Genomic DNA, 115,343 nt, shown 5'->3' with positions numbered 1-115,343 from the left:
ATCTCCTAGAGCATCAGTGAAAACTGGTGCTCTTCCCTTTTCCTTTTATAAAAAATCCTTGCAGCTTGTACCTGCAAGGATTTTTTAATGTGCTTTGGTCTTTAAGAAACCACTGATTTTTTCAACAGCAAAAGGCAGTGCCTCTTCCTTTGGACTCATTTTGGGATGATGCAGGGCATAAGGCGTATCAACGCCCAGCCAGAACATGACCCCGGGAATTTTATTGAGCAAATAGCCGAAGTCTTCCCCCGTCATAGCCGGCGGGCAGTCAATCAAATGGACACCGTCTGCTTGCTCGAAATAAGCCATCAGCTGCTCAGCCAGCTCCGGATTATTCTCAACCGGCAGATAGCCGCCCTGTTTTAAGCTGACATCTACTTCTAAGCCAAAAGAAGCTGCGAGGCCTTCTGCCATTTCACGCACGCGCTTTTGAATCAGCAAACTCATATCCTGTGTCAGGGTACGGATAGTCCCGTGCAGGGTCGCTGTCTCAGCAATGACATTGTTGGTTGTACCGGCATGCATAGAACCAAAAGTGACAACACCGCCTTCAATAGGGTCAACATTGCGGCTGACAATGGTCTGTACCTGCGTCACAAAGTAAGAAGCCGCCACTAAAGCATCATTAGCCTCATGCGGAAAGGCCGCATGTCCGCCTTTGCCCTTGAAAGTGATAAAAACCTCGCATGTTCCGGCAAACAAAGTTCCCCTATTGGTCGCAATATCGCCGACCTTAAAGTCAGGACGAACATGCAAGCCGTAAAATTCATCAGGCTCCCAAGTACCAAAAGCATGGTCTTCATACATAAGCATACCACCGGCCTCATTTTCTTCTGCCGGCTGGAAGAGAAAGAGAAGGTTATTTTTCGGCTGAACTTGCACCATTTCATCTAGTAAGCCAAGAGCAACTGTCATATGCATATCATGACCGCAGGCATGCATACGCCCTTGATGCCGGCTGGCAAACTCAAGCCCCGTTTCTTCCGTTACAGGCAGAGCATCAATGTCAGTCCGCCAGCCAATGGTTTTCTCAGGTGCCGTGCCCTTTAAAAAGACCAAAATTCCAGTTCGCCAGGTGCGCTGTTCTGCAAAATCTTTCCCAGCAGTTATCTCACCAATCCGCTCAAGGAGATAGGCCTGCGTTTTTACTTCTTCCAAGCCAATTTCCGGAATTTGATGCAGTTCACGGCGAATTTTAATAAGGTCAAGTATCATCTTTAGTCCTTTCAAGAAAAGCCTGTGGCAAACACAAGCTTTATTTTTATATAAAAAACCTCTTTGATCAATAAGCAGAAATACCAACACCAAATGAGCAGCAGCATCTTCATTTCATGAAAGATAAACGCTGCATAACTGTCCTTAGACCAATCACAATTGCTGGCAAATCAAGCAGCTAGAATCTTTAGAGGTTGCGAAGAGCGTCTTCAAGCGCTGTTTTTTGCTGCGTCTGTGCATCAATTTCTTTGATGACCCGTGCAGGAACACCGGCAACCACAACGTTTTCAGGGACATCCTGTGTGACGATAGCGCCGGCTGCTACAACTGAACCGCGGCCAACCTGCACACCTTCAATAATAACCGCATTGGCACCAACCAAAACATTGTCTCCGATGCGAACAGGATCCGCTGAAGCAGGTTCAATGACACCGGCAAGAACTGCGCCGGCACCGATATGGCTGTTTTTCCCGACAGTTGCACGTCCGCCAAGAATAGCTCCCATGTCAATCATCGTGCCTTCACCGATTTCAGCACCGATATTGATAACAGCTCCCATCATAACAACGGCATTATCCTCAATAGTAACCTGGTCACGAATGATTGCGCCCGGTTCAATACGGGCATTGATATGACGCTTATCAAGCAAAGGAACTGCTGAATTGCGGCCGTCTTGCTCAACGACATAGTCCTTATTTTCAGTCAGTTTTGCCAGCAAAGGCTCAATATCTTTCCAGTCACCAAAAAGAACATTTCCCAATTTAACAACAGAATCGGGCACAGCTCCAGCCAGCTCTCCCTCAAACGTTACCTTTACGTTGGTCTTTTTCTCAGCATTTCCAATAAACGCAATAATTTCTTGCGCTGACATTTTTTGTGCAGTCATGATTTCACTTCTCCCATTCAAAAGTAGTTAGTTATTATTATAGCAGAATCTTTTGAAATTTCTAGAGACAAATAATAAAATGACCTATAGCGGCTGCGCAAGGTCATGATATATCCTATAATTTTTATTGATTGACTGCAGTAAAAATTAATTTGACTGTGTCACCAGAAACATCATACTGAGTGTTATCAAAGTTAGTCGTAATGATTTCACCTTCTTTAAGCTTTACAACAACATCTGTGTTGCCTGGGTTATAATTTTGTTCTTTAGAATTATCTGCATCTATATTATATATGGAAATGTCCCACCCTAAATTTTCAAATTCAGGATCCATCGTTACATTAGTATCCAATTTATAGGTTCCCGGTTTAATATCACGTCCAACTACGTAGTTGCCAATTCCTAATTCATTACTCATTTTAACAGTATTTGAAACAGCCGTAAATTTTACTTTTGAAATGTCAGTAAATTCTAAAGTGTCACCTTCAAAAAGAATAACTCTAATTGTTGATGGGTATTCAATGTTACTGCCATCAAGGGCAGAGCCTAACCAATTAATATATAGGCCAGAAAAAGTTGATGAACGTTCTCCTGTTATATTTCCACTGCCTCCTGTAATTTGCAAATCATAGATTCCAGGCACGACATCGCTATCTTCCCCAACTTTAATTTTATCAGTAACATAAAGTTCATCTGTAGATTTTGATCCATCAGCTAAGATATTTAAAGCTTCGAGATTTGTAAGTTTTGTCTTTTTAGAATTACTAGAACTACTCGCCTTGATAGTAGAGTCTTTATAAGGCTTGCTAGCATCATTTAAAACAGCACTATAAGTGGATTGAGTTACAAGAACTATAACAAAAGAGATGACTGCAGTTGCTACTGAAATCAATGTTAACATTTTTTTATTTTTTCGATTTACAATTAAAGCAACAATACTTAAAAAGAAAGCAACAAGTGCTAATACTCCTGAAGCATTATTAACGAAAGGCATCCAAGACGTAGCTAGTGCTATCCCCCCAAAAACCAAAGCTAAAATTGGTAAAACTTTTCTTTCTTCTTTTTTCATTCGTTTTCTCCTATTTTGAAAATATTTACAGAACTATTATATATATATATATATATAATGTCAATGCTGTAACAAAACTTTTACACACAAAATAAAAAACCTCCTAAAGAGGTCTTTTATAACGCTTGGTCTTGTCTTTTAGATTTCCAAAACTAGGTCAGATTGTTTTGAAGAAACTTGTCTTTAACTGAACAGCCGGATGACTGATCCTGATCCCAGAGTCACGGGTTCGCTTGCCTGAACATGGAGGGTTCCCGGGAGTGAACCTTCACTTGAGCCATCAAAAGAGATGGTAATATGGCCCAGGTTTTTTAAATTCTTTTCAACGACATCGCCAACTGCGGTAATCGGAAATTCCTGAGTATCGATCACCAGCCGGCCGCCTGCTGCTATCGATCCTGATAAGTCTTTATTGTCAATTTTGTAGCAGTATTCTGCCAAATCTTCAGGGGCTTCTTCGCCGAAAAGGATCAGCATATTGGCATCTTTAATCATACCGGCTGCTTCCGGACCAACTTTAAGAACCTTGGCTTCAAAAATTTTAGTCATTTTCTTTCACTTCCTTTTTAATCTTATTATACTCTTTTATTGATATAAACCAAAGCTTGCCAGCCATGCCACAATAACTCTTGGCACACCGTTTAAGAAACGTGAATAAAGCACAGATGGTACGCCAACTTCTACTGTTTCAGCATCGGCTTCTGATAACCCTAGGGCAACAGGGATGAAATCACAGCCATTCTGCGTATTGATGGCAAACAGAGCCGGAAGAGCCATTTGCGGCGGAATGCTTCCTTTGCCGATTTCAACACCGATAAGGGTTCCGATGATTTGTGAAATAACAGCACCAGGACCAAGCAGCGGTGATAAGAAAGGCAGTGAACAGATAAAACCAATAAGTATCAGTCCCCAGACATTGCCGGCCAGCGGAATCATCAGTTTAGCAATCCAATTGCCGATACCGGAGCCTTGAATAACACCGATTAACAGGGATACAAAGGCCATGAACGGTAAAATGGTGTTCAGCATGGTTTGAATGGCATCACGCGCTGCCTGATTGAAGACGGCAACCACTTTACCGGCTCCCATGCCAATACGGGCAACAAAACTGCTTTCAGCGCGCTGCTCCGTAATTTTCTTACTGGTATCGTAACTTTCTGTCTTAGTTTCTGCTGCTGGCTGCTGAGGCTGTGCCTGAACGGCTGCCCCTTGAGAATCTTCGGCAGCACTGATTTGTTCAGGACCTACGGCTGATACATAAATATCTTCGGTAATGTATTGTGCCAGAGGACCGCTTTTCCCAGTCGCTACAATATTAATGGTCGGTATGCCCTTTTTAGGATAAATACCGCAGCGAAGGGTGCCGCCGCAATCTACAATAGCAAGGGCTATTTCTTCATCCGGAATAGAAGTTTTAAAGCCGTTAACAGCTTCCATTCCTGTCAATTCAACAATTTTATCAACGATTTCCGGCTTTTCACCGCCGCCTGTGATGTAAATAAACTTGTGTTTTTCTTCTGTTGGTGTGATGGTCAGCGGTCCGCCAAAACCGCCGCTTCCTTTTACAACTTTAATGCTTCTGTATGTCATAAGGCTTCTCTCTTTCAATTCATTACATTTGACCGGCTTCTGCGAAATTTGTTAACATCGCCGCGCAGTTTCAATTACATTTGTCTAAATCCAAAGTTTTCTGTCCCAAGCATCAATCAAGCGTCTTGCTTAGAGTCACTCCCTGCTGCCTGCAGACCCATGCGGTGGTAAGGTCGGTTACCCAGCCGCCGATAAAGTTCATAATCAAACCAACCAGCAAATAACGGATAGCCAGATCCATTTGACTGAGACCCAATGTCTTTATTCCTGAGGCGATTCCCATCCAGACAAACAATTCACCCGGGTTAATGTGAGGAAATACCCCGTTTGAGGTATGGCAGAACTGCATTTGTGAGGCTATGTAGCTTGGTTTATAATATTCCGGCATGAAGCGTCCCATACTGATTGCCATTGGATTTCCCAGCATAAAAGCTGAAATAAAAGGCAAAATCATGTAACGGCTGACCGGATTTTTAGCAGAAATCTGAGCCAATTTGTTGACGCGTTCTTCACCCATTAAGGCAATGAGAGCATTCATGGCTACCAAAAGCATCAAGACTACAGGAACAATTCCCGTCATCCAGCTGATAAAATTATCACCGCCGGCTTGGAAGAGCTTCATGAAACCCTCAGCAAATTTTGTAATATACTTCATAACAAACTCCTTTTATTAAGATACTAAGCCGTTAAGCGACTCAAAGGAAAATAGGAAAGTTGACGAAGATGCTGTGTGCATCTAGGAAACTTTTTCTTTTTCCACAGAGTCGTAGGCGTGTTCAGTTACATAAGATACTAAGGGCGTAAAGAAATCCGTATAAAAATAGGAAACGGACGCTGTGTTGCTAAGACACAAGGACGCTTATCTTTTTTACTAGGATTTTAGCCCGTGTTCAATTATTAAGATACTAAGCCGTTAAGCGACACAAAGCAAAATAGGAAAGCTGACGAGATGTCTAGCATCTAAAGCCTTTATCTTTTTGCACAGTGTCGCAGCCGTGTTCAATTATGATTTTTTAAATTGCAACTTAAGACGAGCCAAGAGCAGCTTGGCTTGGAGACCGACATCAACCAGAGGAGCAGCCTTAGGTACATCTTTGTAAACACCGGCTTCTGTTCTTAGAAACACTTCTCTGGCATCTTCAATCGCAATCTGCAGCAGCTTATTTTCCTGACGCACCAAGGGATTATAGCTGTCAAAATAATGGATGTCCTCTCCGATATAAGCCGGCATTTCTTTAAAACGGGCAGCTACGGTCACGCCCTGCATCTTTCGTGCATCTAAGACGCGGCCTTTTTTATCAAGAGCAAACATGACAATCGTTCCTGATTTCACCTTACCGGCTCTGCGGCCTATGGCTACACGGCCCTGACGCCGCAAGGCGGCATAAACCTGGTTGAAATGCTTAATCTGTCTCAAGCCAAACATGATCTGCAAGGCATAGGCAGCAAGCACTACACTTCCGAACACAATCATAGCATTCATTAGAAAATTCCTTTCTGTCTGGTTAAAGCAATAAAATCTGCTTCAGTCCTTACTTTTCTCAAATCATCTTTTAGATCATCATCACCGGCAATTCTGAAAATATCATCATAGAGTTCCAGCAGTTCGCTTTCCATTTGAGGCTCGACTGCTTGAGGAATAGCTACCAGAAAGATGAATTCCACCGTCTCTTTGCCGACAGTAAAGCTATCTTCCAAAAGCCCCAGCATCAAAACGGTCTTTCCTTCTGACTGATTCACCGTGTGGGGAAAGGCAATGCCGTTGCCAAAGACTGTTGATTGTTTTTCTTCCCGCTCTAAAATCCGTCGGCCAAAATCGCTGTCCACTAATTGTCTGTCTTCTAAAAGCCCTGCCATCTGCTTCAAATAGTCTTGATAGCTTGCAGCTTTTGACAGTCTGACAAACTGTAGGTTAATTGTTTTCAGATTTTTTTGATGATAGTGTTTGACCCGCTGCCACTCTTCGCGCAGCCACTGGTCATCGAATAAATTGGTAATGTGGATGACAGGCGATTTCAGATGGCTGAATTTCAGCGGAACTGTCGTAAAAACAGCAAAATAATCATCATCTGCTCTGGGATTAAACCCCTCTTCCGAATATTGAACAATTTCGATGTCGCGTCCAAGCACCCGCATCAGCTGCCGATAAATCATGTTTGCTGTCCCCCTGCCTGTCGTGCAGACAACAGCAATTCTTCGCTTCCTGCCATCAGAAACCGGCTCATTTTCGTGCAAAATCATCTCAAAATAAAGGGCCAGATAGCTCATCTCTGACTGTTCCAGCTCATGGCCGAATTGCCTTTGCAGTTCTTCGCCGGCGACCTTAGCCATTTCAAAAGCTAAAGGATACTTCTGCCGGATTTCCCCGTGGAAAATATCATTGATCTGGACCCGGAAAATCAGCCGATTAATCAGAAACTTTAAATGCGTATGAATTTCAACAAACAAGCGGTCTTCATCAAAGGTCAAAAGCAGCGTTTCTTTGATGCGCCTGACCAGACGCTGGTAGAGCACCTGTAAATCTGTGAGCTGTGTCTGTGTGTAGGTTAAGCCGTCAATAAACTGTGTGTTCAGCGGAAATACCAGAAAATCTTGTTCATACTGGCTCAGTGAAATCTGGTAAGCCATTTCAATATGATAAATCAGTGTTTCTACAAAGGACGACTGTTTAACGTCGTTTGTATAATACTTGATAAAATCTTCCAGCGGCTTTCCCCGTTTGATACGCGCTACTGTAATGGAGATCACCTTGGTCAGCAGCTCCTGCGTTTTTCTGGGGATTTTAAAGTCAGTATATAAGTTTTCCAAAAAATCTAGCGTCTCATCTGTCAGCGTATCTGAATCAAAATAAGAATAAACATGATGGATATAAAAGAGCCGCAGGTTTAACTCCTCACCGGCAATCTCCAAACCGTGGTTGGGCTTGCCTGCAATATGAATGTGATAGCTGCCGGCTAAATTTTTGACCTGTTTCAAATCCTTATTGATTGTCGTACGGCTGACACCGATTGATTCTGCCAAATCATCAATAAGAAGGGGCGAGGTGCTTCTTATCAGCTGTTTTATCAGGTAAGAGCAGCGCTTGCTGGCAGAATTAAAGTCGCTTTCTTTTCTGAGACTTCCTGCCATAATATCCTCAAGCCTGGCATAATCATACACTTCAAGAAAGAGCCGGTTGCCTTTCTGTCTAATTTGAATGTCAGCATCCAGCAGATCATTGAGCTGCTCAATACTCTTTTGCAAGGTGTGCATGCTGACGTTAAGATCCGCCCGCAGATCTTCTAAAGTGACGCTGTGCTGTGCTATTAAGGTATCTAAGATACGATACCAACGATTAACTAATGCCACCTTTCACCATCCTATAATTTTTTATCCGCGTGTCTTACCTCCGGCCACATTGATGGTCACGCCAGTAATATAGCTGGAGCGCTTAGAAAGAAGATAAGCCACAAGATCTGCAACTTCACTCAGCTTACCGCTGCGTCCCAATGGGGTTGTACTTGTCGACGCATATCCTGCACGAATATCTTCAACCGTTTTACCTCTAGTATACCCGAGTGCTTCTTCATAAGCAAGCGTTCTCAAACCGGTTGCTTCCATAATGCCCGGCGCTACTCCGACGACACGGACATTGTGCTTGCCCAGTTCTTTGGCCCATGAGCGGGTATAGCTGTAAACAGCTGCTTTGGTTGCTGCATAAGCACTCTGACCTTCAGAACCTTCAAGTCCTGCTTCTGATGCCATATTGATAATAACGCCCTCTTTCTTATCAACAAGCACTCGGCCAACTGCCTGACTGACCAGATAAAGACCTTTTTGATTGATACTGGTAATCTTATCAAAAACAGCATCATCCAGTTCGTACTTGCCATGAGGATCTTTAGGATCAATCAGCAGCCGCGGAATATTGATGCCTGCATTGTTGACGACTGCATCAATGGTTCCAAATTTTTCAATCGTTGCTGCTACAGCAGCTTCTACCTGTTCACGGGAAGTGACATCCACCTTTTGAAACAAAAGGTTGTCATGATTAAGGTCGTTGTCTGCAATATCAAAATTTGCAACATTGACGTCTAAGGCAAGCAGTTCCTCGACAACTGCCCGGCCAATCCCGGATGAGGCTCCTGTGACAACAACGGTTTTACCTGTGATATTTAGCCAATCTGTCATTTTTGTGACTCCTTTACTGTCTTAATTATTTTTTGTACCTTCATTATAAAACGCTTACAAAGAATAATTAAGACAGTCTTTTTCTATGACTGGCAAAATTTAGTGTACTAATTAAAAATGCTCAGGCTTACGCAATATCTAAGGGCAGATAGTTTTCGTCAAATAAAAAAAGAGAACCACTGTGAGTGATTCTCTGATGTATATTCTTATTTGATTAAAGACGTTCGTTCAGCTCGGCACCAAGGTCTTCAAATCCCGGTTTGCCAAGAAGGGCAAACATGTTTTTCTTGTAAGCTTCCACTCCCGGCTGGTCAAATGGATTGACACCATTGAGGTAGCCTGAAAGGGCAATAGCAAGTTCAAAGAAATAGATTGTGTAGCCAAGTGTGAACTCATCTTGTTCAGGAATGGTCAGATAAGTATTTGGCACACCGCCGTCGGTATGAGCAAGAAGCACACCGTCAGTCGCTTTTTTGTTAACAAAGTCAACGTCCTTGCCTTGAAGATAGCCAAGGCCGTCCAGATCTTCTGCAGCTTCCGGCACCAGAATATTTTTACGCGGTTTATCCACACGGATAACTGTTTCAAATAAGTTGCGGTAGCCTTCTTGGATAAATTGACCGAGCGAGTGCAGGTCTGTTGAGAAGTTAGCTGATGTCGGATAGATTCCTTTTTGGTCTTTTCCTTCTGATTCACCGGCTAATTGTTTCCACCATTCGCTGAAATATTGCAGTGTTGGTTCATAGTTAGCCAGAACTTCTGTCACATAGCCTTTTCTGTAAAGAATATTGCGGATTGCAGCATACTGGTAAGCTTCATTTTCAGCAATCTTGTCTGAAGAATAATCTTTGCGCGCAGCATTGGCACCTTCCATCAATTTGGTAATATCTGCACCGCTTGCTGCAATTGGAAGCAGGCCAACCGGCGTCAAAACAGTAAACCGTCCGCCGACACTGTCAGGAACAACGAAGGTTTCCCAGCCGCTGGCATCTGCTTCAACCTTAACAGCTCCTTTAGCTTTGTCAGTTGTCGCATAGATACGCTTGTTGGCTTCATCCTGACCGTATTTTTTGATCAAAAGGTCTTTGAAAACACGGAATGCAATAGCCGGTTCTGTTGTTGTACCAGATTTTGAAATAACATTGACTGAAAAATCTTTGTCAGCCACATAATCCACCAGATCAGCAAGGTAGTTTGAAGAAATAGAATTTCCGGCATACAGAATTTGCGGTGCCTTGCGGTCTTTAGAAGACTGCAGGTTGACAAATGAACTGTTCAAGAAATCAATGGCTGCACGCGCTCCTAAGTAAGAACCGCCAATACCAATGACAATGAGAACGTCGCTGTCAGTTTGAATTTTAGCAGCCGCTTTTTGAATGCGGGCAAATTCTTCCTTGTCATAATCTTCCGGCAGATTGAGCCAGCCGGTCATTTCTGCACCCGGTCCGCTGCCTTCGCGGAGAGCTGCATCCGCAGCTGTCACATGCATTTGCAGGTAGTCCAGCTCGTGCGGTGCTACGAATTGATCCAATACTTTAGAATAATCAAATTTAATATGTGTCATGTCCATACTCCCTTGTAAATTTCAGTTTCTTTACTATCATACTCTTTTGTAAGGGTTTTTTCAATGATTTTGAGTACGATTTCACAAAAAAGAGATAATCATTTCCTTTCTGAAAATCTCTTGAAATTCCCTCCTGCTTTATGAAAGTGACTTGATGATTTCCACCCTTGTGATGACGCCGTCTTTCATGCTGTCAACCCGCAGGGCAACATCATTCAGATAAACAGCTGCACCAATGGTAACATGTTTTTCCTCAGCCTCCAAATGCCGTACGACAAAGTCCCTGAGCAATTCACCGTTTTTACCTTCCAGATTGACACGCGCTAAAACATTGGCAATCTTAACTTTTTGACTTCCTCGGACAATAATATTGGTAGAATCATCAAAATTAGTAAAAAGATATTTACGCGTCGCAAACAGAGCCGCGATGGCCAAGATACTCCACAGAGAATTCAGGCTGTTGCTCTGATCGATAACAACATGTCTGGCAATGGCAAAGAGCAGCACCTCAATGATAGTAGCTGAGGTATGCTTGCTCAGCATTTTTATCAACTCCACGCCAATGGCAATACTCATGGCCTGATTGAGAAAATTCTGCAGATAGCCTTCAATAGACCTTTGAGAAGTAAAAATTCCCAAAACATCCGCAGCTAAAAAAGCTGTTGAAATGACAAGCACAATCATCAAAATCAGAGAAATTAAAATTTCAACATAAAATGACATTTCATAAAAACTTACCTGTAAAAACTTCCGCATAAAACCTCCTTTAATTAAGATACAAAGGGCGTTAAGAAAGCGAGAAGAAAATAGGAGCCTAACGCCATGCGCTTTGCGCATAAGGCAGGCTGTCTTTTTCTCGACGCTTTTAGCCCGTGTTCAATTACATAAGATACAAAGAGCGTGAAGAAATCCGTATAAAAATAGGAAACGGACGCCGTGTCGTTAAGACACAAGGACGTTTATCTTTTTTACTAGGATTTTAGCTCGTGTTCAGTTACATAAGATACGAAGGCGTAAGCGACACACAGCAAAATAGGAAAGCTGACGAAGAGGCCTAGCATCTAGGAAGTCTTTCTCTTTTTGCACAGTGTCGTAGCCGTGTTCGATGAAACGCTTTAGCTTTACTTTATTATAACTGATATCGAGCGGAAAAGATAGGGTGACAAAGCAAAAGAAAAGCACCGGATCAATCAGCACTTTTAAATTTTATTAAAACTTAATTGTCAGCGTCTTATTAATTTACTTTTTTACACAATGGTATAGCCGTAATCTAAGATGAGATTATGCCCTCTAATTGACTTGCTCTGCTCACTTAATAAAAATTGGATGGAATGGCTGACGTCTTCTAAATCAACAAATTTTTGATAAGGAATCCTAGTTCGCAAACGCTGTCCGAAATAAGAGTCTAATAAATCACTGTTGGCAGCCGTTTTTATATAGAAGGGCGATATAGTATTGACTCTAATATCTTTATCCTCTACCAAAGAATAATCTACAGATAAATTTTTAGCCAAATGAATCAAGGCACTTTTAGAAGGCCCATGATCTGCTCGCATGCTGTTAGCAACAATGCCCTCTTGTGAAGCAATAAAAACGACTGCAGCTTTTTCTGATAAATAATCGTAAACAGCTTTCATTGAAAATAGAGCTGCCTTGACATTGACATTAAATGTTGCATCCCAATCTTTAGATGTCACGCTAAAAACATTGTTCATATAATTAATGCCTGACGCAAAAATAATATGCGAAAAGTTTAAACTCAGTTTTTTCAAAAAAGATTCGATTTTTTCAAATGAATTATCTTCGCGAAAATCAACCGATAAATAATTTTTCACACGCTCAGATGTTTTAGGAAAATCAATTCCTGCAATAACATTGTATCGATGACCGTATCGGTCCAGAAAATCTTGACAAACATAACTTTCTGATCCAATTAATAATAAATTTTTAGTTGCCATTGACTAGTCCTCTCTTTATTTCTATAGATATTCGCTATTATAAAATCAATATATTTGATAACAATCAATTTAGATCTTGCAGGTAACGCTGATATAAGGCACTTCTCTTCGTCAAATCTGAATGTTTCCCGATATCACTGATGCTGCTATTCTCATCTAAGACCATAATAGCATCAGCATTCTTTATCGTTTTCAATCTGTGAGCAATTGTCAAGATGGTTTTATGTTTCCCTAATTTTTGAATAGCCTTAACAACATAAGATTCCGTTTCAACATCCAGATTGGCGGTCACTTCATCCAGTAAATAGATACTGCTGTCAGACATGAAACCTCTGGCTATATTTAACCGCTGCTTCTGTCCTTCAGATAAGCCAGCTCCTGTCTCAGTAATTGGGGTGTCTAATCCTTTTGATAAGTTAACGACCATATCAGTCAGCTTTAAATCTGATAATATACGACCCATTCTAAAATGAGCAGTCTTTTTATTTTTACCATACATCAAATTATCTAAAATGGTGCCTTGAAGCATCGTATTCTCTTGGGACACGTAACTGCAGTTTTTTCTTACTTCATAATGACTGAGTTCTTTTAATTCTCTTCCGCCGATTTTGATAGATCCCCGATAATCGGAATAAAATTTCATTAACAGTGAAAAGACAGTGCTCTTCCCAGAACCACTGGGACCTACAATCGCTATATGCTGCCGGGAATCAATTTGAAAGCTTACCTTGTCCAAAGCTTTTTTGGATTTATCATACGAAAAAGAAACGTTATCAAAAACAATGCTGCCTTCTAAATCACTATCGTCAGACAGTGTTTTCTCTTTTTCTAAATGTAAAATTTCCATAATTCTATGCGAGATTCCGCGTATTTCGGCTAGTTCTGAAAACAGATCTGATAAATCTGAGACTGGCTCTATCATTTGTGTAATATATAAAATAAAAGCCGTCAAAGCTGCAACACTCATACTGCCTCTTGAAACTCCGACACCTGCCACAAGCAGACAGACCACAATAATAAATAAAATCAGACTGCTTATCAAAGAAGATTCAACAGCGATAACAATCAGCACTTTATTGAAGTTTAGCATGAAATCATTCAGCAGCCTGCTGATTCCTTTCTTTTCATCTTCTTCAGCAAGCATAGCTTTTACTAGGCGGATATGATTTAACTTATGATTGACTTCGCCAGAAATTTTCCCTAAATATTCCTGATGCTTTTGATAATAATATTCTAATTTTTTATTAAGAGGCCATAGTACAAAGACTATCAAAGGAACCAATGACAAACTAACCAGCGTTAACTGCACGTTAATTCTTAACAGAAAGACAACTCCTCCTATAATGGATAGTATGTTAAGAAATAATTGAGGAAAAACAACAGTCGCAATTCTAACCAAACCAGATATATCAGAGGTGATTCTGCTTGATAAATCGCCTGATTGGAAGCTATCCAAAGCAGTAACCGGTAGATTTAAAATATGGTTAAAAAAGTATCGCTGCAGTTTGACCATAGCTCTATTCCCGCTCAGACCTACTAAATAACTGGATAAACCTCTTAGAATATAGACTCCGATAAAAAATGCCAGCATCGCCACTAATAGTAATTTATGCGATAAAATCTTTTCTAGGATTTTCCTATTTAGCAGCTGGCTAATCATTTGGGGTAGCCATAAAGCAGCGATTGTACTGATAACACTTAAAACAACACCAATTACAAAATAAGCTTTAGGCATTTTTTTATAAATTAAATACCATAATTCTCTATATGCCATAATTCCCCTAAAATTCTAAGTTTTTAAATTTATGCAGGCTGCAAAAATAGATAAATGCGCTGTATAAAAATGTCAGCCCTGTAATTGCCAGCAAGCCTATCCCCAGACCATTTGCTTCTGCAAAATCGGCATAACCTACAGGAAACAGCCAATGAAGCCCAGCAATAATACCAGACAAACTCATAAAGATATTGAAAATCAAAATCAGGGTAATGACTATTCCGTTGCTCAGATATAAAGAGGCCAGACTGGACAGCATGACTACAAGGACATAAGCCAAAACAACACCAAGACTTGAAATAATGGAATAAGTGAAATCATCACTCCAAAACTGAAGACTGCCATAAGAAAGATGGGCTACGCGTGTATAATAGGTAAACAGAGCTGCTAAGAAGTAAATTCCGCAATACAGTAATACGACAGTCATCAGACTGAGAATTTTTGATAGAAATATTTTTCCTTTGTCAATATCCTTGTATAAAAAAAGAATATGCGCAGAGATCTCTGTCCGAAACACACTGATTGCCAGAAAAGCCAGCGCCAATGATGAAATAATAGAATTAAACTGCAGATTAAACTGACCGTAAAAGAAATCAAAAAAGGCAATTTTACTGCCGGCAGGCCCGGAAAAAGAAAACAATTTCGTTTTTAAAAATGTTGAAAGGAAATAAAGAAGAGGGGTCAGACTAAGTGCCAAAAACACCTTCACTTCTTTGCGCTTAAGGACTGAACGTAAAATAGGGTAGAAAACAGACATGATTATCCCTCACTTCCGAAAAAATCGCTCAGATGGTTTTCTTTGACAGCTATTCCTTCAATAGCCTCCTTGCTGGATAAAAGGAACCCTATCTGATTCAGTGTTTTAGCATCCAAATCTGTTGGAATTTCTACTGTGAGATCGTCTCTGACCTCTACAGAAGACGGTAGATCAAGATCTTTAGCTGCCGCTGTTACATTGACAATTACACTTGGAGCTTGCTGCTTTTCAAATTCTTCAGCGAGGCGGCCATTCTCAATAAAAATATAACGGTTGCACAAGGCTTCCAACTCTCCCAATTGATGGCTGGAAATAATCATTGAAATATTCCGTTCTTCTGACCATTTTTTCAGAATATCAATCAGCTGCCGCACACCGATTGGATCTAAACCGACAAACGGCTCATCCAGCAAAAGAAACTCCGGTTCTGCGACCAAGGCAATGGCCAAGGCAGTGCGCTGTTTCATTCCAAAAGAAAATCCTTTGGGCTTGCGATGGCGTACTTTCCATAGATCAACTAACTTTAAAATAGTTTCGATATTTTCATAGTATTCTTTTTTCCCATGAAGATCCAAATAGAATTTTAAATTGTCAGCTACAGTCATTTCTGGATAAAAAACAGGATCGATCATTACACCAAAATCTTCCAGAGCGTTTGACCGTTGACTAATATCCTTTCCCAGATACATTATCCGTCCGCTGCTGGGTTTGATCGATTTAGCAATTAATTTGAGAAGGGTAGATTTCCCAGCACCGTTCTTTCCGATTAAACCAACAATATCTCCTCGATTGACCGTTAAACTCACATCTTGAAGTGAGTAAAAATCGTTTCCCTTAAATTGTTTGGATAAATTTTCGATCTTGAGCATTCTTGTTTTTTCCTCTCTTTTTATTTTGAATGAGATAATTGAGCCCTGAAAGACTGAAGTACAGCAGAGTCACAAATATAATTTGCGACATATCCAATAAATTGCCGCTGATTTCTACAGAAAAATCATGTGCTTGAACACTGTTACGCTCCACAAAATTTTCCCAAGCTGACCCTGATAAAACCAATTTTGAAAATAGCGTATAGGATAATAGAGATAAGGTTGGAAAAATTAAGGTAAGCGGGAGCAGCCGCTTTTTCTTCTTAAAAGAAGCTAAATTGACAGAAATAGCATTTACAACCAGCGGTAATAAATAAAAGAGTCCGATAAATAACAAGGTTGAAATATTTCCTAAAAAAGATGCTGTTAAGAATGCTAATAAAGTATAAAAAATAATACCTAAAATCGTAATAATAATCATATGTCCTCCTTAAAACAATCTGCCAACAGCCATGTTGTAAAGCCAATGGAAAGAAATGGAATACTGTAAACCAAACCTAACAGCAAGCTGTGACAGAATAATTCCTGCAGGTATTTTAGTAAAAATATTTACTAATAAATTCCCATTAAGATGCAGCAGCACCCCGAATAAAACTGCAGTAATAATAATCGCTTGATTTTTATTAAATGTTCTTACTAAAATACCATAAAGTAAATAGCGGAAAAGATACTCTTCACATGTTGCTACAATCAATGCCGTATATAGTTCATGTGATCTCAAAATTAAGAAATTAAATAGAAGAACTAAGAGCAGCAGTACAATTGCTGATTTTTTATTTAATTTAACAGGTATATTCTTGACATCTAAATCGATCTTTTTAGCAATCCATGTTGGAATAACAATAAACCCTAAAGTCATTGATAGAAATTTGACCACTGTCATTCCCAGCTCTTGCTGTAATTCAGGGATCAAAATCATGACTATATTGCCTAAATTATAAATTAAACCAGCTAACAAGATGAGTGCCAAGGTTAAAATAAGATGTTCAATTCTATTTTTTGCTAGCATATTCGTCATCCTAAAATTCAATTTGTTCAAATTTTTTAAGTCCTAAACTATAAGTTGATATTATATAAATCGAGCTGATCAGACACATCAAAATGAGCGAAAGAAGAAAAGACATTCCTGTTCCAGCATACCCTGTTGGAAAGAGATACCTTCCCAGCGGCAGCTGCGGTGCTACATTTGCTAATAACATAAAAAACAAACCTGCTAAAACCGAGATGGAATTATTATAGTGACTGGATAAAGCTGATACCAGCAAGATAACAATCACATAGATAATCATTCGTGACAAAACAGTCAGTAAACTCATCTGAACAATAGACCAATTTCCAGGAAAAAGATGCCCTGATATGTAACTTTGATAAAGCATCAGAGTGTAATAAGACAAAAGCGATGCCAAAAAAGTCAGTACCGTAAAAATGCCTAAGATTTTGATGAGACTCAGGATTTTTGCTTTAAAAATCACCTTTTTTTCTAGATCTTTATATAAAAATAAAATACCAGAATGGATTTCAGTATAAAAAACAGTCGTAACAGCATAGGCTAACAATAAAATTGGTATGGCTAACTGCCACTGTGTTTGAACATTAATAGACCAATACTCCAAAAAGCTCAGTTTTCTCCCATGAGCCATACTTTTTAATCCTGTCTGAAACAGACTGACTGCCGAAGCCAGCAGCGGATAGAGAGAACAAAACAAGAAAGCTGCTATCTCCCTGCGCTTTAGTATTGATTTGTAAATCGGTGTAAAGACTTGTTTCATTTTTTCCTCTTTTTAATTGTATTTTTCCAAAATTTAATTGAGTTATAGATAAGCGAACTTTGCCGCTTATCTCTTCTCAATTAATTTATTTTACCAATGATATTTTTTACCTTTGTAGCCAAAACGGGCAACACCAATGTTAACTTCATTACGCTTAAAGAATTTCTTTAAAATGTTAAACATCTGTTTTCTCCTTTCTTTTTAATTAAGAATCGAAAGTTTTACCTTTCACCTTAGTGCTACTGCACTACATTACCAATGGTATCGTTTGCCCTTGTAACCAAAGCGGGCAACACCAATGTTAACTTCGTTACGCTTAAAGAGTTTCTTTAAAATGTTAAACATCTGTTTTCTCCTTTCTTTTTAATTAAGAACCGAAAGTTTTACCTTTCATTTTAGTGCTACTGCACTACATTACCAATGGTATCGTTTACCCTTGTAACCAAAACGGGCAACACCAATGTTAACTTCGTTACGCTTAAAGAATTTTTTTAAAATGTTAAACATCTGTTTTTTCCTTTCTATTTGTGATTAGAACGTCAAACCTGATTATTTTAAGCAGGATGACGTTCATAGATATTTCTTAAAAATCTAATCATTTTCTTCTCCCTTCCTTAATAGTTTGTTTCATTTAAAATAATATTTAATTTTACTTGGTATTTTTTAACGTCCACCAACCATTAACCAAGTTGTTACAGCAGTCATCAAAAATCTTAACAGTTTCAGTTTCATTTCTATTTTTCCTTTTCAAATTTTATAATATTATTATATATATAGTGATACTTGTTGACCATGACATTTATGTCACTGCTAATCAGCAACTATATTTTTAGGCCAAAGCACCAATTAAGTTAAACTTAACCTGTTGCTTCAAACTTTACGCTCTTATTATAAAAAAAGCTAAATAATAAGACCATGACATTTATGTCATGGCCTTATTTTTCTATACCTGATCTTTTTTTCTTTCAGCTTTAAGTTTTGTCTCTAAAATATCATCACCAAAATTCTGAGCCAGCAAAGCAGCTAAATCATAGCATTCTTTTGCTTTCTCCTTATTTTGTTCACTATAGAGATAGTATTTAGCCTCATAAATTAATACTATAGGCTTAGCACTGTACTGCTGTGTCTCTGCAATCACTTCATGCATTCTGTCTGCTAAGTTTTTCAATTTAGAATACTCAGCATGATCCAGATAAACGCCTGCTATAGCTGTCAATGCCCCTAAAAGTTCAATATTATAATATTCATCACCTGAGACTTCCTGCTTCAAAATAGCTTTTTCCAATGTTTTTAACGTTTTTTTATTATAATTTTTATCTTGGTATTGAACAGCATAACACGATATCAATAATAAATCATTGAATGTATGCCTTTCTTTTAATAACAACTGCTTAAAAAAATCTTCAAAAATAACTTCAGCCGCTGCTGTTTTACCTGTCGAAATATAATCTAGAGCATTATCTAATAGTTCCAAAGTAAAAAGCTCATCTTCTGGCAAAATTTCAAAATACTTTTCATAGATGCTTTCAATCATTTGCGTTTTCTGTTCCAGACGCTTAGGATCCCCATAAGTGGGAAATTTGAAAAGCTGATACTTCATGGTGAAATACTCATCCGGTATCGTAATATTTTCACCCGCAAGTAAGGTTCCTAAATCAGTTTCCAACACTTTTGCAATATATTCCAATTTTACAATAGAAGGTAACGACTGTCCCAGTTCAATACGTACCAGCTGACGAACTGTCAGCTCCTCTTCACTGTTACACAGTTGTTCACGCGATAATCCCTTTTTCTCACGCTCTTCTCGAATCTTTTTCCCAATTGTTTCTTTTATACTCATACTTTTCCACTGAATTTATAAAATGACTCTGGCTAGTTATGGTCTCTTCTTACATTAAAAAATAGAGCACACACCTGACATCGCTTAGGGCTGCTGGATTCCTCCCCTGACCCGCTTCACGCGCAGATGTTGCTCCAAAAGTATTATAACATAGATTGAGCAAACTGCCAACTTAAGACTTTCGTCTTTGCCTAAAAAAGTCCTGCATAATTCTGGCACAGTCTTCTTCGAGGATTCCTGTTTCCACTTGTACCCGATGGTTGAGCCGCTCATCTGTCAGAATGTCATAGAGACTGCCGGCACCGCCAAATTTTTGATTGGCTGCTCCGTAGATGACCTGCGGAATACGGGCAAGGCCAATCGCACCGCTGCACATGACGCAGGGTTCAATTGTCACAAAAAGGGTCGTATCCAGCAGACGCCAGCTGTTTTCATGCTTATTGGCCTCTGTGATGGCCATGATTTCGGCATGCATAATGGCCTGACTCAGCTCCTCACGCGCATTGTGTCCGCGGCCGATGATATGCCCGTCCTTAACAATGACACAGCCGATAGGAATCTCTTCTTTAGCCAATGATTTTTGGGCTTCTTTCAGGGCCTCTGCCATGAAAAATTCTTTTTCTTCCTGAGTGAAGTCGGTCATCAGCATTCACCGATTTCCCATGATTTATGAGGCTCTGCCAATTCTACAGGAATACCCTTTGAGTAAGTCTCAGTCTGGCTTCTGAGGACTTCCAAATGATTGTCTGGGTCAATCCCTGCTGGCGGCAGCGGCGGCATGTGGGTCAGCACTAATTTTTTGACCCCTGCTTGGGCGGCAATCTGTCCTGCTTCCTTGGACGTTAGGTGGGCAGGGTGGTTTTCATTGCCTTCGTAAAGATAGACATCCGCAAGGAACACATCAGCATCCTTGGCAAAATCAGCCAGTCCGTCAAAATAACCGCTGTCCCCTGTAAAAACAAGAACCTGACCGCTCTCACGCTCGACAATGCGCATGGCATAGCAAACGACAGGGTGCACTGTCCTGACAAAAGTAATGTCAAAGGGACCAATTTTCTCAGTGCCCTTAACATCATAAGCAATCCCATTAGAAACACCGTCAAGGGTCAGTTTGCTAAACTCATAACTGTCCTCATCGTGGCCATAGATAGGCAAGACTTTGGGCTCCCACAAGTGCTTAGGATAAAGCTGAAAATAGTGACGCAGAACCCCCAAATCAGCAACATGATCCGGATGGTAGTGACTGATAATAACAGCATCTAAATCAAGGGGTGAGATTTCTTTTTCCAGTTCATTAACAGCACGGCTGCCGCAGTCTATCAAGAGCTGAAAGCCATCGCGTCCTGTTAAAAGATAAGAGGTCGTGCCGCCGTCTTTGTAAGGATAGGCTCCCCAGCAGCCAATGGTTGTTAGTTTCATAAAAACACCTTCTTTATTTCCTGTTAGCTTTATTATAGCAAATTTCCTGCGACAACTAAATAAGGGCCTGCCTCAAAGAACTTCTCTGAAACAAACCCTTTAAGTGTTTTATTTCAAACAGCTAATTATAAAAAGTCCTATAAAGACTGCATAAATAGCAATAAAGACCCACTTGAGACGGACAACAATCGCCGCAAATTCCCGGATAAAAGCACTGGGAATATAGTAGGCAGCTGTTGAGCAGCCTAAACCGTCCCCGGACATATGGAGCCCGTGTGCATAGACACTGGTTCGAAAAACATGGTAGGCATTGGTGACAAAGAGAAACCGCGGATGGCTCATTTCTTTTTCAGCCAGCTCTTTTGAAAACAACAGATTTTGATAGGTTGAGCGTGACTTCTCTTCCAAAAGAACTTTATTGCTGGGAATATCCCCTTGCTGTCTGATGTAAGCAGCAATGGCCCTGGCTTCTGAAATCTTTTCGTCAGGTCCCTGACCGCCGCTTGCAATCAGCTTGGCTTGGGGATTGCTGGCTTTTCGAAAAACCTCAAGTGCCTTATCAATTCGCTTTTGCAGTAAAGGCGTTACCTCTTTTCCCTTTCTAAGCCCTGCACCGTGAATGATAATGAAGTCATAGTGCTTATTTTTAGGAATAATCAGATACAAAATGGAATAGAGCATAAAAGCAACAAAGGACATTCCAAACAGCAAAAACGTAAATAGCAAAAGAAAGTAGATAAAATAAATCAAGCTGTTTTGTGAAAGATTTTTCAAAAAAGATGAGCCCAAATACACGAAAAGAAAGAAGCCTAGGATGGCGATTCCCAGAAAAAGGGATAAGAAATTAGTCTTTGAGCGCCCCTCTCTTTTCAAAAGGACAAAACCGTTATAAATGAGAAACAGGCCGCTAAAAAAGAGAAAAGCAGGAACCAGTAGAAATCCCAGTACGAAAATCAAGTAAGCCATTGTGTAGCCCTGCCGGTAGAAAAAACTAGCAGCCGTGATATAGGCAAAAAACAAAAAGATGATTAACAGAACCGGATTGATCAAACTGCGGGCATCGTGATATATAGAAAGGGCAAGCATCATAAACACTATCAGCGTAATGACTTCTAACATTGCTTCTCCTTATAAATCTCCTAAGCAAAAATCACATGCAGTACCAGCAAATGATTAAGGTAAGCAGGATTAAATCACAGAGCATAAAAATCAAAATAAAGTATCTTAAACGATCGGCTTTTGTCATCAGTTGATCCTCCTTCGCTACAAATCTGCTGCCAAACCAGCGGCAGCCATTTTCTACCTTTATTTTACTGGAAAAATCATAAACCAAACTTACACTTTTGTAAGCTGAAAAACAGGACTGAGCTGCAAATAAGAAAATCAAGACTGATAGCAAAAATACTGTTTAAAGAGCTTTTTGAGCCTTTTTCTGATAAGAAAAAAGACCGGAAGAGCTTTCCAAATGGAAATTTGCTCCGGTCAATACAGAATCTGTTTGCAGCAACCATACTTTGGGCGATATGTTAGAAATTACGATTGGATTTATTGTAGCCGTAGCGTTCGATAAAATCTTCACGGAATTCAAGCAAATTGTCATCCATAATAGCCTGACGGACCTTTCGCATGAGATTAAGCAGGAAATAGAGATTGTGATAGCTGGTCAAGCGCAGGCCGAAAGTCTCATCAGCTTTGAGCAAATGGCGCAGATAAGCGCGCGTGTAATTTTTGCAGGTATAACAGTCACAGTCATGATCAAGCGGCGTGAAATCTTCTGCATACTGAGCGTTTTTGACAACCAAACGTCCTTCACTGGTCATGCAGGTTCCATTTCTGGCAATTCGGGTGGGCAGGACACAGTCAAACATGTCAACACCGCGGATAACGCCATCAATCAGGCTGTCAGGCGCTCCTACGCCCATCAGATAACGCGGCTTGTTTTCCGGCAGGAGAGGAGTTGTGAAATCCAGCACAGCATTCATTTCTTCATGCGATTCACCAACGGCCAAACCGCCAATAGAATAGCCCGGAAAATCCATAGCAACTAAATCGGCGGCAGACTGGCGTCTGAGATCTTCAAAGCCGGCTCCCTGAACAATCCCAAAGAGGCCTTGTTCCTGCGGGCGCTGATGAGCCTTGAGACCGCGTTCTGCCCAACGGCTGGTCCGTTCAATCGAATTTTTAACATAATCGTAGGGCTGGTAGAATTGAGGACATTCATCAAAAGACATCATGATGTCTGAACCCAGATTGTTTTGGATAGAGATAGCCTTTTCCGGTGACAGAAACATTTTAGCACCGTTGAGATGGTTTTTAAAGGTCACGCCTTCTTCTGTGATATTGCGGCTGTCAGCCAGCGAATAAACCTGAAAACCGCCGCTGTCAGTCAAAATAGGCTGATCCCAGTTCATAAACTGATGCAGCCCGCCGGCCCGCGCAATCAGGTCATCACCGGGGCGCAGCCACAAGTGATACGTATTAGCCAGAATAACTCCTGAACCCATTTCTTTTAACTCTTCGGGCGACTGTGTTTTAACGGTTGCCTGAGTTCCCACCGGCATAAACATGGGGGTCGGAAAGGTTCCATGAGGCGTGATGAGCTCTCCCAGACGGGCTCCCGTGTGTTTTTCTTTTTTAATTAAACGATATTGAATCGGCGAATCTGTCATTTTTACTCCTTGTTTCCAATTATTTGGACATAACCTTATAAATTTTATCAAAAATAGCTGAGCTTGTCACAAGATGAAATCCACTCATTTTTTATGGAAGGCTTCTAGCTGTAAATGATGTATAACAAACGGCCGGAACACTTCTGTCCCGGCCTTCTGACTTTGTGCTATTCATTAAAATCTTGCAGTTTTTGGAAAAGGCAGTTATCTGCCCATGTTCACACCATTTCCTACTTATTGATTAGCCAATTTTCGATACTCAATCTTAATGCAGCGGTTCATGACAATATCATTGCGTCCTGCCTCACGCAGGACTTTTTCGGCCTCTTCACTTTCCAGACCCAGCTGTGCCCAAAAAACATGGGCATCTGTTTCGATAAAATCACGGGCCACGTCTGCTAAAAATTCGCTGCGGCGAAAAACGTCAACAATATCAACCGGCTCAGGAATATCCTGCAAGCGGGCATAGACTTTTTCACCTAAAATCGTGCTGCCCGCAGCTCTCGGATTGACAGGAATAATCTTATAACCGGCCCTTTGTATCACCTGAGAAACCTCATAGGCAGCTGTTTCTTCTCGGGCAGACAGCCCCACGACGGCAATAGTCTTAGCCTCTTTTAAATAATCAAAAATGACTTCCTGACTGGGATTTTGAAATTGATAGGTCATGAGTAACCTCCTTCATCTATTTTTGACAGCATAATTATTTAGCTTCATACCAAGTCTGACCAGCATTTTCATCGGCAACAAGCGGTACGGATAATTCAATAGCAGACTCCATCGTCTCCTTGACCAGCTGTTTAACAGCTGCCAGCTCTTTATTGGGAACCTCAAGGACAATTTCGTCATGCACCTGCAGCAGCATGCGCGCTTGGTAATTTCCTTGCGTCAGCGCCTTGTCCAGATTAATCATAGCTACTTTGAGAATGTCAGCTGCACTTCCCTGAATAGGGGAATTGATGGCTGTACGCTCGGCAAAGGAACGAATATTGAAATTGCGCGAGTTGATATCCGGCAGCTCACGCCGTCTGTGGAAGAGCGTCTCCACATAGCCTTTGTCACGCGCTTCTCTGACAACTCTGTCCATGTAGTTTTTAATACCCGGATAGCGTTCAAAGTAAGTGTCAATATAATTTTTGGCGGCCTTGCGGCTGATGCCCAAATTATTAGCCAGACCAAAGTCTGAAATGCCGTAAACCACGCCGAAATTAACAGCCTTGGCATTGCGGCGGTCGTTTGGTGTCACATTTTCCGGCTTGTCAATACCAAAGACACGCATAGCTGTGGAAGTATGAATATCAGCTCCTTCTTTAAAGGCCGCAATCAAGTGCTCATCTCCTGAAATGTGAGCCAGCACCCGCAGCTCAATCTGTGAATAGTCCGAACTGAGCAAGACACTGTCCGGCCATTCCGGAACAAAGGCCTTGCGAATCAAGCGGCCCTGCTCCAAGCGAACAGGTATATTTTGCAGATTGGGGTCAACACTGGACAGGCGTCCGGTCTGTGTCAAATCCTGCAAATAGCGGGTGTGAATCTTACCATCAAAAGAAATCGCTTCTTGCAGCCCGATAATATAGGTCGACTGAAGTTTGGCAATCTGACGGTATTCCAAAATTTTAGCTACGATGGGTGAGCGATGAGCCAAGCGTTCTAAAACATCAACAGCTGTCGAATAGCCGGTCTTTGTCTTTTTGGTCGCCGATAAGGGCAGGCCTAATTTTTCAAAGAGAATAACCCCCAGCTGTTTAGGCGAATTAATATTGAACTCTTCTCCTGCCAAAGCATAGATTTCCTGCGTTAGGGTTTCCAGTTCAATCTCATTGGCCCGCTCCATGTCTTTGAGCGTTTCTTCCTTGATGGAAATGCCGGCGATTTCCATTTTAGCAAGGACATTGGCCAGCGGCAGCTCCATTTCAAAGAGCAGACTTAACTGGTCATTGTCAGAGAGTTTGCTGCGCATGAGCTCTTCACTGGCAATCAGGACACTGACTTTATTGGCTAAATGGCTGAGCAGCGTATCCTTGTCAGGAACTGCCCGTTTGGCACCTTTTCCGTAAATTTCCTCATCGGTCGCAAGCGGCAAATCCGTATAGAGTCTGGCAATGGTCGATGTATTGTTGTTTTCAACAGTCGACAGCAGATACTTGGCCAAGCGGCTGTCAAAGCTGGCTGTCGGCAGATCAATTCCCAGATGATGGAGCAAAACTTTGCTGCGCTTAAAATCATAGGTCTTAATGGGGTTTGACAGAGCCTTTTTAAACAACTCTTCACCAAGCAGACTGATGTCATTGCTGGCATAGATAGCCTGCTTGTTGCCCCAGGCAAAACCGATGATATCTTCTGTGTGATAGTTGTCGTTTAAAATTTCAAAATAAAAGAACTGATCGTCTGCAAACATGTCCGGTTTGAGCCGGCTGACCTCGGTATAATCAGCCTCAAAATTTTCAGCCTTAGGCGATGAGCCCAGCTGCGAACGAAACTGCCTAAAGTCCATCTCATCATAAAATTTTGCCAGACTGTCAAACTGCGGACCGGCGTAGACAATATCTTCCAAACCAATGGTGATAGGCGCCTGGACATCAATCGTCGCTAAGGTTTTCGACAAAAAGGCCATCTCTTTATCATTGACCAGATTTTCTTTCATCTTAGAAGCCTTAAAGCTGTCCAAATGCTCGTAAATACCTTCTAAGCTGCCATGTTCATGCAGTAATTTCAGCCCTGTTTTTTCGCCAATCTTGGTGACACCCGGAATATTATCCGATTTATCTCCCATGAGTGCTTTCAGATCGATAAACTGCTTAGGCGTCAGTCCCATTTTTTTCTTGAGGTAAGCCGGCGTAAACTCCTCGAACTCTGCAACCCCCCGCTTAGAAATCTCAACGGTCGTGTTGCTGTCAGTCAGCTGAATCAGGTCTCTGTCTCCGCTGACAATCGTTACGTCATACTCATCTTCATTTTCTGCCAGTTTATCCAGCGTTCCAATAATGTCATCGGCTTCATAATTTTCCAAATCATAAAAAGGAACACCGAGCGCTGTCAGCATCTCACGGATATAGGGGAGCTGTTCGCGAAATTCTGCCGGTGTCTTATCACGTCCGGCCTTATAATCGGTAAACATCTCTGTCCTAAAAGTAGTCTTGCCCGCATCAAAGGCCACTAAAATATGGGTCGGCTCTACCCGCTTGATCATATGATCCAGCATCAAGTGAAAACCGTAGATGGCATTGGTGTGAAGACCGGCAGGATTTTTAAAGCGTTCAATTTGATTGTAGAGTGCAAAAAAGGCACGGTAGGCAACGGAGGACCCGTCAATTAACAGTAATTTTTTCTTGTTAGTCATAGCTCTATTGTAACATAATTCTCACTGTTTAAAAGTTTAAAACTCATTAGCACAAAGCCGTTAAACCCCCAGAAAAGCCAAAAGAAAAAACAGGAGCATTTCGCTGTACCCTGTCTTATTTTTTATAGTTATGTTTTCTTAAATAATGGTTGGTATTTCATCGTCATCGTCAAAATCTTCCACTTTGTCTTCATTAGGGAAGGGCTTTTGCAGATAGCCTAAGATAAAGCGTGAAACAGGTCCCACAAGCAGAAAATTTAAGGGAACTGCCATCACAAAGTTTGTCAGCCAGGCTCCCAGATAAACCGGCAGCGTCAAAGTAACCCGATTGATCAGCAGGCCATATAAAGACATGATAGAAACCATTCCGAGAATCATCAAGCCGGAGATGGTCAGAATTTTTTGCCAGCGCTTATGATGGTCTTTCAAAAAATAAAAGGCAATCTTTTTGGCCAGCGGACCCACTAGTAAAGTATCAGCTAGAAAAGCAAGGACAAATCCGGGAATATAGCCCAAAGCTAGGGCTTTAAAGCTGAAATGGCCGACCACTGTCAAATTATAGGCACTCATTCCCAGCACCATTAATCCGCACATCATGGTTGTAAAAAGCATGGCTTCTTTAAAATTTCTTGGCATTACTCGCCTCCTTTTTTGTTCTGAAAACTAGCATATCATAATTTACACGGTCACGTAAGCTCTTTTTTGAAAATTTTCTGAAATAGCGTTTCAAACCAAAAAACCTATCAAAAACGTCATCAAAAGTTTCTGATAGGCTGATCGTTATATGATCTGTGAAATGAAGCAGGCTGTATGTCTTTAGATTTTGAGATTTTTAATACGGCTGGTAACACCTTTCAAGTTATAGCACTCTGCATAGTCTCTGATAGGCCGCTTGATATGATCAATGACATAGCGCTTACCGTCAATATGGTGAGCTGCTAAGTTGGCATAAAGCTTTTCAATTTCCGCTTTTACAGCCGGATTATTGAAAGTATAGTGACCGGCAATGTCCAAAATTTCTTCCGACAGGGCCTCATCTGCTTTGATTTCTTCAACTGTCAGATTGACCTGATCTCCCACCATCCACTTTCTCCAGCGTTGGCTTTCAATCGCTTTTACCAGCAGGGTTTCGCGAATTTTGGAAGCTTCTTTAACCAAGCCGTATTCAACTAATTTGGCTTCAACTTGAGCCAAATTGAGATAGGCTCTTGTTTCTTCCGTACCGTATTGGGGTGCGACATTGGTCGCTGTAATGGTTGAAGGCAAGTGTTCTAAAAGCGTAACATCATCGAGGTAGTCACCATTGTGCTCTTTGAGACCGACACCGTATTTTTTTGCCATCTGAGCCAAATCATAAGCATTTTTAAAATTAAAGTGTCCGACTTGCTCTGTCTTGCGCGTCAGGGTTCCTGTCTGGCCGACGATAAAAGTTGGCATGGGCAGACCTCGCTTGCCTAACTCTGCCTGCAGCTGTTTGATGAAGGTTTCATAGGTTTCGGTTGAGGTTAAACCGCCATTTGTTTCTTCCGTGCCGACTTCATAGCCGATTTCCGGCAGCTGGCGCTTTTTACGCTCATTTTCACAGAACTCAATCAGGGCAACTGTACGCTCCAAAACGGTTTCAAGCGGAATGACCTTGCCGATTTCAAAAGGATCCTTGGTCGGATCAATCATAAGCAAATCAAAACCTGCTTCAATATCTCCTACATAAGACTGCTCTCCCAGTTTCATGGCCTCATCTGTCGGCAAGTGGCTGTTGCGCTCCTTATCACGCTGCCAAGGACCGCCGTGGTCGCGGCAGAGATAGTAAAGATTGTCATAATGAATATCTTCTGCAACTTCTTTGACCGCCTGAGCAAAGGTGAATTGATTCCAGCCGTTAACATAGCCTCCGCCAAGCTCATCCAAATCAACCTGATTGCGGCTGGCAATAAACATGACCGGATAGTCATCTTCCTGCGAGAGTTCCAAAGCCGCCTGCACACAGTTTTTAGACATGGGACCGATTCCCAAAAGAGTGGCGCTTTCGCCGGTTTTTTGCAGTTCCAAGAGCCCTTGAACGGTCTCTTTAATTGGAAGTTTTGTCATAATGTTTCTCCTTTATTTAAGATACTAAGGGCGTAAAGAAATCCGTATAAAAATAGGAAACGGGCGCCGTGTCGCTAAGACACAAGGGGTTATCTTTTTTACTAGGATTTTAAGCCGTGTTCAATTACTAGTTTTTCATTCTTCAATATCCGGTTTGGTAAAATGCAGGATAGCAACTGAAATCAAAGTACCAATCAGCATAGCAATAACATACCAGAGTTTTCCGTTAACAACAGGCAAAATGATGAGACCGCCGTGAGGCACCAGGGCCTCAACATTATTTACCATCCCAAGAGCACCGCCGACAGCACTGCCGATAATAATCGCGGGCAGGACACGTTTCATATCCTTTACCGCAAAAGGTATGGCACCTTCGGTAATGCCTATCAAACCCATAAAGAAGGCAGACAGCCCCAAATCACGGTCTTCTTTGCTGTACTTCTTTCGGTCAATAAAGGTTGAAATAGCTACGGCTAAAGGCGGAATAGCTACCGCAATCCGGTGAGCACCGTTAGGCGAATAGATGCCTTCTGCCATCAAAGCAAGCGTAAAGGCTGTTGCCGTCTTGTTGATAGGACCGCCCATATCAACAGCTGTCATAGCGCCGATAATCAAGCCCAAAACAATGGCACTGCCTCCCTGCATCTCACCCAGTGTTTTCACCAGCCAATCCATGACAACCCCAATCGGCACGGCAATGATATAGATATAGACCATTCCCAAAACAAAGGTCGTTATAATAGGGACAATCAAAATGGGCATCAAGGTTCTGACCAGCTGCGGCGTCTTCCAGTTTTTAGTCCATTTGACAAAATAACCTGTCAGCACTCCCAAGAGCATAGCCCCTAAAAAACCTGTTTTGACCTGATCAGCACCAATAGGATTATTGGCGATGTAGCCTAAAATCATAGCCGGAGCCAAGGCCGGCTTTCCGGAAATAGAATAAGCGATATAGCCCGACAAAAGCGGAATCATCATCGCAAAGCCGGCAGAACCTAAATCATTCAGGTTTTTCATGAACTGACTGGTGATTTCCATCCCCTTGTCGGTTGGCTTTCCGGTGGACAGGGCGATTGCCAGAAAAACACCGCCGACCACAACCGAAGGCAGCATGTAAGAGACCCCGGTGTTGAAAGCTTTTTGCAAGTCTTTCCATATTTTTTTATTCATCATTTTACCCTCTTATTCTTATAGTGCTTCTGCCTGATCTAAAACTTCAGACGGGTTTTTAATAGCTTCTCCCGGATCAATTGTCAGAACCTTTCCCTGAGCCCGCTTGTCATCAAAGCGCTCCTGTCCTTCAATTTCCACGGCGATAGCCAAAATGACAAGATCCGCTTCATCTACAGTTTCTTGTTCCAATTCATTTTCAATGCCCATTCCTCCTTGGGTTTCAACCTGGTAGTCATAACCGCGTTTTTCACACTCTTTTTCAAGCGCCTCCTGAGCCATGTAAGTATGGGCAATGCCTGTCGGGCAGGCTGTTACGGCAACTATTTTCATTTTGAGCCTCCTTATACATCAATCGCATTTAATAGCTGAAAAACCTTGTCTTTATCTTGCTGCAGCAGTTCCTCTCGAAATTGTTCGTCCAATAACTTTTTGCTGACCTGCGAAATGAACTTTAAATGCAGTTTTTCGGTCCCTGTCTCCGGAACCCCGATCAGAAAAATCAGCTGAACCTTTTCATTATCTTCTTGACTCCACCTAAATTTTTTCTTAGTCCGTAAAAAAGCGATAAAAGGCTTTTTGACGACATCTGTTTTCCCGTGCGGAATAGCAATGCTATAGCCAATAGCTGTCGGCACTTCAGCTTCCCTTTTTAAAACAGCCTGAAAAAACAAGTCTGCATCGCTGACATAGTCAATAGCCTCGGCTGCTTTGGCAATCAGTTTAATAATCTGATCCTTGCTGTTACTGTCATAATCAAGAAAAATCAATTCCTGCCGGATAATATCAGTCTTTTCCATAAACGATTTTTAAAACCTCCTTAACGTCTTTTTCCTGTCTGAGTGTCTTCAATTTTGCTTCATCATTAATAATCTGATAAATGCTGGCAATAATGGCTCTGGCTTGTTTTAAATCTTTCTGGGCAATTCCTATCATAAAAACAGTATCAACATAGTAAGTATTCCACTTATATTTTTTACAGCTGGTAATAAGCGCAACAAAGGTTTTCAAAACATGCACCGGCTTGCCGTGAGGAACGGCAACACCTAAGGGCAAGTCAGTGCCGCCCAGCTCTTCACGCTTCAAAACATCATATTTAAAATCCCCGGTTACCAGCTTTTCTTCCTCCAAATGCTCGCCAACACTTAAGATAACATCTTTTTTGGAGGCATATTTTTTATCCGTAAAAACCAAATGAGGCAAAATATAGTGCTTCAGAATTTCCGGCGATTTGGTCAAAATCTTGTTCTGCTTGTTTTTTTCGCTAAAAATACTGATCAGCTCCCTATTGCTGATAAAGGGTGAAACATAGTAACAATTACTTTCTTGCCGCTTTAGCTTTACCGTGGTCAAAACAAAATCATACTGGTTTAGATCGAGCTCTGCGGCTTCCGGCACCGAAGCAACTTCCAGCGTATCCAGCGAAGGCAGAGCATTTTTGATGCGATTGATTAACAGTTCTGACGTCACAATGCCTGTCGGGCAGATCACCAGAATTTTTCGGCTGATGCCGGCCTTTTCGATGGCCAGCTGGAAGTAAATCGTTAAAAAAGCAATCTCATCTTCATTGATGTCAAGACCCAATTCATCACTAAAATCCGTCATCACCAGCCATAAGATATTGAATACTACCGAGTATTCCAGCTTTATCTGCTCTGTAAAAGGGTTTTTGACAAAGGTGTGCGACTGCAGGCGCTGGAGCATGGCGGGAATGTGAATTCTTAACTGCTCCAGCAAATGCTCATCACTTGAAAGATCAATCGTTAAGGCCTGAGACACTTCTTCAATCAAACGCTCAACCAGTCCATCATCGACATAAGCTGCCGGAATCGGCTCAAAGCGGTAATTGAGGAGCATATAAGATAGATATTCAATATCACCGTTTGTATAGGAAAAACCTAGGCGCACAGATGCTTTATGCAGAATTTTCACTGCGCTGTCAATATAAAAGGCATGCGTTTTTCGGTTCAACAGCCCCTCTTTTACAGATAAGTGCTCTCCCTGCAAAAGTTGATAGACTAAGGCAATGAGAACACTGAGAAAACTTTGGATATAAACCTCAGAGATGGTATTGATGTTCTCTCTGATATAGCTGTAAAGGATATTTTCACAGACCCCTACAGCTTCATGAGGATAAGAAATCAATAGAATATCGATATCATCTTCTAACGGTAACGGGCTTAAAGACTGGGCGTGCTCAATCAGGAGCTGATTAAAATTAAGCAGAGCATTGAGCTTTTCTTCAGAGTCCTTCCAATCAGCTCTGGTGCCTTTATGGTTGCTAAGCAGACGGAAACCATTGCCCTTGCCCAAAGTCTTTTCGATAAACGTAAAATCCTGTTTGATAGATGTTTTGCTGACAAAATATTCCTCAGACAAGGACTTAAAGGTTACTGTTTGAGCTTTGAAAATCAGCCGAATCATGATGGCAACTCTTCTTTTCAGGCTTTGATCCTCGTCTTCTGCCGGTCTTTCGCTGCCCAATTTTTTATCAACAGCAATGCCCACGCCGCGCTTTCTGACGATGTTTAAGCCAGAATTCTGAAGCGCTTTCATTTCCGTGTACACCGTTCGCTCAGAAATCCCCAATTTTGCAGCTAAATGGGCTGCCGTTTGAAACGACGGCTCCTGCTCAAGCAGACCCAGCAATTTTACCTGTCTTTTGGTGAGCATTTCTAAATCACCTCCTGACACACTTACCTATTACTTACAGTGGGTTAAAGCAGCTTCAGATGAGAAAATTTCCCGCAGGAAAAGGCCACAAACCAAACAAGCCTGTAATCTGTCAAACCAGTTAGTATTCACTATAGCAGCTGCCCTTGTGATAAATTCATTATAAACAATCCCTTACAGCCCTGTAAATAACAAAAAGCTGCAGGAACTTCCTGCAACTTTTAAGATTTTACAAGTATTTTAAAGAAAGAGTGGCTCAGTGGTACAGGCTTTTACAGCCTTTTTCCTGTCGTCTCTTCATAATCTTTTTCCATGATTGCCCATGACTGCGCAATATCATCCGTCAGGGAGAACAAGCCGCTCCTGCCGACAATATAGATATCCGGCCCCGCCTCATCAATGCGTTTAAAGGTTTTGCGGTTAGATGAGCCGTCCATTTCTATCACGTAATGGTAAAAGTGCTCATCTCTTAGATGTCTTAAGTCAACAATTTTTTCCAAGCTTGATTCTAAGAAACGCTGCCCTGCAAAACCCGGGTCAACCGTCATCACGGTGACCTTATCCAGCAAGTCAATATAAGGCAGAATGGCACTTACTGGTGTTTCAGGATTAAGAACAACTCCCGCCTTTAAACCGGCATCATGAATCTGATCGATTAACCGAAAGGCTAAGCCGTTAAGAGCTTCGGCATGCATACAAATCCACTCACAGTTCATCTTTATCATCTCAGCCACCCAGAAGGCCTGATCGCTAACCATCAGATGAATGGACAAGGGCAGGTTGGAGAGCTTTCTGACTTCACCGATAAACCAGGGAGACAGCGTAATATTGGGAACAAAATGCCCGTCCATAATATCAATATGATAAGAACTGGCATGCTGGTTAAGAAACGTAAGCTCTTCTTTAAATTTATCCAGATTCATACACATCAAAGAGGGTGATATTTCAACTGCTGACATCTCTACTTCCTCGCTTTCTCATAGAATTTCAAAGTCATCAAGACTGATATCTGCTTCATCCTCTGGATTGACTTCCGCTGTTGCTTCCTTGGAAACAGGCTTTTTGATCACGGCATAAACTAAGCCTGTTACCAAAATATTGATCAGCAATCCGCAAATCCCGGCCAGCGGCCGTGTCATGGTCGGAATCATCAGAATCCCGCCAAAAGGCACCGCTGAATCAGCTCCCATCGTCATAGATACAGCACCGCCTGCTGCACCTCCTATGGCGGTTGCAATCAAGCCCGGTATCAGATTGTTCATGACAATGGGAATAACCCCTTCAACAATATTGACAATCCCCATGGGAACAGCTGATTTCAGCGTTTCAATTTCATCCTTGCTGTAGATGTTTTTTCTCATCAGTTTGGCAATAAAATAAGCCAGACCGAAACCAACAGGGGTAGCCGTATTTACCAGCTGCAAAGCAGTTAAGGGTTCTTTGACGCCTTCTGCCTGAAGGGTCAAGACAAAGGCATAGACCGTCTTATTGAGCGGACCGCCAAAATCAACACCACTGAGCACTCCGACAACACCGCCAAAGACAATACGCGATGAGGAGCTGAGCCCTTTTAAGAAGGTTGTCAGCCAGCTGGTAAAGGCGCTGATCGGACCGCCAATCAGGTAAATCATAATCAAACTGCTGACAAAGGCTGTCACAAAAGGCACAATCAAGGTAGGCATCAAGCCCTTTGCCCAGTTTGGAACTTTAAGGTTCTTTAACAGATAAAGAGCCAGAAAACCAGCAATATAACCGCCCAAAATACCGCCGATGAAGCCGGCACTGATACTGTTGGCAATTAAACCGACAACAAAACCCGGTGCAATCCCCGGTTTTCCGGCAACTGAGAAGGCAATCCCAGTCGCAATAACAACAGGTAAGAGACCCAAAGCCTTGCCGCCCATGGTTGCCATAGCATCCCAAAATGAAAATTTCCCGATGATGAGCGCGTCCTGAGACTGACCGCCCATAGCCATCCCAATAGCAACTAAAAAGCCTGCCCCGCAGACGATGGGGATCAAATAGGAAATAGCAGTCAGCAAATGGCCTTTCAAATTAGCTTTTTTCAATAAATCTTTCATTTCTCTCCTCCTATGATGAAAATGCAGCCAAAACATCTTCTGGGCTTTCAGCCTGTAAGAGCCTTGCTACGACCTGATCGTTGCCTAATTTTTTAGCAAAAAGAGCGAGCAGCTTTAAATGTTCCTTCGCTGCCTTAGCATCCGAACCCACCGCAAAAAGAATCACTGCGCGCACGCCCTTGCCATCAAGGCTCTCCCAAGGAATTTCCCGGTCATTAATACCAATGGCTACAGCAGGAACAGTAACAAAGGGACTTTTCCCATGCGGAATAGCTACAAAATTGCCGATACCTGTTTGCCCCTGCGCTTCACGTTCATAGACATCCTTGATAAAGGCTTTCTGATCAGAAATCTTGTTTTCCTGAAGCAGCAAACCAGACAGTGCCTGAAGGGCCTCTTCTTTGGTTTTTGCCGATAAATGAGTGTCGATCAATTTGACATCAATAGCATCCTTTGCTTCCATTGCTTGTCCTTCCTATTGTTGAGCGGCGACTTCTGCCAGTTTGGCAATCAGCTTATTGGGCGATTTGATAGCAACTTCTGTCGGTACCTTGACTGTTTTCTTGCCGGCAAAGCGCTCTTCTCCGGAAATTTTGACATCAATGGCTAGAATCACAATATCGGCTTCTGCAATATCCTGAGCACTCAGCTCGTTTTCAATACCGATGGTGCCTTGTGTCTCGATTTTGACCGTATGTCCCGCTTTTTTAGCTGCCGCTTCTAATTTTTCCTGAGCAATGTAAGTATGGGCAATCCCAACGGTACATGCTGCTACTCCAACGATTTTCATAGTTTTCCTCCTATTTATAAAATTTTTTCGATAGTTGTTTTGCTGTCTGTTAACAGCTTGTCAACATAAGCATCATCTGCCAGATTTGTCATAAAGTGTCTGATCTCATCTTTAACAGCTCTTTCTTCATTTTTTTTCAAAGCCAGGCAGATCACTAATCTGATGTTTTTGATGGTCTCACTCCAGTCCTCAATAGGCTCAGCTAAACGCAGAATCAAAAGCTGGCTTTGCCTAAGCTCGCTTGATTCAAGATGCGGCAGGACTGTCTGCTTGTCAATCTGAATGTTAGCCAGTTTTTCACGTAAAAACAGTTTCTGTTTCAAATGCTGACTGATAGAAGCATCAATCTGCTCAGCTAAAAAGTGATAGACCTCTTCCGCTTTTTGAAAAGATTTTCCGACAAACACTTGTTTAACTAATTCAGAGCTCATTCTTGATTTCTCCAATCTTTTGCCGCAGCCGTTCCTGATCTTCTGCAGTAAACATTCCATTTACCAGTAAAAAGTGGTAAGACGGCGATTGCTTAAGGGGAATGGTTGAGATTAGCAGATCAATCGCAGGATAGGTTTCCTCTAAGTGTTCAACCTCACGCGAAGCAATCACATCAACAATTTCCAATTCTGAAAAATTATTGGCAATTTTAGCCCGCAGCAATTCTGAAATACCGATACCGGTCGTACAGACAATCACAGTTCTTAATTTACGGCCGCCAGTCTCCAGCAATTTGGCAAAGTAAAGCGTTATAAACCCGTTTTCATCTGCCGAAATGGGTGCCAGATGGTAAATGCGGCTGATTTCTTCTGACGTCTGACAGACCTTGTTAAAAAGATCGGGATAAACCAGTTTAATCTGACTGAGCAGACCATTTTGAACCATAATCTTTTGCTCCAAACGTTTGAGCATAGGCTTGATATGATTAGCCAGATCAAAGAAAATATCCTGATTCGTGATATCAAAGGCCCATTTCTGATTCATTAATGTCAAGTAAGTCCGCGTAATTCCCACTACTTCTTCTGAAAAGGAAATACTTTCAGAACTGACTTTTTCCAGCCTTGAAGCTGATAAATACTGATAAAGATAGTAGACTTCAACTCTTGGAATCGGCAGCTGCAAATAACTTTCCAGATGTTTGATAACTTCCTGAGATATGTCCAGCAAAATGTCAGAGGCATCCCTCAGTCCCTTTTTTTCTGTGTCATAGGCATAAGTTTGATGGGCTCTGATACGCTCCATCAAAATATACAAGTGCAAAAAAATGTTGATATTATAAGGATAAGGAATTTTCCCGGAAAGGTGTCTCTCAATTGTTTCTAATTGATAAAGAATAAATGCTGCATCTTTTTCATCAATATCCAGATCGGAATGTTCCTTTAAGTCAACAAAATCAAGAATCTGATCATGCTGAATCCCAGCCAGTATAGCGCGGCGGATATTTTCTTCTTGCCCTTCAATAGCCAGCGTTCGTTTTTTACGCAGCAATTTCAGGTCAAACTTTTTAATATCCTGAGCGATAATTTTCTCATCAGCAATCAAAACGGATTCCCCTAAAAAGAACTCCTCCATAACATCAAATACACTGACGGGTTTTGGTGCCTGCAGGAGCAATAATTGCTTTAGCTTACTTCTTCTTTGCTGGGGGGAATAATCGGCATGCGGCTTATTTTCATACAGCAGCAAATAGCGATCATAGTCCAGCTTGTACCCCCTTCCTTTTTCAGAGATAATCAAGGGACCGTCCGGCAAATCTTCATTGATACTTTTGACCCATCTGTAAATCGTTTTAGCTGACGTGTTTAATTTTTGCGCCAAAACATCAGACGTGATAAAATCCCTTTGAGTTAGCAGGAGATATATGAGTTCCTCACTTTTGCCTTTCAGGCTCATCTAAGCTTCCTCCTTTACATCCTTATGATAGCAATATTTCTTACCAGTATTTTACTAATTATTGTCCATAGCAACAGACATTTATTTGAATTATCTAATAAAATTACAGCAAAAAAAAATAAAGCCTCTGTCATAAAGCTTTATTTTGGATTATTATAAAGAGAACTGCTTGGGAATTATTCCCAGAGCAACCACACCACAATTACGCTCATCTACCTGAGAATATAAAGATACTTTTTCAAAATAAATCTTTTCTAACTATTATGTCTCATTATCTAAGTTCAAGGCAGATATCAAATTTTAATGAATCACTATCCCTAGCATGATAGCTATTGTTAAAATTTCGAGTACTTTTCTTACTTTCATTTTCATTTTACAAATTTCTCTCTTTCAGTTGATGATTTTATTCTACCTGTTTTCTTTTAAAAAAAATAGCGACATCAATGTCGCTATTGAAAATTATGGCTCTATCAATTAGTCGATTCCGTCTTTTTTCATCTCCATCTTAACATCGGCAATTACAGCAGCATCTTCAAGGATTTCTCCCAACATCAGAGCCTGATGATAGAGTTCCTTCGCTCGAGTCTTATTCCCTTCTTCCCTGACTTTATACATCGCTTCTAGTTCTATTACTGCTGGTTTATAAGTGTACAGCTGGGTTCTATCAATAATCTGCTGAGCTTTATCAATAAGAGGCTTAGCATTCTTATAGTCACCATGCAAAGCATAGACCGCTGCCATATTCGTTACTGTTAATAGTAACTCAACATTATAGAGTTCATTTGCTTCAAGCTCTTGTCGGAGTAACTTTCGCGCAATTTTTTTAACTGTCTTTATATCGTAGTAGGTTTCATAGGCAGATTTTTGCAGGAAATAAGCTAAGTAAAGGTAATCATTAAAAGCAAATTTTTTCTTTTGAAGGGTTTGTTCAAAGACATCGTCATAGATTTCTTTGATATCAGGCAGCTTACCCCCTTGAAGCGCACCCATGAGCTTTTCAGATAGGTCTAAAAAAAGCAACTCATCCTCTGGGAGTACATCAAAGTACTTCTCATAGATATCCTCAATCAAATCTATCTTTTTTTGGATGCGCTTCTTGTCCCCATAGGTTGGAAATTTAACAATCTGATTTTTCATATCCAGATAACCTTCAGATAGTTGGAGGCCGCCTCCTCCAAGTAAATCAGAAATCGGTACTTCGAGCATCCTGGCAATATACTCCAACTTCTCTAACGTCGGCAAGGATATCCCTTTTTCAATGCGTTGCAACTAGCGAATAGTCAATTTCTCTTCGTTCCCACAAAGATTTCTTTGTGATAAGCGTTTACTTTTTCTTTTATCCCTAATAAGCTGTCCCAATTCTTTTTTTCTAATAACCATAATCATATCTCCTAATTCCCATTAAGGTTAAAAGAGTGTGATGCAATTCCTATAGATAAATCCAACCATCCAAATTAATTGTACCCCAAAAAAATATCTTCTCAATATTAAAAATATGTTATTTCTGTAACAGTGATATCATCACTAGTTAGACTAAAAGGGTGCGGTTTTTCTTTCAGGCTTGAAAATTGCTTTTTAGGTCTAGAATTTACAATATAAGTGCAATTAAAAAACTCATAAAATTCTCAGTAAAATACTTTACTTGGAAAAATTTTATGAGCTATTGTTGTTTTGCTTATAGAGGGGCAAGAAAGCAGTCTTATCGTTATGACATAAGGTCTAAAAGTTACAAAAATCGCAAAAAATTTAAAAGACAAGCTTCCAGTACAGGTCGTGAAATTAAATGCCCCTAAAGGAAAAGCAACTTCTATCTGGACATTTCCTCCTCCTACCTTCAATAAATTCTACCGTAGTTTAAAGGTCTTGGGAGCCCAAGTCAAGACTAAGTAGGCACCAAAGATGATATAGAGCAGAACTACCAGTCCCATCAACCCAAGGAGAGAAAGTGTCAAGTGTCTAAAGTTTTGCAGTAAAAGCCAAAAAAGCATATAAGTCCCACCGCTGATAATCGTATACAGATAACTGCGCGATCGCATTTCCACGGTGAAAGGTTGAAGAAGAAAGTAGAGATAGAGAAAATGGAGGTTGAAAAAGAGAAGGGCAACAAGCTGACAAAGCAGGATAAGCAGGAAGTGCTCGAACTTAAAACCATAAATCACTGCAGACAAAGAGACGGAAGCCAAAACCAAGGCTAGGAATATAGGAATATTGTAGACGAGAGAAGTCTGCAGCCGGACTTTTAAGATTGCTAAGACAAAGCTAGGCTGCCGATAATAGTTAAATTTTAAGAAGTGGCGGTCTAGGTTGAAAAAGCAATATTTCATATAATATTCACCCAGATAGGCGATGTAGCCCAGTAAACTGGTCAGGATAAGCAGACTGTCAAAGGGCAGGATCTGCCGTATTCTATCTAAAAAGTCCACATTTAGAAAGAGCATCAACTGGGCTAGACATGTTACCAACAAAATGATCAACAGACGAAGACCGACCCGTTTCTTCAGCGCCCAGCCCAAACGTCTGAGAAAAACCTGATTGAGGTAGGCAGCGCCTGTCTTTTGTCCAGGTGCAATGGAGACGGTAACGGCGATATCTCCTTCCTTGAAGCCCAAGCCAGTCCGATTAGCCTCTGAAAATTGCTTGGCAGAGGAACTCAGAACTGAGAAAGTCACCAGACGCCGAGCTAAAAAATCTAGATTTTTAGCAACAGACAGACGCCACAAACCAAAACCAAGCAAAACTGTTCCGAGCAGACCAGCCGGCCAGCTAAAAGCCCACTGGCTGGACAAACCCTTACCTAGGCAGAAAAGCCCCGCGAGATATGCCAAGCCGATAGAAATCCCTGCAAAGGCGAGAATCGTATGATAACGATTAGGGCTACGATGTTGGGGACGGTATAGATTCAGAGTCAAAGCTCTCAGGCAGACTCGGAAGCCCAAGGTCAGACTAGCAAAAAAGATAGCTTCAAGAACAGGCCAGCCGCTAACAGCAAAAATTGCTCCTAAACCAATTCCCAGAGTCAGAAACTGGCTCAGAAGCTCCAAAATTTCTGTCAATAGATAGTAAGGTCTTGTCTGTATATGAAAGACCTTTAGCGCTACTAGCTGGCGCCGACTCATAAAGTCAACCCTAATGAGCTCATTATTCACAAAACTGCTCATAATGAGCGAAAAAGCGATAGCCAAACCTTTTATCAGACTTTGAGAAGAATTGGCCAAATCAGCCGGCCAGGAAAGTTCCTGAAAAAATTTTCCTTGGAGAGAAAACCAGACAGTAGCTGTAATCAGAAGACCACCCAAATAGAGCAACAACTTAGCTAAGCGCTGGAAGCCAACTAGAAGAATCCGAATAACACTAGCTACCTGCTTGACCTTGCTGTCGTAGAGACTGTCTTTAATAAAACTGCCCAACCAAGGAATTTTTTGCAGCAGGTAGAGTGTGTTATTATAGGTCTGGACTAGCTCCAGACGCAGAAGGAGAAAAATCAGGGATCGGTAAGTCATCTATTTCCCTCCTTTCAAGGCCTTAAGCAGGCTTTCTTCAAACTGCTCCTGCTGCTCATTGTAATCCAGACGTGTCAACCGTCCCTTATCCAGAACTACTACTTCATCGCAGAGATCCTCTGCCAGAGCCATAATATGAGTGGAGAGCAGAATGATATGATCCTCCCGCAGCTGTAATAACATCTTTTTAATCGCGATGCTGGAGACAACATCAACTGCGGTTAAGGGTTCATCCAGCAAGATGACCTGTGGTCGGGCAATCAGAATACAGAGCAATGAGAGTTTGCTCTTCATTCCGGCAGAATAGCCTTTAATCAGACGATGCCCGTCCTTGAGTGAAATATCCATAAAGGTTAAATAGTCCTCCGCCGACTGGCTATCCGGACCACCATGAAGACTGATATAAAACTGAAGAAACTCATAACCCGTCATAAAATCTGGCAGATAGTTTTCTGAAAAAACCATGCCAATATCCTCAATCTGCAAGGACCGCATCTGACCATCTGCCTCTATCAGCTCTATCTGACCCTCATCTGCCTCGTATTCTCCATAAAGAATACTGAAGAGCGTTGTTTTCCCTGCTCCGTTGCGACCCAAAAGACCAGTAATCTTACCCTGTTGAAAGCGATAGGAAGCTCCATCTAAAACGCGCTTATCAGAAAATGATTTCTGAATATTTTGGATTTGCAGATACATGTCTTCCTTCCTCCTAATATCTAGTTTTACAAAAGACAAACTTTAATTTTATCATAATGTTGAAATAATGAAATGATACCCCTATTTATAAATAAATTTTGAAATAGATATTTTAAGTTAAAAGGCACAAAGAAATAAATTACTTTAACTCGGATTTTCAACCATGAACCATGACTAATCTCTTATTCGAACTTCTCTAATACCATTTTCTAATTGTGAATTTTTCAGCAACTTTTTCAATAAGACTAGTTGCTACTAGCTGATTTATACCTGAGACTTGGATCGCTTGAAATTTTTGAATCTAGCTGTCTGCCTTCGTCTCAATGGTATCTGCTGTCATTAGAGACAGACCACTTATCACGGTTCACTGCAATAGCAAGTCGTTTTTTTATCTTATATCCTTTGTAAGTCATATCATTCCCCTTCTTATGTCAATTTCAAGAAAAATAATCTTGTGAAATTATTCAATCTAGCCTTTTAAAGTTCTATAACCCCATTGTAAGAAAATAAGTCCTAAAAAAATAGCGACATTAATGTCGTCTGATATTAAAAAAGGAAGATTCTAAGCAAATCTTCCTCCTTATTATTAATATTATATTAAATTGCCCTTCCCTAGGCTCACTCCGGTAAAATAGCTACTGCCCTAACCGGTGAACCTGTGGCTTTTTCCCAATGCGGGTAAGCGATAGCTATCAAGCTTCCTGTTGCGGGTACTTGGTCAAGATTTGCCAGTACCTCAAGCTGATAGATATCCTGTTCCAGCACATAATATTCTTCGGCTAAACGGCCGTTTTGGGCGGCCCGGACACCGCTGTCCGTATCCAAAGTTTCATGACCTAGAGCTGAAATGTTTCGCTCATGAATTAGAAATGCCAAAGCCCCATGCGACCAGCCGGGTGTATGCTGCACTCCTTGATCGTCAAGATTGCGAATGGCTTCTTGATCCGGCCAGCGCTTTGACTAATCACTGCGAAAGGCCACAAAGCTGCCGGCAGGGATTTTACCGTGCTCTGCCTCAAAAGCAATAATATCTGCTTTAGTCAGTTCATAATCAGGATTAGCTGCCACTGCCTGTGATTTATCAATCACAACCAAGGGCAAAAGCAAATCTTTCAAATCGATCTCATCCAGCCAGCGGCCGCCTTCTACAAAGTGAATAGGGGCATCAATGTGAGTGCCATACTGACCGACAACAGAAAACTGCTGCACATGAAAACCATCTTTTAAAGTAAAAACATCTTTCTTTTCCAAAGCAGGCAAAGGCGGAAAATGCGGGCTTTGGTCGTTGATTTGATGGGTTAGATCCACCCATTTAGCTGATTTTAGGGTTTGATAGGCAGCTGATATATTTGACATAACATGTCCTCCTTTATAATACAGCGATCAGCATATAATAGCGCAACAACTGCTGGCTAAATGCGATTTTTAGCCCTTATATAGAATGAACAGCTGCTGCATCATTTAAAATACTGTCATCCAGCTGATTGGTCTCTTTGGCCGTAATGAGTCCTGCTAAAATACTGTCGTTGACATTTACCAAGGTCCGCCCCATATCCACAATCGGATCGATTGCAATCAAAACGCCCAGAGTTGTTACAGGAAGATTGAGCGCTCCCAAGACGATCAAGGTAGTGAATAAAGCTCCGCCGCCAACACCGGCAACACCGAAAGAAGCAATGACATCAATCAGAACAAGCATCAGGACAAACTGCCATGAAAAAATATTAATACCAACCGTCGGTGCAATAATAGTGGCAACAATGGTCGGGTAAACCCCGGCGCAGCCATTTTGCCCAATCGTCAGACCAAAGCTGGCAGCAAAGTTAGCAACGGTCGGGCTGACACCCAGAGATTCTGTTTGAATTTTGACATTTAAGGGCAGAGTCCCTGCACTCGTACGTGAACTGAAGGCAAAAAGCAATGCCGGCAGTGCCTTTTTATAATATAGAAAAGGGTTGATACGATTGATGAGCAGTATCAGCGTATGGACCAGCAAAACGAGAATCAAAGCGGTATAGACAGCTGCGATGAAAAGTCCTAGACGGCCGATACTTGCCAGAGAATTTACCGCAATGGTATTGGTAATCAGAGCGAAAGTGCCATAAGGCGTCAGTGCTAAAACCAATTTAACAAGCCGATTGATAATCAGCTGCAGTGCCTTTATTCCCTTGGCAAAAACGGCTGCATATTCAGGGTCACTTTTTTGAACAGACAAATAAGCAAAGCCGACCAAAAGTGCAAAAATGACAACTGCTATCGTGCTTGTCGCCCGGCTGCCGGAAAAATCGGCAAAAATATTGCTGGGCAGAAAACTGACAATCTGCTGAGGCAGCGTAAGACCTTCGATTTCACCTTGGTGTTCCTGAATGCTGGCCAGAGCTTCTTTGCCTGCTCCTCCGGTAAAATTAGCTCCCTGCAGCTTAAATAAGACAGTCGTGAAAAAACCTATCAAAGAGGCAATAGCTGTCGTTCCCAGCAAAATGCTCAGAGTAATCCCTGTAATTTTCTTAAGATTTTGTTTTACTTCCAGCTGTGTAAAGGCACCAACCAAGGATAGAAAAATCAGCGGCACTACCAGCATTTTAAGAAGCGACACATAGCCGTTTCCAACAATTCCGATCCAATCAAGAGCTTGGGCTAAAATCTGACTTTTTGCCCCCAAAATCAGCTGGAGAACGAAGCCAAAAGCCGCTCCCAAAACCAGCGACAGCAAGACTAAACTCGTAAAGCCCACTCTTTTTCTATGGACAAAAGCTAAGATCGCTAATAAAAGAAGCGCAGCTGCTACAATAATTAATGTTGAAAATGTATCGTTCATAAAATCCTCCTTTGACATCATCCAAATAAAAAACTTGCAAAGCTGCTGCCTTGCAAGGACGTTAAAACGTGCTACCACCTTGAATTTATGGTATTCTCACAAATACCAACTCCATCAGTACACCTAAATATACTGGAAAGCTGTATGGGGCTTACCCCTAACAATTTCAGAAAAAACTCCCTTGATTGTTATCATTCAAAGACCATATTCAAAGCGACCGGCTAATCTTCTCACACCTGACGAAGACTCTCTGTTTAGCGGCAAACTTTTACTTTTTCTTATCAGTATGATGTATTTAATTGTTTTTTATTATAGCCGTAACCCCCTTTAAAATCAACCGATTCAGGCATTAAGCTTATTTATGGACTGCCATAAGTAAAATTTATAGGAGTAACTCCCGGCAAAATCAAAAGGCCTCCGCCTTTGGCGAAGACCCTTAATATCTTAATAGATGTCAAGCTTATAAGCTTTTCACAATATTGACAACATTTTCAACTGTAAAGCCATATTTTTCAATGACTTCAGCAGCCGGAGCTGAGGCACCAAACTTATCAATACCAAGAACCTTGCCGTCTAAGCCGACATACTTGTACCAAGGCTGTGTTGCTGCCATTTCAATTGCAAGACGGCGGCGGACCGAGCTTGGCAAAACAGCTTCCTTGTAATCATCGGACTGAGCATCAAAGAGCTCGGTTGACGGAACAGATACAACCCGTACCTTGCCGCCTTTGGCTTCAAGTTCTTTTGCTGCCTTAACAGCCAGATTAACTTCTGAGCCGGATGCCAGAAGAATCGTATCAAAATCTGTGCCTGTTTCATAGATGACATAAGCACCCTTAGCAACCGAAGTAAAGCTTGACCCTGCTTCAACAGCTAAGTTCTGACGGGTTAAGACAAGAGCTGTTGGAGTGGTCTTGCTTGTCAGAGCATAATGCCAAGCAGCCTGTGTTTCACGCGCATCTGCCGGACGGAAAACTGTCAGATTAGGAATAGCACGCAGGCCGGCTAAATGTTCAATCGGTTCGTGAGTAGGCCCGTCTTCACCGACAGCGATCGAATCATGGGTAAAGACATAAGTAACCGGAACACCCTGAAGAGCTGACAGACGAACAGCAGCCTTAAGGTAGTCTGAGAAGACAAAGAAGGTGCCGCCGTAAACACGCAAGCCCCCATGAAGAGCCATACCGTTCAAAACAGTTCCCATAGCAAACTCGCGCACACCAAACTGGATATTGCGGTTGAGCGGGTTATCAGCATCCTGAAGCCCATCTTCTTTAATGTAGGTCATATTAGAATGAGCCAGGTCAGCTGATCCGCCAAGGAAGTTAGGCAGGACAGCTGCCGCTGCATTGATAGCATCCTGTGAAGAATTGCGGGTGGCTTGGGAGAAGCCATCTTCATAAACAGGGAAGTCTGCTTCTTTAATGTCAACAGGATCCTTGCCGGAGATAATAGCTTCAACTTCACGCGCTTCTTCAGGATAGGCCTGACGGTATTCTCCTACCAGATTTGACCAAGCGGCATAAGCGGCTTCGCCGCGGTCAGCAACATTTTCTTTAAAGTCAGCATAGACGTCTTCAGGTACTTCAAACGGTGCGTAATCCCAGCCGAGAGCTTTGCGGGTTGCAGCCGCTTCCTCTTCTCCAAGCGGTGCACCGTGAACAGCATTGGTTCCGCCTTTAGTAGGAGCTCCGTAGCCAATCACTGTTTTCACTTCAATCAGGCTTGGCTTACCGGCACTTTTAGCCTCTTCAATAGCAAGGCTGATGGCATTAACATCTGTGCCGTCTTCAACCAAGCTGGTATGCCAGCCATAAGCCTCATATCTAGCACGGATATTTTCAGTGAAAGCATCATTGGTTTCACCATCCAAACAAATATCATTGGAATCGTAAAGGACAATCAGTTTATCTAAGTTTTGTTTAGCGGCATAGGAAGAGGCTTCACCGGAAACACCTTCCATAAAATCACCGTCACCGGCAATAACATAGGTATAGTGATCAAAAATAGGATAGCCTTCGCGGTTGTATTTGGCTGCCAAGAAGCGCTCAGCCTGTGCCAAACCGACAGCCATCGAAATCCCTTGCCCAAGCGGACCAGTCGTCACATCAACACCGGCAGTGTGGCCGTATTCTGGATGTCCCGGTGTTTTTGAACCCCACTGACGGAACTGTTTGATTTCATCCATGCTCACATCTTCAAAGCCTGACAAGTGCAAGAGAGCGTATAAAAGCATAGATCCGTGGCCTGCAGACAAAACAAAACGGTCACGGTTGATCCAGTTTGGCTGACTCGGACTGACTCTTAAGTGCTTTGTATATAAGCTGTAAGCCATAGGTGCAGCCCCCATAACAACACCCGGATGGCCTGATTTCGACTTTTCAATAGCATCCACACCCAAAAAACGGATGGCATTAACCGATAAATCTGACATAATATTCTCCTTTATAATTGATACCCTTATTTTAGCATAAAACGCTTACTTCTTCCAGAAATCTTAGAAAGCAAGCCGTCTTCTTTTAAAAAACTATCCACACATCGGGCGATATGCGGATAGAAACTGTCATTTTTAGCAGCTGCCCTGCCTGCAGGTGTGACAAAAACAGTTATAATAAGCAGCTGCCTGAAAAGTTAGCTTTGATTTTGCCGTCCAGACAAAGCAGAGGTTACAGCAGTAACCAAAGCCGTCTCAGCTTAAAGCATAAACAGATACAGTAGTTAATTACAGCAATGCCTTAAACTGGATGTTAGAGTCGTGTTCGAAGCAGTCATCAAAACCGCGTGGATGGTGGTATTCAATTCTGTCCTTATCCTGTGGATAAGTATATTTACCGCCAACTTCCCAGATGAATGGGTGGAATTGGTATTGCAGACGTTCTTTGCGCATCTTCCAAAGCGTTAAAATTTCATCGGTTGACGCCATAAAGTTAGACCAAATATCGTAATGCACTGGAATGATGACTTTTGCACGCAGGTTTTCAGCCATACGAAGAAGATCAATAGAGGTCATCTTGTCTTGAATACCGATAGGATTGTCACCATAGTTGTTGATGGCAACATCGATATTGAAGTCTTTGCCGTGTTTGGCAAAATAGTTTGAGAAGTGGGAGTCAGCACCGTGATAGATAGTTCCGCCCGGTGTTTCAAAGACATAGTTGACGGCCTTGCGAGCCATTTCTTCATCTGTAACAGCTAAACCTTTTAGCTCACCGTCCTGCTCATCTGCACCGTCCACCGGCAAAGTTACCAAACAAGTCCGGTCAAAAGACTCAACAGCTGTTACTTTGATGTCTTTAAATTCAAAGGATTCACCCGGTTTAATAACAATGATGCGATCTTCCGGAACACCCCATTTTTTCCAAATTTCACCGCATTCGTAAGGGCCGACAAATTTAACATGATCCAATTTCGGATTATTGACAATGGCCGCAGCTGTATTGATGTCAATATGGTCACTGTGGAAGTGGGAAACCAGATAGTAGTCCAGTTCATTGATGGCAAAAGGATCAATAACCATGGGCTGCACGCGCAGATTAGGCTGCAATTTACGCACACCGGCCATATTAGCCATTTGATGGCCGCGTACCATATCTTTCACTTTCTTGGTTGATTTGCCGCGGTTAGACCAAAGATCCATAACGACATTGGCACCGCCCGGTGTTTTTATCCAGACACCGCAGTTGCCCAGCCACCACATGGCAAAATTATCAGCAGGAACGACCTCCTCTTCGATTTCTTCGTTGAGCCAGGTTCCCCACTCAGGAAAAGTGCTTAAAATCCATGATTCTCTTGTAATGTCTTTAACATTAGCCATTGACGCTTCCTCCTCTATTTGGATATATTTTCTACACTTTTATGATACCCCTATCATAATCCTAAAAAAAGACCAAATAAAGCACAAATTTGTGTTCACATTTGGACTGTTGTTAAAGGTCTCATCGATAAACTATACTGTTTCCAATTGTTTTAGCTGAAAAATCAAGTGCATTTACGAATAATAGTATTAGAGGGCCAAAAAGGTGCCTTCTATTTGGCAGTGCTGAACAGGACACTGTTTTAATATTCCAAAGCTTAAGTCTGCCGTTAGGTAAAATAAAGAAAGGAGTATATGCTAAATCGAGAAAGCAAAAGCAGAGGTTTCTGCAGGCAGGCTTCATTAACACCTGCCAAGATAAAAACGGAACTGTGACTGATGCATGACTGTGTACGTATCTTATAACATTTCAAAATTTCTATACAGCAAAACGAATTCAACCAGGCATCAGCTGGATTTAAGCTTAACAAAACACCGCAGGCTTTTAGCTGCGGTGTTTTTGACTGCAAGACTGCTTCAAACCAGAGCTAGTTTTCAGTTGCCGTTTTCAGCCGTGTATCATAGAGCAGTTCTTGATTAATTAAACGCTCAATTTTGGTTTTTAAAACATAGCAGTCATTATCATCTTTGACATAATGACGGATATAGCTTTCTAATTTTTTATCAAAATCGTCCTGACCCGCCTGAGCATGCTGTTTAGCAAAGCGGATTAATTTTATGGCATCGTCGTCCGTCAAAATCGAATGAACAAAGAGTGTCGGCAGCTTGGTCTCAAGCTTATCAGCAGCCGAAATCACCAAATCAACGGCAATAATATCAGCAATACTGTAAAACTGTTCAGACGTTAAAACCGCTTCAATTTTACTGTGAGGCAGATACTGACTGCACTGCTGCATGAACAATTTTTGAACACCGATGCCCTCATCACAGACCAAAGCCAGAGTAACAGGCGGTGTCGGCTTCGATTCGGCATGCTCTAATTCGCCGCCGATATGAATCGTAATATAAGCAATATCATCATCATTCATTTTGATAAACCAGGACTCTTCCAAAAGAGGGATACAGGCCTTGGTCATAGCAAACAAATCTGCATATTTATCCTTAATTTGTTCGGTCAAAGGATTATTGGCTGCTATGCCGTAGGTTTTTCGAAAAAGCAGGGCTTTGCAGTGCGTCAGCAGCTGATCGAGCAGCAGCTTTTTATTTTGAAAATGAACATGGTAATCCAATTCAAAAGTATTGATAAAATGTCCCAATATGCGGCGCATATCATCATAATCATGGCTTTCCAAATGAGTATCCTGATCCTTGCGGTAAGACAAAAACAAAACCGCAACTAAGGATATTTCAATCTCATCCAGCTCCAAACCAAATTCTTTTTTCAGGTTTGCGGTTAGATTTTTAGCAATCTCATACTCTTTTCGTTCTTTAATAGGGGAGAATTCCTGCAGCAAATCACTTTGCTCCTCCGCAGACAGTCTCAGATTGCGGTAGCTTAAAATGTGATAAGGCAGCGTCTCAGCCATCAGGCGGATATCCTGAGAATTGATTTTTTTCCCCAGCAATTTCTGAGACGCCTGCAGTTCCTTGTCCATAAAGGCAGAAATATCACCTGAAAAATAACCGGACAGACCGACAAAATGCCGTAATTTATCGCGAACCATAGCGGTGTAATTGGGATTGCTATCCATGTAAATGGTGTAGAGCAGCTTATTCAGATATTGAATCTTAGACAAAGGATGACATTTCAGGTGATAACCCCGCGACTTAGTAACTTGCAGCTGGATACTGTATTGCTCAAAAGACAGTTTCTCGCGGATTTCATTAAGATCGTTTAAAATCGTATTGCGGGACACGCCGTTCAGCTGCATCAGTTTCTCAATGGTTACACGGTCTCTGGAAACGGCAATGTAAGTAATGCTAAGAAGCATCCGTTCATGCACGCTCATGACATAAGAATAATCATCCAAACCAGCTAAAAGAGTTTGGCAGGCTTCCTTTTGCTTAAGCGACAGGAGAATTCCCACACGCGGATGACTGATAATTTTAGGAAGCTGAGGCGGCAGGGCTTCATTTATTTTATCCAGATGATAATAAACTTTGCGCCTCGATTGGCCTAAAACTTTTGAAATAGTCATAACGGTCTCAGGCTCCTCTAACTTGATGAGATAAGCCAGAAGATCATAACTATTTCGATCCAGGATAATCATTTTCCACATCCTTTGTTAATCTATTAGAACTTTGCAGTACAAAACAATACGCCGACAGGTCATTTCGATAAAAGCAGGAACTGTCAAAAATCGTTTATTGCTGGGAAAATCCTTCTCCAAACAGCATCGGCAGAATCATGAAAAGCACACTAAGGTACTAGCTTCATTATACCATACTTCCAAAAGAGCGAATCGCTTTCTTTAGCCGATAAGCTTTTGCACTACCACGATACTGCAGTTATGCAAAAGACCCGTTCTTCCTAAGCAGAAAAAACAGGTCTTTTGCCAGTTGTAAAAAGGAATTTGCCGGCAGTACGGCAGTGAAAATCAATCTTAATTTTCAAGCTTGTGCAGCAGTTTATCTTTGAAGTAGTTAAAATAGGTCTTTTTATCCGTTACCGTAACTGTCTTGCCAGTCATGCCGTATTTCACAAGCTTGCTGTCTTTTTTGGAGACCGTTACTTTGGCAGTTACCTTAAAGAGATTGCCGTTTTTGGTTTTGGTAGCTGACAAGGCAACATTGGTAATTTTACCTTTAAGAACAACTCGATCATTGCCCTTTCTTTCCAAAGAAAGCCGGGTCTTTTGTCCTTTTTTCATAGAAACAACATCATCAGAAGAGACATAATAGACAATCAAGACTTTCTTGGACTTTCGAATGTCAGGGTAAAGCTGACCGATTTCAGCCAACTTAGGAATGATATTGATCCCTTCATATTTGGGATTGGTGTGGATAATCCCATCGTCTGAAGCAAAGATAGAAATTTTCTTTACCTCATCATCATTGCCGGAGCTCTTCTTTTCAGCTTTCTTATCCTTACTGTCCTTGTCTTTATCATCATTTTTAGAATTTTTGCTGTCAGATTTCTTTTTGGATTTTTCCTTGCTATCTTTTTTATCAGTTTTCTTAGCTTTTTTCTTGGCTTCTTCTGCTCGTTTTTGCCTTTCTTCTACAATTTTCTTTTGTTCAGCCTGCTGTTTAGAGTCGGCATTTTCTGAATAGGTAAGCAGCAGATCGCCTTTTTTAACGCTGGCATTATTGTCCAAATTATTTTTAATGATGGACGTATCACTGTAGGATTGAATAACCGATACCACCCTTGTCGGAGCCACTTCTCCTGTGGATGTGACGGTTATTTCCTTTTTGGCAAAACAGAGAAAGACTATTATAAAGATGATCAAGCAGACCAAAGGAACAATCAAGAGGGTCGCAAAATTATGATAGCGTCTCCTATAAAATTCTGCACTTTGTAAAAATTTAGGATCCATCTTATTCCTCACTTTCAATGAAACAGCTCATAATAGAGACCCTTATCAGCCAAAAGGCTCTCAGGTGTTCCCTGCTCAACAACCCGTCCCTGATCCATGACGATAACATTGTTAGTCCGTTGGGAGATACTCAGGCGGTGAGCAACAAAGATAATGGTTTTATCGGACATCTGCAAAAGATTATCAACAATTTTCTTTTCGGTCAGAATATCCAGACTGCTGGTAGCCTCATCAAGGATTAAAATCGGTGCCTTGGTTAAGAGTGCTCTGGCCAGGGCAATACGCTGCTTTTGACCGCCGGAAACACCGGCACCGTCTGATAATTCAGTCTGATAGCCCAGCGGCATTTGTTCAATATCTGAGCGGATTTCAGCAATTTCGCAGGCACGAATAATCTCTTCCTGACTTGTCCCTTCTTTGGCACCCAGAGTTAAGTTATCCATAATAGATCCGCTGAACACATAGGCTTGCTGAGGAAGGTAGCTAATGTGCTGCCGCAGAGCGGTTTTATCAATAACCTTTAGGTCATTGCCATTGATACGGACAATCCCTGTGTTGGGCTCATAAAAGTTGACAATCATCTTGGCCAGAGTTGTCTTACCGGAACCGCTGGGACCGACAATACTGACCTTATCCCCTTTTTTGATGGTTAAATTGATATCTGACAGCGTATCGCGGCCAAAGCCGTACTTATAGGAAAGATTTTCAAAAGTAATATCACCGTCCAAAAAACTGCTGTCTGACAACTCACCGCTGTTTTCAAATTCAGATTCAACCAAGTAAACCTCATTCAAACGAGTATTGGCAACACGGGCGGACTGCAGCTTGGATTGTAAATTGATAATATTTTCAATCGGATTTGAAAAGTAAGATAATAAAGCGTTGAAGGTAATAAGCTGACCGACTGAAATTTTATTATCCATGACTAAGCGCGAACCGTACCAGAGAATAACGACATTAAGAATAAGCTTGGCACCGCTTTTCAGGGCAGATTGAAGAGCACTGTATTTGTGCAGTTTGAAATTTTTTTCCAAATAATCCACAAATTCACTGTCAACGTTTTGGTAACGAGTTGTTTCACTCGTGAGTGATTTGATGGTTTCCATCCCATTGATATCTTCAATGATAGAAGAGCTGACCACGGCATTGCTTTCCATGACCTCGTGATTCATTTTTTCAAAAGGTTTCAAGAAAACAAAAACAATAACAGCATAAATCGGAATGGACAGCAGAGTCAGAAAGAACAGGTTATTGTTCTGCACCAACAGGACCCCGCCAACCAAGACAATCATGGTCAGATCTAAAAAGATGGAAAAGATAGTTGATGCGACAGCATCAATAATCTGATTGGCATCTGTAAAGCGGGAAGTAATCTCACCTGTACGTCTTGTCGCAAAGAAAGACATGGGCAGAGTAAAGATATGCTTAATATAAGACAAAATGACATCAATCACCAAGCGCAAACTGAGAACTGCCAAGAGATAATCCTTGGCAAAAGCCATAACCTGCTGAATAATATAGGTAACGACCAGACCGATGGTAATAATCCCCAAGGTCGACACCAGCTGATCGGGGATATACTCATCTAATATACCTTGAAGATAGTAGGAGCCGACAATATCAATCAAGGTTACAATTAAGCTGGCCAGAATGATATAAGTCATCAGCGCTTTTTGCTTAAAGATTAAAGGGAAGAAGTTAGACAGACCGTTCTTTTTACCTTTATGAGGCTTATAATTCGGCTGCGGAGCCAAGAAAATGGCTACTCCTGTCCACTCTGACTGAAAGTGCTCCTTACTCATCTTAGTGACCTTGACCGACGGATCCGGATCCCCAATAATGAGATTGTTCTTTTCATTGGCATAAACAACATAGTAATGCTGCAGGCGTTGATTCTTAATCACGTGGACAATGAAAGGATAAGTCAAGTCATCATAGTCAAACAGCGTCATATCCGCCTTAATAGAACGTGTTTCAAAGCCAATCTTTTTAGCAGCTTCGACAATGCCAAGAGCCGTCGTTCCTTGTTTATTGGTCTTTGACAATTCCCGCAGATGAGCAAGAGAATAGTGCGAACCATAGTGCCTAGCAACAGAAGCCAAGGCTGCTGCCCCGCAGTCTCTGGTATCAATCTGGGGAACCATCTTATAATGTCTGCGCCAGAAAAGACGAGAAGTGCCTTCCGGCAGCGGCTCAGAAACACCCATTCTTCCTCTGATAATTCTTTTGATAATTTCTAAGACAATATTAACAGCTACCACAATTAAAACAACATAAATAACCTGTTCCATAAAACTAATCTTTCTTCATCCATTTTTCAGAAAAATAACCCAAACTATTCTGGGTCATTTTAAAGCCTTAAAATACTTTAATATCTTAAAGAAACGCTTACCATGCTATCATCATACTTCTCCAGCATCACTCATAATTTAATGTTTTATCATCTTTAATAGTTTTGCGCCATCAATCACAATGAGAGAAAGTCCTTCTAAGACCATTAAACCAACAAGAATGTACTTAAGGGGTCTTATCGGTGTGTATACAGCCATTAACCCCATTATTACAAAAATCGGCAGCAAACTATTCTGAAATAGACGTTTAATCATAGGCTATAACCAGCTCCTATAGAGATTTCAAGCAAATTTTAATAAGTTTACTGTCATTTAAATTACAATCAGTTTTTATTAAAAAAAGAACAAATATAAACCATAAAATGCTATTGCAATACACTCTAATACAAAGACCCCAAAAGAAATCAGCCTAATTGCCATAAGCAGCGATTAACGGACATACTATGCAGCTAATCATAAAAAGACGACTTAAAATACTCCACATGTTATTACCATCCGTTTTTCCAATCTTCAGCTTCAGAAAGAGCAGTTACATCTGCCAAAATGATTAAATACTGATGATTGAAGAGGGACTAAAATATGATAGAACTACAATGAGTTTTACGACTTTAAAATCTGAATTTGATTACTTGTTACTTGGTCTTAAAATAACTAACGCCGATAATGATTAGTGAAATAATATCCACCAAAATTAGTAAAGTAAGACAACAATATTTTGTCGTATTATTTCCGCTGGATGCACTAATCCTCGCTAAAATTCCCGAAATAATAGTCGCTGACATTGCAATCACTAAGACTTTCTTAAAATCTAACATATCAATAACCTGTTACAAACCCATTATACGTACCATGAATTAAAACTTGCAGCTGCACCAATAGCAGCACCAAATTAACCAAAATCTACCGTTATTTATGGGAGTTTAAATCTCTTAGTACTTGTAAGAAATACTTACCGTATACTGCAATCATAAGTAAACTTGCCACCAATCCTATGAGGAAAGTAATCAGCTCTATGTTTTTACTTGGAAACCACTTTGGAATAAATACCAAAATGCTCATACTGATTACATACAACAGACAAATTATTATAGTATGTACCGAAATTTTCATATCAAACTCCTAACATTTTTTAATCCAAATTCCGTACTTATCATAGCTGAAACCTTTCATAAAGCCAGCATATAACCAATAATTTGACAATACTTTTGCTTTCACTAATGCAAAAGATAATAAACAAATAGACCAAGCAAAATGATGACACAGATAAATGAAATTACTATGTTTTTACTGCGGTAAGAAATAAGTGCTAATACACAAAGAGCAAGTAACACTAAAATTGACTGAATTATGTGCATAAACCAACATCACCTTTTCTAAATTTGTACTGATATTTTTAATGAATTCAATAATATACCTTGTACCTAGAATAGACTAACATTCGTATTCCAAAAGAAAAATACTATTAAAATTATTAAAGTTAACTCTAAACCTACTTTAAGTAAGCGTAGTACCAATTGAAGTCATACAACTAATTTTCAATATATAGAAATGATTCAATTGATAACTAGAAGCTGTTAATTACCAGAACCCTCCGTCTCCCCACCCTTCTCTAGCACCAATATAAACACCTGCCACTGTAGTCAAGCCGAGAGTCCCAAGAGCTAGATAAGGTCCTGCAACTGGAACTCGCCAAAAAAATTGAGCTGGCTTGAAACCAGCCGTAAATCCTGTTCCAGCTCCTAAAACTCCACCAGCAATTGCTCCAACAAAACCTGAACCATCAATATCTGCAAGATAGTCTTCTCCTGCTGCTTCAAAATGGTCAAATGCCATTGAGTCTAAAGTTACTGTATTCATAAAACTTCTCCTTTTCTAAATATTGCTGTCATTTAGCATTTTAAAATGACAGGTTCAATAATATTTCTGACTTTTCACTTTGACGGAAACAAAGTGAAAAGCGAGTATAAATTTTCTGATAACTATTGTTTTTATTAATTTCTTACAAAAAATAAGCCAGTCATCTCATACAATGACCCAAAGGCTGATCGCTAAAAACTAATTTCAGAACTTTATCCCGCTCTTCCTTCACCTTCCTACCTTTTATATTCGCCAACGATTAGAAAAATAATTTATTTTCTTTTATTTTTTAAATAGCAAAAGCCTATATAAGCCAGCAGAAAAGCTTGTACTATGATGGTGATAACCGCACAAATCTGCTTGACCTTTTGACTGCTGCTGGAAGAGGCGATAACCGATGCGGTCGAGGAAATCACCAGAACCAAGGTAAAAACTAAAATAATATTATCGCCAAACTTCATTGTAGCTCCTACTCTATTTATCACATCTTCTATCCTGAGGTATCTTTACTATTTTCAGCTTTTTTCATGACAAAACCAGTTACGGCTGTGATAAGAATGACTATTACGATTGCTGCTATTTTTGAATAGCGCCATATAATGACAGCAGTAACCATGGCAAATATAAACCAAGACAGCAAATAAATTATCTTTCGTGCTCGATTCGGCATCGTATTGCCAACCGAATTATTTGCTTTTTGATTACCATTACCTTTATTATTCTTCTCTTGAGCTTTTGCCATACTAAAAAAATTGAAAACAGCCGTAGCTGTGAGTACAGTAAATAGTATTATTGCCACAATTCTTGAATTCGACCACTCAACCAAAGCAAGACCTGTGGCTAACAAAAGCCAAGATAGTAAAAAAATTATCCTTCGTGTTTTTTCATTTTTTATTATCATGTTAATATATCCCAATTATTAATTTGTCCATAATAAATGGCTCAGCTGCGCCACTATTGGAGACAATAAAATGAACTCATTTGTCAATTTTGATGCTTTTTATTCCAATAAAGTATTAATACTGAAATATTTTCTATCATAAAGATTATAAACACGATAAGCTTAATATTTTTAATGGGTAACAATAGGGAAATAAGCAACAAAACGGGATAACTGATAAGAACAGCTCTTCCTACTTTTGGCGACAGCATAACACACTCCTTAACATTTGAAAGCACTGCTAAAGCATCAGGCACCCCCTTTAAATATCGGTGTCATTTTAACACTTTAAACTAGCAGGTGCAATAATATTCCAGAAATTTAACAGTGATGGTAACAAAGCGAAAACGGATCAAAAATTTTCTGACAATTATAGTGTTGCCCACTTTTTATTCGTAGATTTGCAATTCTTCTCGGAAATTAAAAAGTCGGGGACATGCTGTCCTGTTTGGATAAACCTCATATATCCCTGACATCTTTTAACAGTTCCTGATAAAAAATTTTTTCTAGTTCTTTAACTAAAGCATAGGCACTCTTAGTATCTTTCACATAAGGATGGACAGATGTTCGCAATTTCTCGTCTAATCTGCTTTCTTTAGCTTTTTCACCCTGAATAAAGCGTATCATTTTGACACTGTCATCATCTGTCAGGATAGCATGTACATGCAAGACTGGTACTGGTGAATTTAAAATACTTGAATCTGTAGTCGTAATAACAAAATTTGATGTTAAAAGGTCATGGATACTGTGAAATTGCTCTGAAGTAAAGACTGCATCAATGTGGGGATGCGGAAGCACTTGCTGACATTGACGCAAGAAAAATCGTTGGACCCCGGCACCATCATCACAGACTAAAGTTATCTTAATCTTATCAGATCGCATTTTGGGCTGCTCTTTTCTTTCCAGTTCTCCGCCCAAATGAACGGTTAAATAAGCGATATCATCATCTGTTAAGCTAATAACCCACGCTTTCTCCAAAATATCTGCACAGGATTTTGTTTGGTCAAAGAGCTGCTTATAATTCTCTTTTATCTGTTTGGTTAAAGGATTAATCGAAGGAATATTAAATGTTTTTCGATAAAGCATAGATTTACAGTGAGCAACCAGCTGGTCAAGAAGCAGCTCTTTATGATTAAAACTGCTATGATGGAGGACTTCAAATTTTTTTAAAAATAGGCTCAGCTGGTACCGCATAGCATCGTAATCATGGCTGTCCGCATGTTCATCACGGTCCTTGCGAAAAGACAGGAGCAAAAGAGTGACAATAGATTTTTCCAATGCATCCAAACGAAGATTAAAGGTTTGATAAATCCTTTCTGCTAAATCGTGTACCAAGCTGTATTCTTTACGCTCACGCGCTAGATTAAACTCACGTTTAAAGGCAAGTTTATCTTCCTCAGATAAAACCATGCTTCGATAGGCACTCAGCAAATAAGGAAGAGCCTCAGCCATAAATTGACGATCATAGCGGTTAACCTTTTTCCCTAATTTATTGCTTAAATTTTCTACCTGTTCACTTAAATAACCACGCATTTCCTTCGAAAAATAGCGATTATTGGGGGAATATTCCTTGATTTTTTGATAAACAATTTCTTTAAAAGCATCGCTCCCCTTATAAATAATCGTTTGTAAAAGTTTGTAGGAAAATTGAATTTTAATCAAGGCCGGGCAAACTAAAAAATACCCTTCTGATTTACTCACTTGAAGATTAATTCCAAAGGCATCATCTGCTAATTTCTGTCGTATTTCCTGTAAATCATTTAAGACCGTGTTGCGAGAAACATCGGTCAAATTCATTATTTTATCAATCGTTACTCGAACAGATGCAACACTGATATAGATAAGTATCAGCTGCTGCCGTTCTTCTGCGCTCATGACATAGGAATAATCATCCAGCCGACTCATTAAATCACGGCAGATTGTTTTTTGCTGTTTGTTTAATACGATTCCAATTCTGGGATAGGAGACAATTTTATCTACTCCCACAGGCAGAGCTTCATTAATTTTGTTAAGATGATAATAAATTTTTCGCCGGGATTGACTCAAAGCCTTCGATATGCTCATAACGGTTTCCGGCTCTTCTAACTCTAGCAAATAATTGAGAAGAGCATAACTTCGTTTATCTAAAAGAATCACTTTTTCTCCTCTCGTAAAGTATGAGGATATTAAAAAATCTGTAAAGCAGAAAGGGCAGGAAAGAGTCCCTAAAACTCTAAGCAGTTTGTTTTCCTCATAAATTTTTATCCTGCATTTGATGCCAAACAAAAATAACGTTAGTTTTTGTCTGTCTTAATCAGCGTCAATAAGCCGGTTTGCATCATGGTTAAGCACTTCAGCAGTTGATGGATACTCTAAAGCAAGGTATTCTAAAGAAGGAAAAGCTTCTTTAATCTGACAAATATCCAGCTCACCTTCAAACAAGCTAGAACTAACTTGGGGGTTATTATGTACGAGTTTATAATTTTTGCAATGAAGATAGGTCGTAACAGAAGCTAAAATTTTTTGCGCCTCCTCAACGGATTCATGAACCCAAGCCCAATTACCCGTATCAAACACAAAGCTGACAGGCAGCTCAGCGGCCTTCATCAAATTCATCGTGTGTTGGCAGTTGGCTAGGCTGGCATGGAGCGGCGTTTGATTATTTTCTACCCGTATACCGATTTTATCAAGAGGAAAATCTGATAACTTTCTTAACTCTTGGCTGGTCACCCCTTGGCTGTCACCCGTATTTAATTTAATAAAAGGAGCTGCTAAAGTCTGCGCCTCTTCAAAAAGAGTTGTCAGCAGAGGGTTGATTCTTCCGTTTATAAATAAATCTTCATTAATACTGTAAAAAAGCGATATGCTATAGTTATCAGCCGTTTTCTTTAATCGAATCAAGTCGGCTGTCCTATTCCCACTAAATTCACGTCTGACTTCAAATCTTCTAAATCCTAAATCATAAACGCTTGCAAGTAAGTCTTCCTGGCTTTTACCAGCCTGTAGGTCTTTTAAAAAAGCAATACTGTTAACAATAATATCTTCTTTTTTCATGCTAGCCCCTTTAATTTAACTCATTGAGTTTCTCCAGAGCGCTCAGCAATTCCCACTGCGGCTGCATAGCTTCAATAAGGCTCTGATAAACTCGGTATTTTGCTTCATAGCAGGCATGTTCTGCTGCAACCGGTTCGAAATAATCTTTAGGTTTCACCATCTTGTGACAGGCTTCTTCTAAGCTTAAGCCGTCAATTGCCTGCAAACAAGCAATCGCACCACCTAGAGCACCTAACTCACTCCCCTCAACGGTTTCAATGGGAATATCGAGAATGTCTGCAAAGATCTGCATCCAAGCCCGTGAATTAGCAGCACCGCCTGAGAGCCTGATTTTCTTTGGCTTTCCTCCTTTTGTTTTTATAAGCTGATCAATGTGCTGTTTGTGGGCAAATACAATTCCTTCATAGACCGCACGAAGCATATGAGACTTGGTAGTCGTTGAACTCAATCCAAAAAAACTCGCTCTGGCGTCCTGCCCGACATTACTGCCATAGAGAAAAGGGAAAAATAAGACGGGTGTATAGGATGCGCTGGTTTCCTGCAAAAAGATTTCTAAATTGTCATAAATTGAACGACCTTCTTGCTGACTGTTTTGAATTTCTTCAGCCATCAGCATTTTCAGAATAGCATCAAGGTTGCCTGCAGATGTCGGGCTGCTGGCTTCAACTAAAAAATCACGGTTAGGAAAATAAGAATTCATATGACCGCTGTCTTGATCAGCCGCAATCTTACTGGGATAAGTATTGATATTCCACGTTCCTGAAATCACACTAAAAACATCATCCTTTAGAACACCCGAGCCAACAGCACAGGCATCAATATCAAACAAACCGCCAATAACAGGAGTTCCTTCAGCAAGGCCAGTCTCGTGAGCAGCATTGCTGCTGACGCCACCCACAGCTTGTGCATAATCAACAAGAGGAGGGAGGGCTGATTTCACCTCAGGTATGCCAAAAAAGTCTAAAATTCTTTCATCGTAGGTGCCAGTCTTAAAATTAATCCAGTGGTTTCCTGAAGCATCTCCATACTCCTGATTGATTTTACCGGTTAATTTAAAACGGACGAAATCTTTAGCAGACAGAATTGCACCAATTTCTTGGTATAGCTCCGTTTCATGATTCTTCATCCACCGTAAAAGGACTGGGTTCTGGACACCGACAATATGCTGCTGGGTTAGAGGCCAAATTTCTGACACTCGCTTCTCAAACTGTTGGGCTAAAGCTGTAGCTCGGTTATCTGTCGAAAGAATACCGCGTTTAAAAGGACGCCCTTTCTTATCCAACAGATACAAACCTTTACCATGTCCGATACAGGCGACTGCTGAAATAGACTGACTGCTAATGCCAGATGCTTCAATAACCTTTTGAATAGCGTTAACCATTGCCTGCCAGGTCGCTTTCAAGTCCACTTCTCTATAACCCGGTTTATCTTCGATACGGAGTGTTTCAAAAGATGAAACAGCCAGCTGCTGTCCGTCTTCATTAAATAAGACAGCTTTTGTATTGGTACCGCCGTAATCAATGCTTAAAAAATACCGCATAAGGGCCACCTCCTGTAAAAAATAAACAGAGCTGAGAACATTTTCCCAGCTCCCCTGCCTATAGATTTAAGTCTTTAGTAGCTGGATCAAAGGCCTCGTGATTGGCCTTGACAAATTCTGACTTAAAGTAAACACGTTCAGCATTGTTGTAGAGAACATCTGCCAACTCTTCTTGCGTAAATATATCGGTGTGTTCCAGCCATGTGGCCAGTTCCTCATAGGTGTTAAAGGTTGCCGACCAGGGAGAATCTGTTCCCCATATAATGCGCTTGGCTCCAAGAACTTCTTTGGCAATTTGCACATTCTTTTTCGATTTTGGAAAAGGAAACTTATCAGGTCTGTCAATATCTTGAATGGCTGATATGTCGGTATAGATATTTTCTAAATCTTTCCAGCTGCTAATTTCAGCTCGCAGACGATTCGGATTATCTGCATGTGGGAAAGAGAGGTGGCAGACAACAAAATCAAGACTGGGATAAACACGCGCTAAGTTTGCAATAGCATCCGGCTGATGGCTGATTTGATCCCAGTTACCGTAATCAACAGTTATGACAAAACCAGGATAATCAAGCAAATAAGTCAGAATCTGGCTGACATGCGGATCTGAATCCAGACGAAAAGGGGTCTTAAGACCGCGATAGCCGTGAATACCTCCGCCCTGACTGATTTCAAGTTTGAGTGCCCTAAAACCTAATTCTTCAACATGGCGCTGTACGATTGCCATAGCATTATCTGCAAAGGGATCTACTGAAAAAGCCCCTGTAAAACGCTGAGGATACTTCTTAATGGTCCGATAAGTATAATAATTCTGGTAGCCATTGAGATGACCCTGCAAAATAACAGCTTTTTCAACGTCATTGTTATCCATATAATCTAGCAGAGATTCTGCCGGAAAATTTCTATCCCCATAATGATCTTCAATCAATTTGATAACTTCACCATCGTCCCAAATGGCATAACCATTGCCAAGGGCATTTAACCGCCCTTTCCCATTAAAGCCGGCGATAGCATCGACAATATGGGCGTGTCCGTCAATTTTTTTCATCATTTTTCCTCCATTAAATTCTTTATCAATCTTCACTGAGAACGATTTTTTCAGAGCTTCCTTCAAAGCCGCTATTTTTATCTGCCATCTTATTGAGGTAAGTGTAGATGGATTCGCGGCGAGTCCGCAATATAAACAGAGCGATAAGATAAACGATGACAGTTAAGCCTATCCACAGTGGACTGCCCGATATCCAAGCGATAAAAATTAAAGCCGTCAGAGGGTGAGCCAGAAGGTTAAAACTCATAATGATAGCTACTCCAGCCGGTAACAGTGAGCTGTTACTTTGCTGCACAGCCTGAGTATAAATGGGACCAAGATAGGAAGCTGCATAGAGCCCCAGAGAAAACCAGATGATACCATTCAAAATCGTTTTTAGGATATTCCCTTTAGTGATGGCTACCATAGACTCCACCATAAAAGGAATAGCAATCAGATCAACAACCGGCAGGGCTCGATTCCCAGGCAGTAAAAGAGACACAAGAACCATGATAGGAACAAGAATCAAACCGGATATAATTGTTGCCGGTTCTCCATAGCCCACACCATCATCAACTGCAATAAACCACCGTTTCTTACTGACTGTTGCTGCTTCCGTCTCACTTTCTTTCTTCTTATTTTGCTCAACAGCCTGAGCAAGAGGCGCAAAAGCTTGGGCAAAAACACCTGTGATCAAAGGAAAAATTGTCATAACAGCAGCTAAAGCCACCGCAAACTGAAAGATGCCTCCCCAAGCCTTAATATCCCCTAAATTACGAATACTGCCTAATACACCTATAATCAAACCTAGAATAAATCCAAGGGTCATCGGCTCTCCAAAGATGCCTAGTTTAGCCTTTAGAGAATCTGGGTTGAGTTTAACTTTACTTAATCCCAAAGCATTCCACAAAGGATCTAAAACGATGGCAGGTACCACAGTTTCAATATTGTGAATGGAGTTTACGGTCGCATTTTTAATTCCAAAATAATCGGACCAGCGATCAGCTACAGTTTCTGATAATATTAAGGAATACAGGAGAACAAAGACCATGAAAGAATAAAATTATGGGTCACCTGATAGGCAAGAGTCCCCCAAATCATGTAGCCAAAGTTATTCCAGAGATTGGCCGGGGTAAAGACGCGTGTGATTCCCAGTAAAAAGATAACCAGCTCAATCACCAGACCGATAACAAAAAAAGATAAGCCAATCGTTGACGAAAAAGCTGTCAGAGAACCTGTCTGCCAGCCGATATCAACAATCGGCAGGTTCAGACCGGTTGATTCAACCATAGCTTTGATATACTTGGTAACAAGTGGTGAAAAGGAAGAAATGATCCAGCTGAATCCTGTCAGACCGACACCTGCACGAAGGGCACTGAACAAGGCCTTCTTAGCATTGACCTTCAGACATAAACTAACAATAAAAATCATCACCGGAACAACAACTGATGCTCCAAAAGCATCAAAGAAATTGTGCAGAGCTTCTAACATAAAGTAACCTCATTTTCTTAGGTAGGTTTTTGTCATTATCTGTAAAACACAGCCATGCGTATCTCTAACAGCTGCACAGGAAACTTTTGCCACAGCACAGAGAAAGCTTCAAAAAACTTCCTTCTTGCTGCTTGACTCCTGCTGCGCAAAAACTCCTTGACAGCTTTGAATATCAGAATAAATAAGCATGGCTAATTGATAAAAACTATTTGTTAACAACATTAACAGGGTTTCCGGCATAAAAGGAACGGATATTCTCTGCCGCTTCTTCTGCCAAAGTCCGACGTCCCTCAACAGTACCTGTACCCGCATGAGGAGCCATCATAACATTATCCAGAGCACGCAGTTTTTCTGAAACATGCGGTTCAAACTCAAAAACATCCAGACCGGCACCGGCAATCTCTCCTTTTTCCAGCGCTTCTACTAAATCTGCTTCTGACACAATCGGGCCGCGCGCAGCATTAACAAGATAGCTGCGATTTTTCATAGCCTTGAAAACTTCTCTGTTAAACTTATGTTTAGTTGATGGCAGGAAGGGAGCATGAATGGTAATAACATCTGCTGTCCGAACCAATTCATCAAAGTCAGCATAAGTAACACCAAGTTCTTTTTCCTTTTCTTCTGATAAGCGGTAAGCATCATTATAAATGACTTTCATTCCAAAGGCCTGTGCCAGTTTAGCGACAGTCGAGCCGATTCGGCCAAAACCGTAAACCCCCAATGTTGCCCCTTCAAGTGTTAGACCTTGGTGGCGGCGTTCACTCGGATCAATCCAGTCGCCATTGCGGACAATCTTATCATAAAAGGCCAGACGTTTAGCAGCTGACAAAATCAAGGCAAAGGTCATCTCAGCAGTCGGCACACGAACAGCCTGAGGAGAATTAGAAACAACAATTCCTTTTTCTTTAGCATAAGCAATATCAACATGGTCAAAGCCGACAGCATTCAAAGAAATGATCTCTAAGTTTTTACCGGCATCAAGCATTTCTCTGTCACCTTTTTGCCCCATCAATAACCAGCCGTCGTATTCATGCAAATGTTCCAGTACATACTCTCGTGAAAACGGTTCGCCATCCGAATAGGTCACATCAAAGTCTTCGAAGAGCTTTGTCAGTCCTTCTTTTGGAACAATACCTGTTACAAGTATTTTTTTCTTTGTCATATTTTACTCCATTCTTATATTTTGATAAATTTGGTAAGACATCTCTTTGTTGTAAGCGTAAGTGAGCAGACAGTCCAAAACAAAGGGAGAGTATGGCAATTCCAGATAAGCTCTAGCAAACGCCATAGCACTCATTTCACTTAAAGAGATAAAGGCTGTCTCATAGCGATACCGCAGAAAAGACCACAGAACCATTTTTTTCGTTTTTGTAATGATTGATGCCTCATACTGAAACTCTAAATAGTGAAAATATTCATGGGCAATCAGCAATTGTTTAAGCATTTTCTCTGAAAAATCATGCCGATATTTGGTCTGACGCACCAATTTTAAAAACTGATTAATACTGTCTTGAAAAACCGTGATTTTATTAGGCTCTACATACTGAGCAAAAATAAGATAACTGCCGCCGCTTGGTGCCGCTGGATTTGTATAAGCAATATCAGCCTTATCTAATAAAGCAAAAATATCCATGGTTTCTTTTTTTGCACGTTCAGCATAGTCAGAACCACAAGCTACAGCCGCAGCAATCAATTCTGCCTTCAGTTCTTCTGTCATACGCCCATAAACAGGATCTGCTTTTAACGCATGCTGATAAAATTTTTCTTCGGGAATCGCCATAACCATTTCCACAAAAGTTTCAAAGTCCGGAACAGCCGCTGTGCTTGCTGTTTCTTGATCAGGGGGCGGCTGTGAATTTGGAAATAAGATTTTCTTGATATTCATTTTCATCATAATTGTGTTTTAACCGCTACTAAGATAACTTTTTCTTCAGGATCCAGCATGTCCATTTCAACAGACATTAAAAGGAGAATCTGTTCGAAATCCATACTCCCGTTGAAATCCATAATTCTTGGACCGACACAGATATAAAAATCCGGCCGCAAGACACTGTCTGTCGTAAAGACAGCCAATTTTTCATAAAAATCCGCAACGGCTTCCTGATAATCTTTGACCTGAATCTCTACTGCTGTGCCCGAGCTGCTTTGGACTTTAATAAAGCCTTTGGTGTCCAAAATACGGATAGCCTCATCACCATCTGTGCGGCCAATAATCTTGAAGAACTCACCATTCAGTCTCATAGCAACCTTTTCTGCCGGAACACCCATATCTTCGGCTGCTAAGGCCAGCAATTCGTCTTGTGTTGCAGCAGACAAAAGATCCATTGATTTCACTTCTGTAGAACCGAGGGCTATAGCAGTTAATTTAGAGGTTTGTGAGTCAATTTCTACATGCACTTCAACTGTCGCTGCTGCCGCACCGCTTTCAACGGCTCTGTCAATAGCTTCTTGCCGAATGGATCGGATATCCTCAGGTGTTGGATTGGGAACTACCCGCTCCACGGCATCACGAACCAAGGAAAGAGCTACCCCAATAGAAGAAATAACTTCCGCATTTTCTGGAATTTTATACTTGATAGCCATCTTATCAGCACAGTAGCCAATCAGTGAGGCTGCTCCGCCGCCGACGCCAATCAAGGAAATTTGATCATGACTCAGCTTGTACTTTTCCGCCAATTCCATAATGACAGGTTCAATCTTTTCATAGGCTTTATGCAAAATTTGCTCAGCCAGCTCCTCAACAGTAATCCCTATATAATCAGCAACAGGTTTCATGGCTAAGCGGGCTGCTTCAACATTTCCGTAAGAAAACTCATCGGGACTGACTAACCCTAAAACATTAGCTGCACAGCTATTTGTAATGGTCAGATAAGAACCATCCTTTAAGCGGAGCCGAACATAGTCTTCCGGATCTCCATCTTTAGGTTGAAATAAATCCAATTCACAATCTTTTAACTGCTCTGTTTCAGAGAAAACAGCATAATCCAAACCAGCAATATGGGCACTGCGAGGTCCGACATCTACTACACCGTCCTTGGACACACGTACCATACTCCCGCCAGCAACACCGAGAACACGGACATCTAAGGAGCTGATATAGGTCTTATGACCGCCAACAATAGAGTAGTCAACCGCCGGCCGGCCATTTTTTATGACGCCGATATTAACAGAAGTTCCGCCAACTTCAAAATAAACCCCATTTGAAGCCCGTAAATACATCAGCGCTCCCATGACACTGGCTGCAGGACCCGACAGCATTGTGAGAACAGGGCGCTTTTTCATTTCTGCAATATCCATGACACCGCCGTCACCGCGCATAATCATTAAAGGAACCTCAACACCGGCATTGTGGACACTTGCTTCTGTCTGACTGGCTGTGTCCAACATTTTGGGGAGGATACTTCCATTGATAGCTGCTGTTCGTGTCCGACGAGTCAAACCATATAATTTGGTAATTTCAGAGGCTGTACTTGCCATTAAGCCCCGGCTTTCAGCTTCACTCAGAATATTTTGTTCAGGGGTGGCATCGTCAACCCCGAAGGCAGAGGAAGCTATGATAACCTGAGCGCCTTGTGCCTCTAAACTATCCAGTTTTTTATTGACATTTTCCTGGGTGAATTCTCTTCCTGATAGGAACTCATTAACAATCCTAATGAAGCGTCCTGTTCCTAAATCAATGTCGTCCAGATGAGTTTGACGCTTAGCCAGAAATGATTCAAAGAAACCGCCGGCAGTTCCCAGTACACCAACCTTAGCGACATCTCCTTCCAGCAAAGCATTAGTCGCTTGGGTAGTACTGTGGGCTACAAACACAACATCTTCTGGAGAAATGTTATTTTCTTTCATACAGTTAACAAAGGATGTAACGACACCCGTTGCTACACCAAATTCGTCATCATGAGTGGTTTTTACAGATGACTTTCCAATAATCTCATGAGTATCGTTATCGATAGCTACAGCTTTGGTATGAGTACCGCCCACATCAATGCCCATCCTTACTTTTCTACCTGACATATCTTACCTCCTTAACCAAACATGAAGTAGGTAACCGTGGCTAAGACAGCACTGATAACCCAACCGCTGGGGATGCTAATTTTCAAAAAATCCTTGGTTGTTACTTTGGTATAATTGATACCCCAAATAATCCAGGATTGGGTAATACAAGATGAAATATTCATTGTAATCGTTGGAGTATACATCAAAGGAAAGAGAAGGTTTGTACTAAAACCAACACTTTTCAGTATTCCTAAGGTCGCAGCTCCTGCACCAGCCAAGGTAAACGGACCTCGGAACAAACCTAAAGGTGCCAAAACAGCAAAAGCCAGACAAATGATAAAGGTGGAATGAGGAATCACTCCTCCTAACAAGGCATTAAAGTAGGGAACGGCCAGCTCTGAGGCTTTATTAAACATGGGAATAATCAGCATAAAACCAACCAAAGGAGCCGTATCAATAACTCCGTCATAGAAGGTTTTATTAAAGATATCACCAGTCGCTTTGAAATTTTTGAGATAGCCGCAAATAGCTAAAGCATAGAAGCTGGCAATTAAGAACCCGAGAATAACCGGAACTTGAAAGCCAATTGCCAGTACAACCGGAATAAACGGTGTTAGCAGCGCCAGAGTCGGCACCTTTCCTTCTTGCTCTTTGGCAGGTGTTTTAGCAGCCCAAGCATGAATACGTTTCTTTCGATTAGCAAAAATGACAATAATCAAAATAGCGATTGCCAGCTGAACGGCCAAAGCGACGAAGCCCCAATGCAGGTAAGTTGCATTGTAGAAATAAGTTTGTTCTCCCTTAGGACCTAGGTAGAAAGCTTGATATTGGTTGAAAATCAGAGGGTTGATATACAGTCCTCCTCCGATAGAAAGCATAAAAGCAACCAAAGAAAAGGTTTTAGGAACACCTAAGGTCAGCATAATCGGCAGTACAATAACACCGATGGCAACAACCGCACCCGCACCGAACATACTGGTAAAAATGGCTGTTGTCACAATTAAGAGTAATGTTGCTGTTATGGCAGGCTTATCACCGCCCAGCTCAACCGTCTTTTTGATAATAGATGAAGCAATGCCGGTTTGCAGCATCACACGGCCAAACCAAGCACCAAAACAGAAATTAACTAAGACCGGTCCCCAGCCTTCCGGCCCTGCTTGAAAGACATTGGTTAAAACATCTTTAAAAGACATTGTGACAACATCTTTGTTCTGAGCGATAAACTGAGGATCCTTGACTAATATATTCCCAACTAAAGGAATGACGGTCCACAAGATAGCCATAATCAGCATACCAATCATCAGGTTACCGCCTTTGACGGCGTAAACGACTAATCCTAAAAAGACTAGCAATAATAAAATTCCTATTAATGTTTGAATCATGGTTCATCTCCTTTATTAAGATACGGTAGAGGCTTGTTATCTAAGTGCTTCTCACTTGATAACAAAGGTCAATCACCATAGTGATTTGGCAACCTCTCCCACCAACTCCGTGTGGTTAGTAAAATTGACTAACCAAACTTCTTGTCGCATAGGGCACTGGCGGATAGGGTATTCAATACAGATTCAAGAGGAGACTCTAGGAGGAAGCCCTTTTTGACACAGTCCGCAGCTCGTGTTTGGCTCCCTTTTTTAGAGACTAAGGCCGCTTTACAGTCCAGAGATTCAAGAACCGCGTTTGACTTTTACGACCACTTTCTTAACGAATTCGGGTGTACCATCCACCCATCCGTTTGTTTTATGAGGTTCATCCATACCGATGATTAAAAAATCTCCTTTCTTTAATTTCACTTTATTGATATGCTCAGGCTCTTCTAAAAATTCAATATCCCGCTCACTATTATAGGGACTTACAGGGGCTGCATCAGTTAAGGATGACAAATAAATATACTCACTGCCTTTTGCGATATAATGAACATCTAACCTATCATGGTGTCTTTCAAAGGGAAGATCTGATATATCCTGTGTTTGATAAGATAGAACTTGCAGATAGGTATCCTCATCTACTCGAATACGCCCGTCTTTGACTTGGAGAAAATCCCTTTCCTGAAGCAGCTTTAAAACTTTACGAATCACCAGATAATCTGCTCGATTAAAGCTTTCTATATTTGAATACAGCATTTCCTATCCTCCTATTGCAGAATCAGTGTAAAATCCTCAAAGAGATACCTGATATAAAGCCACTTCATGGCGGCCGTTGTTGGCAGAAAAGATAAAGTTTTTACCATCTTTTTCAAAAGCTAAGCAGTTACTCGAAGAAGAACCCGAATCAATTATTTCAGCCTGAATCTTACCGTCAATCTTTCGATAAAGCATCAAATCAGCTTGACCGGATCGCCAGCCAAACACAAATACCGGCTGCCCGTCTAAGTAACCTGACCAGATAGAATGCCCAAAGGGAGTCTTTTGAGGATGATGAAAAATTTCTGCCGTAAAGTCTTTATTCAGAACTCGCAATTTATCACCATGAAAAGCTTGAATAATAACATTTTCTTTGTCGTCATCACCATCCAAATCAATCTGGACAATGTCACTGGTTTCTTCGCCAAAGAGTAAATCTAAGCGCCAGTCATTCGTATCCGAATATTCTGGATAGGTTAATTTCAAAATTCCTTCGACACCTGTTACTAAGGAGTAACCTTCTTCTTTGACGCTGCAGTAGCCGTGATTTTTACAAAGCCTGAGAGGGAGAGTTCGCAACTCAGTCAAACGATTACTTCGTTTATCGAATTGTCCAACAATGATTTTTCCCTTATCAGACCAATCTTCCACAAACCTCTTAGAATTAGCAATAGTGCAGCCAATAAATAGAAGACTGCCATCAGATTGTTCAATAAGATCAAAGCGATGTAAGTAGGGAAAATCTGTTACTTTTGATATTGTCCACTGTCCTTTTGAAAAACTTCCTCTGACAATTTGACACGATCCCGCATTAAATCCGGGGTAAAACTTTTGAGTTGCCAGAAAATCAAGTGTCCCCGGAATTTGGATGATACTCATCGTCCCTCCGATTTCATCCCAGATGACCGTTCTTTCAAAGGATTGATTGAGATTATAAGCAAAGCAAGCATCTTCAACTTCCGAAGCAACAAGCAGATAATCCTCATCTCGATACTGAAGTCTGGCGACAGAATAACTGGATTGCAAAGACTCCGATAATATTTTTTTGACTTTCATTTAGGCTCCTTCCAAAAACCTTGGTTAAACGTTTAACTAAGCTGCCAAAAATAATAACGTTCTTGGTTAAACGTTTAACTTTTTATTACTATGAGTATACCACACAAAAAATATTTTGCAAGCGGTTTCTTGATTAAAATTATTAAAAGAGAAAAGGCAGAAATTATTATCTGTCTTTTCCCTTGTTTTAAACCAGCATTAAACAGTTAAAAAGATTTGCGAAGTACAATATTATTACGAACCTCAATCAGCTGAGGTTCATAAACTTGATCATCATGCTTAATCTTGTCAATCAGACACTCTGCTGCAACACAGCCGATTCCATAAGAATCCTGACGAATACAAGACATATTCGGGTTTAAAACTTCCATCCAGTCAAGATCCTCATAGGAACCTAATCCAAAATCATCAGGATAACGGTAGTCTGTTTTGTTCAGCATTTTCATAAATTCCAAAAGGGTCGGACCATTCATCATGAAGAAAGCTGTTCTCTTCTGTGCCTTTTCAATGATGGAAAAAATTTTTGCTTCAGCTTCGTCTTCTCCCAGTATAATTAACTTGGATGGATCGCTGCTTACCGTATCAGTAAATCCTTGATAACGTGCCTCCCGTGTAGAAATGCCCTTGATGGGGAAGGTTACAAAATAGATATCTTCGTAACCGGCATCCAGCATTTTTTTTAAAAATTTACTGGTCGAATAAGTATTATCTGAAACGATTGTATCCAGTGTCAGATGCTTAGACTGCCGGTCAACCATTACCATTTTTTGATTGTCTAATGTTTTTATTATGGGATTATTGGCATCAACCGAGTCTAAAATAACACCGGACACCTTTTCTTGGTCCAATCTTCGCAGATTATCCAGTTCTAAATTTAAATCATTATCTGAATTTGTAAAAGTCGCAGCATAGCCATGTAATTTGCAGGTATCGTTGATTCCTTTCATGACAAGGGAAATAAACGGGTTAGTAATATCAGCGATAACAACCCCGATAGTTTTAGTATCTCGTGTAACCAAGCTCTGAGCAACTTTACTTGGCTGATAGCCTGTTACTTCTATGGCCTGCTTAATTTTTTCCTTTGTTGCAGGTGACATTTTTTTATAATTTCCGTTAAGGTAGTAGGATACTGTCGCCTTTGAAACTCCCACCAACTTAGCAATATCATTAATGGTCACCTTACCAAACATTGTCTTTCCCTCGCTGCTATAATGTTTCTACCATTATATCATTTTGATTTGGAAAGAACAAAAGGGTAGACTGGCATTAAAAAGGCGGCGCCTACTCCCAGTATTAGCGTTTTGATCTGACATTGGAGCAGCTCAGCGGAGCAGTTTGTATCTGCTAATGCTCCATGCCCTTTTGCCCATAATAGGCGTTTTTACCGTGTTTGCGCAGATAGTGCTTATCTTTTAAAGCCTGCGGCACTTCTTCCACTTCAGGGTTGACTGCTTCGGTATAACGCGCCATGCGAGCAGTTTCTTCCAGGACAACAGCGTTGTAAACAGCTGATTTTTCATCCTTGCCCCAGGCAAAAGGACCGTGGTTGCGCACTGTGACACCTGAAACAGCTAAGGGCTCTAAGCTGCGTTTGGCAAATTCTTCAATGATAACCTTGCCGGTTTCTTTTTCATATTCTCCGTTAATTTCCTCGGCTGTCAGCGCTCTGGCACAGGGAATCGGACCGTAAAAAGTATCTGCATGGGTCGTTCCGTAACAAGGAATATCACGGCCGGCCTGAGCCCAGGCTACTCCTTCGGTTGAGTGCGTATGGACAATGCCACCGATTTCAGGCCAGGCTTTATAAAGCTCAACATGGGTCGGCAGGTCAGACGATGGGTTGAGATTGCCTTCAACGATATTTCCGTCAAGGTCAGTCACGACCATGTTTTCAGGAGAGAGCTTGTCGTAAGCAACACCTGATGGTTTGATAGCAATATAGCCTTGCTCGCGGTCAATGGCCGAGACATTGCCCCAGGTAAATTTTACCAAACCATGAACTGGTAGCTCCATATTGGCATCATAGACACGTTTTCTTAATTCTGGTACTAACATTTATTATAACCCCGCTTTCTCAATCAGTGGATAAAGGAAATCCTGTGCTTCCTTGATAGCTGCCCATGTTTCTTCAACTGTTTCACAGTTTTCTGACCACATTTCGATCAAAAACGGGCCGTTGTAGTTTGTTTTCTTTAATACCTCAAACATGGTTTCCCAATCAACACAGCCTTGCCCAAACGGCACATCACGGAACTGACCCTTTGAGGTTTCTGTGACTGCATAAGTATCTTTCAAGTGAAGGGCTGCAATCGATTTGTGTCCGATATAAAATTCACTCCAGAGGTCATTGCCCCAGGCAGAAACATTTCCGGTATCGGGATAGACAAAAAGGTAAGGAGAGTCAATTTCTTTTTCAATGGCTAAATATTTCTCAATCGAATTGATGAAGGGGTCGTCCATGATTTCAATGGAAAGGATGACCTGAGCTTCTTCCGCCCAAGTGCAGGCCTGACGCAGATTTTTAATAAAGCGTGCCCGCGTTTGAGGCGACTTTTCTTCGTAATAGACGTCATAGCCTGCCAGCTGGATATTGCGAATGCCGATGTCCTGAGCAAAGATGATGCACTTCTTCATCATGTCCATGGCACGCGCTTCTTTTTCAGGATCATTGGACCCCATCGGAAAGCGGCGGTGGCCGCTGAAGGTGATGGTTGGCACACGCACACCTGTTTCAAAAATGGCTTTCACTAGGTCTAAACGTTCTTCTTTCGACCATTCCAGTCGCGCTAAACGTTCATCACTTTCATCAATGGACAATTCTACAAAATCAAAACCTAGCTCCTTAGCAAAATTAAGCCGCTCCAGCCATGTAAAATGTTTGGGTGTTGCTTTTTCATAAATACCAATCGGACGCGTCATAGTCTACCCCCAGATTCGTTTAATTTCATCCTTGAAAGCACGTGCAGCCGCGGCCGGATCCGGTGCTTCTGTGATGCCGCGGCCGGCGATAAAGGTAAAGACATCAACCCCTTCAAAGAGTTTTAAAGTATCGACGCTGAGGCCGCCTGTAACAGATACACGAAAGCCCATATCAATCAGTTTTTTCACCTTATTAAGGTCCTTTTCTCCCCACGTTTCACCGGCAAGAAGAGCGTCACGTGACTGGTGATAAATCGCTTGTGAAATACCGGCGTCCAGCCATTGCTGCGCTTGCTCATAAGTCCAGTCACCATAGAGTTCAACCTGAATTTCACCGCGATCACCGCGAACTTCTTCGATAGCTTTGCGGGCTGCTTCCATGGTTGGAATGGTTGCACAGCAGATACAAGTCATCCAGTCAGCTCCGCGAACAGCATTGTTTTTTGCCACCGTTCCGCCGGCATCGGCACATTTAGTATCAGCAACAATGATCTTGTCAGGAAAAAGGCTGCGAAGCACTTCTACCAGTTCGCTGCCGACCTGGAGCAGACAGACAGTCCCTGCTTCAATAACGTCCACTTCCTGTCCTACCGAAACAGCTGCTGTAACAGCCCCCTGCAGGTCAGAATGGTCAAGCGCAACTTGTAAATTTGGTAATTGTTTGGTCATATTTATCTTCCTTTCATTAAAGATACAAAGAGGCTGTTTTAAGAATCTAAATCCAAGCCTTCAAGATAAGGACTGCTTTTGGATTCATTAACCATAGCCAGCACATCTTCCGGTGTTTTGCAGTCCAGCAGACGCTGGATTGAATTTTCCAGTTCAAAAAGGGCAATAATCTGCGGAATAGCTACAGATGTATGAATAGCGGGACTAGTAGCAGCCAGACACAGCAGCACCGACACTTCTTTCCCGTCTGAAAATGTCACCGGTTCTGTCAAAGTAATGAGTGAAAAGGCGTCACGATTGACCCCTTCACCAGCCATTGCATGGGGCATCGCCATTCCCGGCATGAGCACATAGTAAGGACCATGCTCCTCTGTAGAAGCAATAATATTGTCATAGTATTTTTCTGTGACTGCACCGCTGTCAATCAAAGGCTGAACAGATAATTTTACGGCTTCTTCCCACGTTTTCGCTGACAGCCCCAGTCGAATGGAGTTATTTTCTTTAAATGATTTTGTTAAGTTCATCAAAAAACCTCTCTTACCAAAATTCTTTGTCCTTTTCTAAAGTGGAAGGTGTTTCCAAACGTTGAAAACACCCTCTTACCTTAGATCATTACAAAATGGCTTGTAATTTTGTTTTAATTTCATTATCGTCCATTAAGTTGTCAAGACCTACCAGATGACCGTTTGTCCGTCCGTCCAATTCATGGATCAAATGATTGGAAGCCACAACGATGTCATAATTTGCAGCCAATCCTTTAGCTTCGCCGACTGAGCAGGAAGCTGACTCGATATCCGTCACGCCTAACTGCCGAAGAGCATTTTCAACTTTCATCTTGATAACCATAGATGATCCCATGCCATTGCCGCATGCTGTAAGAACTTTAACCATGATAATTCCTCCTCTAAAATGTTTGCTTATGATAATATTTCTGTTTAATTGTGATTAAGATGCTATTGTCCTTGAACATCTCCGCGATAGTAAGCGTCCTTGTCTTTTGCTCTGGCAAACTGAATTTGCGGAATAGCCAGCAGGAAGAGAGCCACAAGCGCGTAACCGATAGAACCGGCATACTTGAAGAGATATGCAAACGGTACCCATGGAATTTCAAAGTCGATATTGCCATGGTAGCCGCCAAAGTTAGCAAGACCAAGCAGAGCAACTGCTACTGCACCCAGAACAACTTGGAGCACACCTGATATAAAGGATAGAATCACAGCTGCTTTCCAGCCGCCGCGCTTATCCGCATAAACCGCAATAGCCGCATTATCAAAGAAGACCGGAACGAATCCTGTAATAATCAAGACTGGATTTTTAAAGACAATGAGCAGAACAATGGTAATCAGCTGTCCGATGAGACCAGTTGCAAAACCAAAGAGCACTGCACTTGGCGAACCAAAGCCATAGGATGCTGCCACGTCAACCGCTGGAAATGAACCGGGCAGCAATTTATTAGAAATCCCTTGAAAGGCATTGGTCAGCTCACCAACGAACATGCGCACACCCTGCATCAAAATGAAGAGATAAACAGAGAAGGTGAAGGCTGTTTGGATAACATACATGAAGTAAGACTGTTTCGTCGGATCAAACAGGGTTCCTGTTGTGATGACCTTAGGATTGGCCATAATTTCCGGACCTAAGACCGCCAGAATAGCACCGAAGAAAACCAGCATCAAGGTTGCTGAGGCAACGACTGTATCGTGGAAAATGTTGAGAAAAGCCGGGAGTTTGAGGTTATCCAGATTTTCTTCTTTTTTACCGAGTTTTGGCGCAAATTTATCAGCGAACCAAATAGCAAATTGCTGTTGGTGCCCGATAGCAAAACCGCCTCCGCCGGTCAAACGCTGAGTTGGTTCAACTGTCATATTAGAGCTGACCGCCCAGTAGAGACCGCAGATAATACCCACCGCTAAGGTTCCCCAAAATTGATTGCGGAAAGCCGGAATCAAGAGAATAACCATCAAGGTAACGGTTGCAGCCTGCTGTACCATGATGTGTCCTGTGATGAACAGAGTGCGAATCTTGGTTACCTTACGAAGAGCAACAAGAAGAATGTTAAAGAAAAACCCAATCAAGAGGGCTGATGTTGCCGTACCGACAAATTGAGGAAATTCCTGAGCAATTTTTTCATTGGCTGCTGTCAGTCCAAAGTAAGGGTCAATAACCGCCGCACCGATATTAAACTTGTAATTAAGAGCTGCCAAAATCGGGCGGAAAGTGGTTACCAGACCAGCAGCGGCCACATCCAGAATCATATAACCAACTGTCGCTTTGACAAATCCTGCAAAAACATCATGTAAAGGCTTCTTCAAAAGCAGGTAGCCGATAAGCACCAGCAAACCAACGAAGAAGGCCGGTTTTTGCAAAATATTCTGCGAGAACCAGTTAAGGACATCTAAAAGAATGTTCATTGTTTTTCCTCTTTTCTAAAAAAGTTTGTTACGTTTTATAGCTTTATTATAATTGCTGAAAACGCTAACAACAAGACCAATAATCACACATGCGAGTGTTCAAAATTGGGCTGAAAGATTTTATGACGTCAGTAAAGATCCTTTTTGTGAATTCTGCACAGCCACATGCTGCTTTGCGCTACAAATGGTTAAGCAATAAAAAAGCCTGATTACAGCTGCAAACATCTGCAATCAAGCTCCAATATGATGGGCTATATAGAAAAAACTCCGCAATCCTTTAAGAATGCGGAGTTTAGCAATTCGTATCAGCTTTTTAGCACACGGCAGCAATCAGTCCAACTTTTCCCACTGCCACTGATTCACTTCCGGAATGTCATCACCATGCTCCCGGATATACTGTCTGTGATAGGAAACTTTGTCGTCCATCGCTTGAGCGAAGGCAGCTGCCTCATCTCCCAAGCAAGCTACAGCAGCATCCTGAGCTAAGTGGAATCGATCTAACTCAGATAAGACCCGCATATCAAACGGCGTGGTGATATCCCCATTTTCACGATAACCATGGACATGAAGATTATGGTTGCGGCGAGTGAAGAAGATGTCTCTGATCATTCCTTCATAGGCATGGAAGGCAAAGATAACAGGCTTATCTGCTGTAAAGACAGCATCAAATTCCTCATCGCTCAAGCCTCTTGCATCTACGCTAGGGTGGCGCAGCTTCAAGATATCAACAATATTGACAAAACGAATTTTCAGATCCGGAAATTCTTTATGCAAAATGCTGATAGCTGCCAAAGCTTCTAAGTTTGGTTCTGTTCCTGCAGCCGCAAAGACCACATCCGGTTCCTGACCCTTATCGGTAGAAGCCCAGTCAATCACCTTGTAGCCTTTTTCAACCAGCTCCTCAGCCTCTTGGGCAGAATAGAACTGTGGACGAGGGTGCTTAGAAGTTACGATTAAGTTAATTTTATCTTCTGATTTCAGTGCCTTATCCATGACAGCCAGCAAGGAGTTGGTATCTGCCGGCAGATATTCACGGATAAATTCCGGCGTTTTTTCTGATAAATGAGTCAGAATACCCGGATCTTGGTGGGTATAGCCATTATGATCCTGCTGGAAGACCGTTGACGTTGAAATTAAATTCAAGGATGGATAATTTTTACGCCAGGTCGTATGTGTTTTGGATTTACGCAGCCATTTGAAATGCTGAGTAATCATCGTATCGACCACGCGCAGGAAGGATTCGTAGGAGGCAAAGAAACCATGGCGTCCTGTTAAAACGTAGCCTTCAAAGAAACCTTCTGCCTGATGTTCTGACAGCTGTGAATCAATCACACGGCCAGCTGGGCTGAGCCATTCATCATAGTTTTCATCCCGGCGAGCCAGCCATTGTCGATTGGTCTTTTTGAAGACTTCATTCAGCCGATTGGATTTTGATTCATCCGGACCGAAAATACGGAAATTATCAGGATTTGCTTCAACCAAATCAGCGGCATATTTCCCAAATTCGATCATGTCCTGCGCAACTACAGCACCGGGTTTTGCGGTGTCAATGGCGAATTTTTTCCAGTCAGCCGTATTCATTGGCTTAAGAACACCTGCATTGGTGATTGGGTTGGTTGACATCCGCCGGTCACCTTTTGGTGAAATAGCAGCAATCTCAGGAATCAACTGTCCTGCTTCATCAAACAATTCTTCAGGCCGGTAAGATTTCAGCCATTTCAAAAGAGCATCAACATGTTCCATGTGGTGGGCATCAACCGGAATAGGAACTTGGTGCGCACGGAAGCCCCCTTCGATAGGTGTTCCTTCCCATTCTTTAGGACCTGTCCAGCCCTTAGGAATACGAGCAACAAGCACCGGCCATGCCGGCATAGCTGCCTCTTCCGCCGGATTTTTGCGGGCTTGAGTTTGAATAGCTTTAATCTTTTCAATCGCTTCATCAAGTTTTGCCGCCATAACCTGATGAGATTCTAGAGTAGGTTCTTTAACTTCAACAAAAATCGGATCCCAGCCCAAGCCTTGGAAGAATTGCTGCAGCTCTTCATCTGTACGGCGGGAAAGAATGGTCGGGTTGTGGATTTTTCCGCCGTTGAGGTAGAGAATCGGCAGAACAGCACCGTCATTAACAGGGTTGATAAAGGTGTTGGACAGCCAGCCGGCCATTAAAGGACCTGTTTCAGCTTCGCCATCTCCGATAACTGTCGCAGCGATGACATCCGGATTATCCAGTACCGCACCAGCTGCATGAGACATAGCATAGCCCAATTCACCGCCTTCATGAATAGAACCCGGTGTTTCGGGCGCTGCATGTGAAGCAATGCCTCCCGGGAAAGAGAAGATTTTACAAAGTTTAGTGAAACCTTCTTCCGTTTGGGTAATTTCCGGATTTAATTCAGTGTAGCTGCCGTCTAAATAGGAATTAGACACCATTACCTGGCCGCCGTGCCCGGGGCCTTCAATATAAAACATATCCAAATCATACTTATTAATTGTCCGATTCAAATGCGCATAGATAAAATTTTGTCCCGGAACAGTACCCCAGTGTCCGATAGGATGGACTTTAAGGTCATTTTGAACAAGTTCCCTTTTTAAAAGAGAGTTATCCTTCAAATACATCTGAGCTGCTGACAGATAATTAGCTGCGCGCCACCACGCATCTACTTTTTTCAAATAGTCATCTGATTCAAAATTCGTCATCCTTAATTTCTCCTTGTGATTTTTTGAACATATACATTTGCAGAAAAAGAGTCTGGGAGCCAGTCATTTAAGAGGAAGGAGGTGTCTCATCTTCACAATCCAAGGATAGCTCAAAAATGAGATCAGCCAACTGTAACTCTATTTCCAGACTCTTTTTTTACCTTAATCTAATTCTCCGGGATTAGAAGCAATGAGAACTTTCAGCTCTTTACCGGCCATCATAGCTTCAAAGGCATCACGCCAATGTTCCAAGTCAAAAACAGCAGTCACCATTTTATCTTCATTGATAGCGCCCTTGCTTTCCAAATGAATAGCAATCGGCCAGTCGTATGGATTTTGTGAACGTGAGCCTTGATAAGTGATTTCATGCTGGATGATGGTTCTTTCATCAAGTTCATTCAGATCTTTTGCGAAAAGTCCTACTTGCTGCAGCACGCCGCCTTTGCGAATCAGAGGAAGAGCCGCATTGACAGCAGGAATAGCACCTGAGCAGTCATAGACTTTATCCACTCCCACGCCATTGGTAACATCTGCTACAATCTGTGCCAGATCTTCTTCTTGTGTGTTGACAACAATATCTGCACCTAATTCTTTAGCAATTTTCAGCCGGTCTGCATCCTTAGTAACACCCGAAACAATGGTAAAGGCTCCGATTTCCTTGGCAATCTGCAAGGACAAGAGTCCCATAGGCCCAGGACCAATAATAAGAATGGTATCGTGGAAATCAAGCGGTGTCAGCTGATACATAGCATGTACACAGGATGCCAACGGTTCTGACATAGCAGCCAATTTATAGCTGACATTATCCGGAAGAATATGCACACTTTCTTCTCTGGTCAGGACATAATTTGCCATGCTGCCAAAAGCTTTTGTTCCGATTCCGGAGCGTTTTTCACATAGGTTGTATTGTTTTTCTTTGCAGTAAACACACTCGCCGCAGGTATCAAAAGTTGTTTCACTGGTAACGCGGTCCCCCACTTTTACCTTTGTAACATCTTCGCCAACAGCCACAACCTGTCCGGAAAATTCATGCCCCAGCACCAAGGGGGTTACTGCATTTTTATATTCGCCCTTATAGGTATGAATGTCTGTGCCGCAGATACCTGTGTAGGCTACTTTCATCAATACACGGTCCCCTTTGACCTCTGGGACATCAATTTCTTGCAGAGCCATATTATCAAAACCAGGGGCTGACTTGACAACAGCTTTCATTTTTTTAGGAATATCCATTTAATTTTCCTCCATACTAATCATGATTTTATCTTAGAATACTGATTTCACTAATTCTGAGAGTTTTAAGAAAATCCAGTTAAGGAGATTGCCGCCCGTATCAAAATTAGAAATTTGTGATGCTCCTTTAGGGAATTTGACAACCCCTTCTGCCATCTTAGTCATTACAGGGGCAAAGTCAGTTGCCATCCACAGAGCAAAGGTAATAACAACCGTCAAAGCAATCACTGAATGCAGAATGTTTCCTTTTCGAGTCGGTACGACCAAAGCAGCGAAGAATGGAATGGTTGCTAAATCGGCAAAGGGCAGGACGCGGTTGCCCGGCAGCAAAACAGCAATAAGCAGGGTAATCGGAACCATCAACAGACCTGTTGACAGCGCTGCCGGAGAACCTGTTGCAAGGGCTGCATCCATCCCTAAGAAGATTTCACGGTCAGCATAACGTTTTTGCAGCATTGACTGAGCAGCTTCTTGAATTGGGATAAGTCCTTCCATGAGGATCTTAACCATCCGCGGCAGGATAAACATAACGGCACCCATAGCCATAGCTGTTTGAAGAATCTTCGTAATGTTATAACCACCTAAGATAGCAAGCGCTCCACCGATAATAATCCCCATGATCATTGGTTCACCAAAGATACCGAAGCGTTTTTGAATGGTTTCAGGCTCAACATCAAGTTTGCCGATACCGGGAATTTTGCTGACAGCCCAAGCAATTGGAATACCAAGAATAGCATAGCCTTGAGCAGAACCCGTTGATATCGAAACCCCTTCAAGTCCATAGTATTCTTGAACATAAGGAGCTGTTTTATCGGCAATGATTTGAACAATAACCGTATAGCCAATCCCGCAGACAATGCCCCAGAAGAAGCTTTTCGTTACGATATAACCGGTTGCTGCGGCAGCACTCATGTGCCAATAATTCCAAATATCAATATTGAGTGTTTTTGTCCAATTGAAGGCCAGCATAATCAGGTTAACAATCAAGATGACTGGTATCATGACTGCAGCAATCGGCTGAGCCCAGGTTGCTGCCGAAACTGCCGGCCAGCCGGCATCCACAACAGTCAGCTCCAAACCAAACCTCTCAACCATGGCCTGCGCTGCAGGGCCGACATTATCGGACAAAAGTCCCAGCACCAGACTGATTCCCAGCATCCCAATTCCTACGGTCAAACCTGATGTAAGAGCCTTGCGCACCGGAACTCGAAAGATAACTGCCAAAGTAAAAATGATTATCGGGAGCACTACGCTTGATCCCATATTCAAAATTCCCTGAACAACAGTTGTTAATGTATCCATAACCGTCTCCTTTTAATGATCATTAGCTGCTGCATTATTTATCAGCCTGTATTTTAGCCACTTCTTCCAAAATCTGAGCTTCAACCTTATCCTGACCGATTCCTGTTAAGAAAGCCATAGCTTTGATGGCAGGTATCTTATATTCTGTCGGCAGCATGGTTGTCGTAATCAACAAGTCATTTGAATCCTGCTTAGAGGCAGCTTCTGCGATTTTAATCTGTGTAATTTGTGCATCAATATGATTGCGGGCAAACAAATCTTCAATCTTTTTCATAACGACGGTAGATGTTGCTATGCCTGCTCCGCAGGCTACCAATACTTTAATTTGTGACATAATGCGTCTCCTTTAAATGTTATTTGTTTTTACAATAGTTATAATGTCGTCTGCAGAAGGCGCATTTCTTATCTGCGCCAATAATTCTGAATTCTGCAGTAACCCCATCAGCGACTGAAGCATCTCAAGCTGGGCATGCGGCTCTTTCAAGCCTAAAACAAAGGCAATCTCAGCTGCTACCGATTGATTAAAATCTTCCATACTCACAAAAGAAATCGGCTGAGTGGTCACAATCGCGACAAATTCTTCTTTGATGCATTCGGCATCCGTATGAGGAATGGCTGCCCCCATCTTTTCGAGCTGCAGTCCTGTCGGAAAATTCTTTTCCCGTTCGATGATTTTGTCAAGAAAAGTGTCATGAACATAATTTAAATCAGAAGCTTTTTTATAGATTGTTTCAAACATGTCATTGCTTGATTTAAAATTTTCATTTACAAAAATAAGCTCTGGTCTTATATAATCTTCAAGTTTCATTTTTTCAGCCATTATGACCTCCTCCATTATTTTTAGCTGCTCTTTTACAATAATTCTATGAAATCAAGGACTGTCGGTGCGCACCACAGCTTATCAATATATGCCGAACTGTCAATTTTAGAATAAATGCTTATCAAGGCATCCTTGTAAAAAAATTCATCTTCCTGAGACATCGAAATCAGCATAATCACTTTAACCATGTTACTTCCCCAGCGAATGGGCTTTTTCAGCGTCATGATTACTAACTGCGATTCGCTCACAGCAACCGGCAGGGCATGCGGAAGTGCTATTCCGGTATAAACACTGGTGCTCCCTAAGTCTTCACGGATCAATATCGACTTACGGTATAATGGATTTTGACGATTCTGAACGCTTGAGTGTTCAACCAGAAAGTCGATGCAGCCATTGACGGTTTTTTGGTCAACTTTTAAAAAGACACTCTTTCCAATCAGCTTGTGCACCAGCGATTTTGTATAAGCTTCCTTATTTTCAATGACAGACAAAACACGCCTGTTTCCCTGCTGGAGCTGTAAGTACTGATTTTGCAGATTTTCCAGATCAGCATCAGTCAAAACCGGACTGATAAAAATGACTTTGGACTCATCCACACCTATATCTGACAGAGAAATGGAACTGATAATCATATCTGCCTGCTCTATCTTATCCGGCGTTAATTCGCTGGCATCAATTTTCACCAGATGGTCAAAATTAGAAATAACATGCGACAAAGATGTCATAATCAGCTCAGTTGTTGCTAAGCCCTGAGGACAGACAACATATATCATCAGCGGTTTAGCCAGCTTTTCAATAGCTATTTCAAAATGCACCGTCAAAAAAGCCATTTCCCCGTCTGTCATATCAATCGAGAAGGCGTCTGACAATTCCCGGCAGGACAGCCAAACAATATTGTAGAGAACGCTGTACTTCTTTTTGATTTCTTCTGTGATATCACTGTTGACCATGATTTTATTTTTCAGACGAAAGATCATCGGCTGTACGTGACTGATCAGCATCTTAAACAAATGCCGGTCACCGCTCAAATCAATACTGAGCAGTTGGCTGACACGTTCAATCAGATTATTGATAATATTATTAATCTGATCGCCGACAATCAAATCATTGGTTTCATAACCAACGGACAGTAAGGTATAAGATAAATTGATAATCTCCAAGAGCGGTATGGGCTCATCTTTGAGCCTGACAAATTCTCTGAACAAATCCCCTGCAAAAGTATAAACTTCGTAGTAAGAAAGATCTTCAATAAAATGAACCATATCATTTGAGACAATCATGCTGCCATTTAAATAGCGCATCTTTGCGACCAGCAAATCAACAATCAAATAAATGCTGTACTGCTCACTCAGAATAAAATGATAAGTCGAGGCATAGTGATTTAGAATGGAAATAACACGTTCTGTTTCTTCTTTTGAAAAAAAGTAGGCAAACTGGCTGTTATGTGTCACCGTATGCAGTCCCAGATGAAATTCTGTTATTAAGTAATTTCTGAGAAACTTTCTTATCTCCTGCTCCTGACCGACAATGCTGTATTTGCCGTTATGGCGCTCCATGTGAATCTTGTAATCTGTAAATTTATTTTCTAATTTATCAATATCCCTTCTGACGGATGTTTCACTGACAAAATACTGAACAGACCAATCAATAATGTCAATCTCCTTTTGATCAAAGAAAAGAGATTTCAGCAGCAGATACTCTCTGGAAATATCTTTAATTTCCTCAGCCTGAAAATGATTCAACAAGTCTGCCAACCGCTTTTTTTCATTGGCATTAACGGCTAAACGTATGCCGCGCCGAGGAATTTTTTCGATTTTATCAGACAGTTCTTCTATCTCTTGATTTAAGAAAGACAGGTCTGAATAGATGGTCTTTGTCGAGACGGAGTATTTATCAGCCAATGTTTTGCCAGCGATAAAATCATCGACTAAGAGTAAATCTCGTAAAATACTTATCTGTCTGTAATTCACACATCATTCCCCTTTCTTTGATATGTTTCATTATAAATGTTTGCGTTTACAAAACAAAGCCAAGTTACTTCTCCATTAATGTGGAAGTGCTGTTAAACCTATTGTTATTACTTTATTACCCTATTATCAAATCTTTCATAACTGTTTAATTTAATTAAACTAGAAAGCTAAAAGCACTCAAATAAAAAAGACCAAGAATTGCTCTCGGTCTTTAAACTTATAAAATTTATTCTGATAAAAAATTGACATTTGTCCCCTACTCTAATACATATAAGTACTAAGCAGAACACTATATCATAAATTTGATTAATCCCTTGATTACTCTTAATCTCCTCAACCATAAATTACATCATATAGAATATTACTGTCATAGTTTTTTAAAGCAATTATGTTATGAGGAAGCGAATTCTCTGGTAGACAACTTAACTTCACCCATAGCAGATCTTTTATTTGGTTTGGTTCATTATTCTTTATATCAATCTCCTCATTTTCAGAAATATTATAAAGAAAATAGACATAAATATAGTTATCTTTAATATTTTGAATAAGTGTAACATAATCTAACTTTTCTGGTGAAATTTCTAACCCTAACTCCTCCGAAGCTTCTCTCACAGCAGCCCCTCTAAACCCCTCATTACTATTAACATGACCACTAACTCCTAAATCATAAAAGCCATCTAAATATCCAGTACCATCTCTTAATTGTAAAAGTAGCTCGTTCCCTCTCAATATAATAATAGAAACAGTAATTTTAAATTTACCATCTTTCGATTCAATCATAATTGGGCTCCTCTTTGCTCAGCATCCAAAATTCCCATATATAATACACTAATAATGATTTATTTCCACACCACATATTAGTAAAGTTTTTTATATTACTTTTTGATACACTTCTAGCTGGTAACCTATATAAATATTCTACCGCTCTATGCAATCCTAAGTCTGCCACAGGAACAATATCTGGTAACATAAAATAAAATAAGCCCAACATTTCAACTGTCCATTTCCCAATTCCCTTAACCGAAATTAATATTTCTTCCAAATCGCTAAAAGAATAGTCTTCTAAGGATTTATTTAATACTAATATTTTATTAGAAATATCTATAATAGCACTTGCTCTACTTGCAGGGATACCAATTTCTCTAAATTGAGAAATAGTTAAATTGTTAGCAATAAATTCAAGATTCGGAAATTGATAATAATAAACTCCATCAAAATATATTCTATCGCCATATTTCTCAACAAACGTTTTAACCATACGTGATGCTGCTTTTAAACTAACTTGCTGACTGATAATAGTACGAAGTACACAATTCATAAAGTTTATATCTTTTATAAGATGAAGCCCATTTAATAATTTTATCAATTCCTTAGAATTAACATCACCATATGCATTTGAATAAAGTTCATTATAAATTGGATTATCCAATTCAAATACATCTCTTACTTTTTCAATAAGCCATTCAATATTCACTACACTAACTTGTCCAAGCAAAATTGTCATTCTAATTGTATTATCTATTTGAATAACTTCTAGTAAACAGTTACACTTCTTATCATTGACAAACATTCTACATGAATTTAAACCTGTTCTGATAATTGGAAATAATTTTCCCATCCTCTCAAGACAATCTAGTGACTTAGCTAAAGAGTAGTTATCAATATCTCTAATTTCTATTATTTTCATTACTTTCCATCTTTGTCATAGCCCAATCCTTATCAACATATTTAGGAACATTACAGTCCTTTAGAGTCCAAAAATTATCAATAGAGCGGGCATTAGTTTCACCATTAAATTCAACAATCCTTTTATATTTAGTAATCTTGGATTCTATTATATCATAAAAATATTGCCTATTTTCCAATACTTGACATTCAAGCAATTTATATAAAGGTAAGGCTACACAAGTGATAAGGGGAACAACCCCCTCCTTAAACGCCTTTAGCTTTACCCAATCAGCATATTTATAATATCTATCATCTAAATCTAGAACCAGTACCTCTCTTAACTGGTTTCTTGAAAAAACTGATTGTTTTAACTCTTTACTTTTTTCGTTATTTAACTGTTGGTATACTTCCTCGCATGTATATTCAAAATCTTCTATAGATATGATTCTATTATCCTGCATAAATCGTTTTACTACATCTATAGGAATTATTTTTAATTTCATTCCTTTGTTAGCATTCCATTCTAAGAATTCAAATATTACTCCTTCCGGAAGGCTAGAAATATCAGTATTTGAAAATATCCAGAATTCATCACAAATTAACTCTAACGAAACACAGTCCTTTACACATTCAAACTTATTATTATTGTAATAGAACGTTGACAGATAGTAGCCTAATATATTTGTTGGATTTATAGGAATATGTCCCATTTTTAGAATAAAACTCGTAAAAAGTTCTATCAAATGAATATTATCCCCATCATAAGAAGTATATATTAATTTTTTCATCTCTCTCCTTTTACTTACATTCCCCTGTATACTATTTTATAATTAGTTTTTTGATTAATAAAATTATATATTTATATTACTATATTTATACTGTTTTCATTTAAACTTTCATCATCTAAAATAATTGCAGGTATCTTATTTTCACGTAAATGTATGGCCAAATGTCCCAAGGTAGAACCAGACTTAAAAACAAAACCCGATACCTTACTAATTATAGGTAATAAACTTATATCTGGGTAGGGGGCAAAGACTATCGGCTTGGAAACTTCTGAAATTTTTTTCATTATGTTGCCAATAACAGCATTATTTTCAATACTTTCTAGTTCTTTAACACTTGGTACTACACTAGCCATTGTATTATTTAATTCAACTAATTTTCTGAATTCTCTAAAATTTAATTCAATAATGTTTCCAACTAAAACACCGGATGAAATAACACGATAACCTTCAATGGTTTTATAATGATTAGTCGTAGAAATATCCTCAGACATATCATAAGCCAATAAACCACTATTAGTTTGAACCCATTCAACAACAACACCCTTAAATATGGAATTTAGTGTTGTAGTGATCTTTAATATTTGAGATAAATTTTGTTTGGAAATTTCAGGCACAATTTCGTCATAGTCTATCCGAATTGAATTATTATCTACATCAAAAGAATACTGAACTGGCTGTGAAGAAATACGTTCACTAACCTTATCACCACTGAGAGTCAATTCAACTTCTGACATATAATTTATAACCTCATTCTTCAAACCAATTAAATCACCAAAAATATACTCTATAACTATTTTATCATCTACTACTTTAGAGTATCCAGATAAAATTGGTTTATGGAATTCTGTAACCCAAACCACACAAACTCCAGCTACTGCTTTAATTGATTTTAGTGAATCACAAAATTCATCTCTACTAATTACTTTATTTTTTTTTCTTCCATTGTCTGATTCAAAAATTAATAATAAATCCTCACACGAAAAAAGGGCATCTATCTCACTTTGTAGCATTGTTCTTTGTACATTTTTCTTCTCAAACACATAAAAGCCAAGTTTGTAATAACTGTCAATACCTGCTTCCCGCAAAATTTGTTTCATCCAATGCCTTTTTTTCCACTGTTTTGTGATAAGTCCCTTATGAAATTTAGGGAACCCCATTAAATGCACCTCATCATCATCTAAATCTACAAAAAAGTGCCCTTCCTTTTGAGCTCTCTCTATAAATAAAGGTCTAGTAGTTATGGCGCGAATTTGAAAAATATAAATTTTTCCCAGATGATCAATTCCCCATTCTAAATCAATTCCACTCTCACCAAAACCTGCAAGATTTTCAATATTATAAATCAACTCTTTTATTTTAAATCCATATTTATAGCTTACCTCAATAGAGGTATTATCCATTCTACTTGCATCATCGTCTAGTTCTTCAATCCCCTCCTTACTATATATGGATACATATTCAATTTCACCATTAACTACAGATTTTTGGGGAGTTCCCACTTCTAAGACAAAGTCTTCTTCCATCGTTAGGGGATTCTTAGAGAAAGCCACACCATTATATTCCAAATTTATATGTTCTTGTAATAATATAGGAAAGATAATATCTTCATTCTCAGACCATACAAACTTATTTTTTATGTATGATTCAAAAACTTTCATTACACCACTCAATATATCCGAATAATTGAGTTTGACATCTAGTACAGTAGTATAATTCCCAGCACCTGCAGAATATTTGCCATCTTCGCTTAACGAAGTACTACGAATTGCTAAAGTATCGTCTTTACTGTATACTTCCATCAGTTCATTTACAAGATTTTTCCATAATAAGTTATTTTTCGATTTTATTAACTTCCTCTGAAGAAGGTTCCCAAAATTAGTTGAATTTTTATTTAATTGGAATACTTCCAGCCCTATTAGATCTATAAAAAAATCAGGAGATAAAACATAGGATTTTGGAATATTCTGTTTTAAACTTTTCAACAAATTTACATGATATGCTTTGTTACCTATATAGTTTCTAGTTAAATTTTGATTACCATTCAATTCAATTAAATAATTTTTCATAGCTTCCCTTTAAATAATTTATTATATCTATCTATTGATATAGGACATGTATATTTTGCAGCAGAAAGATTATCCGGCTTATGCCCCAGAACTCGCTTGGTATTTTTAAATGAGAGCTCCCAAAGAGCATCCTGTTTTCTAGTTTCAATCATGTCAACAGGCATGTCAGCATTATGGGCGTCACTTACATTTTTGGCTTTATGATACATTCGATTAACATCTTTTACTTTCAACCTTATAACAAGTTGAGTAATAGGGCATTGCCTAGTTAACGGAAAATTATCGTACGGTCCAAGTGCCATTATCCATGAATTATTCTGAGAACCAGATATATCCAATCTTAGAGATAGTAACATCTGATCTTGTGAATAATCTTTTACTCCATCAATAAAGAACGGCGTGTAATCTACTAATGATTTTATCAAGCCAGCTAACTTAGGTTCATTATCAATATTTGGAAACAATATCGATAAAACTTCATCATTTGATTTTTTGATATGTTCGTTAATCCTACTAAATAAGTCATTTACTGTAGCATTTGTAAATTCAGTCTCTCTTTCTACAATAAATCGCCACCCAAATTGATCCGCATCATTCGCCATATATTGTGCAAAGCCACAACCTACCTGTCCTTGTCTAAACCAATTTTGAGTTAATTTAATAATTAAATTATCATCACTTAAAACTTCTTTTTCTGAGATTTTATATTTATTTGATAAAAATTTGATATAATCTTCCCTGTTTGAATATCTTTTCCCATTAATATTGTTAGATCTTGGTATTTTTGTAAACTTAGACATCCTAACTCACTCCTTAATTACGTTTCATTTAATTATATTAGTTCATTTATCCACATTAGTTTACAGAATAAGTTCATCATTGTTATTGAGATGAGACACTTTTATAAAAAGAGTGCTGCATTAAGCATATCCTGAACTAACGAAAACATGTCTAATAAAATAGTTTTTAAATTTTGTTCATTCACAGTAGAATAAATTTGAAGATTCATATACCTTTCGAGTAACTCTTGATTACCATATCCTCCATTATTAATATAAATCTTTGAAATCCATTTACTTTTTAGATTAGGCTTCCCATTTTTTGCATTTAATAACGAAGCACATTCCCACAATGCTCGTCTTGCACAATCAAGTGCTAAAATGTACTCACCAACTTCAAACATCTTTAAGCTATCATCACAATATGATCTCGCTTCTAGAGAAATTCTATTTGTAATCAATTCAAGAAAATGGGATGTTTTAATTAAATAAAGTAACCTTTCACTTACTTTATTTTGATTAGTAAAAAATCCATGATAAATTCTCAAAAGTAATTTTAATTCCTCATAGCTACATGCTAGACCATTTGTAATTGTGAGTCGTTCTATTAAATCTTCAATTACGTTAATGGACCAATATTCAATATCAAGTTCAATATCCCCTACTCTGACCACCTCAACACCCAAGCAGTCCCCATATCTTCTCATTCCTTGATTATTAAAATTTTGATTATCCTCTAAAAAAACGTATATATCAATGTCAGAATTTTTATTACCAAGTCCTTCTAAAAATGATGTATACAATAAAATTCCAGAATTTTCAGTCACCTGAGATAGTTTATCAACAATTACTTTTAAACTTAAGTTTTTATCCGATAAGACTTTGTTAATAACTTTTTCTTTTACAATCATAACTATTCTTCCTCCTTATACTTTGACAAAAAGCGCTCGTATTTCCCAACTTTATTAGTAGGGTGATTAAAGTTAAATAACTTTAAAAAATCCGCTACAGTCTTTCTATCTTGAAACTCCAATTCAAGCTCAAAATCTACATTATCATAATAAAAATTTTTATCTAAACAAATTTTTATATCCTTATAATGTGCTATATACCTCTCAGTTTTTAATTTTCCTACTAATCCAATAATTGGGGGTAAATCTAAATATTTCACCTGAGCTCCTAATGTGTGTAAATTTATCCTATTAGGAATCTCTTTCAAAGGTAAATCAAAATGCTGTTCCAAACTTTCAATATAGGATCCAACTTTTTCTTTATTTTTTATCTGTAATTGTAAGTCTTCTTTCTTCCTAATTCGAACAGTCATATTGTGTTTAAAATATTCCAAATTTTCTGTATCAAAATAATAATTTTCTTGAACAACGAACTTCCTCGGATTTATTTTTTGTTTTAATGATAAAAATTCATCTTCGGTGATTAAATATTTATACTCTTTTTCAATCATTTTTGCTCTCCTAATCTTTGAAAATAAAGTTTTTATTTAGAAGAACTGAAACATAGTTTTTTACATCCTCTAACACCATCTCCTTATTTACCTCATATTTTTTAGCTAAAATAAATGCAATATCTTCCAATGTATTCTTACCATTACATAAATCAAAAATTCTAGCCCCAACTTCATTAACTTCATAAACATTAATAGTATCAGTAATAATAAATTTTCCATCAATCTTTGCTAAATAAGCTTTCAAATTTCTTGAATACATATAACTAATCCTCTCTATTCTTTAACTAGTAAATAAATAATTTTCCAGTTACTTTATTTCTCCTATAAGCTTCATTAGAAATAATAGTAGTAATAATCACTAAGCATAATAAAATTATTATGAACCCTATCCAAATATCCAACGATACATGTTCTTTAAAAAATATTCCTCTAACCATATATAAGCAGTAAGTTGATGGAAAAACAAATGATACAGTTCTCCAGATTACTGGAAACGCACTTACTGGAATACTCGTTCCAGATAAAATTCGCATGGGCTCATCACAAATTGTAAACAAGTAATTTGAATCTCTAGAAGTTAAAAATAGTGAATTTATAAAAGCACCCCAAATAGTTGATGAAATAATAATCACTATTAATGATAGTAAACAAGAAAAGATTAACTCAACTGAAATTGATCCAACTATAACAAATAAAATAGTGATAAAAGATAGAAACATTCCAATATTCGTTAAAATCCCCCCTAAAGCTCGTCCAAGCAAAAAATTAGTTAAAGAGGTAGGAGTTATAAAAACTGCTTCTAGAGTTCCATTCTGCCGTTCAAACGTTAATAAAAAAGCACTTTGCACCATTGACCAAAAACAGTTATATACCAATGTACCCGTTATAAGAAATGTCAACAAGTCCGTTTGATTTTCTATTCCAAATTTTCTAAGGAAAGACAAATCGAAGGAGTTATAAGTGTAAAAAGTCTGAAAAAAAATTATAATTGGCCAGACTATTAAAGACATAACATTACTTAGTGAATTTTGATAATTTTTTTGTTGCTTTATAATTTCTGCTTTCAACATTATAAATTTTTCTTTAATATTTATCATGCCAAATCTCCATTAATGACTCTTCTAGTGATGGTTCAATTATACTTATGGATTTAATAGAAATACTATTATAATTACTGCATGCAGAGATAAATTCTTGGATAATATTTTTCCTTGATTTTAGAGTAAATGATTCATCATTATTCCAAACACATTTAACAGGAATTTCTAATTTATTAACTACGTTCTCCACATCTTTTTTGTCCTTTTTGCCAAATTCAACTTTTACAAGTTTTTCTGGACTGACACTTTTAACTATTTCGTATGGAGAACCCTCTCTTAAAATTTTTCCATTATCTAATAAGTAAATATAATCACATAATTCCTCTATCTCTTTTAAATAATGTGTTGTTAAAAGAATCCCTTTATTTAATTCTTTAGCGAGTTTTAAAATATAATGCCGTAATTCTTTTGCAATTATAATATCTAGTCCTAAAGTAGGTTCATCTAATAGAATATAATCTGGATTATTTATCAAACCTTTAGCAATCTGGAGCCTTTGCTTCATTCCTTTGGAATACTTTTCAACAGGAATATCTGACGAGTCCTCTAATTTAACAAGTCTTAAACACTCGTCGATTCGATTACTCAGTTCTTTTTTATCAATCCCATAAAGACTTCCAAAGTAGTCTAAATTCTCTCTTCCTGTCAATCTCCAATATAAATTTCGCTCTCCTCCAGAGATAACATTAATTCTTTTCTTTGTGAGTTTTTCATCGTTATTAATATTAATACCATCCATTAGTATTTCTCCATCACTAGGAGTTAGTAATGTTGATAGCATTCTAATAGTAGTTGTTTTCCCAGCACCATTTATACCAAGTAATCCAACTATTTTTCCCTTAGGAATTTGTATATCAATTCCCTTGATAACATCCTTTTTTTGCTTATCATTTCTAAAAAGTCTTTTGAAAAAGTTTTTTTCACTATTTTCATAATAGCTTTTATACACTTGTCTCATTTCTAACATTTATGAAAAAACCTCCTCAATTAGTTTTTTTTCTAATTTTTCAAACCATATATATCCTAGGTAAAAAATAGCCAGTCCTTCTATAATTGCTAAAATACTTGAAAATACTGTAGATTTACCCATATTTCCAGTTAATACATCTCGTAAAACATTAAGCGCATGAGTTAATGGTATTAAGTTACTAAAAAATTGTAGTTGCTTTGGAAGATAAGTAACTGGAAATGATACTCCTGATAAAAAACTTAATATAATAAAAAGTGTATTTTGACTTATAAATGTATCCCTTGTATACACCATAATATTGGAAAGAATCAGGGCCATTGAAAAACTTACCATTGCAATAAAAAACACTGGTAAAAACATACCGATAACATTTTCAAAATTATATTTAACTCCTAAAAATACCGAAAAAACAATTACTAAAAAAAACTCTATAAATGATCGTCCGAGCTGTTCTACAAAAGTTCCTAAAAAGTATCCTAACCTTGAGGCCGGAGATATGAGAAACGAATCAATAGTCCCTTCGCGAATTTCTGAAATAAGGCTTCGACCAACATTCATTAATGTTGCAATAGAAACTGCATAAGCTCCGTACCCTAATGAAACAAATAGTAAATAATTCATTCCCGAAGCTCCATCAGTAAATTCATTTTCTGTTTTCCCATTGAAAACAAAATAATATAGTAGTACTGGTGTTAATAAAGCCAAAATCGAACTTAAAACACGTTGAAGAATAAATGAGATAGGATATGCCCGTAACATTGAAACACGATTCTTCTTATATACAGATTTAATTATATTTAACATTTCTATAGCTCCTTATTTTACTAATAATCATCAAAGAATGCTCCATCATTTTCATAATGTAATTGCTGATATTTTAATCTTTTCAAAATCAGCCATATTTCCGGAAAATTGTATGCTATATGTAGTATCAAAGAATAGAATAGTGAATTTGTTACCAAAAAAATATTTCCAGAAAGCATACTCAAAATAAACTGAGATATATAATTTTTATAAGTAAACATTGACGCTGCCCATCTATTTAAATAGTGTGCACCAACAAATAAAAAACTAGAAAATACTAAAAATACAATTTTTAAATAATAGCTATAATCCTCCAACTCACTAAGAATAAAGAATCGAAAATACATCTCCTCTGTAAAAATACTATATACCATCCCTAAAATCGTTAAAAATACTTCTTTTTTTGAAATACTTAATTTTATAAAAGGGCTTGATGATTTCATCCTATAATCTTTGTGATGTAGTAGAAGCAAAACTACTGTTAAAAAAAGTAAATAAATTAAAAAAATTTCAAAATGTTTCAACTTTCCTATGGCAAAAGAAATAGTTTTTAGCTTAAACAAGAAAATTGGAAGTATCATTGGTAACCCAAAGAGAATTTCCTGTAACTTGTAAGAATAATTTATCTTCTGTCTTAAGAATGGTAAAAAAGTAATAGCTATAATCAGTACAAAATATGAAAATAGTATTCTTAAAAGATATTGAGTAGAATTAAGTATACCAACAATATTCAATAAGAGTAGTAATGTAAGAACTACTAGTGATACCTTTTGTTTTTTCAACATTTTATTAACCTCAAAATTACAAAAATATGGAACAAAAGCGCTTTTGTTCCATATTTCGTCCCGAAAAAAATTGAATGATATCTTAAGCTACAACTCTAGCAATAATCTTAGTATCTTCAATTTTTTCAATTGTTGGTTTTTGATACATAACATTTCCTCCATAAAAAATAAGACTGAGGTCGTCACCTCGGTCTTATTTTATAACTATTGTTGTATTACTTGTTATTTTTTACATATTCACAAAATCACTAATTGAACTAAGTAATTTTTCTGCAGCTCCTAAACAATCTAGTTTTTTTAACATTTCAATATATTCTAACATTAACTCCATTGAAGCTTCATCACCTCTTTTAAACGAATAGTAGGCCTTATTAAAACGATGTACGATTCTCTCAAACACATCTGCTTCTGATAATTGTAGAGAGTCTATACTATTCATAAATTTTAGTGCTTGAGCTAAATAATCATTTTCAATACAAATAGTAACTACATTCAAAAGCATTTGATAAATCTTTCTACGGTTTTCTAACAATTCATCATAAAATTGTACTCGACTAAGCATTTCTGACGATAAAGTTATCAATGTATTAATAGTAAAGACACTCGCACCATTAATAAACAACCACAGCTCATAACGTCCCCACTGTTCGACTGAAAAAAGATAATCCACCAAAAAATTTAAATCTTTTTTAGAAACTTTTCTACTTTGATCACAGGTGTAGATAATTATTTTCACTATTATGCTATTCAAATAAAGAGATTTTTTATCAGGATATTTTACTTTTTCTATCTCTAAATCATTTAAAAATTTATCTAATTTTAAATAATCATTGTTCAAATATGCCTCAAACAACTCTTTATTAAACCTAATATCATCTGTTAACGTATAGTCATTATAAATAGACTGAAATTCATCTAATAACACATTTATATTATCTAAACATTGAAAAAAAGAATCAATAGATATACTACTCTGTCCTCGTTCAAATCTTGATAATTGTGCCATAGATATAACATCTTGTGAGGCCTCTCTTAAAGAAAGATTTTTTGACTCTCGTAATATTTTAAAAATTTTTCCAAATTCTTTCAAACTATAACCTCTCTTTTACAAATACACAAAAAATAAGACCTAAGTTTATTCATATGCTAAAGTATTCTTAATTATGAAAGAAGGAGTTGTCACTATGAAAAAGTTTATCAAGTTCACTACTATTATGCTTCTCATGTTTGTTACAATCTAAAATAATAAGCCCAGGGTCTTTCTGAAACCTGGGCTTATTATATCATTTTATTTTATTATCTTCATTTTTCTGGACTAGAAATTTTTACCACTTCTCATCAAATCTATCCAATTACGGATTTTCAATTAATAAATTAAATACAATTATTTGTTTTTTTGTAAGTCTGCTGTGTTTCTTTTTTGAAGAATAAAAAGCACCGAAATGCATGGTTCACAAAAGCTGGATGGTCTTTCCAGCTTTTATGAAGCTCATACAAAATCAATGCTTTTTCACATTTATAACATGATATTTAACAATTAATATTAAATATTAGCCCAGACACTGTCTAAGATATTGGTTTGATCACGGTCCGGTCCCACAGAGAAAGTCGAGATACGGACTCCGACAAGTTCACTGACGCGGCGGACATAGTTGCGGGCATTTTCCGGCAGGTCTTCCAGACTGCGAACACCTGTAATGTCTTCTGACCAACCCGGCAGCTCCTCATAGATAGGCTTACAGCGTTTGAGCTGCTCAAGGCTGGCCGGATAGTGGTCAATCCGCTGACCGTCCAGATCATAAGCGACACAGATCTTAACTGTTTCAAGCCCTGAGAGAACATCAATACAGTTGAGACTGAGGTTGGTAATGCCTGAGACCCGGCGGCTGTGGCGCATAACAACTGAATCAAACCAGCCTACCCGGCGCGGACGCCCTGTCGTAGTGCCGTATTCATGGCCGATTTCACGGATGCGCTCGCCAACTTTATCAAAGAGTTCGGTAGGAAACGGTCCGTCACCAACGCGGCTGGTATAAGCCTTGCAGACACCGACAACCTTGTTGATTTTGCTTGGACCAACACCCGAGCCGATGGTTACACCGCCAGCAACCGGATTCGAAGAGGTCACGAAAGGATAGGTTCCCTGGTCGATATCCAGCATGACCCCTTGCGCCCCCTCAAACAGAACACGCTTGCCCTTATCCAGCGCATCATTTAAGATAACGGAAGTATCCGTCACATATTGTTTGATTTCCTGACCGTAAGCATAGTATTCTTCAAAGATATCCTCAAAAGCCACTTCTTCACATTCATACATCTTGCTGAAAAGGCGGTTTTTCTCTTCTAAATTAGTCCGCAGGCGCTCTGCAAAAATATCCTTATCCAGCAAGTCAGCAATCCGAATGCCCACACGCGCTGCTTTGTCCATATAAGCCGGCCCGATGCCCTTGTTAGTTGTTCCAATTTTATTGTCGCCCTTGGCAGCTTCCTGCAGCTGATCAAGTTTAATATGATAAGGCAGGATGATATGTGCGCGGTCAGAAATACGCAGGCTGTCTGTCGCAATACCTTCCTCGTGCAAATAAGTCAGCTCCTTAACCAAAGATTTAGGATTGACCACCACACCGTTGCCGATAACTGAAATTTTTTCCGGGAAGAAAATTCCTGACGGAATCAAGTGCAGTTTAAATTTTTTACCGTCGATAACAATCGTATGACCGGCATTATCACCGCCTTGATAGCGTGCAATTACTTCGGCATCGGCTGACAGAAAATCCGTGATTTTCCCCTTGCCTTCATCTCCCCACTGGGTTCCAACTACTACTACTGATGTCATATGCTGATACGAACTCTAACAAAGAGAGTCCTCATCCTTTCTTAAAAACTATAACCCCTAAAAAGCAGATTGCCTAAGCTCCGGCACTCCTCAGACATACTGAAAGCCAAAATAAAAGCAGAAACCAATGAAAATTTCTGCCAAAAGCAGGGTCTCAAACTTATTTAAGCAGCTATAACATGGCAGGAATTTCACCTGCAGGTTTGCCTTACAATTTATTATAAGAAATTTCTGACTGTTTTTCAATATTTCGTATCAGAATCATGCGCTTTTCCGAACATTCTTGTAAACTAGTACTAGAATATCTTTTAGGAGAAAGAATATGTCAACCATTGATCAGATTTTACAGCAAAGTCCGCAGAACCTCCCCGTCTTACAAGCTACTTTTGGGCTGGAGAGGGAGAGCCTGCGCATTGATCAAAAGACGCAGCGCTTAGCACAGACCCCCCATCCTCATAAACTAGGATCTCGCAGCTATCATCCGTACATTCAGACAGACTACAGCGAACCTCAGTTAGAATTAATCACCCCCGTTGCCAAATCAAGCAAGGAAGTGCTGCGCTTTTTAGGAGCTATCACCGATGTCGCCCAGCGCAGCATAGATAATGATCAGTATCTATGGCCCTTATCCATGCCGCCGCAGCTTAGAGCAGATGAGATTGAAATTGCTCGGCTGGAAGACCCGTTTGAGGTCGCTTACCGGCAGCACCTGGCTGAAAAATACGGCAAGATCCTCCAATCTATGTCAGGTATTCATTACAATATTGAACTGGGGGCTGACCTCTTTAAAGCATTGTTTGAGCGCAGCGGCTATCAGTCTCTGATCGCCTTTAAAAACGATCTCTATTTAAAACTGGCACAAAATTTCCTGACCTATCGCTGGTTTTTAACTTATCTCTATGGCGCAAGCCCCTTGGCTGAACAAGGTTTCTTTGAAAAAGACCTGACTGCCCCTGTTCGTTCGCTGAGAAACAGCCATTTAGGCTATGTCAACACCTCAGATGTCAAGGTTCCTTTTGACCGTTTGGAAAATTATGTCGCAAGCATTGAAGGTTATGTTGACACAGGTGCCCTGTCTGCTGAGAAAGAATTTTACTCAGCTGTTCGTCTGCGCGGCAGCAAAAAGAGCCGAGACTACCTTACTAAGGGCATTACTTACTTAGAATTCCGCTGCTTTGATTTAGATCCATTTGACAACCGCGGAATTACACAGGAAACCATTGACAGCGTCCATCTCTTTACCCTGGCTATGCTTTGGCTCGATGCACCTCAGGAAGTCAATCAGACAGTAGAGGAGGCTGCAAAACTCAACGAAAAAATTGCGCTCAGCCACCCTTTGGACAAACTGCCGCAGGATGCTCCTTATCACAAGCTCCTGACAGCTATGGAAGAGCTGATTAAGCATTTCCGTCTGCCGGCTTACTATGAACAGCTCCTGGCTGACATGAAAGAGCAAGTCAGCAATCCCGAACTGACTGTCGGCGGCCGGCTTTTCAAGCACATCGACAAGCTGTCCTTGGAAACATTTGGCCGTCAAAAAGGCAAGGAATACCATGACTATGCCTGGGAAGCCTATTATGCGCTCAAAGGCTATGAAACCATGGAACTTTCCACACAAATGCTGCTTTTTGATGCGATCCAAAAAGGAATTCATTTTGATATCTTAGATGAAGGCGATCAATTTCTTAAGCTCTGGCACGATAGCCATACGGAATACGTCAAAAACGGCAACATGACCTCTAAAGATAATTATGTTGTGCCCTTAGCCATGGCTAACAAAGTCGTCACCAAAAAAATCCTAAGAGAACACGGTTATCCTGTTCCTGCCGGGGCCGAATTTGACAGCAAGGACGAGGCGCTCCGCTATTATCAGCAAGTTGAAAAGCAGGCTATCGTTGTCAAGCCCAAATCAACTAATTTCGGTCTGGGCATTTCCATTTTTGAAACACCGGCCAGCTTGACTGATTATGAAAAAGCTCTGAATATTGCCTTTCTTGAAGACTCTTCTGTTCTTGTTGAAGAATTTGTCGCCGGAACTGAATACCGCTTTTTTGTCCTTGACGGCAAATGCGAAGCTGTTCTGCTGCGGGTTGCCGCTAATGTAGTCGGTGACGGTCGTCATACAATTCGGCAGCTGGTTGAGCAAAAAAATAAAAACCCGCTGCGGGGCCGAAATCACCGCTCACCGCTTGAAATCATCGAACTTGGAGATATTGAGCAGCTCATGCTGCAGCAGCAAGGCTACACACCGGAAAGTGTCTTACCGGACGGAGTCAAGGTTAATTTGCGCGGCAATTCCAACATTTCAACAGGCGGCGATTCTATTGATATCACAGAAACTATGGACACCAGCTACAAGCAGCTGGCTGCTGACATGGCTAAAGCCATGGGAGCTTGGGCCTGCGGTGTTGATTTGATTATTCCGGATGCTGCTTTAAAAGCAAGCAAGGACAATCCGCATTGTACCTGCATTGAGCTCAATTTCAATCCTTCCATGTACATGCATACCTATTGTCAGGAAGGCCCGGGGCAAATTATTACCGGAAAAATATTGGCTAAGCTGTTCCCTGAAGTTCCTATTCATTTCGACTAAAAAGAAAAAGCGACATGCAAAACAGATCTGGTTACTGTCAGCATGCCGCTTTTTTATGTTTAAAAATTCTCAAGCAGATAAAATTTGCTCTGTAAGGCTTTTTTGCTTAAGCTCCGAAAACTTTGAAACGGTCTTCATCGGCTGCAAAGTCTTTGTCACCTGCAGGAGCCTCAATAGAACCAAACGGTGCCTGAGCACGCAGTTTCCAATTAGCCGGCAGACCATACTTTTCAGCAACCTGAGCATCAACCAGAGGATTGTAGTGCTGAACACTCATGCCAATATTTTGCTCTGCCAAAGCCATCCAAGCTGCATAAAGGGCTATGCCGTGCGCTTGTTCAGACCATGGCTGAAAATTATCGGCATAAAGCGGGAAGTTTTCTTCCAGATTTTTAACGATGTCTTGATCTTCAAAAAAGAGAATGGTTCCGACACCGGCTGCAAAGCTTTCTAATTTAGCTTTTGTTCCTTCGAAAGCCTCAGCTGGCGTTACCTTTTCTAATTCACTGTAAGCAATCTTATTCCAGAAATTCTCAGATTCTTCACCAAACAGAATGACTGCTCGGCTGGTTTGTGAGTTAAAGGCTGAAGGTGCTTGCTTAATGGCATTTTTAATCAAGTCCGTAAGTTCAGCTTCTGATAAGGAAACATTTTTACCCAAGGCATAAATGCTGCGGCGTTGTTTTTGTAAATCTAAAAAATTTGACATATGATAATTGCCTCCATTTGTATTTGTAAGGCTATTATACATTTATTACTAATTAGTATCAATTAATTTGCTTATTCTTTTATAAAAGTACTGACAGCGTGTTTTACAGAGTTCCCATTCTGTCACTTCCCTCAATTTATGTTAAAATAAAAGGTATGGATAAACTTATTAAATCAATTTCACAATCAGGAGCTTTCCGTGCTTATGTGCTGGACAGCACTGAGACAGTTCGGACGGCTCAGGAAAAACATCAGACCCTTTCAAGCTCGACAGTTGCCTTAGGCCGTACACTGATTGCCAGTCAAATTTTGGCAGCCAATCAAAAAGGAGACAGCAAGGTAACCGTCAAAGTCATTGGCGACTCTTCTTTTGGCCACGTCATCTCAGTGGCTGATACCAAGGGCAATGTCAAGGGCTATATTCAAAATAAAGGGGTTGACATCAAAAAAACCGCAACTGGTGAAATAGTTGTCGGTCCTTTCATGGGAAATGGGCAGTTCGTCGTTATCACAGACTACGGTACCGGCAATCCCTATACCTCATCTACACCCTTGGTTTCCGGAGAAATCGGAGAAGATCTGGCCTACTATCTGACAGAAAGTGAGCAGACACCTTCAGCAGTCGGTTTAAATGTTCTTTTGGATGATAAAGACAAGGTCAAGGTAGCCGGCGGTTTCATGCTGCAGGCTCTGCCCGGCGCTTCTGATGAAGAAATTACCCGCTATGAAAAACGCATCCAAGAGATGCCTGCCATTTCAAGCCTTTTGGAATCTGACAATCCTATTGAAGCTCTGCTTTTGGCACTTTACGGCGAAGACGGCTACAAGGTGCTCTCTGAAGAAGACATCCGCTTTGCCTGCGACTGCTCGCGCAAGCGTTTTGAAGAGGCCTTAAAAACCCTGCCTGCTCATGACCTTCAGGAAATGAAGGAGCAAGATCAGGGAGCAGAAATTGTCTGCCAATTCTGCGGAAAAACGTACAACTTTACTGAAAAGGATTTAGAGGAGATGATTCATGACCAAGCTTAACAGCTCATTTATGATTGACAACGTTGAAATCCCCCATCGCACTGTTTTAGCTCCGATGGCCGGTGTCACAAATTCTGCTTTCCGCACGATTGCTAAGGAATTCGGAGCAGGACTTGTGGTGATGGAAATGGTCTCTGACAAGGGAATTCAGTACAACAATGAAAAAACACTGCACATGCTTCATATTGATGAGGAAGAACATCCTGTTTCCATTCAGCTTTTTGGCAGCGACGGTGACAGCTTAGCGCGCGCAGCCGAATTCATTCAGGCCAACACTCAGGCTGACCTTGTTGACATTAACATGGGCTGTCCGGTCAACAAAATCGTTAAAAATGAAGCTGGAGCCATGTGGCTCAAGGATCCTGACAAGATCTATTCCGTTGTCTCAACGGTTAAATCTGTCCTTGATATTCCACTGACAGTCAAAATGCGGACAGGCTGGTCGGAGCCTTCCTTAGCCGTTGAAAATGCCTTAGCAGCTGAGTCTGCCGGTGTTGCTGCCTTGGCCATGCACGGGCGCACGCGCGAGCAAATGTATACCGGCAAATGCGACCATGAAACACTGGCTAAAGTAGCCAAAGCTCTCACCAAGATTCCTTTCATTGCTAATGGAGATATTCGCTCTGTCGAAGATGCTAAATTTATGATTGATGAAGTAGGTGCCGATGCTGTTATGGTGGGCCGCGCCGCTAGAAGTAATCCTTATATCTTCACCCAGATAAACCATTATTTTGAAACTGGAGAAGTCTTAGATAATCTGCCCTTCAGCAAAATGCTGGACATTGCCCAAGACCACCTGAAACGCTTAGTCGATCTTAAAGGGGAAACCATTGCCGTCAGAGAATTCCGCGGCTTGGCACCGCACTATCTTCGCGGGACATCCGGTGCCGCTAAAATCAGATCTGCTGTATCCCGGGCAGAGACTCTTACTGAGGTGAAAAATATTTTCGCTCAGGTTCATTCTTGACACTGTAAGCTTTGCACTAAGTATAATATAAAATAAGGAGACTGGAATTTTCTTCCGGTCTCCTTTTCATAGATTAGACAATATCAAATTTAAGCTTATCTTTTTGAACACCGATTTTCAGCGTCTGACCGCCGGCCAGCTCTCCGGAAAGAACAAGCTCTGCCAGTTTATCTTCGACTTCGGTCTGAAGACTTCTGCGAAGCGGCCGCGCTCCCATTTCCGCATCATAGCCGATCTGCGCCAAATGTTTAAGCGCTGAGCTCTGGAATTTAAGGGTAATGCCTTGCTCGGCCAGATGAGAAATCAGCGGCTGCACCATAATTTTGACAACATCACGCATATTTTCCTCAGTGAGATTATGAAAGACAACCTTTTCATCAATACGATTGATGAATTCAGGACGGTAAGCTTTTTTGAGTTCTTCTAAAATACGGCTTTCCATAGCCTGATAATCATGAGAAAAATCCTTAGCTCCAAAGCCGACAGTCTTATCATCCCGCAGAGCTGTTGCTCCAAGATTTGAGGTCATAATAATAATCGTATTTGAAAAATCAACTTTCCGCCCGCGGCTGTCAGTCAAAACTCCGTCATCCAGTACCTGCAAAAGGACATTAAAAATATCCGGATGAGCCTTTTCAACTTCATCAAAAAGCAGCACAGAATAAGGTTTGTTGCGAACTTTTTCGGTCAGCTCGCCGCCTTCTTCATAGCCGACATAGCCCGGAGGAGCTCCGTTGAGGCGTGAAGCCGCAAATTTTTCCATGTACTCACTCATATCAAAGCGAATAAGTGCTGACTCGTCATCAAAGAGAACTTCTGCCAAAGCTTTGGCCAGTTCTGTCTTTCCGACACCTGTAGGCCCCAGAAACATAAAGGATCCGATCGGACGCTTGCCGATTCGAATGCCCGACTGATTTCGGCGAATAGCACGGCTCACTGCAGAAATGGCCGTATCTTGACCGATCACCCGCTTATGCAGTTCCTTTTCCAAATTGAGGTACTTTTTACTGTCGGCCTGAGTCATCTTGCTTACCGGAATCCCGGAAAGTTTGCTCAGGGTTTCTAAAATCGCGTCTTCGCCGACTGCCACTCGTTTTTTAAGCAGAGGTTTTTCTTCTTTTTTCAATAAACGGCGGGCAGCAGCTATATCTTTATCAATAATCGCTTGATCCAAGTCCGTCAAAAAGGCAGGGGCCTTTTTTTTCACCGATCCCTGTACCGCAGCACTGGCCTCATCTAAGAGATCAATAGCTGAATCAGGCAAGTTCTTGCCGGTCAGGTAACGATGCGCTGCTCTAACTGCTGTTTTGACAGCTCCATCAGAAATCGTCACATGGTGATAGTCTTCGTAATTTTTCTTTAAGCCAAGCAGAATCTGATAGGCCTCTTCTTCGCTGGGCTCTTCAATAGTTACCTTAGCAAAGCGGCGGGAGAGAGCAGAGTCCTTTTCGATATGCTTTTGGTATTCTTCTTGGGTCGTTGCACCAATCGTTCTAAGCGTACCGCGCGCTAGGGCCGGTTTGAGAATATTGGCCGCATCAAGCGTGCTGTCAATTCCGCTGCCAGAGCCCATAATGGTATGCAGCTCATCAATAAAGAGGATAATGTGCCCGTCTGCCTCAATATCCGCGATAATCTGATTCATGCGTTCTTCAAAGTCACCGCGGAAACGCGTTCCCGCTACAACACTCATCATATCCAGCTCTAAGACTTTCATATCTGCCAATTCAAAAGGCACGGCACTGTCCACGATGCGCTGAGCAAGACCGTAAGCCAGTGCTGTTTTACCAACTCCGGCATCACCGACTAAAACCGGATTGTTTTTTGTCTTGCGGCTTAAAATCTGGATCATGCGCGAAATTTCTTTTTCCCGGCCAATAACAGGCTCTAAGCGTCCTTTGCGGGCCAGATCGGTCAAGTCCCGTGTGAAATCTGCCAGTTCACCTGTCATGCTGGGCGGTTTCATTAAATCTGAAAACTGACCGTTCGTCTTGTTTTTCTTAGGCTTGCGCATTTCAAAAATGGCTTTGATATCCTCTTTTGAAAAACCTGCATAGCGTTCAACAGCCTTGCGTAAATCAAGCAGACGGACAGATTCGCCATCGTCTTTGATTTGAAAGCCGACCAATTCTAAAATCCGCGTTGCCAGCAGATTGGGATTGAGCAGCATGGCAAATAAAACATGCTCTGTTCCCACTTCTTTGGCATGAGTTGCCTGACTGATAGCATAAGCCTCTGTCAAGGTTCGGCTCAGGGCATTGGATTGCTCCAGCAGCGTTATATCACCGCTTGGTTTTTTCGGTCTTCGTCCAACCGCCAAAACAGCTGCCGCCTGGTAATCTTCAAACTGGACATCGTCCCCAAATTCAGCAAAACTCAAGCCGGCTACTGAGCTGTCAATTTCAACCATAGCAAGGAGGACATGCCAGCTTTCAAGATAGGCACTTTCAAAGCGGGCAGCTTCAAACTGAGCCAGTCGGAAGACTTCCTGCATTTTCAATGAATAATCGGTCATAGATGGTATCCTTTTCTGTCTAAACGTTGTAGTATTTTACGAAGCATACGGGCTCGGATTTTAGGGCTGTCTGCACCCAGAACGTCATCTCCGGCAGCCGACAAGATAATATTTCCCTCACGCTCACTGATAATTTTTTCATCAAAGAGGAGCTGGATAATATCGGTGAAAACCTGCTCACTGATCTGCTCGCCAATATTTGCTTCCAGATTATTAAGCATCTGATGCTGGTCTGAAAAACGAATTTTAGCAATGCGGATATAACCGCCGCCGCCCCGTTTGCTTTCGACAAGGTAGCCGCGGCTCTCGGTAAAACGTGTTTTAATCACATAGTTGATCTGACTGGGAACAACACTGAAACTGTCCGCTAAAGCACTTCTCTTAATTTCTGCAAAACCAGACTGAGCCAGTATTTTTTTGATATATTCTTCAATACTGTCAGACGTATTTTTTGATGTCATGATCTCGACTCCTTCCCAGTCACTTTGACTATAACTGACCTTATTATACCGAAAAATAATACATTTGGAAAGCAAGAGCCTTGAAAGTTCTAAATCTCTGATAAGGGCGCCTTTTAAGCAGCTTTGAGTGCAGTTAAAACTGCGCCCGCAACAGGATGACATTATAAAATCGGAATCCCATAGGGATCCCGATGTTTATTTCTGTTTCAAATTAACAGTTAGTCTTGATTATTCAAGGCAGCAGCCATTGTTGCAGCAACTTCATTTTCAAAGTCATTGGCAGCTCTTTCGATACCTTCACCAACTTCAAAACGGACAAAGCTGATCGCTTTAGCGTTTACTGATTCAAGGTAAGCTTCAACAGTCTTGCTGTCATCCATGATGTAAACTTGGGACAGCAAGGTATATTGTTGGTCAACTTTGGTATTGTCAAGCATGAAGCGGCCCATTTTACCTGGAATAATCTTATCCCAAATTTTTTCTGGTTTCCCTTCAGCTTTAAGCTCAGCCTTGATATCTTCTTCGGCCTGAGCAATAACCTCATCGGTTAATTGCAGTTTTGAACCATACTTAAGAAGCGGCAGTGCTGGTTTATCAACCATGGCACGGCTTTCGTTGTCCTGTTCGATCTTATGGTTCATTTGAGCCAATTCGTCATGGATAAATTCTTCGCTCAATTCTTGATAAGAAAGGACAGTCGGATTCATTGCTGCTACGTGCATAGCTACTTGTTTAGCAAGGGCTTCGTCTGCACCTTCAAGCACTGTTACAACACCGATTTTACCGCCATTATGCTGGTAAGCTCCAAAGACTTGGTCATCTGCTTTTTCAACAAGGGCAAAGCGGCGGAAAGAAATTTTTTCACCGATTGTTGCTGTCGCATTAACATAGGCAGCTTCCAATGTTTCACCTGAAGCCAAAGTCACTTTAAGAGCTTCGTCATTGTTGGCAGGTTTTTGTTCTGCAATAGCTTTTGCAGACTCATTAACTAATTCAACAAATTGAGCATTCTTTGCAACAAAGTCAGTTTCTGCATTGACTTCAACAATAGCTGCCACGTTGCCGTTAACATAAATGCCTGTCAAGCCTTCGGCAGCAACACGGTCAGCTTTTTTCGCTGCCTTAGCGATTCCTTTTTCGCGCAGAAGCTCAACCGCTTTGTCCATGTCTCCTTCAACTTCAACCAATGCCTTTTTAGCATCCATTACACCGGCACCAGTTTTTTCACGCAATTCTTTAACAAGAGCTGCAGTAATATTTGCCATGATTATTCCTCCAATTTTAATGATAAAAGGGGAGGGCTAGGCCCCGCCCCTTAGGTTATGTACATTATTATGATTAAAGATGGGTAAAATAAAGCATTTTACCTTATTAACACATTTAATATCGATGACTTAGTCTTCGTTTGAACCTTCAACAACTTCAACGATTTCTTCGATTGAATCAGCTTGTGTGTCGTCAGCTGCAAGTTCTGCTTCAACCGCTTCAACACTGTCTTCACCTTGACGGCCTTCGATAACAGCATCAGCCAGTTTACTTGTAATCAGTTTAACCGCGCGGATAGCATCATCATTTGCCGGGATAATAACATCAATGTCATCCGGATCAGCGTTGGTATCAACCATTGCTACAACAGGAATACCAAGTTTCTTAGCTTCTTTAACAGCAATTTGTTCTTTATGCGGGTCAACGATGTAGATAACATCTGGAATGCGAGGCATATCTTCGATACCGCCCAAGAATTTTTCAAGACGGGCACGCTGTTTGTTCAACAGGGCAACTTCTTTCTTAGGAAGAACTTCAAAAGTTCCGTCAGCTTCCATTTGTTTAATTTCTTTAAGACGTGCAATACGTTTTTGGATAGTATCCCAGTTTGTCAATGTACCGCCCAACCAACGGTGGTTGATGTAAAATTGACCAGCACGTTCTGCTTCTTCTTTAATAGCTTCTGAAGCTTGCTTTTTAGTACCGACAAACAAGATAACCGCATCATTAGCTGCTGCATCGCGAACAAAGTCGTAAGCTTGATCAGCCAATTTTACAGTTTGCTGAAGGTCGATAACGTGGATACCGTTACGTTCTGTGAAGATGTACTTAGCCATCTTAGGGTTCCAGCGACGAGTTTGGTGACCAAAGTGAACACCAGCCTCAAGAAGTTGTTTCATTGAAATTACTGCCATGAGTATTTCTCCTTTGTTGTTTTTTCGCCTCTCTCAGACTTCAGCTTGCAGCCCAACCTTAAGGGCAACCAGACCACAATTCATCTAAGATGAGTATTACCGCATTTCTGCGACTTTACTATCATATCAAAATTAAGAAAAAAATGCAAGAGAATTCTACTTCAATACTGCGTCATGCTACGAAAAATTCCTTTCATAATTTTCACTCCTTAATAAAATAAGCAGATATTTAAACAATAGCTAAATATCCGCTAAAATAATGATTTATTTGTCAGTATTATTCAAGATAGCTATTTAAATAGCCAGATTCAATCATTCTATAATTAAAGACTTTACCGATATATTCCATAGCCTCAATCAAATGTGACCTATCACTATCCCATCCTTTTCCATCAGTAATATAGATAAACTCATGGTTAGTCCTACTGAATCGATCATGTAAATCTTTAAACTCAGTCGCTGAAGCTTTTGACTTAGAACCACTAGAATTAAAATTATTCACCTCAAACAAATACAATTTTTTTCGTATAGGATTAAATAGCGATCCATCAAAACGACGATTTTGAAAGCTCTCATCTAAATCAATTCCATACCATTCTTTGATACTACTGCGAGTCGACTGACCATGGGCTAGCCAGCCTTTTGCTTCCCCAATTTTTTTCAAAGCTGTCTCCAAATATAGTTCGCCCATATCTCCACTTCTATTTTTTCGACCATTAGAATCCATACCAGCTTCTACGCCTACAGCATAATCGTGAACTGATTTCCTTAATCCAATTTTGAAAACCCAATCCAAACCACTATCATGTAAGAACTGAAGATAAAGATCTAACTTATCAAGATCAATATCCTTAAAGTCCAAGGTATAAACACCTGAAACATCTTGAATTTTTAAAATTTTATTCCGAATTGGTTTTTCGAATTTATTATCCCTGATCCCCAAAAGTTTAGGAAGCAACAACAATAAATCCGGTCGTTCTTTAAAAAAATTATCAATCTCTTGATTTGATTTCCCAATTAAATAGTCCAAAGTATATAAATCCGGTTCATCATAAGTAGAAATATTGGCTTTAACATTATCAAAATTAAACCAATAAGAAGCGAGAAAACTCAGAGATGAACGAGTTTCCATGAAAAACTCTAATTTGTCTTCAGAAGATAAATTAAGATAATCAAAAACATTATATTTCAAATTATTGTCTATATTATTAGTCATGTACTTTTTCCAATCTTGTTCGTGCAATTCTTAAATAATCTATTTCTGAATCAACACCGATAAATCGTCTTCCAAGCTTCTTAGCAACAACTCCTGTTGTACCGCTTCCAACAAAGGGATCTAATATATAATCTCCCTCCCTAGTACTTGCTAAAATAATACGTTCTAGTAAATACTCCGGTTTTTGAGTTGGATGTTTTCCTGCCCACTTTTCGCTTTTTTTAGTCGAACTTCCAATCCAAACATCTTTCATCTGTTTTCCGTTATTAATTTTTTTCATTAAATTATAATTATAAAAATGCTTAACTTTTTTATCTGCTTTTCTAGCCCACAATATAGTCTCAGTTGAATGCGTGAAACAGCGACAAGATAAATTAGGTGCTGGATTGGTCTTTTGCCATGTAATATTATTCAATATTTTAAAACCTTCTTGCTCCAAAGCCATACCAACAGAGTAAATATTATGCAAACTTCCAGAAATCCAAATAGTCCCATTAGCCTTCAAAATTTTTTTGGAAAGTCTTATCCAACGACGATTAAAATCATGTTTTTCTTTAAGAGACGATATCTGATCCCATTCTCCCTTATTAACAGATACCACCTGCCCACCTGAGTTAGAAAAACCTCCATTACTTAAAAAATATGGTGGATCTGCGAAAATCATATCCATACTTTCAGATTTTACCTTCTTCAAAAAATCAAATATATCAGCATGTACAAGAATGATTTTATCCCTATGATAATATGGTTTTATCATGATAACACACCTCCATATTTATATCCGTTTTTTACTCATAGTTTGTAATAATAACTTCTGAAATTTTACCTCTACTTGAACTTTTTGCCCCATTAGTTCTCTGTGTTTCAACATAATGGATGTTAAACTCCTGATAGAGTTCTTCAACTAAAAAACTTGAAGAATTAGAAAGCATAACGTATGCTCCCCTATCATTCAAATATTTGAATGTATCCCTCAACCTAATCTGTTCCTCATAAGAAAAACCCTCATGAGTGTAAGAAGTAAATGAACTTGTTTCTGTAATTGGAATATAAGGAGGATCAAAATAAACAAAATCACCTTTTTTTACATCCTGAACTGCTTCCTCAAAATCAGTATTCAAAATAGTGATTTGATTGTCATTTAAGTATTCACTGATGCTATAAATCAAATCACTATCAACAATCTTGGGATTTTTATATTTTCCATAAGGAACATTAAATTGGTTTTTTGAATTAACTCGATAAAGACCGTTAAAGTCAACTCTTAACATGTAAAGTATTCTAGCGGCTCGTTCAACATTAGACATTCTCTCTAGTCTACCATCTCGATCAGCCGAGCGAATTTTTAAATAATATTCCTTACTATTATTTTCCTTATGCAAGCGTAGTAAATCTAATAATTCTGCTGGTTTATCTTTAATCTGTAAATATGTATTTATTAACTCTGTATTAAAATCATTGATGACTGCATTTTGTGGTTCCAGTTCAAAAAACAAAGCTCCGCCGCCCACCATAGGTTCAAAATAGCGATTAAATTTGTCTGGCATATAGCTTTGTAAACTAGGCAGTAATTTTCTTTTCCCACCAGTCCATTTTGTAAAAGGTTTCATGTATTATATTATAGCAAAATTGATCTTATTCGTATATAAATCCTATCTTTATACTGTGACATATGAAAAATATATAGCTTCTTTTAATATATTTTATTACAGCAGATAGCGTAAATTTTTGTCTACTGCCTTTTTAAGCTAAAATCCAGATACTGTTTCGGTGTATTTGTCTAGCCTCAGGACATTGACCATTGGTTTCTTGACTTACAAACATTTTTAAGGTAAAATAATGAATGTTACGGCGGTATAGCCAAGTGGTAAGGCACGGCTCTGCAAAAGCTTGATCGTCGGTTCAAATCCGTCTACCGCCTTAAAAAATACAAGTAAAACTGAGATTTATCGTCTCGGTTTTTGTTTTGTCCAGAAAATTTCCCCCGCTCTGCTCAATGCTCTAAGGCCTGTCTGACAAACAAGCTTTAATATAGGCAATCTTCAAATTCTCAAAAAACTTATCCCCAAATGGCCAACAAGATGATAAAATAGAAATAGACAAAACTCTTAATAACTGAGATGAGTTATTTGCCTGCTGGAGCGGCTTTTTTAGTCCTTGCCCCTAAGCAGGATTTTCAAAGATTTCTGGCAAGGCCTTGATTCATCTGTCGCTGCTGCAAAAAATCGGATCAAGGAGCACTTGCGATGCTATCTTTAGCGATTTCATTAGCGATAGGGCAGTCAAAGACCCTCAACAGTTTATCCTATACCGTCATTTGTCCAGGAAGGAAGATTTATGAAAAAACTAACCTATGGTGATCACATCAGAGTCCTCAGCCCCTCAAGCTCTATCGAGCTTTTAGGGGGCTTCAATGCTAATTTATCTGCTAAAAGAACCTTGGAAAAATTAGGCTTTACCGTCTCCTTTTCCAATAATTATATGGAAAGCGACCTGCTCCATTCAAGTTCGATTGCCAGCCGCGTGGCTGACTTGCACGACGCCTTTCGCGAAGATCATGTTAATGCGATTTTGGCTACTATCGGAGGCTTTAATGCCAACGAACTGCTTCCTTATCTGGATTATGATCTGATAAAGCGTCATCCTAAGATCATCTGCGGTTATTCTGATACCACAGCTCTTTTGAATGCTATCTATGCTAAAACCGGCATGGAGACCTATATGGGACCTTCTTATTCAAGTTTTAAGATGAATGAAGGCCAAGACTACCAAAGCAGAATGTGGCTCAATGCTGTTACCAGACATTCTTACAGCCTTGTTCCCAGCAGGGAATGGTCCGATGATGCTTGGTATGATCCCAGCCAGCCGCGCCATTTTAAGCCGACCGAGTGGAAAATTTACAATGACGGCAAGGCTCAGGGAACCATCATCGGCGGGAATCTGTCTACTTTTGGGCTCTTGCGCGGAACAGAATTTGCACCTAAACCAGAAAACTATGTTCTTTTTTTAGAGGGAGCTCAAGAAGAGCATTATACCGAAGTCGCCCGCAATCTGGCTGCTCTTTTGCAGGTCTACCCTGACCCGCAGGCAGTTGTCTTTGGACGTTTTCCTAAGGAAGCTCAAATGACTGAAGATATCTGGCACTTTATTCTGGATAAACATCCGGTTTTAAAAAGGATTCCTGTTATGTATGACCTTGATTTTGCTCATACACAGCCGCTGTTTACCTTTACCATCGGTGCTCAGGTAACCATTGATACTGTCCAAAGGCAGCTGTCCGTGATGACTGAGTAGCTGCACAGTCTGGAATTTCTCCATACTACCAAAACAAAATCTTCATCCGCAAATATCCCCAGATATACTTGCATAGCAGCTGATTTGCCGCCTGTCACTAATGCGCTGTTTTAAGACACAAAACTCTAAGCAGGCATAGCCTGCTAACTCATGACAGAAAAGGATCTTCAGCTTATAATAAAGTTGAACAATGCAAATCCGTGGTCTTTAATAGGGCTTTGCCTAGCCTGTACACAAAACTGGATGAATAAGAGTCATGAGAGAACTCGAATACGCAGGGAAGCGTGAAAATAAAATTACTAAAAGCCTCTTATTCCATTGTTCACGTTTAGAATAGGAGGCTTTTCATATGGAAGTCATGATTGAAACCTGCTGTGGCATTGATGTCCACCAAAAATCCATCGTTTGTTGTATCCTGGATGGTCCGCTTGATACCAACAAACCCAAGAAAATTCAGAAGACATTCGGTACAACGACTGTCGCTCTTCAAAAGGCCCTAACTTGGTTAGAGGAAAACCATGTGACTCATGTCTTCTTTGAATCCACTGGTCAGTACTGGCTGCCACTCTTTAACATCTTCTCAGACTCTGACTTAGTTCTCATTTTAGCCAATCCGCAGCACATTAAGAATGTCCCAGGACGCAAAACAGACATGAAAGATGCCGAATGGATCGCACAATTGGGGCGCTGTGGTCTGATTGCCCCCTCTTATATCCCAAGTCCTGAAGTGATGCAGTTACGCTTGCTCACCCGTCGTCTGCGTTCCTATAAACAGCGTCAAACACAAGTCAAGAACGAGATGCATAACCTTCTTCAACGTGCCAATATTAAACTGACCAGCTATCTTTCCGACGTCTTTTCGAAAACAGGACAAGCACTTCTAACTCTCTTTATCAATGGAGAGAGAGGTCATTGACTCTGAAAGTGTCTCATCTTGCCTTCAAAGACATATTAAAGCTAGTCCTGAAGAATTAGTTGAGGCGATGAATGGAAAACTATCTGTCGAGGACCGATTCCTCTTGAATCAGAGTTTAGAAGAATATCAGATGTATCAGGAACTCATTGAAAAATTAACCTCCCAAATTCAGGCTTATATCGCAAAGGAGTTTCCCTGAAGAAAAGAGACGGCTCCAAACCATTCCTGGGGTGAGTGAAGCCTGTGTAGCCACTGTTTTAGCTGAGATTGGGCCGACTGTCGATGCTTTTGAAACAGATGGACACCTGGCCTCTTGGGCTGGACTTTGCCCTGGTTCTTACGAGAGTGCAGGAATAAAAAAATCCTCGCATATCACACAAGGAAATCATTATCTCAAACAGGCTCTGACCATGTCTGGACTAATTGCGGCACACTCCAAAGACCCAGCTTTTTCATCATTATACAACCGAATTTCCCTAAGAGGCAGTAAGATGAAAGCTGTCATTGCCTGTGCCCATAAGTTACTCAGAATTATTTACAAATTACTCTCTACCCACCAGCCTTATCAAAAAGAAAAGGCGCTAGGACTGAGGCAACAGTTCTAACACCAAATCTTAAAAAATTTAATTACAGTATAACATAGGAAGTGATTTTTTGCGCTTTTTTTCTGTATTTTTTCAAATAAAAAACCCTTTTTTTCTGTTCACATATAAAACAGAAAAAAGGGTTTTGTTATGGTTCCAAATTTTAATTATTCCAAACAAGTCTCGTCATCATGGCTTGTTCCTAAGCTATTTCCGGACCTTTTGAAAAGTGTTCGTCTTTATTGCTCTAAGCTGCCTGTCCAAGCACCTGTTCCGCCGCTGATGTTGGTAACATCATATCCTTTACTATC

At 40.2% G+C, this 115,343-nt stretch carries 101 protein-coding genes, 1 tRNA gene, 1 other RNA gene, 3 pseudogenes and 1 other annotated feature (1 of these 107 only partly in view); of the genes and pseudogenes, 7 read left to right on the top strand and 99 right to left on the bottom strand.

The annotated features are described in order from the left end of the window. Positions 1-84 precede the first annotated feature (84 nt). From AC4HAF_RS00805 to AC4HAF_RS00360, 90 genes and pseudogenes are all read right to left on the bottom strand, one after another. Positions 85-1,215: an N-acetyldiaminopimelate deacetylase gene (locus tag AC4HAF_RS00805; protein ID WP_491096285.1), complete on the bottom strand. Its 1,131-nt coding sequence runs from the start codon at positions 1,213-1,215 to the stop codon at positions 85-87. Positions 1,216-1,402: 187 nt separating this feature from the next. Beyond that, positions 1,403-2,101, bottom strand: a complete 699-nt coding sequence (gene dapD / locus AC4HAF_RS00800) for a 2,3,4,5-tetrahydropyridine-2,6-dicarboxylate N-acetyltransferase (protein WP_491096284.1) — start codon at positions 2,099-2,101, stop codon at positions 1,403-1,405. Positions 2,102-2,225: 124 nt separating this feature from the next. After that, on the bottom strand, positions 2,226-3,170 hold the full coding sequence (locus AC4HAF_RS00795) for a hypothetical protein (protein WP_491096283.1): 945 nt from the start codon (positions 3,168-3,170) through the stop codon (positions 2,226-2,228). A gap of 183 nt (positions 3,171-3,353) precedes the next feature. Further along, on the bottom strand, positions 3,354-3,719 hold the full coding sequence (locus AC4HAF_RS00790; protein WP_491091715.1) for a PTS glucitol/sorbitol transporter subunit IIA: 366 nt from the start codon (positions 3,717-3,719) through the stop codon (positions 3,354-3,356). Positions 3,720-3,755: 36 nt separating this feature from the next. Beyond that, positions 3,756-4,760 (bottom strand): PTS glucitol/sorbitol transporter subunit IIB, encoded by a 1,005-nt coding sequence (gene srlE / locus AC4HAF_RS00785; protein ID WP_491096282.1) that lies wholly within the window; start codon positions 4,758-4,760, stop codon positions 3,756-3,758. 112 nt (positions 4,761-4,872) lie between these two features. After that, positions 4,873-5,415 carry a PTS glucitol/sorbitol transporter subunit IIC gene (gene srlA / locus AC4HAF_RS00780; RefSeq protein WP_491091713.1) on the bottom strand — a complete coding sequence of 181 codons (543 nt, stop codon included), beginning with the start codon at positions 5,413-5,415 and terminating at the stop codon, positions 4,873-4,875. A gap of 348 nt (positions 5,416-5,763) precedes the next feature. Continuing rightward, on the bottom strand, positions 5,764-6,243 hold the full coding sequence (locus AC4HAF_RS00775) for a transcriptional regulator GutM (protein ID WP_491091712.1): 480 nt from the start codon (positions 6,241-6,243) through the stop codon (positions 5,764-5,766). Beyond that, positions 6,243-8,108, bottom strand: a complete 1,866-nt coding sequence (locus tag AC4HAF_RS00770) for a BglG family transcription antiterminator (RefSeq protein ID WP_491096281.1) — start codon at positions 8,106-8,108, stop codon at positions 6,243-6,245. The genes AC4HAF_RS00775 and AC4HAF_RS00770 overlap by 1 nt, the downstream gene beginning before the upstream one ends. Positions 8,109-8,129: 21 nt before the next feature. Further along, a complete protein-coding gene (locus AC4HAF_RS00765) occupies positions 8,130-8,930 on the bottom strand; it encodes an SDR family oxidoreductase (RefSeq protein ID WP_491096280.1) in 801 nt (266 codons plus the stop codon). 214 nt (positions 8,931-9,144) lie between these two features. Beyond that, on the bottom strand, positions 9,145-10,494 hold the full coding sequence (locus tag AC4HAF_RS00760; protein ID WP_491091698.1) for a glucose-6-phosphate isomerase: 1,350 nt from the start codon (positions 10,492-10,494) through the stop codon (positions 9,145-9,147). Between the two features lie 138 nt (positions 10,495-10,632). Beyond that, positions 10,633-11,250 carry a hypothetical protein gene (locus AC4HAF_RS00755; RefSeq protein ID WP_491096279.1) on the bottom strand — a complete coding sequence of 206 codons (618 nt, stop codon included), beginning with the start codon at positions 11,248-11,250 and terminating at the stop codon, positions 10,633-10,635. A 491-nt stretch (positions 11,251-11,741) separates the two neighbouring features. After that, complete coding sequence (locus tag AC4HAF_RS00750) at positions 11,742-12,452, bottom strand: SDR family oxidoreductase (protein ID WP_491096278.1); 711 nt, start codon at positions 12,450-12,452, stop codon at positions 11,742-11,744. 64 nt (positions 12,453-12,516) lie between these two features. Continuing rightward, positions 12,517-14,226, bottom strand: a complete 1,710-nt coding sequence (locus AC4HAF_RS00745) for an ABC transporter ATP-binding protein (RefSeq protein WP_491096277.1) — start codon at positions 14,224-14,226, stop codon at positions 12,517-12,519. Positions 14,227-14,233: 7 nt separating this feature from the next. Continuing rightward, positions 14,234-14,983 (bottom strand): hypothetical protein, encoded by a 750-nt coding sequence (locus AC4HAF_RS00740; protein WP_491096276.1) that lies wholly within the window; start codon positions 14,981-14,983, stop codon positions 14,234-14,236. Between the two features lie 2 nt (positions 14,984-14,985). Beyond that, complete coding sequence (locus tag AC4HAF_RS00735) at positions 14,986-15,852, bottom strand: ABC transporter ATP-binding protein (RefSeq protein WP_491096275.1); 867 nt, start codon at positions 15,850-15,852, stop codon at positions 14,986-14,988. Next, positions 15,818-16,273, bottom strand: coding sequence for an Msa family membrane protein (locus tag AC4HAF_RS00730; RefSeq protein WP_491096274.1), 456 nt, complete (start codon positions 16,271-16,273; stop codon positions 15,818-15,820). The genes AC4HAF_RS00735 and AC4HAF_RS00730 overlap by 35 nt, the downstream gene beginning before the upstream one ends. A gap of 9 nt (positions 16,274-16,282) precedes the next feature. Further along, positions 16,283-16,861, bottom strand: coding sequence for a CPBP family intramembrane glutamic endopeptidase (locus tag AC4HAF_RS00725; RefSeq protein ID WP_491096273.1), 579 nt, complete (start codon positions 16,859-16,861; stop codon positions 16,283-16,285). Positions 16,862-16,871: 10 nt separating this feature from the next. Beyond that, positions 16,872-17,621, bottom strand: coding sequence for an amino acid transporter (locus AC4HAF_RS00720; protein ID WP_491096272.1), 750 nt, complete (start codon positions 17,619-17,621; stop codon positions 16,872-16,874). A 943-nt stretch (positions 17,622-18,564) separates the two neighbouring features. After that, on the bottom strand, positions 18,565-19,461 hold the full coding sequence (locus AC4HAF_RS00715) for a helix-turn-helix domain-containing protein (RefSeq protein WP_491091690.1): 897 nt from the start codon (positions 19,459-19,461) through the stop codon (positions 18,565-18,567). Between the two features lie 55 nt (positions 19,462-19,516). Next, an RNA gene (ffs, locus tag AC4HAF_RS00710) (signal recognition particle sRNA small type) lies at positions 19,517-19,602 on the bottom strand. Positions 19,603-19,633: 31 nt separating this feature from the next. Continuing rightward, the gene (gene tadA, locus AC4HAF_RS00705) at positions 19,634-20,104 is read right to left on the bottom strand and encodes a tRNA adenosine(34) deaminase TadA (protein ID WP_491096397.1); all 471 of its coding nucleotides are present in this window, start codon (positions 20,102-20,104) and stop codon (positions 19,634-19,636) included. After that, positions 20,104-20,880 (bottom strand): MBL fold metallo-hydrolase, encoded by a 777-nt coding sequence (locus AC4HAF_RS00700; protein WP_491096271.1) that lies wholly within the window; start codon positions 20,878-20,880, stop codon positions 20,104-20,106. Before AC4HAF_RS00700 ends, tadA begins: the two co-directional genes overlap by 1 nt. Before the next feature lie 108 nt (positions 20,881-20,988). Next, positions 20,989-21,999 (bottom strand): YdcF family protein, encoded by a 1,011-nt coding sequence (locus AC4HAF_RS00695; protein ID WP_491096270.1) that lies wholly within the window; start codon positions 21,997-21,999, stop codon positions 20,989-20,991. 407 nt (positions 22,000-22,406) lie between these two features. After that, entirely contained in the window at positions 22,407-23,549 is a 1,143-nt protein-coding gene (tgt, locus tag AC4HAF_RS00690) for a tRNA guanosine(34) transglycosylase Tgt (RefSeq protein WP_491096269.1), read from the bottom strand. Between the two features lie 234 nt (positions 23,550-23,783). Next, on the bottom strand, positions 23,784-24,218 hold the full coding sequence (locus tag AC4HAF_RS00685) for a CoA-binding protein (RefSeq protein WP_491096268.1): 435 nt from the start codon (positions 24,216-24,218) through the stop codon (positions 23,784-23,786). A 34-nt stretch (positions 24,219-24,252) separates the two neighbouring features. After that, the gene (gene polA, locus AC4HAF_RS00680; RefSeq protein ID WP_491096267.1) at positions 24,253-26,889 is read right to left on the bottom strand and encodes a DNA polymerase I; all 2,637 of its coding nucleotides are present in this window, start codon (positions 26,887-26,889) and stop codon (positions 24,253-24,255) included. Between the two features lie 138 nt (positions 26,890-27,027). After that, on the bottom strand, positions 27,028-27,525 hold the full coding sequence (locus tag AC4HAF_RS00675) for a DUF2798 domain-containing protein (RefSeq protein ID WP_491096266.1): 498 nt from the start codon (positions 27,523-27,525) through the stop codon (positions 27,028-27,030). A 180-nt stretch (positions 27,526-27,705) separates the two neighbouring features. Next, the gene (locus AC4HAF_RS00670) at positions 27,706-28,977 is read right to left on the bottom strand and encodes a class II D-tagatose-bisphosphate aldolase non-catalytic subunit (RefSeq protein ID WP_491096265.1); all 1,272 of its coding nucleotides are present in this window, start codon (positions 28,975-28,977) and stop codon (positions 27,706-27,708) included. A 135-nt stretch (positions 28,978-29,112) separates the two neighbouring features. Beyond that, positions 29,113-30,150 carry a PTS fructose transporter subunit IIC gene (locus AC4HAF_RS00665; RefSeq protein WP_491096264.1) on the bottom strand — a complete coding sequence of 346 codons (1,038 nt, stop codon included), beginning with the start codon at positions 30,148-30,150 and terminating at the stop codon, positions 29,113-29,115. 15 nt (positions 30,151-30,165) lie between these two features. Then, on the bottom strand, positions 30,166-30,480 hold the full coding sequence (locus AC4HAF_RS00660) for a PTS fructose transporter subunit IIB (RefSeq protein WP_491096263.1): 315 nt from the start codon (positions 30,478-30,480) through the stop codon (positions 30,166-30,168). A gap of 11 nt (positions 30,481-30,491) precedes the next feature. Continuing rightward, positions 30,492-30,947, bottom strand: coding sequence for a PTS sugar transporter subunit IIA (locus AC4HAF_RS00655; protein WP_491096262.1), 456 nt, complete (start codon positions 30,945-30,947; stop codon positions 30,492-30,494). Beyond that, positions 30,934-32,820 (bottom strand): BglG family transcription antiterminator, encoded by a 1,887-nt coding sequence (locus AC4HAF_RS00650; protein WP_491096261.1) that lies wholly within the window; start codon positions 32,818-32,820, stop codon positions 30,934-30,936. The genes AC4HAF_RS00655 and AC4HAF_RS00650 overlap by 14 nt, the downstream gene beginning before the upstream one ends. A 272-nt stretch (positions 32,821-33,092) precedes the next feature. Then, positions 33,093-33,779, bottom strand: coding sequence for a D-allulose 6-phosphate 3-epimerase (gene alsE, locus AC4HAF_RS00645; RefSeq protein ID WP_491096260.1), 687 nt, complete (start codon positions 33,777-33,779; stop codon positions 33,093-33,095). 18 nt (positions 33,780-33,797) lie between these two features. Beyond that, positions 33,798-34,901, bottom strand: a complete 1,104-nt coding sequence (locus AC4HAF_RS00640) for a PTS fructose transporter subunit IIC (protein ID WP_491091676.1) — start codon at positions 34,899-34,901, stop codon at positions 33,798-33,800. 10 nt (positions 34,902-34,911) lie between these two features. Then, positions 34,912-35,364, bottom strand: coding sequence for a PTS sugar transporter subunit IIA (locus tag AC4HAF_RS00635; RefSeq protein WP_491096259.1), 453 nt, complete (start codon positions 35,362-35,364; stop codon positions 34,912-34,914). A 12-nt stretch (positions 35,365-35,376) separates the two neighbouring features. After that, on the bottom strand, positions 35,377-35,691 hold the full coding sequence (locus AC4HAF_RS00630) for a PTS fructose transporter subunit IIB (protein ID WP_491096258.1): 315 nt from the start codon (positions 35,689-35,691) through the stop codon (positions 35,377-35,379). Positions 35,692-35,705: 14 nt separating this feature from the next. Further along, a complete protein-coding gene (locus AC4HAF_RS00625; RefSeq protein ID WP_491096257.1) occupies positions 35,706-36,122 on the bottom strand; it encodes a PTS sugar transporter subunit IIA in 417 nt (138 codons plus the stop codon). Next, the gene (locus AC4HAF_RS00620) at positions 36,112-37,575 is read right to left on the bottom strand and encodes a BglG family transcription antiterminator (RefSeq protein ID WP_491096256.1); all 1,464 of its coding nucleotides are present in this window, start codon (positions 37,573-37,575) and stop codon (positions 36,112-36,114) included. Before AC4HAF_RS00620 ends, AC4HAF_RS00625 begins: the two co-directional genes overlap by 11 nt. A gap of 474 nt (positions 37,576-38,049) precedes the next feature. Continuing rightward, positions 38,050-38,955 (bottom strand): annotated as a pseudogene (locus tag AC4HAF_RS00615) (helix-turn-helix domain-containing protein). Positions 38,956-39,419: 464 nt separating this feature from the next. Further along, positions 39,420-41,075 carry a hypothetical protein gene (locus tag AC4HAF_RS00610; protein WP_491096255.1) on the bottom strand — a complete coding sequence of 552 codons (1,656 nt, stop codon included), beginning with the start codon at positions 41,073-41,075 and terminating at the stop codon, positions 39,420-39,422. Then, the gene (locus AC4HAF_RS00605; protein WP_491096254.1) at positions 41,076-41,771 is read right to left on the bottom strand and encodes an ABC transporter ATP-binding protein; all 696 of its coding nucleotides are present in this window, start codon (positions 41,769-41,771) and stop codon (positions 41,076-41,078) included. Between the two features lie 618 nt (positions 41,772-42,389). Beyond that, positions 42,390-43,127 (bottom strand): annotated as a pseudogene (locus AC4HAF_RS00600) (cyclase family protein). Positions 43,128-43,203: 76 nt separating this feature from the next. Continuing rightward, complete coding sequence (locus AC4HAF_RS00595; RefSeq protein ID WP_491096253.1) at positions 43,204-44,589, bottom strand: cation:dicarboxylate symporter family transporter; 1,386 nt, start codon at positions 44,587-44,589, stop codon at positions 43,204-43,206. Positions 44,590-44,640: 51 nt separating this feature from the next. Continuing rightward, positions 44,641-44,883, bottom strand: a binding site (T-box leader). 166 nt (positions 44,884-45,049) lie between these two features. Beyond that, positions 45,050-47,023, bottom strand: coding sequence for a transketolase (tkt, locus tag AC4HAF_RS00590; protein WP_491096252.1), 1,974 nt, complete (start codon positions 47,021-47,023; stop codon positions 45,050-45,052). Positions 47,024-47,311: 288 nt separating this feature from the next. Further along, on the bottom strand, positions 47,312-48,403 hold the full coding sequence (ulaG, locus tag AC4HAF_RS00585) for an L-ascorbate 6-phosphate lactonase (RefSeq protein WP_491096251.1): 1,092 nt from the start codon (positions 48,401-48,403) through the stop codon (positions 47,312-47,314). 527 nt (positions 48,404-48,930) lie between these two features. After that, positions 48,931-50,613 (bottom strand): BglG family transcription antiterminator, encoded by a 1,683-nt coding sequence (locus tag AC4HAF_RS00580; protein ID WP_491096250.1) that lies wholly within the window; start codon positions 50,611-50,613, stop codon positions 48,931-48,933. A gap of 333 nt (positions 50,614-50,946) precedes the next feature. Then, the gene (locus AC4HAF_RS00575) at positions 50,947-51,882 is read right to left on the bottom strand and encodes an HlyD family efflux transporter periplasmic adaptor subunit (protein ID WP_491096249.1); all 936 of its coding nucleotides are present in this window, start codon (positions 51,880-51,882) and stop codon (positions 50,947-50,949) included. A 14-nt stretch (positions 51,883-51,896) separates the two neighbouring features. Beyond that, positions 51,897-54,173, bottom strand: coding sequence for a peptide cleavage/export ABC transporter (locus AC4HAF_RS00570; RefSeq protein WP_491096248.1), 2,277 nt, complete (start codon positions 54,171-54,173; stop codon positions 51,897-51,899). A gap of 138 nt (positions 54,174-54,311) precedes the next feature. Beyond that, positions 54,312-54,488: a hypothetical protein gene (locus AC4HAF_RS00565; RefSeq protein ID WP_315685741.1), complete on the bottom strand. Its 177-nt coding sequence runs from the start codon at positions 54,486-54,488 to the stop codon at positions 54,312-54,314. 1,323 nt (positions 54,489-55,811) lie between these two features. Further along, entirely contained in the window at positions 55,812-56,090 is a 279-nt protein-coding gene (locus AC4HAF_RS00560; RefSeq protein WP_491091664.1) for a hypothetical protein, read from the bottom strand. Positions 56,091-56,362: 272 nt separating this feature from the next. Further along, positions 56,363-56,551: a hypothetical protein gene (locus tag AC4HAF_RS00555; protein ID WP_491096247.1), complete on the bottom strand. Its 189-nt coding sequence runs from the start codon at positions 56,549-56,551 to the stop codon at positions 56,363-56,365. A 29-nt stretch (positions 56,552-56,580) separates the two neighbouring features. Beyond that, positions 56,581-56,991 (bottom strand): hypothetical protein, encoded by a 411-nt coding sequence (locus AC4HAF_RS00550; protein ID WP_491096246.1) that lies wholly within the window; start codon positions 56,989-56,991, stop codon positions 56,581-56,583. Between the two features lie 498 nt (positions 56,992-57,489). Then, on the bottom strand, positions 57,490-59,166 hold the full coding sequence (locus AC4HAF_RS00545) for a BglG family transcription antiterminator (RefSeq protein ID WP_491096245.1): 1,677 nt from the start codon (positions 59,164-59,166) through the stop codon (positions 57,490-57,492). A 153-nt stretch (positions 59,167-59,319) separates the two neighbouring features. After that, on the bottom strand, positions 59,320-60,063 hold the full coding sequence (locus AC4HAF_RS00540) for a sugar phosphate isomerase/epimerase family protein (RefSeq protein WP_491096244.1): 744 nt from the start codon (positions 60,061-60,063) through the stop codon (positions 59,320-59,322). 10 nt (positions 60,064-60,073) lie between these two features. After that, a complete protein-coding gene (locus tag AC4HAF_RS00535; protein ID WP_491096243.1) occupies positions 60,074-61,603 on the bottom strand; it encodes an FGGY-family carbohydrate kinase in 1,530 nt (509 codons plus the stop codon). Between the two features lie 58 nt (positions 61,604-61,661). Next, entirely contained in the window at positions 61,662-62,648 is a 987-nt protein-coding gene (locus AC4HAF_RS00530; RefSeq protein WP_491096396.1) for an amidohydrolase family protein, read from the bottom strand. Positions 62,649-62,673: 25 nt separating this feature from the next. Beyond that, a pseudogene (locus AC4HAF_RS00525) lies at positions 62,674-64,118 on the bottom strand (PTS galactitol transporter subunit IIC). A 205-nt stretch (positions 64,119-64,323) separates the two neighbouring features. Next, a complete protein-coding gene (locus tag AC4HAF_RS00520) occupies positions 64,324-65,280 on the bottom strand; it encodes an NAD(P)-dependent oxidoreductase (RefSeq protein ID WP_491096242.1) in 957 nt (318 codons plus the stop codon). A gap of 3 nt (positions 65,281-65,283) precedes the next feature. After that, entirely contained in the window at positions 65,284-66,012 is a 729-nt protein-coding gene (locus tag AC4HAF_RS00515; protein ID WP_491096241.1) for a hypothetical protein, read from the bottom strand. Then, positions 66,009-68,132: a hydantoinase/oxoprolinase family protein gene (locus tag AC4HAF_RS00510; protein ID WP_491096240.1), complete on the bottom strand. Its 2,124-nt coding sequence runs from the start codon at positions 68,130-68,132 to the stop codon at positions 66,009-66,011. Before AC4HAF_RS00510 ends, AC4HAF_RS00515 begins: the two co-directional genes overlap by 4 nt. A gap of 11 nt (positions 68,133-68,143) precedes the next feature. After that, complete coding sequence (locus AC4HAF_RS00505; RefSeq protein ID WP_491096239.1) at positions 68,144-69,496, bottom strand: citrate transporter; 1,353 nt, start codon at positions 69,494-69,496, stop codon at positions 68,144-68,146. A 282-nt stretch (positions 69,497-69,778) separates the two neighbouring features. Beyond that, a complete protein-coding gene (locus AC4HAF_RS00500) occupies positions 69,779-70,234 on the bottom strand; it encodes a NanQ anomerase/TabA/YiaL family protein (protein WP_491096238.1) in 456 nt (151 codons plus the stop codon). Between the two features lie 36 nt (positions 70,235-70,270). Further along, positions 70,271-71,290 (bottom strand): hypothetical protein, encoded by a 1,020-nt coding sequence (locus AC4HAF_RS00495; RefSeq protein WP_491096237.1) that lies wholly within the window; start codon positions 71,288-71,290, stop codon positions 70,271-70,273. A gap of 206 nt (positions 71,291-71,496) precedes the next feature. Further along, positions 71,497-72,480, bottom strand: a complete 984-nt coding sequence (locus tag AC4HAF_RS00490; protein ID WP_491096236.1) for a LacI family DNA-binding transcriptional regulator — start codon at positions 72,478-72,480, stop codon at positions 71,497-71,499. A gap of 154 nt (positions 72,481-72,634) precedes the next feature. Then, positions 72,635-73,345, bottom strand: coding sequence for an L-ribulose-5-phosphate 4-epimerase (locus AC4HAF_RS00485; RefSeq protein WP_491096235.1), 711 nt, complete (start codon positions 73,343-73,345; stop codon positions 72,635-72,637). Between the two features lie 3 nt (positions 73,346-73,348). Then, positions 73,349-74,209, bottom strand: coding sequence for an L-ribulose-5-phosphate 3-epimerase (locus tag AC4HAF_RS00480; RefSeq protein ID WP_491096234.1), 861 nt, complete (start codon positions 74,207-74,209; stop codon positions 73,349-73,351). 3 nt (positions 74,210-74,212) lie between these two features. Continuing rightward, positions 74,213-74,878, bottom strand: coding sequence for a 3-keto-L-gulonate-6-phosphate decarboxylase UlaD (locus tag AC4HAF_RS00475; RefSeq protein ID WP_491096233.1), 666 nt, complete (start codon positions 74,876-74,878; stop codon positions 74,213-74,215). Between the two features lie 38 nt (positions 74,879-74,916). Beyond that, entirely contained in the window at positions 74,917-75,402 is a 486-nt protein-coding gene (locus tag AC4HAF_RS00470; protein ID WP_027975139.1) for a PTS sugar transporter subunit IIA, read from the bottom strand. A gap of 88 nt (positions 75,403-75,490) precedes the next feature. Continuing rightward, positions 75,491-75,769, bottom strand: coding sequence for a PTS sugar transporter subunit IIB (locus AC4HAF_RS00465; protein WP_027975140.1), 279 nt, complete (start codon positions 75,767-75,769; stop codon positions 75,491-75,493). A 62-nt stretch (positions 75,770-75,831) separates the two neighbouring features. Further along, the gene (gene ulaA, locus AC4HAF_RS00460) at positions 75,832-77,289 is read right to left on the bottom strand and encodes a PTS ascorbate transporter subunit IIC (RefSeq protein WP_491096232.1); all 1,458 of its coding nucleotides are present in this window, start codon (positions 77,287-77,289) and stop codon (positions 75,832-75,834) included. Between the two features lie 330 nt (positions 77,290-77,619). Beyond that, complete coding sequence (locus tag AC4HAF_RS00455) at positions 77,620-79,986, bottom strand: phosphoketolase family protein (RefSeq protein WP_491096231.1); 2,367 nt, start codon at positions 79,984-79,986, stop codon at positions 77,620-77,622. A 162-nt stretch (positions 79,987-80,148) separates the two neighbouring features. After that, a complete protein-coding gene (locus AC4HAF_RS00450) occupies positions 80,149-81,216 on the bottom strand; it encodes a zinc-binding dehydrogenase (RefSeq protein WP_491096230.1) in 1,068 nt (355 codons plus the stop codon). A gap of 33 nt (positions 81,217-81,249) precedes the next feature. Further along, a complete protein-coding gene (locus AC4HAF_RS00445) occupies positions 81,250-82,518 on the bottom strand; it encodes a PTS galactitol transporter subunit IIC (protein WP_491096229.1) in 1,269 nt (422 codons plus the stop codon). 34 nt (positions 82,519-82,552) lie between these two features. Continuing rightward, the gene (locus AC4HAF_RS00440; protein WP_491096228.1) at positions 82,553-82,852 is read right to left on the bottom strand and encodes a PTS sugar transporter subunit IIB; all 300 of its coding nucleotides are present in this window, start codon (positions 82,850-82,852) and stop codon (positions 82,553-82,555) included. A 12-nt stretch (positions 82,853-82,864) separates the two neighbouring features. After that, positions 82,865-83,338 (bottom strand): PTS sugar transporter subunit IIA, encoded by a 474-nt coding sequence (locus AC4HAF_RS00435; protein ID WP_491096227.1) that lies wholly within the window; start codon positions 83,336-83,338, stop codon positions 82,865-82,867. A gap of 32 nt (positions 83,339-83,370) precedes the next feature. Next, on the bottom strand, positions 83,371-85,308 hold the full coding sequence (locus tag AC4HAF_RS00430) for a BglG family transcription antiterminator (protein ID WP_491096226.1): 1,938 nt from the start codon (positions 85,306-85,308) through the stop codon (positions 83,371-83,373). Positions 85,309-85,641: 333 nt separating this feature from the next. Next, a complete protein-coding gene (locus AC4HAF_RS00425; RefSeq protein WP_491096225.1) occupies positions 85,642-86,088 on the bottom strand; it encodes an NUDIX domain-containing protein in 447 nt (148 codons plus the stop codon). Then, a complete protein-coding gene (locus AC4HAF_RS00420) occupies positions 86,081-86,995 on the bottom strand; it encodes a DNA-3-methyladenine glycosylase family protein (RefSeq protein WP_491096224.1) in 915 nt (304 codons plus the stop codon). The genes AC4HAF_RS00425 and AC4HAF_RS00420 overlap by 8 nt, the downstream gene beginning before the upstream one ends. Continuing rightward, complete coding sequence (locus tag AC4HAF_RS00415; protein WP_491096223.1) at positions 86,976-87,764, bottom strand: hypothetical protein; 789 nt, start codon at positions 87,762-87,764, stop codon at positions 86,976-86,978. Before AC4HAF_RS00415 ends, AC4HAF_RS00420 begins: the two co-directional genes overlap by 20 nt. A gap of 71 nt (positions 87,765-87,835) precedes the next feature. Further along, entirely contained in the window at positions 87,836-89,830 is a 1,995-nt protein-coding gene (locus tag AC4HAF_RS00410; RefSeq protein WP_491096222.1) for a PEP/pyruvate-binding domain-containing protein, read from the bottom strand. Then, positions 89,827-90,630 (bottom strand): hypothetical protein, encoded by an 804-nt coding sequence (locus AC4HAF_RS00405; RefSeq protein ID WP_491096221.1) that lies wholly within the window; start codon positions 90,628-90,630, stop codon positions 89,827-89,829. The genes AC4HAF_RS00410 and AC4HAF_RS00405 overlap by 4 nt, the downstream gene beginning before the upstream one ends. Positions 90,631-90,731: 101 nt before the next feature. Next, positions 90,732-91,520, bottom strand: a complete 789-nt coding sequence (locus AC4HAF_RS00400; RefSeq protein ID WP_491096220.1) for a hypothetical protein — start codon at positions 91,518-91,520, stop codon at positions 90,732-90,734. Positions 91,521-91,522: 2 nt separating this feature from the next. Beyond that, complete coding sequence (locus AC4HAF_RS00395; protein ID WP_491096219.1) at positions 91,523-92,071, bottom strand: CYTH domain-containing protein; 549 nt, start codon at positions 92,069-92,071, stop codon at positions 91,523-91,525. Between the two features lie 10 nt (positions 92,072-92,081). Further along, entirely contained in the window at positions 92,082-92,333 is a 252-nt protein-coding gene (locus tag AC4HAF_RS00390; RefSeq protein ID WP_447462458.1) for a PqqD family protein, read from the bottom strand. 25 nt (positions 92,334-92,358) lie between these two features. Beyond that, positions 92,359-93,171 carry an ABC transporter permease gene (locus AC4HAF_RS00385; RefSeq protein WP_491096218.1) on the bottom strand — a complete coding sequence of 271 codons (813 nt, stop codon included), beginning with the start codon at positions 93,169-93,171 and terminating at the stop codon, positions 92,359-92,361. Further along, positions 93,158-94,141, bottom strand: coding sequence for an ABC transporter ATP-binding protein (locus AC4HAF_RS00380; protein WP_491096217.1), 984 nt, complete (start codon positions 94,139-94,141; stop codon positions 93,158-93,160). The genes AC4HAF_RS00385 and AC4HAF_RS00380 overlap by 14 nt, the downstream gene beginning before the upstream one ends. Further along, the gene (locus AC4HAF_RS00375; RefSeq protein ID WP_491091631.1) at positions 94,142-94,948 is read right to left on the bottom strand and encodes an ABC transporter permease; all 807 of its coding nucleotides are present in this window, start codon (positions 94,946-94,948) and stop codon (positions 94,142-94,144) included. A 20-nt stretch (positions 94,949-94,968) separates the two neighbouring features. Further along, positions 94,969-95,733 (bottom strand): CPBP family intramembrane glutamic endopeptidase, encoded by a 765-nt coding sequence (locus AC4HAF_RS00370; RefSeq protein WP_491091630.1) that lies wholly within the window; start codon positions 95,731-95,733, stop codon positions 94,969-94,971. Between the two features lie 229 nt (positions 95,734-95,962). Continuing rightward, positions 95,963-96,823, bottom strand: a complete 861-nt coding sequence (locus tag AC4HAF_RS00365; protein ID WP_491096216.1) for an Rgg/GadR/MutR family transcriptional regulator — start codon at positions 96,821-96,823, stop codon at positions 95,963-95,965. Between the two features lie 453 nt (positions 96,824-97,276). Then, on the bottom strand, positions 97,277-98,569 hold the full coding sequence (locus AC4HAF_RS00360; protein WP_491096215.1) for an adenylosuccinate synthase: 1,293 nt from the start codon (positions 98,567-98,569) through the stop codon (positions 97,277-97,279). Positions 98,570-98,891: 322 nt separating this feature from the next. Between AC4HAF_RS00360 and gshAB the strand changes: the two genes are divergently transcribed. Beyond that, the gene (gene gshAB, locus AC4HAF_RS00355; protein ID WP_491096214.1) at positions 98,892-101,162 is read left to right on the top strand and encodes a bifunctional glutamate--cysteine ligase GshA/glutathione synthetase GshB; all 2,271 of its coding nucleotides are present in this window, start codon (positions 98,892-98,894) and stop codon (positions 101,160-101,162) included. Between the two features lie 106 nt (positions 101,163-101,268). On the opposite strand, the gene AC4HAF_RS00350 is transcribed toward gshAB, so the two are convergent. Next, positions 101,269-101,871 (bottom strand): nitroreductase family protein, encoded by a 603-nt coding sequence (locus tag AC4HAF_RS00350; protein WP_491096213.1) that lies wholly within the window; start codon positions 101,869-101,871, stop codon positions 101,269-101,271. A 155-nt stretch (positions 101,872-102,026) separates the two neighbouring features. Between AC4HAF_RS00350 and hslO the strand changes: the two genes are divergently transcribed. Both hslO and dusB read left to right on the top strand, forming a co-directional pair. Further along, the gene (gene hslO / locus AC4HAF_RS00345; RefSeq protein WP_491096212.1) at positions 102,027-102,899 is read left to right on the top strand and encodes an Hsp33 family molecular chaperone HslO; all 873 of its coding nucleotides are present in this window, start codon (positions 102,027-102,029) and stop codon (positions 102,897-102,899) included. Then, on the top strand, positions 102,886-103,866 hold the full coding sequence (gene dusB, locus AC4HAF_RS00340) for a tRNA dihydrouridine synthase DusB (RefSeq protein WP_491096211.1): 981 nt from the start codon (positions 102,886-102,888) through the stop codon (positions 103,864-103,866). The genes hslO and dusB overlap by 14 nt, the downstream gene beginning before the upstream one ends. A 73-nt stretch (positions 103,867-103,939) precedes the next feature. Here the strand turns inward: dusB and AC4HAF_RS00335 are convergent, their stop codons facing one another. The 7 genes from AC4HAF_RS00335 to AC4HAF_RS00305 form a co-directional block, all read right to left on the bottom strand. Continuing rightward, entirely contained in the window at positions 103,940-106,381 is a 2,442-nt protein-coding gene (locus AC4HAF_RS00335) for an ATP-dependent Clp protease ATP-binding subunit (RefSeq protein ID WP_491096210.1), read from the bottom strand. Continuing rightward, the gene (locus AC4HAF_RS00330; RefSeq protein WP_491091621.1) at positions 106,378-106,842 is read right to left on the bottom strand and encodes a CtsR family transcriptional regulator; all 465 of its coding nucleotides are present in this window, start codon (positions 106,840-106,842) and stop codon (positions 106,378-106,380) included. The genes AC4HAF_RS00335 and AC4HAF_RS00330 overlap by 4 nt, the downstream gene beginning before the upstream one ends. A gap of 218 nt (positions 106,843-107,060) precedes the next feature. After that, positions 107,061-108,107 carry a translation elongation factor Ts gene (gene tsf / locus AC4HAF_RS00325; protein ID WP_491091620.1) on the bottom strand — a complete coding sequence of 349 codons (1,047 nt, stop codon included), beginning with the start codon at positions 108,105-108,107 and terminating at the stop codon, positions 107,061-107,063. A 129-nt stretch (positions 108,108-108,236) separates the two neighbouring features. After that, complete coding sequence (gene rpsB, locus AC4HAF_RS00320; protein ID WP_003089767.1) at positions 108,237-109,022, bottom strand: 30S ribosomal protein S2; 786 nt, start codon at positions 109,020-109,022, stop codon at positions 108,237-108,239. 277 nt (positions 109,023-109,299) lie between these two features. Beyond that, entirely contained in the window at positions 109,300-110,238 is a 939-nt protein-coding gene (locus tag AC4HAF_RS00315) for a DpnII family type II restriction endonuclease (RefSeq protein ID WP_027975157.1), read from the bottom strand. Then, on the bottom strand, positions 110,231-110,995 hold the full coding sequence (locus AC4HAF_RS00310; protein ID WP_491096209.1) for a DNA-methyltransferase: 765 nt from the start codon (positions 110,993-110,995) through the stop codon (positions 110,231-110,233). Before AC4HAF_RS00310 ends, AC4HAF_RS00315 begins: the two co-directional genes overlap by 8 nt. 31 nt (positions 110,996-111,026) lie before the next feature. After that, the gene (locus AC4HAF_RS00305) at positions 111,027-111,848 is read right to left on the bottom strand and encodes a DNA adenine methylase (protein WP_491096208.1); all 822 of its coding nucleotides are present in this window, start codon (positions 111,846-111,848) and stop codon (positions 111,027-111,029) included. Positions 111,849-112,088: 240 nt separating this feature from the next. On the opposite strand from AC4HAF_RS00305, the gene AC4HAF_RS00300 reads away from it, so the two are divergent. From AC4HAF_RS00300 to AC4HAF_RS00285, 4 genes are all read left to right on the top strand, one after another. Then, positions 112,089-112,159 (top strand) — tRNA-Cys (locus AC4HAF_RS00300). Positions 112,160-112,575: 416 nt separating this feature from the next. Next, positions 112,576-113,532, top strand: coding sequence for a S66 family peptidase (locus AC4HAF_RS00295; RefSeq protein ID WP_491096207.1), 957 nt, complete (start codon positions 112,576-112,578; stop codon positions 113,530-113,532). A 349-nt stretch (positions 113,533-113,881) separates the two neighbouring features. Beyond that, the gene (locus AC4HAF_RS00290) at positions 113,882-114,448 is read left to right on the top strand and encodes an IS110 family transposase (protein WP_491096206.1); all 567 of its coding nucleotides are present in this window, start codon (positions 113,882-113,884) and stop codon (positions 114,446-114,448) included. 176 nt (positions 114,449-114,624) lie between these two features. Continuing rightward, on the top strand, positions 114,625-115,053 hold the full coding sequence (locus AC4HAF_RS00285; protein ID WP_491096395.1) for a transposase: 429 nt from the start codon (positions 114,625-114,627) through the stop codon (positions 115,051-115,053). Positions 115,054-115,271: 218 nt separating this feature from the next. On the opposite strand, the gene AC4HAF_RS00280 is transcribed toward AC4HAF_RS00285, so the two are convergent. Continuing rightward, a protein-coding gene (locus AC4HAF_RS00280) for a rhodanese-like domain-containing protein (RefSeq protein ID WP_491096205.1) crosses the window boundary here: on the bottom strand, positions 115,272-115,343 show its 3' end. Its footprint extends 228 nt past the window's final position; 72 of the gene's 300 nt are visible here — the last part of the coding sequence; its start codon lies beyond the right edge, outside the window; it ends in the stop codon at positions 115,272-115,274.

It is taken from the genome of Streptococcus sp. ELY_90, assembly GCF_058314475.1.
This window is presented reverse-complemented; position numbering and strand designations above follow the sequence as displayed.

What these genes read in the sequence shown, in the direction of transcription:
- AC4HAF_RS00805 (WP_491096285.1), bottom strand. Translation starts at nt 1,215, where the DNA reads ATGATACTTGACCTTATTAAAATTCGCCGTGAACTGCATCAAATTCCG.
- dapD (WP_491096284.1), bottom strand. Translation starts at nt 2,101, where the DNA reads ATGACTGCACAAAAAATGTCAGCGCAAGAAATTATTGCGTTTATTGGA.
- AC4HAF_RS00795 (WP_491096283.1), bottom strand. Translation starts at nt 3,170, where the DNA reads ATGAAAAAAGAAGAAAGAAAAGTTTTACCAATTTTAGCTTTGGTTTTT.
- AC4HAF_RS00790 (WP_491091715.1), bottom strand. Translation starts at nt 3,719, where the DNA reads ATGACTAAAATTTTTGAAGCCAAGGTTCTTAAAGTTGGTCCGGAAGCA.
- srlE (WP_491096282.1), bottom strand. Translation starts at nt 4,760, where the DNA reads ATGACATACAGAAGCATTAAAGTTGTAAAAGGAAGCGGCGGTTTTGGC.
- srlA (WP_491091713.1), bottom strand. Translation starts at nt 5,415, where the DNA reads ATGAAGTATATTACAAAATTTGCTGAGGGTTTCATGAAGCTCTTCCAA.
- AC4HAF_RS00775 (WP_491091712.1), bottom strand. Translation starts at nt 6,243, where the DNA reads ATGAATGCTATGATTGTGTTCGGAAGTGTAGTGCTTGCTGCCTATGCC.
- AC4HAF_RS00765 (WP_491096280.1), bottom strand. Translation starts at nt 8,930, where the DNA reads ATGACAGATTGGCTAAATATCACAGGTAAAACCGTTGTTGTCACAGGA.
- AC4HAF_RS00760 (WP_491091698.1), bottom strand. Translation starts at nt 10,494, where the DNA reads ATGACACATATTAAATTTGATTATTCTAAAGTATTGGATCAATTCGTA.
- AC4HAF_RS00755 (WP_491096279.1), bottom strand. Translation starts at nt 11,250, where the DNA reads ATGCGGAAGTTTTTACAGGTAAGTTTTTATGAAATGTCATTTTATGTT.
- AC4HAF_RS00750 (WP_491096278.1), bottom strand. Translation starts at nt 12,452, where the DNA reads ATGGCAACTAAAAATTTATTATTAATTGGATCAGAAAGTTATGTTTGT.
- AC4HAF_RS00745 (WP_491096277.1), bottom strand. Translation starts at nt 14,226, where the DNA reads ATGGCATATAGAGAATTATGGTATTTAATTTATAAAAAAATGCCTAAA.
- AC4HAF_RS00740 (WP_491096276.1), bottom strand. Translation starts at nt 14,983, where the DNA reads ATGTCTGTTTTCTACCCTATTTTACGTTCAGTCCTTAAGCGCAAAGAA.
- AC4HAF_RS00735 (WP_491096275.1), bottom strand. Translation starts at nt 15,852, where the DNA reads ATGCTCAAGATCGAAAATTTATCCAAACAATTTAAGGGAAACGATTTT.
- AC4HAF_RS00730 (WP_491096274.1), bottom strand. Translation starts at nt 16,273, where the DNA reads ATGATTATTATTACGATTTTAGGTATTATTTTTTATACTTTATTAGCA.
- AC4HAF_RS00725 (WP_491096273.1), bottom strand. Translation starts at nt 16,861, where the DNA reads ATGCTAGCAAAAAATAGAATTGAACATCTTATTTTAACCTTGGCACTC.
- AC4HAF_RS00720 (WP_491096272.1), bottom strand. Translation starts at nt 17,621, where the DNA reads ATGAAACAAGTCTTTACACCGATTTACAAATCAATACTAAAGCGCAGG.
- AC4HAF_RS00715 (WP_491091690.1), bottom strand. Translation starts at nt 19,461, where the DNA reads ATGAGTATAAAAGAAACAATTGGGAAAAAGATTCGAGAAGAGCGTGAG.
- tadA (WP_491096397.1), bottom strand. Translation starts at nt 20,104, where the DNA reads ATGACCGACTTCACTCAGGAAGAAAAAGAATTTTTCATGGCAGAGGCC.
- AC4HAF_RS00700 (WP_491096271.1), bottom strand. Translation starts at nt 20,880, where the DNA reads ATGAAACTAACAACCATTGGCTGCTGGGGAGCCTATCCTTACAAAGAC.
- AC4HAF_RS00695 (WP_491096270.1), bottom strand. Translation starts at nt 21,999, where the DNA reads ATGTTAGAAGTCATTACGCTGATAGTGTTTATGATGCTTGCCCTTTCT.
- tgt (WP_491096269.1), bottom strand. Translation starts at nt 23,549, where the DNA reads ATGACAGATTCGCCGATTCAATATCGTTTAATTAAAAAAGAAAAACAC.
- AC4HAF_RS00685 (WP_491096268.1), bottom strand. Translation starts at nt 24,218, where the DNA reads ATGACCTATCAATTTCAAAATCCCAGTCAGGAAGTCATTTTTGATTAT.
- polA (WP_491096267.1), bottom strand. Translation starts at nt 26,889, where the DNA reads ATGACTAACAAGAAAAAATTACTGTTAATTGACGGGTCCTCCGTTGCC.
- AC4HAF_RS00675 (WP_491096266.1), bottom strand. Translation starts at nt 27,525, where the DNA reads ATGCCAAGAAATTTTAAAGAAGCCATGCTTTTTACAACCATGATGTGC.
- AC4HAF_RS00670 (WP_491096265.1), bottom strand. Translation starts at nt 28,977, where the DNA reads ATGACAAAACTTCCAATTAAAGAGACCGTTCAAGGGCTCTTGGAACTG.
- AC4HAF_RS00665 (WP_491096264.1), bottom strand. Translation starts at nt 30,150, where the DNA reads ATGATGAATAAAAAAATATGGAAAGACTTGCAAAAAGCTTTCAACACC.
- AC4HAF_RS00660 (WP_491096263.1), bottom strand. Translation starts at nt 30,480, where the DNA reads ATGAAAATAGTTGCCGTAACAGCCTGCCCGACAGGCATTGCCCATACT.
- AC4HAF_RS00655 (WP_491096262.1), bottom strand. Translation starts at nt 30,947, where the DNA reads ATGGAAAAGACTGATATTATCCGGCAGGAATTGATTTTTCTTGATTAT.
- AC4HAF_RS00650 (WP_491096261.1), bottom strand. Translation starts at nt 32,820, where the DNA reads ATGCTCACCAAAAGACAGGTAAAATTGCTGGGTCTGCTTGAGCAGGAG.
- alsE (WP_491096260.1), bottom strand. Translation starts at nt 33,779, where the DNA reads ATGTCAGCAGTTGAAATATCACCCTCTTTGATGTGTATGAATCTGGAT.
- AC4HAF_RS00640 (WP_491091676.1), bottom strand. Translation starts at nt 34,901, where the DNA reads ATGAAAGATTTATTGAAAAAAGCTAATTTGAAAGGCCATTTGCTGACT.
- AC4HAF_RS00635 (WP_491096259.1), bottom strand. Translation starts at nt 35,364, where the DNA reads ATGGAAGCAAAGGATGCTATTGATGTCAAATTGATCGACACTCATTTA.
- AC4HAF_RS00630 (WP_491096258.1), bottom strand. Translation starts at nt 35,691, where the DNA reads ATGAAAATCGTTGGAGTAGCAGCATGTACCGTTGGGATTGCCCATACT.
- AC4HAF_RS00625 (WP_491096257.1), bottom strand. Translation starts at nt 36,122, where the DNA reads ATGAGCTCTGAATTAGTTAAACAAGTGTTTGTCGGAAAATCTTTTCAA.
- AC4HAF_RS00620 (WP_491096256.1), bottom strand. Translation starts at nt 37,575, where the DNA reads ATGAGCCTGAAAGGCAAAAGTGAGGAACTCATATATCTCCTGCTAACT.
- AC4HAF_RS00610 (WP_491096255.1), bottom strand. Translation starts at nt 41,075, where the DNA reads ATGACTTACCGATCCCTGATTTTTCTCCTTCTGCGTCTGGAGCTAGTC.
- AC4HAF_RS00605 (WP_491096254.1), bottom strand. Translation starts at nt 41,771, where the DNA reads ATGTATCTGCAAATCCAAAATATTCAGAAATCATTTTCTGATAAGCGC.
- AC4HAF_RS00595 (WP_491096253.1), bottom strand. Translation starts at nt 44,589, where the DNA reads ATGAACGATACATTTTCAACATTAATTATTGTAGCAGCTGCGCTTCTT.
- tkt (WP_491096252.1), bottom strand. Translation starts at nt 47,023, where the DNA reads ATGTCAGATTTATCGGTTAATGCCATCCGTTTTTTGGGTGTGGATGCT.
- ulaG (WP_491096251.1), bottom strand. Translation starts at nt 48,403, where the DNA reads ATGGCTAATGTTAAAGACATTACAAGAGAATCATGGATTTTAAGCACT.
- AC4HAF_RS00580 (WP_491096250.1), bottom strand. Translation starts at nt 50,613, where the DNA reads ATGATTATCCTGGATCGAAATAGTTATGATCTTCTGGCTTATCTCATC.
- AC4HAF_RS00575 (WP_491096249.1), bottom strand. Translation starts at nt 51,882, where the DNA reads ATGGATCCTAAATTTTTACAAAGTGCAGAATTTTATAGGAGACGCTAT.
- AC4HAF_RS00570 (WP_491096248.1), bottom strand. Translation starts at nt 54,173, where the DNA reads ATGGAACAGGTTATTTATGTTGTTTTAATTGTGGTAGCTGTTAATATT.
- AC4HAF_RS00565 (WP_315685741.1), bottom strand. Translation starts at nt 54,488, where the DNA reads ATGATTAAACGTCTATTTCAGAATAGTTTGCTGCCGATTTTTGTAATA.
- AC4HAF_RS00560 (WP_491091664.1), bottom strand. Translation starts at nt 56,090, where the DNA reads ATGAATACAGTAACTTTAGACTCAATGGCATTTGACCATTTTGAAGCA.
- AC4HAF_RS00555 (WP_491096247.1), bottom strand. Translation starts at nt 56,551, where the DNA reads ATGAAGTTTGGCGATAATATTATTTTAGTTTTTACCTTGGTTCTGGTG.
- AC4HAF_RS00550 (WP_491096246.1), bottom strand. Translation starts at nt 56,991, where the DNA reads ATGATAATAAAAAATGAAAAAACACGAAGGATAATTTTTTTACTATCT.
- AC4HAF_RS00540 (WP_491096244.1), bottom strand. Translation starts at nt 60,063, where the DNA reads ATGAAAAAAGAAGATATTATTGTTAACAGTATTGCTTTTTTAAAAGAC.
- AC4HAF_RS00535 (WP_491096243.1), bottom strand. Translation starts at nt 61,603, where the DNA reads ATGCGGTATTTTTTAAGCATTGATTACGGCGGTACCAATACAAAAGCT.
- AC4HAF_RS00530 (WP_491096396.1), bottom strand. Translation starts at nt 62,648, where the DNA reads ATGAAAAAAATTGACGGACACGCCCATATTGTCGATGCTATCGCCGGC.
- AC4HAF_RS00520 (WP_491096242.1), bottom strand. Translation starts at nt 65,280, where the DNA reads ATGACAAAGAAAAAAATACTTGTAACAGGTATTGTTCCAAAAGAAGGA.
- AC4HAF_RS00515 (WP_491096241.1), bottom strand. Translation starts at nt 66,012, where the DNA reads ATGATGAAAATGAATATCAAGAAAATCTTATTTCCAAATTCACAGCCG.
- AC4HAF_RS00510 (WP_491096240.1), bottom strand. Translation starts at nt 68,132, where the DNA reads ATGTCAGGTAGAAAAGTAAGGATGGGCATTGATGTGGGCGGTACTCAT.
- AC4HAF_RS00505 (WP_491096239.1), bottom strand. Translation starts at nt 69,496, where the DNA reads ATGATTCAAACATTAATAGGAATTTTATTATTGCTAGTCTTTTTAGGA.
- AC4HAF_RS00500 (WP_491096238.1), bottom strand. Translation starts at nt 70,234, where the DNA reads ATGCTGTATTCAAATATAGAAAGCTTTAATCGAGCAGATTATCTGGTG.
- AC4HAF_RS00495 (WP_491096237.1), bottom strand. Translation starts at nt 71,290, where the DNA reads ATGAAAGTCAAAAAAATATTATCGGAGTCTTTGCAATCCAGTTATTCT.
- AC4HAF_RS00490 (WP_491096236.1), bottom strand. Translation starts at nt 72,480, where the DNA reads ATGTTTGGTAAGGTGACCATTAATGATATTGCTAAGTTGGTGGGAGTT.
- AC4HAF_RS00485 (WP_491096235.1), bottom strand. Translation starts at nt 73,345, where the DNA reads ATGTTAGTACCAGAATTAAGAAAACGTGTCTATGATGCCAATATGGAG.
- AC4HAF_RS00480 (WP_491096234.1), bottom strand. Translation starts at nt 74,209, where the DNA reads ATGACGCGTCCGATTGGTATTTATGAAAAAGCAACACCCAAACATTTT.
- AC4HAF_RS00475 (WP_491096233.1), bottom strand. Translation starts at nt 74,878, where the DNA reads ATGACCAAACAATTACCAAATTTACAAGTTGCGCTTGACCATTCTGAC.
- AC4HAF_RS00470 (WP_027975139.1), bottom strand. Translation starts at nt 75,402, where the DNA reads ATGAACTTAACAAAATCATTTAAAGAAAATAACTCCATTCGACTGGGG.
- AC4HAF_RS00465 (WP_027975140.1), bottom strand. Translation starts at nt 75,769, where the DNA reads ATGGTTAAAGTTCTTACAGCATGCGGCAATGGCATGGGATCATCTATG.
- ulaA (WP_491096232.1), bottom strand. Translation starts at nt 77,289, where the DNA reads ATGAACATTCTTTTAGATGTCCTTAACTGGTTCTCGCAGAATATTTTG.
- AC4HAF_RS00455 (WP_491096231.1), bottom strand. Translation starts at nt 79,986, where the DNA reads ATGACGAATTTTGAATCAGATGACTATTTGAAAAAAGTAGATGCGTGG.
- AC4HAF_RS00450 (WP_491096230.1), bottom strand. Translation starts at nt 81,216, where the DNA reads ATGGATATTCCTAAAAAAATGAAAGCTGTTGTCAAGTCAGCCCCTGGT.
- AC4HAF_RS00445 (WP_491096229.1), bottom strand. Translation starts at nt 82,518, where the DNA reads ATGGATACATTAACAACTGTTGTTCAGGGAATTTTGAATATGGGATCA.
- AC4HAF_RS00440 (WP_491096228.1), bottom strand. Translation starts at nt 82,852, where the DNA reads ATGTCACAAATTAAAGTATTGGTAGCCTGCGGAGCAGGCATAGCAACA.
- AC4HAF_RS00435 (WP_491096227.1), bottom strand. Translation starts at nt 83,338, where the DNA reads ATGGCTGAAAAAATGAAACTTGAAGATTATATAAGACCAGAGCTTATT.
- AC4HAF_RS00425 (WP_491096225.1), bottom strand. Translation starts at nt 86,088, where the DNA reads ATGATTGAATCGAAAGATGGTAAATTTAAAATTACTGTTTCTATTATT.
- AC4HAF_RS00420 (WP_491096224.1), bottom strand. Translation starts at nt 86,995, where the DNA reads ATGAAAATAATAGAAATTAGAGATATTGATAACTACTCTTTAGCTAAG.
- AC4HAF_RS00415 (WP_491096223.1), bottom strand. Translation starts at nt 87,764, where the DNA reads ATGAAAAAATTAATATATACTTCTTATGATGGGGATAATATTCATTTG.
- AC4HAF_RS00410 (WP_491096222.1), bottom strand. Translation starts at nt 89,830, where the DNA reads ATGAAAAATTATTTAATTGAATTGAATGGTAATCAAAATTTAACTAGA.
- AC4HAF_RS00405 (WP_491096221.1), bottom strand. Translation starts at nt 90,630, where the DNA reads ATGTCTAAGTTTACAAAAATACCAAGATCTAACAATATTAATGGGAAA.
- AC4HAF_RS00400 (WP_491096220.1), bottom strand. Translation starts at nt 91,520, where the DNA reads ATGATTGTAAAAGAAAAAGTTATTAACAAAGTCTTATCGGATAAAAAC.
- AC4HAF_RS00395 (WP_491096219.1), bottom strand. Translation starts at nt 92,071, where the DNA reads ATGATTGAAAAAGAGTATAAATATTTAATCACCGAAGATGAATTTTTA.
- AC4HAF_RS00390 (WP_447462458.1), bottom strand. Translation starts at nt 92,333, where the DNA reads ATGTATTCAAGAAATTTGAAAGCTTATTTAGCAAAGATTGATGGAAAA.
- AC4HAF_RS00385 (WP_491096218.1), bottom strand. Translation starts at nt 93,171, where the DNA reads ATGATAAATATTAAAGAAAAATTTATAATGTTGAAAGCAGAAATTATA.
- AC4HAF_RS00380 (WP_491096217.1), bottom strand. Translation starts at nt 94,141, where the DNA reads ATGTTAGAAATGAGACAAGTGTATAAAAGCTATTATGAAAATAGTGAA.
- AC4HAF_RS00375 (WP_491091631.1), bottom strand. Translation starts at nt 94,948, where the DNA reads ATGTTAAATATAATTAAATCTGTATATAAGAAGAATCGTGTTTCAATG.
- AC4HAF_RS00370 (WP_491091630.1), bottom strand. Translation starts at nt 95,733, where the DNA reads ATGTTGAAAAAACAAAAGGTATCACTAGTAGTTCTTACATTACTACTC.
- AC4HAF_RS00360 (WP_491096215.1), bottom strand. Translation starts at nt 98,569, where the DNA reads ATGACATCAGTAGTAGTAGTTGGAACCCAGTGGGGAGATGAAGGCAAG.
- gshAB (WP_491096214.1), top strand. Translation starts at nt 98,892, where the DNA reads ATGTCAACCATTGATCAGATTTTACAGCAAAGTCCGCAGAACCTCCCC.
- AC4HAF_RS00350 (WP_491096213.1), bottom strand. Translation starts at nt 101,871, where the DNA reads ATGTCAAATTTTTTAGATTTACAAAAACAACGCCGCAGCATTTATGCC.
- hslO (WP_491096212.1), top strand. Translation starts at nt 102,027, where the DNA reads ATGGATAAACTTATTAAATCAATTTCACAATCAGGAGCTTTCCGTGCT.
- dusB (WP_491096211.1), top strand. Translation starts at nt 102,886, where the DNA reads ATGACCAAGCTTAACAGCTCATTTATGATTGACAACGTTGAAATCCCC.
- AC4HAF_RS00335 (WP_491096210.1), bottom strand. Translation starts at nt 106,381, where the DNA reads ATGACCGATTATTCATTGAAAATGCAGGAAGTCTTCCGACTGGCTCAG.
- AC4HAF_RS00330 (WP_491091621.1), bottom strand. Translation starts at nt 106,842, where the DNA reads ATGACATCAAAAAATACGTCTGACAGTATTGAAGAATATATCAAAAAA.
- tsf (WP_491091620.1), bottom strand. Translation starts at nt 108,107, where the DNA reads ATGGCAAATATTACTGCAGCTCTTGTTAAAGAATTGCGTGAAAAAACT.
- rpsB (WP_003089767.1), bottom strand. Translation starts at nt 109,022, where the DNA reads ATGGCAGTAATTTCAATGAAACAACTTCTTGAGGCTGGTGTTCACTTT.
- AC4HAF_RS00315 (WP_027975157.1), bottom strand. Translation starts at nt 110,238, where the DNA reads ATGACTAATAATATAGACAATAATTTGAAATATAATGTTTTTGATTAT.
- AC4HAF_RS00310 (WP_491096209.1), bottom strand. Translation starts at nt 110,995, where the DNA reads ATGATAAAACCATATTATCATAGGGATAAAATCATTCTTGTACATGCT.
- AC4HAF_RS00305 (WP_491096208.1), bottom strand. Translation starts at nt 111,848, where the DNA reads ATGAAACCTTTTACAAAATGGACTGGTGGGAAAAGAAAATTACTGCCT.
- AC4HAF_RS00295 (WP_491096207.1), top strand. Translation starts at nt 112,576, where the DNA reads ATGAAAAAACTAACCTATGGTGATCACATCAGAGTCCTCAGCCCCTCA.
- AC4HAF_RS00290 (WP_491096206.1), top strand. Translation starts at nt 113,882, where the DNA reads ATGGAAGTCATGATTGAAACCTGCTGTGGCATTGATGTCCACCAAAAA.